Consider the following 88834-nt stretch of genomic DNA (forward strand, 5'->3'; position numbering starts at 1 on the left):
GTCCAGTGATGATGGCAAAGAGGCCACACCCGTTCCCATCCCGAACACGGCAGTTAAGCTCTTTTGCGCCGATGGTAGTTGGGGGTTTCCCCCTGTGAGAGTAGGACGTCGCTGGTCTAGAGAAAGAAAACCGTTGCCTTAACCGGCAGCGGTTTTTTTGTGCGTCCAGATATCATCCGGATCACTAAGCGCTAAATGATACGGAGAATGGCAAAACGAAAACCTTCTATATTATTGTCTTTTCATCCTAAAAAGCCAAATGCTGGGGAAAAGCTAGTAGCTGCAACAAGCACTTTTTAGATTTCCTTTATTACAAAAACATTAAGTCTTTTCTGAAAAAGGGGGAAACTGAACTTCTGTCTTGCATTCGCGAATAAATTCTAATAGTATGAAACATAAATCTTTAATAAGTATTTAGAAAGGATGGGGCAATTGGATTTCAACCCTTGGCTGATGATCTTTATCATCTTTATGATAAATGTCATATACGTTTCAATTTCGACAATCCGCATAATCCTTACTTTAAAAGGCCATCGGTATTTTGCAGCATTCATAAGCATGTTTGAAACTGTCATTTACATCGTCGGTTTGGGATTGGTGCTGGATAACCTCGATCAACTCCAAAACCTTGTCGCATATGCGCTTGGCTACGGCTCAGGCGTAATCGTCGGTTCGAAGATCGAAGAGAAAATGGCGTTGGGCTATATTATGGTCAATGTCACGACAATGCAAGAAAGCAATTTCCTGTCCAATATCTTACGTGAAAAAGGATATGGGGTAACCAACTGGGAGGCCACCGGCAGAGATGGCGGCCGCCAAACGATGCAAATCCTCACGCCGCGGAAGATGGAGACAAAACTTTACGACACCATCAAGGAAATCGATCCCAAAGCGTTCATGATGTCGTATGAACCGAAAAATATCCACGGCGGTTTCTGGGTCAAGTCGGTACGGAAAGGAAAACTGTTTAAATGACAAAAAAGACTGTATGGTTCGAACTTCGCGAGGGCGAAACAATCACGGATTGCCTCGAACGGATGAAAGATCAAGGATATGCTGCAGTTGGGCGCAAAGAAGAACCCCTTTTCGAGGAAATCAATGGCAAACCAGTGCCGATTAGGCAAATTGTTAAGTTTAAAGGATCATGGATAACAGAATAGCAAAATACAATGGAAAAAACCGAACAATTTAAAATTACACCAAGTAATCGTTCGACTTTAGGATTGACTCATTTCAGTTATCTTGTTATGATTATTAAGGATACCCCATATATGCAGAGGAATTGGCCTCTGCGTTTCTACCAGGACACCGGAATGTCTGGACTATGCGGGAAAGCAACTTACGGAGACTTGGCGAAGGATGTGCGCTTTTATGCCATCATTTTTAAATTCGTTCATAATCAACAAGCCCTTAAGTAAACTGCTTTTCACGTCATGTGAGCAGTTTATTTGAGGGCTTTTATCTGTTTAAAGGAGAGGTATTTATATGAATCCGCGAATCGGCGTCATTATGGGAAGTTCAAGCGATTGGGAAACAATGAAACATGCATGCGATGTATTGGATGAATTGCGTATCAGTTACGAGAAAAAGGTGATTTCCGCTCATCGGACACCGGATTTGATGTTTTCCTATGCGGAAGAAGCAAGAGCTCGCGGGTTGCATGTGATTATTGCAGGGGCAGGCGGAGCCGCACATCTTCCAGGAATGGTCGCTGCGAAAACGACATTACCGGTAATTGGCGTGCCGGTCCAGTCAAAAGCTTTGAACGGGCTGGATTCGCTGCTGTCCATTGTCCAAATGCCAGGCGGCGTTCCGGTTGCTACTGTAGCAATCGGAAAAGCAGGAGCGATAAATGCCGGATTGCTGGCGGCGCAGATTTTGGGCACGGTTGATCCTGAAGCAGCGAAAGCGCTTCAAGACCGAAGAAATCGAACGCATGATGAAGTCTTGAAAAGCACAGGTGATCTCCTATGACGAAAACGATCTTGCCAGGACAGACAATCGGCATCATTGGCGGCGGACAATTAGGGCGCATGATGGCTTTGGCTGCCAAGGAAGCCGGTTTTAAAATCGCAGTGCTTGACCCGGGGATGGATTCACCAACCGGGCAAGTTGCGGATATCGAAATCATCGCACCTTTTAACGACTTTCAAGCATTAGAGGAATTGGCGGAAGCAAGTGATGTCATTACCTATGAATTCGAAAACATCGATGCTAGCGCATTGGAAAAATTGATGGAGCTTGCTTATATACCTCAAGGCGCTGAATTGATTCGGATTACGCAAAACCGAATATTTGAAAAGCAGGCAATCCAGGCTGCTGGTGTTCCAATCGCCGATTACATCTCGGCTGACAATTACGCGGAGCTGGTCGAGAAAAGCGGGCAAATGGCTTATCCGTTTGTTGTGAAAACAGCAACTGGCGGATACGACGGCAAAGGCCAGCAGACTATTGCATCTGCTGCCGAGCTGCAACTGGCGGAGCCGCTGTTTGCGAACGGAGCCTGTGTAGCGGAAGCATTCATCGCTTTCACAAAAGAGATTTCGGTGATCATCCAGCGCAACGTGCACGGAGCCACAGCAATTTTGCCGATTGGAGAGAATATTCACAAGCACCACATTCTGCACGAAACGATTGTGCCAGCAAGAGTGGCTGATGCTACCATCAGCAAGGCGCAGGAAGCAGCAGAGAAAATTGCAGGCCACCTTAATATGGTCGGAACTTTGGCTGTTGAAATGTTCGTGCTTGAAAATGGTGAGATTATGGTCAATGAATTGGCGCCGCGCCCGCATAACTCGGGGCATTATTCAATAGAAGGTACCAATATCTCACAGTTTCATCAACACATTCGGGCCATCTGCGGTTGGCCGCTGAGAGATCCGAAGCTGTGGACGGATACGGTGATGGTCAATATCCTTGGTGAGCATGTTGCGCCGCTGACAACGAAAATAGCGCGCTACCCGAATTGGTCGATTCATCTATACGGCAAAGACGAAGCGAAGCATAAACGGAAAATGGGGCATGTGACCATTTTGACCGATAACTTAGAAACAACATTGAAAGAAATTGACGAATCCGGCATCTGGTCGGAATAATTGGAGGAAATGGATTATGATAGCACGTTATACACGACCTGAAATGGGCGCGATTTGGACAGAAGAAAACCGCTATAATGCTTGGCTGGAAGTTGAAATTTTGGCTTGTGAAGCTTGGGCAGAAATCGGGGATATCCCGAAAGAGGATGTTGCAAAAATCCGTCAGAACGCTTCGTTTTCAGTAGACCGGATTTTGGAAATCGAAGAAGAGACGCGCCACGATGTTGTGGCATTTACTCGAGCGGTTTCAGAAACGCTTGGCGAAGAGCGTAAATGGGTGCATTACGGCCTGACTTCGACGGACGTCGTGGATACGGCGCTATCTTACTTGATCAAACAAGCGAATGTAATCATCCGCAAAGACTTGGAGAACTTCATTGTAATCCTGGCGAATAAAGCAAAAGAGCATAAAATGACGGTCATGATGGGCCGGACGCATGGTGTGCACGCGGAGCCGACGACATTCGGCTTGAAATTAGCTTTATGGCACGAAGAAATGAAACGCAACCTGGAACGTTTTGAAGCAGCTGCGGCATCGATCGAGACTGGTAAAATGTCCGGCGCTGTCGGCACGTATGCGAACATCGATCCTTTTGTTGAAGAATATGTCTGCAAGCAGCTTGGCTTAGCAGCTTCTCCGATTTCAACTCAGACGCTGCAGCGTGATCGCCATGCACAGTACATGAGTACGCTGGCATTGATCGGTTCTTCAATCGAGAAATTCGCGACGGAAATCCGCGGCCTGCAAAAATCGGAAACGCGCGAAGTGGAAGAATTTTTCGCGAAAGGGCAAAAAGGTTCTTCGGCAATGCCGCATAAACGCAATCCGATCGGTTCTGAAAATATGACGGGCCTTGCCCGCTTGATCCGCGGCTATATGATTACAGCTTACGAAAACGTCTCGCTATGGCACGAACGCGACATTTCGCATTCATCTGCAGAGCGTGTGATTTTGCCGGATGCGACAATTGCATTGAATTATATGCTGAACCGCTTTTCGAACATCGTGAAGAATTTGACGGTGTTCCCGGACAACATGAAGCGCAATATGGATTCGACACTTGGTTTGATTTATTCGCAGCGCGTGCTGCTGGCGTTGATCGACAAAGGCATGGCGCGCGAAGCGGCATACGATACAGTACAGCCTTGTGCGATGGAAGCTTGGGAAAACCAGACGCATTTCCGCACAATCGTGGAAGCGAACAGCACGATCACGTCCCAGTTGTCTAAAGAAGAACTGGATGATTGCTTCGATTACAACCATCACTTGCAGCAAGTGGACATGATTTTCAACCGACTTGGATTAAACTAAACGGGGGCTTTGAACATGGAAAAGGGTCAGCTATTGTACGAAGGCAAAGCAAAACGCTTATACGCAACAGACGAACAAGGCATTTTATGGGTGGAATACAAAGACTCAGCAACAGCATTCAACGGCGAAAAGAAAGCGGAAATCGCCGGCAAAGGCACGCTGAACAATAAAATCACATCACTGCTTTTTGAAAAATTGCAGACGGCGGGAATCGCTTCTCACTTCGTCAAGCAATTGTCTGACCACGAACAGCTGGTACGCCAAGTGTCCATCATTCCGATTGAAGTGGTGGCGCGGAACGTAGTGGCTGGCAGCATGGCAAAACGCCTTGGGCTGGAAGAAGGCACTGTCCTCAACCAGCCGGTTGTTGAATTCTATTATAAAGATGATGCACTAGGCGATCCCTTGATCACCGAAGACCATATTCAGCTCCTTGGGCTCGCAACGCCGCAGGAAGTACTGGAGCTTCGGGAAAAAGCATTGAAAGTCAATGAAGTACTGATTCAGTTTTTCAAAGAAGTCGGTGTGCAGCTGATCGATTTCAAGATCGAATTCGGACGGGACGACAACGGTGCTATTTTGCTGGCGGATGAAATTTCTCCGGATACGTGCCGCTTATGGGACATGGAAACTAAACAGAAACTCGATAAAGATGTATTTCGCAGGGACCTTGGCAACTTGACAGATGCGTATGAACTCATTTTATCCAAACTGGGAGGACAACATTCATGAAAAAAGTAAAAATTTACGTCACTTTGCGTGAAAGTGTTTTGGATCCACAAGGCTCGGCAGTAATGGGATCACTTCATAAAATGGGCTACGGCCAAGTGGAAGATGTTCGGATCGGCAAGTACTTGGAGCTGATGATTGCGGATGGCGAAAAAGATGTCGACGCATTGGTCAACGAAATGTGCCATAGGTTATTGACGAATACGGTAATCGAGGATTACCGTTTCGAAATCGAGGAGGCTGTCTCACAATGAAATTCGCGGTAATAGTATTTCCTGGTTCCAATTGTGATTTGGATATGTACCACGCGGTCAAGGATGAACTTGGTGAAGAAGCAGAATACGTTTGGCATGATTCGACCGATTTGAGCAAATACGACGGGATTTTATTGCCGGGCGGATTTTCTTACGGTGATTACTTGCGATGCGGAGCGATTGCACAAACTTCGGCGATCATGGGCGAAGTGAAGAAGGCGGCTGAGGCCGGGAAACCGGTTCTTGGCATTTGCAACGGCTTTCAGATTTTGACAGAAGCGGGGCTTTTGCCTGGAGTGCTTCTGCGCAATAAAAACTTGAAGTTCATGTGCCACACGGTCGGTTTGAAGGTGGAGAACGCCAATACGATGTTCACGAACCAATATACACAAGGCCAGGAAATCAGAATTCCAATCGCCCATGGCGAAGGAAATTATTACTGCGACGATGAGACGTATGAAAAATTGAAAGCGAATGATCAAATTGTCTTCACTTACGAAGATGATTTTAACGGAAGCCGCAACAATATTGCGGGAATCATCAACGAGCAAGGCAACGTGCTGGGCATGATGCCGCATCCGGAGCGGGCAGTTTCCGATTTGATCGGCGGCAGCGACGGATTGGGATTATTTAGATCAATCGTAAAACAGTGGAGGGAATCACATGTCACTCATGCTTGAACCAAATACTGAACAAATCAAAGAACAGAAAATTTATCAGCAGATGGGCTTGTCCGATGCAGAATTCGCCATGGTGGAATCGATTCTCGGCAGAACGCCGAATTACACGGAAACCGGATTGTTTTCTGTTATGTGGTCAGAGCATTGTTCGTATAAAAATTCAAAGCCTGTCTTGGCGAAGTTCCCGACAAAAGCGCCGCGCGTGCTGCAAGGGCCGGGCGAAGGCGCCGGCATCGTAGACATTGGCGATGGCCAGGCAGTCGTCTTCAAAATGGAATCGCACAACCATCCGTCAGCCATCGAGCCGTACCAAGGCGCGGCAACTGGCGTCGGCGGCATTATCCGCGATGTCTTCTCGATGGGCGCACGCCCGATCGCAATGCTCAACTCGCTGCGTTTCGGTGAATTGACGACACCGCGTGTGAAGTATCTGTTTGAAGAAGTGGTAGCGGGCATCGCCGGCTACGGCAATTGCATCGGCATCCCGACCGTCGGCGGAGAAATCCAATTTGACGCTTGCTACGAAGGCAATCCACTGGTCAACGCAATGTGCGTCGGCTTGATCGATCACAAAGACATCCAAAAAGGCGTCGCTTCCGGCGTCGGCAATCCGGTCATGTACGTCGGTGCCAAAACAGGGCGCGACGGCATCCACGGAGCGACTTTCGCTTCCGAGGAATTGACAGATGCATCTGAAGAAAAACGCCCGGCTGTGCAAGTAGGGGATCCGTTCATGGAGAAGCTGCTGCTTGAAGCTTGCCTGGAATTGGTGAAATCCGATGCCCTAGTCGGCATCCAAGACATGGGAGCAGCTGGACTCACATCATCTTCAGCAGAAATGGCTTCAAAAGCAGGATCTGGCATTGAAATGGACCTTGACCACGTACCACAGCGCGAAAAAGGCATGACAGCGTACGAAATGATGTTGTCGGAATCCCAAGAGCGCATGTTGATCGTCGTGAAAAAAGGCCGCGAACCGGAAATTGTTGAGCTTTTCGAGAAATACGGTTTGGACGCAGTGACAGTCGGTACCGTTACTGATGATTCAACTTTGCGTTTATTGCATAAAGGGGAAGTGGTCGCGGAAGTGCCGGTTGATGCTCTTGCTGAAGACGCCCCTGTCTACCACAAGCCATCGAGCGTCCCTGCTTATTTCACCGCATACCAGCAGTTGGAAAACGTGGAACCGAAAGTCGGCAACTACAGCGAAGCGTTATTGAATTTATTGCAGCAGCCGACGATTGCGTCGAAAGAATGGGTTTATGACCAATACGACCATCAAGTGCGCACGAGCACCGTGGTTAGCCCAGGCTCGGACGCAGCAGTTATCCGCGTGCGCGGCACGAATAAAGGCTTGGCGATGACGACGGATTGCAATTCACGCTATATCTATTTGGATCCGGAAACGGGCGGCAAAATCGCCGTTGCCGAAGCAGCGCGCAATGTCGTCGTGTCAGGCGCGAAACCGCTGGCGATCACGGATTGCCTGAATTTCGGGAATCCCGAAAAGCCTGAAATTTTCTGGCAGCTGGAAAAAGCGGCAGACGGCATGTCTGAAGCTTGTATAATCCTCGATGCACCTGTAATCGGCGGCAACGTCTCTTTATATAATGAAACAAACGGTACAGCGATTTACCCGACGCCGACAATCGGTTTGGTCGGCTTAGTGGAAGACCTTAAGCATGTAACGACGCAAGACGCCAAAAAAGCCGGCGACTTGGTGTATCTGATTGGTGAAAGCTTCACGGAATTCGGCGGTAGTGAACTGCAGAAAATGATCGAAGGACGCATTTTCGGCAAAGCGCCAGCGATTGATTTGACAGTGGAAGCGAAACGCCAAAAGCAGATCTTATCGGCAATTCAGCAAGGGCTGGTCGCTTCGGCACATGACGTCTCAGAAGGCGGTGTTGCAGTGGCATTGGCTGAAAAAACTTTCGGCAGCGGACTTGGAATTGAAGCAACGCTTTCCGGCTCTGCGACAACAGCGTTGTTCAGTGAATCGCAATCCCGTTTTATCCTTACTGTTTCTCCAGCTAACGCGGAACAATTCGAAGACATCGTAACTGACGCCAAGAAAATCGGAACGGTCACAAACAACAATACACTAGTGATCAATAGCGAAGATGGAACGGCGTGGATCAACGATTCGGTCGATACGCTTCGCTCAGCCTGGAAAGGAGCTATCCCATGCTTGCTGAAATCAGAAGCTTAAACGAAGAATGCGGCGTTTTTGGAATTTGGGGCCATGCTAATGCAACTCAGCTTACGTATTATGGACTGCATGCCTTGCAGCATCGAGGCCAAGAGGGTGCAGGAATTGTCTCGACGGACAAAAGCACTTTATCTGCGTTAAAAGGCGAAGGCATGGTCAGTGAAGTTTTTTCTCCGGAAAAAATAGAAAAAATAGCTGGAACCGGTGCTATCGGACACGTTCGATACGCAACAGCCGGCGGCAGCGGCATTGAAAATGTCCAGCCGCTATTGTTCAATTCGACAACTGGCAGCTTGGCAATTTCCCATAACGGAAATTTAGTCAACGCCAACCACTTGAAAAGCCATTTGGAACGGCAAGGAAGCATTTTCCAGACAACGTCCGACACTGAAGTGCTGGCGCATCTGATCAAGCGCAGCGGCTACGAGTCTTTTGAAGAAAAAGCAAAGAATGCGCTATCGCTTTTAAAAGGTGCTTTTGCTTGTGTCATCTTGACTGAAGAAGCGATGTACGTCGCGCTTGACCCGAACGGCTTGCGCCCCTTGTCTCTTGGGAAATTGGGAGATGCATGGGTTGTAGCTTCTGAAACATGCGCGTTCGACATTGTTGGAGCGGAATTTGTCCGTTCAGTCGAACCTGGGGAATTCCTTGTTGTTACGGACGACGGCTTGCGCGCTGAACGCTTCGCATATCCGGAAGAGCGAGCAATCTGTACGATGGAATATGTCTATTTCTCGCGTCCGGATTCCGATATTGATGGCATCAATGTCCACTCTGCCCGCAAACGCCTAGGTAAACAATTAGCAAAAGAAATTCATATAGATGCGGACGTTGTGACCGGTGTGCCGGATTCAAGCATTTCAGCGGCAATCGGCTACTCAGAGGAGAGCGGCATTCCGTACGAACTCGGATTGATCAAGAACCGCTATGTTGGCCGGACTTTCATTCAACCATCGCAGGATTTACGCGAACAAGGCGTCAAGATGAAGTTGTCTCCGGTTCGCCAAGTGGTGAAAGGGAAACGCGTTATCATGGTCGATGACTCGATCGTGCGCGGCACGACTTCCCGCCGCATCGTCAAGTTATTGAAAGAGGCGGGAGCAACGGAAGTGCATGTGGTCATCTCTTCACCGCCGATTAAGAGCCCGTGTTTTTACGGCATCGATATTTCAACTTCCGGTGAATTGATCGCAGCGAACAATACAATAGAAGAAATGCGTGAAATTATCGGTGCGGATTCACTGACGTTTTTATCAATAGAGGGCATGGTCCAAAACATTGGACGTACAGATCCAGGTTCGAAATGCGGGCATTGTCTAGGGTGTTTTACTGGGGATTATCCGACGAGTATCTATCCGGATACTGTCTTGCCGCATGAAAAAGAAAAAGTGAAATAAGGGGGAACCGGTGTGTCAAAAGCATATGAAAAAGCAGGCGTCAATATCGAGGCAGGCTATGAAGCGGTCAATCGCATGAAATCCCATGTCGAGCGTACAGCTCGAAAAGGTTTGATGGGGACATTCGGCGGTTTCGGCGGCATGTTCGATTTATCTGAACTGAAGCTGAAAGAACCTGTCCTTGTGTCCGGTACGGACGGAGTCGGCACGAAACTGAAGCTCGCTTTCATGGCTGATAAGCACGACACGATCGGCATCGACTGCGTAGCGATGTGTGTCAACGATATCGTTGCGCAAGGAGCCGAACCGTTGTTTTTCCTGGACTATATTGCAGTCGGAAAAGCGGTTCCTGAAAAAATCGAGCAGATTGTCAAAGGCGTTGCGGATGGCTGCGTGCAATCCGGCGCCGCATTAATCGGCGGGGAAACGGCTGAGATGCCGGGTCTTTACGATGAAAATGAATACGACATTGCCGGTTTTGCCGTTGGAGCTGCAGAAAAGTCGAATATCGTGACCGGCGAGAAAATACGGGCTGGCGACGTGCTGATCGGACTGGCTTCAAGCGGCATCCATTCCAATGGCTATTCATTGGTGCGCCACATCGTTTTTGAACAAAACCGTTTCCAGCTGGACCAAATTATTGAAGGCTTCGAAGATTTAGGACCGATCGGCAATGAATTGCTGAACCCGACCAAAATCTATGCGAAAACTGTGGCAGCCATCATGGGCGCTGCAGAAGTACGAGGAATGGCGCATGTCACTGGCGGCGGCTTTATCGAAAACTTGCCGCGCATGATGCCTGAAGGCTTGGGCGCTGAAATCGAGCTGGGCTCTTGGCCAGTGCTGCGCATTTTTGACATGCTGCAGGAAAAAGGCGGGTTGGCTGACCGCGATTTGTATTCCGTTTTCAATATGGGCATCGGCTTTGTGCTGGCGGTTGCGCCGGAACAAGCAGAGCAAGTGATGGCAGCGGCGCTGGCGAGCGGCGAACAGGCGTATCGCATCGGCACCGTATCCGCGCAAACCGGCGTTCAATTTACGGGGGAACAGGACGGCACCCTCGATGGCGAATAAACCGAAAATCGCTGTTTTCGCTTCTGGAAACGGCTCGAACTTCCAAGCGATTGCAGACGCAATACAAAACGGCGAACTCCATGCCGAATTGGTGCTTGTGGTGACCGACAAGCCACAGGCTTTTGTCGTTGAACGGGCGCAGAAAATGGGCATTGAGCCGTTCGCTTTCAATCCAGCAGAATACGGCTCGAAAGCTATGTACGAAGAAATGCTGAAAGGCAAGTTGTTGGATCTCGGAGTGGAATGGATTGTGCTGGCCGGCTTTATGCGGCTGATTGGCCCGATGCTGCTTTCCGCGTTTGAAAACCGCATCGTCAATATCCACCCTTCGGCATTGCCGGCTTTCCCCGGCAAAGACGCAATCGGGCAGACGCTTGCTGCTGGTGCAGAGCAGGCGGGCGTGACGGTGCATGTCGTCGACGCAGGCATGGACACCGGTTCGATCATCGCACAGGAAACTTTTCCTGTAGCGGGGCGCGGCCGAGCAGAAGTTGAAAATCAAATCCACGCAATTGAACACCGGTTATATCCTGCAACTTTACAGCAATTATTCAGCCGGTGATTTCACCGGTTTTATTTTTAGGAGGACTGACAGTGAAGAAAAGGGCGTTATTGAGTGTATCGGATAAATCTGGAATATTGGAGTTTGCACAGCAGTTATCGGCAATGGGCTATGAAATCTTGTCGACAGGCGGCACGAAGCGCTTTTTAGAAGACAATGGCGTGGCGATCACGGCAGTGGACGAAATTACGAAATTCCCTGAAATCCTCGAAGGGCGCGTCAAGACGCTTCACCCGTTAATCCACGGCGGCTTGCTGGCAAAACCGGATGATGAAAGCCACCAAGTTCAAATGAAAGAAAATGGAATTAATCCAATTGATATCGTATGCGTCAATCTTTATCCGTTCCGCGAAACCATTTCGAAACCGGATGTCTCGGTGGATGATGCGATTGAAAACATCGATATCGGCGGACCGACGATGCTCCGGTCCGCAGCAAAAAACCACGCGTACGTTACAGTGATCGTGGATGCATCCGACTATGCAGCAGTTCTTGAAGAATTGAATGGCCAGCAGGCGACGACGCCGAAAACACGGCGCCGCCTGGCAGCTAAAGTATTCCGCCATACAGCGGCATATGATTCCTACATCTCGAATTATTTGACGGAATTGATCGGAGAAGAATATCCGGAATCGCTGACGCTTACATACGAATTGGCGCAGCCTCTCCGCTATGGTGAAAATCCGCACCAGAAAGCGGCATTTTACCGCAATGCATTGGGCTCGGATTTCTCGATTGCCAACGCCACTCAATTGCACGGCAAAGAGCTTTCTTATAATAATATCCAAGACGCCAATGCCTCGCTGCAGATCATCAAGGAATTCAGCATGCCAGCAGCGGCAGCGGTCAAGCATATGAATCCATGCGGCGTCGGCACTGGCAGCACGATTGCGGAAGCGTTCGCGAAAGCGTACGAAGCCGATTCGACATCGATTTTCGGCGGCATCGTGGCGCTAAACCGCGAAGTGGACGCTGAAACGGCACAGACTTTGAGCACGATTTTCCTTGAAATCGTCATCGCGCCATCTTTCTCGGATGGAGCGCTTGAAATCTTGATGCAGAAGAAAAACATCCGTCTGCTGACAATTCCATTTGGCCATGCTCGTCAGGACAAATGGAACATTACGGCCGTAGAAGGCGGCTTACTCGTGCAACAGCCAGACACTTACGGCTATGAAGACGCCGACATCCGTGTGGCGACGAAGCGCCAGCCGAACGAAGCAGAACTGGAAGCGCTGAAACTTGGCTGGAACGTAGTGAAACATGTGAAATCGAACGCTATTGTAGTATGTGATTCGAATATGACGCTTGGCATAGGCGCTGGCCAGATGAACCGTGTCGGAGCGGCGAAGATTGCGCTTGAGCAAGCGGGCGAGCAGGCTCGCGGCGCTGTAATGGCATCGGATGCATTTTTCCCGATGGCGGATACAGTTGAAGCGGCAGCAAAAGCAGGCATCAAAGCAATCATCCAGCCAGGTGGTTCGAAAAAGGACCAGGAGTCGATCGACAAGGCTGATGAATACGGCATAGCGATGGTCTTTACAGGCGTACGCCATTTCAAACATTAAGCGGGGTGTAAATGATGAAGGTTTTGGTAATAGGCAAGGGCGGCCGGGAACACGCGATTGCCCGCCAGTTTTCAAGGTCCGCCTCGATCAGCCGCGTTTATGCCGCTCCCGGTAATGACGGCATGCAAGGCGATGCGGAACTGATCGGAATAGATGAAATGGATTTTGCGGCATTAAGCGATTTTGCTGTAGAACATGAAATCGACTTTACATTTGTTGGCCCCGAACAGCCGCTTGCAGAAGGCATTGTGGACTGGTTTACAAAACGCCAGTTGCGCATTTTCGGCCCTACAAAAATTGCAGCGCAGATTGAAGGCAGCAAAGCTTTTGCCAAAGAGTTGATGGATAGAGCGAATATCCCGACAGCTGCTTATGAGACGTTTACGGAAACCGGAGCAGCGATTGAGTTTATCCGCCGACACGGTGCGCCGATCGTCATCAAAGCGGATGGGTTGGCAGCAGGAAAAGGCGTCGTTGTCGCCATGTCCGAACAGGAAGCGATTGCGGCGGTCAATGATATGCTAGAAGGCGAGAAATTCGGTGAGTCAGGTTCGCGTGTTGTTATCGAGGAATTCCTGGACGGCGAAGAATTCTCGTTCATGTCATTCGTTTACGGGGAAAAAATTTACCCGATGCCAATTTCACAGGACCATAAGCGGGCATTTGATGGTGACCGCGGCCCAAACACAGGGGGCATGGGTGCATATTCGCCAGTGCCGCAAATCCCTGAATCGGTGGTGCAAGAAACGTACGCTAAAATTGTGCAGCCCGCGGTTAAAGCGATGGCAGCAGAAGAGACTCCCTTCAATGGCATTCTTTATGCCGGCATCATCTTGACATCGGAAGGGCCGAAAGTAATCGAATTCAATGCGCGTTTCGGCGACCCGGAAACGCAAGTCGTACTGCCGCGCATGGCATCGGATTTCGGTTTGTTCATGGACGCCATCCTAGACAGCCGGCCATTTGAGCTGGAATGGGATGACCGCTCTGTATTAGGCGTCGTTGTAGCGGCCGAAGGCTACCCGGATTCTGTTCAAAAAGGTGCGCTGCTTCCTGACATAGCGAAACTGGAAGGCGTCGAAGTCACTCATGCCGGCACGAAAAAAACCGGCAGCGGTTTTGCCGGCAACGGCGGCCGAGTGCTTTTCGTCTCTGCTGCTGGAGAAGACCTCCAACAAGCCCAGCACAAGGTCTACGAGGAGCTCGGCAAGCTTGATTGGAAAGACTTCTTCTTCCGTTCAGATATCGGCTGGCGTGCAATGTAAGACTCCATATGGTATAATATTACGTGACACAAATTCTTAGGAAAATGTGTCATTTTTTTTCATTATCCCGCCCTTGGGATATTGAATAATAGTTGAGGATTTTCAACAGCCCACTTTTACCTCTAAACCACACTTCAGATTGACTTAGTCAAACCAGACTCCGTGTAAAATCAGCAGGGCATCAAATTTCGGAAGGAGCAACATTTATGAATTGGTACGAAAAATTAAATCAGTATTTCCCGGTAGAAGAAATGAAATCGAAAGAACATATGGACTCGCTTTTAAAAGAAAAAGGCAGTGTTTATTTTAAAGACGAGGGTCCTCATCATGTCTTGATGTTTGCAGAGTTTCCGACGTTCTCGTTTGTCGATTATTTATTTGTCTCAAAAGAATCACGCGGCAGCGGGCTTGGGAAAAAAGCTTTGCAATTCCTGAAAGATAAGAAAAAGCCGATCATCCTTGAAGTCGAACCTGTAGACTATGAAGATACAGACAGTGAAAAGCGCCTTCGCTTCTATGCGCGTGAAGGTTTCGAGCACGCCGCTTCGATCGGCTATTGCCGCCGTTCACTCGCGACAGGCGAACAAAACTCGATGGAGATCCTGTATTGGGCTCCGAACAACGAAACAGAAGAAGAAATTTTCGAAGCAATGAAGAGAATGTATGGTGAAATCCACACGTATAAAGATACTCATTTCTACGGCGAATCATATGAGCCGGTATCGAAGGTCCTGACGTTCGAAGAAGAGGAAAAAGACAACGTCCTCGACCCGTTCAACAAGCCAATCTCAAACTAATCAGCATTTTAATACCAACCTGCGCAGAATCCATTCTGCGCAGGTTTTATTTTTGTCCGCTTCTTAAGCATTAGTTATATAAGTTGAACTATTAATATTTCACTGCTGATAAGGAGCAAAACAGCTACGCTGCCCCGCAGGCGTCTCCGCTGTTTTGCTCCTTATCAAGAAATTTCTTGGCAGAGCCATACCCAAGGCGTCCGAAGCGGTATAAAGAAATATTCCATTCTAAAATAGAATATAATGGATTTTTTGTGTCAAAATCTAATCTGAATGTTCTAATATTATACAGTCTTGCCTGTATTTTAATGCATTGTTATGCTACGATATTATGTATGGAAATAGATTGAAAGAAGGTGCCGGCAATGGTGAATCCGTTATGGAGAAATAGAGAAATCAGGGAACAACTTAAAATTATTACAAAAGAGGCCTCGCCGGATCTTGTGCTGAAAAACGCTACATATTTGCATGGTATTTTCAAGAAATGGGTTACTGGTAATATATGGATAAAAGGCGATCGCATCGTTTATGCAGGCAAAGACATGCCCTTGATCGGCAATTCCACAGAAGTCCAAGACATGGCAGGGAAATGGCTCGTGCCGGGTTATATTGAACCCCATGTCCACCCATTCCAGCTATACAACCCTCAGACATTTGCCGATTACGCGGCGCAAGGCGGGACGACGTCGTTCTTATCTGACAACCTGACATTGTTTTTGTCATTGGAAAATGAGAAAGCGTTTTCATTACTGGATAAAATTGCGGAACTGCCGTTTACATTCTATTGGTGGACGCGTTTTGATTCACAGACGGAATTGCTCGATGAAGATAAATTGTTCACTTCCAAATCCGTGGGGGAATGGCTCGACCGTCCGGATGTTTTGTTGGGCGGCGAATTGACGGGCTGGCCAAAATTGATGGCTGGCGACGATCAGATGCTGTATTGGATTCAGAAAGCGAAAATAGGGCTGAAGAAGATAGAAGGGCATTTTCCAGGAGCTTCGGAGAAGACGCTTGCGAAGATGAAATTGCTAGGAGCTGACGGAGACCACGAATCGATGACAGCTGATGAAGTCGAAGCTCGTTTATTGCATGGCTACGGCGTAACCTTGCGCCATTCTTCAATTCGTCCAGATCTGCCTCTATTGCTGAAGGAAATCGTGGAACGCGACTTGAACGTTTTTGACAAATTGATGATGACGACTGATGGCTCGACGCCGGCTTTCCATTTGGACGGCGTAATGGACCTGTGCATTAAAATTGCTTTAGAGGCAGGAGTACCGGAAATCGACGCATATATGATGGCTTCTTATAATGTAGCGCGGTATTACAATGTCACGAGCCTGCACGGCTTGATAGCGACCGGCAGATATGCCAACATCAATATCCTGGATACTCCTAGCAATCCTGTGCCATCGGGCGTCATTTCAAAAGGCGTTTGGCTGAAGAGGGAGGGCGTGAAAGTGTATTCGCTTCCCGCAGTGGATTGGTCAGTGCTGCCTGATTTAAACTTGAATTTCGACCTGACAGAAGACGATTTCCAGTTTTCGATGCCATTCGGTATTGAAATGGTCAACGATGTCATCACGAAGCCTTATTCGGTGAGCGTCGATACACACGATGGCCAGTTGTCAAAAAAGCATGAGGAAAGTTTTCTCATGCTTTTGGACAAGCACGGGAAATGGCGGGTCAATACGCTAATCAAAGGCTTTGCCTCTGGCGTCAGCGGATTCGCATCTTCTTACTCGAATACAGGTGACATTATCTTGATCGGCAAAAACCGGGAAGATATGAAGGCCGCTTTCGAAGAAGTGAAGCGCATGAAGGGTGGAATCGTTCTCATGGAAGATGGTGAAATGGTCTGCTCGCTGCCGCTGCCAATCGGCGGGACGCTGTCCGACTTGCCGATGGAACAATTGATACCGAAAGAACAGGAATTGAAACAGGCGTTAAGAGAGCGTGGCTATAAACACGGCGACGCAATCTACACGCTGCTGTTCTTGCAGGCTACACATTTGCCGTATGTGCGGATAACGCAAAGAGGAATTTATGACGTTATGAATAAAAAAATCCTGTTTCCCGCATTCATGAGGCAGTAGCCATGAAAAAGTGGACAATCGCAATCATTGTTTTGTTGCTGGCAATCGGGGCAGGCGGCGTTTACTGGATGATGCAAAAAGATCAAGAACAAGAACCTGAAAATGGACAGGAGGAGCCTGCGGAACCTGGCGAAGAGCCGGGCGCGCAGGCCTTTGCGCCGTTCACGGGAAGAGTGGAAGGCGGTCCGTTCACGAGCCGTCCGGTAATGGCAGTCATCAATAACCATCCGGATGCGCGGCCGCAAACAGGCTTGAATGAAGCGGATATCGTCTTTGAATTTATCGCGGAATACAACATCACGCGTTTATCGGCTTTATACCAAAGTACATTCCCTGAAGAAATGGGGCCGATTCGCAGCGCCCGCGAATATTTTGTTGGACTGGCGGCTGCATATGACGCTTTTTTCGTTGCCCATGGCTATAGTCCGGAAGCATACACAATGCTGCAGTCGGGTATGGTTGATCATATCAACGGCATCGATTACGACGGGTCGCTATTCCAGCGCTCGACCGACCGGATTGCGCCGCATAATTCCTATATCACATATGAGAATATCAAAATCGGAATGGAAATGACGGACGCTTCACCCGATTACAGCACTAAAGCACCTTATGCTTTCTTTAAGGGCACCGGAAATGGTAAAATATCGGAACAGGCATCAACGCTTGAAGTAAGGTATGGGCAAGACCCTAATTTTACAAGCGCCTTTACGTACGATGAAACAGCTCAGCGCTATAAGCGGTCTTCGGGAGGGATTCCGACGGTCGATAAAGAGACGCTGCAGCAGACAGAAGTTGCAAATGTCCTGGTGTTCGAGGCGGACCACAAGACGATTGACGCTAAAGGGCGGCAGTCGATCGACCTTGAAAGCGGAGGGAAAGCGTTGCTTTTCCAAAGCGGCGGTGTCCGTGAAATAGAGTGGATTTCACAAGGCGGCATGCTCATTCCGGCCGCAAACAACGAGACGGTCGAACTCGTTCCGGGGAAGACGTGGATCCATATCGTGCCCACCGATCCCGGAATGGAACAATCAGTCCGCTACACCCCTTGACAAAAAGGGCAGAAATGAAAGGATGGTTATGCCGCATGCAGGTTGATAAGATCCGTGGAAATCAGACAGACCAATTAATAGAAGCAGTCCTTGCGTTAAAAGATAAAGAAGAAGCGTATCGTTTTTTCGATGATTTATGCACCATCAGTGAAATCCAATCGCTGTCCCAGCGTTTGGAAGTCGCCCGTATGCTGCGCTTGAAAAAAACTTACGAAAAAATAAAAAACGAAACCGGTGCAAGTACGGCGACGATTTCACGTGTGCGCCGCTGCCTGAATTACGGCAACGACGGGTACGACGAGATGCTTGGCCGGCTTTATCCGGAAGAAAAACCATTCCAGCTGCCAACAGACTGACCGCATCGTGCAGCCGTTTTGCTAGGCGCAGCGTTTGAAAAGGGGGCTATCCCATAAGTCGAATATCAGACTTATGGGATAGCCCCCTTTTTTTTGTTATAATGGAGAGATGAAATACGATTTATAGTTAGGTGGATGAATGTGGACTTCCATACATGGCGGCATGTCTTCAAACTGGATCCGGCTAAGCCGATTTCGGATGGACAGTTGGAACGAATTTGCGAATCTGGGACTGATGCCATCTTGATTGGCGGAAGCGATAATGTCACACTCGACAATGTCTTGGATTTAATGGTGCGCGTCCACCGGTATAATGTACCGGCTGTGCTCGAAGTTTCGACGATCGATTCGGTGGCGCCCGGATTCGATTATTATTTCATCCCGACCGTACTGAACAGCGAAGATCCGCGTTGGGTCAAAGGGCTGCATCATGAAGCAATACGGGAATATGGGGAAATCATGGATTGGGATGAATTGATTCCCGAAGGCTATTGCATTTTGAACCCCGCTTGCAAGGCTGCAAATCTGACGCAGGCCGACACGGAGCTCACGACGGAAGATGTTATTGCCTACGCGAGGATGGCGGAACATTTTTTCCGGCTGCCGATTTTTTATCTGGAATACAGCGGAGTTTACGGCGATCCGAAATTGGTGGCTGAAGTGAAAGAAGTCCTGTCCAAAACGCGGCTATTTTACGGCGGCGGCATCGATGGCGCTGAAAAAGCGATTGAGATGGCCGGTGCGGCGCATACGATTGTTGTCGGAAATATCATTTATGAAAATATAGAAAACGCGATTGCGACCGTTCAGGCGGTTGCGGAAATGGACAAGCAGTCGCTATAATAAAAAGAACAGACGTTCGAGGTGGTGCACAGTGGAAATGATTACAAATAGTTTATTGAACGGGATGAATCCCGAACAGGCAGAAGCCGTACAAGCAACCGAAGGGCCATTATTGATAATGGCGGGTGCAGGGTCAGGCAAGACGCGTGTGCTAACACACCGTATCGCTTATTTGGTATTGGAAAAGCAAGTTTACCCTTCCAATATCCTCGCGATCACTTTTACCAATAAAGCGGCGCGTGAAATGCGCAACCGGATTGACGGATTGCTTGGCCATGGTACGGGCCAACGCATGTGGGCGTCTACGTTTCACTCGATGTGTGTACGTATTTTGCGCCGCGATATCGACCGCATCGGCTTTTCGAAAAACTTTTCAATTTTGGATACGACCGACCAATTGACAGTTATTAAAAATGTTTTAAAACAGCTGAACCTCGATCCGAAGAAATTCGAGCCCCGGACCATGCTGAACGCGATTTCCTCTGCGAAAAATGAATGCATTACAGCTGAAGAGTTTGCGGCTAATATGAATGCCCATAATCCGTACGAAAAAACCGTGTCGGAAGTTTATGCGGCATACGCGAAGCGGCTGCAGAAAAACCAGTCGCTCGATTTCGATGATTTGATCATGACGACTTTGACTTTATTCAACAAGGTGCCGGAAGTGCTGGAATATTACCAGAATAAATTCCATTATATCCACGTCGATGAATACCAGGATACGAACAATGCCCAATACCAATTGGTGCAGAAACTGGCGAGCAAGTTCAAGAATATTTGCGTTGTTGGCGACTCTGACCAGTCTATTTACCGTTGGCGCGGGGCGGATATCACGAATATCCTGTCTTTTGAAAAAGATTATCCGAACGCGAAAGTCATCATGCTTGAACAAAATTACCGTTCGACAAAGCGGATCTTGCAGGCAGCGAATGATGTCATCAAGAAAAATACAAGCCGCTACCCGAAAGAGCTGCGCACAGACAATGCAGATGGCCCGGCGATTACCTTGCATAAAGCAGGGGACGAGCGGCAGGAAGCGCAATACGTTGTGCAGGAAATCCAAAAGCTCATGCAAGAAGAAGGCTATAAAACGTCCGATTTCGCAATCCTTTACCGCACAAACGCACAGTCACGGATACTGGAAGAAATGTTCGTCAAGTCGAATATGTCCTATACAATCGTCGGCGGAACGAAGTTCTATGACCGCAAAGAAATCAAGGATCTGCTGGCGTATCTGCGGCTGATTGCAAACAATGACGACGACTTGTCGCTAGCGCGCATCATCAATGAACCAAAACGGGGAATCGGTGCGACATCGTTCGAGAAGATGGCCCGTTTCGCGATTGACCAAGACCGCACCATCATGGATTCGCTGCAGGAAGTTGATTTCATGGGGCTGACGCCGAAGACTGCGCAGACCGCACTTGAATTCCACACAATGGTCAACGGCTTCACACAAATGCAGGAATACTTGTCGGTCACAGAGCTGGTCGAGGAAGTGCTGAAAAAATCAGGCTACCGCCAAATGCTGCAAAACGATAAAACAATCGAAGGCGAAAGCCGGTTGGAAAACTTGAACGAATTCCTGTCCGTTACACAGGCATTCGAAAAACAAAGCGATGACAAATCGCTGGTTGCGTTCTTGACGGATCTCGCATTGATCTCCGATATCGACTCACTCGATGACGATGAAGATGCAGACGGACCAATCATCTTGATGACGATGCATGCTGCAAAAGGGCTGGAGTTCCCAGTCGTCTTCATCATCGGGCTTGAAGAAAACGTTTTTCCGCACTCGCGTTCGAATAATGACGACGATGAGCTGGAAGAAGAGCGCCGCCTGGCTTATGTGGGCATCACCCGCGCAGAGAAACGGCTGTATTTGACGCACGCAACTTCGCGTACGCTGTTCGGTAAAAGCAATTACAATATGCCTTCGCGTTTCATCAGCGAAATTTCAGAAGAATTGATTGAGCCGACATTCGCGAACCACCGTGCCGGCGCGGCTACGAGTTACAGGCAGTCGCCGAAGCGCGCAGCGGTCACACGCCCTGCCTATAAACAATCTGGCGGAGACAAGCTCGGCTGGAAAGCGGGCGACCGTGCGACGCATAAAAAATGGGGCACTGGCACTGTTGTCAACGTCAAAGGTGAAGGCGAACAGGTCGAGCTCGATATCGCCTTCCCAAGCCCGGTCGGCATCAAGCGGCTATTGGCGAAGTTTGCACCGATTGAAAAAGAATAAGCAGGAGGATGTCCAATGGACCGAATACAAGCAGAACAACGAGTGATTGAGTTGAACGAAACGCTAAGGGCTTACGGCCATGCCTATTATGTGCTGGACAAGCCGGAAGTGCCTGATGCAGTATATGACCAATTGCTGAACGAATTGATCGAACTTGAAAACTTGTATCCCGATTTGATTTTCCCGGATTCTCCTACACAGCGCGTCGGGGGCACTCCGATTTCGAATTTCGAAAAAGTCAACCATTCAAGTCCGATGCTCAGCTTATCGAACGTATTCAATGAAGAAGATATCCGTGAATTTGATAAACGCGTGCGCAGCGGCGCCGGAGACAACATTGAATATGTCTGCGAGCTGAAAATCGATGGCCTTGCAGTGGCGCTTCATTACGAAAACGGCCAATTTGTCCGCGGGGCGACCCGGGGAGATGGACGCATAGGCGAAGACATCACGGTTAACCTTCGGACCGTCAGGACTATTCCATTGAAACTGAATGATTCCGTAGAGATTGAAGTTCGCGGGGAAGTCTTCATGCCGAAGAAATCGTTTCATGGCTTGAATGCTGAACGCGGCGAGCGCGGTGAAGAATTGTTCGCTAATCCGCGCAACGCGGCAGCCGGATCGCTGCGCCAGCTGGATCCGAAGATTGCGGCAAGCCGCAATTTAGACGTATTCATTTATGGCATCGGCAGCGAAGGCGAATCGTACGGTTTAAGTGAACATGAAGAATCGCTGAAATACGTTGAAAAGGTCGGCTTTAAGACGAATAATGAGCGCCGGGTCTGCAAAAGTGTCGAAGAAGTGCTGGCGTTCATCGAACACTGGCAGGAGCAGCGCTCGGAGTTGCCATATGAAATAGACGGCATCGTCATTAAAGTGAACCGTTACTTGCATCAACAGGATTTAGGCTTTACTGCGAAGAGCCCGAAATGGGCGACTGCTTACAAATTCCCGGCCGAAGAAGTGATGACTACTGTCAGGGATATTGAGCTTAGTGTCGGCCGTACGGGCGTCGTCACTCCAACTGCTATCCTCGATCCGGTATCAGTGGCAGGAACCACAGTACAGCGGGCTTCGCTGCATAACGAAGATTTGATCAAAGAAAAAGACATCCGCATCGGCGATAAAGTGATCATCCGCAAAGCGGGCGACATCATCCCGGAAGTGGTGTCCGCAATTGTGGACCAACGGACAGGAACGGAAGAGCCGTTTGAAATGCCCACCAATTGCCCGGCATGCGACAGCGATCTGGTGCGCATTGAAGGCGAAGTGGCGCTGCGGTGCGTCAACCCGCAATGCCCTGCGCAAATAACGGAAGGGCTGATCCATTTCGTGTCGCGCAATGCCATGAACATAGAAGGACTGGGCGAAAAAGTAATTGAACAATTATATCGGGAAGGCTTGATCGCTGATTTTTCCGACCTCTATAAATTGACGAAAGAACAAGTTATAGACCTGGACCGTATGGGCGAGAAGTCAGCGGCGAACCTGATCGCCGCCATTGATGCTTCCCGCAGAAATTCCATGGAACGATTGCTGTTCGGCCTTGGCATCCGACACGTTGGGGAACGGGGCGCACGCATTTTGTCCGAGCATTTTGGTTCGATGCAAAAATTGATGGAAGCCACAAAAGAAGAATTGGTTGAAATCCATGAAATCGGTGAGAAAATGGCCGATTCTATTGTCGCTTATTTTGATGCAGAAGAAGTTCAGCAATTAATGGAACGTTTAGCGGAAGCGAACGTCAATTTAACGTATACCGGGACTCGCGTAATTGTTGAAGCGGGAGCGAATGCTTTCGCCGGCAAGAAGATCGTTCTGACTGGCAAACTCGAGCAATTGACGCGCGGCGAAGCACAAGAACGTATCGAAGCGCTTGGCGGCAAAGTGTCTGGCAGCGTCAGTAAAAAGACCGATTTGGTCATTGCAGGCGAAGAAGCCGGTTCGAAGCTGGAAAAAGCGCTTGAGCTGAAAGTGGATGTCTGGGACGAAGTACGCCTCTTGGAAGAATTGAGTAAATGAGGAGATTTATAAAATGAAACGCATTTGGTGGATACCGGTCAGCATGCTATTGCTGGCAGGCTGTGTGCCTTCCGCATCAGAAGAAGCGGAAGTGCTGAGTACAGAAGAAGAAGCAGAGACAGCAATCATTCCGAGCATTCAGCTCGATGACCGGTATTACCGGACATTGCTGCCATATAAACAAAGTGCCACGCGCGGAACAATCATCAACCGGCTGAATTCCCGCTATGATATTGAAGAAGCGGAAGACGGTTTGCTGCGTTTGTCACAGCGCCAGTTTTCGCCTGACGATTATTATTTCCAGGAAGGCCAAAAAATCACCCGTGAAGACGCCAGTGCCTGGCTAAGCCGCAAGAGCAAGGAAAACGCTCTTGGACTGAATGCAGCCGACTCGCGCGATGCTAAACAGAAAAAAGCAGGCGACCGTCCAGCCGCTGAAATTCTGGCGCATATCGTCGAACAGAATTATTTGGTAAAGACCGATAAAGAAACCATCCGGCTAGGCGGCGTTTCAATCGGGTTGGCTTTGAATTCGATCTATTATAATTCCGTCGATGAAGTTTCCTATGAAGAATCGATTTCGCAAGCCCAACTAAACAAAGAAGGCAAGCGCATGGCAGCAGAAATCATCAAGCGCCTGCGTGAAAAAGAAGGCATGAAAGACATTCCAATCACGGTGGGCCTATTCAAGCAAAGCAGCCGTGGCGCAATTGCACCGGGAACTTATTTTGCATACGGTGTCGCGCCGGGAGGCGAAAACGACGTTGCAAACTGGACGCCGGTCAAAGAGGAATATGTTATTTTCCCGACATCCGGTTCAGAAGACAAATACCGTGATGTCGATACTTCGTTCCGGAACTTCAAGATGGATGTAGAAGAATACTTCTCGAATTTCACAAGTGTCATTGGAACGGGCTTTTATCAGGAAGACCAATTACGCAGGCTGAAAGTGGATATACCTGTACAATTCTATGGCTCTGCTGAGCTGATCGGCTTCACGCAATATTTAACGGGGCTGGTACTGGAGCATTTCCCAGAGAACATTGAAGTGGAAGTCAGTGTCACGTCAACAAACGGGCCGGAAGCGCTTGTCCTTAGAAAAGCAGGACAAACCGAACCGATTGTCCACATTTATGATTAATTTGCACCGGAATAGGGACAGCCATGCGGCTGTCCCTATTCAATGTTTTGTCCAGACACAAGCGCACAATTCCCTGGAGTCATAAGCCAACCCAGCTGTGTAGCAAAGAGTGATCTATCTTATGCCCGTCGAACCTAGATGGTCGCTTTCGCTTTTCTTAGAAAAATGGTATGATATAGCGTATGTTTACTGAATCCGGAGGTGTAGAGAAATGGCGAAAATAACAAAAGAAGAAGTGATCGAAGTAGCGCATTTGGCGCGCTTGGCCATCACTGATGATGAAGCGGTACATTTTGCTGACCAATTGGAAGCCATCACGAATGCGATGGAATTGCTCAACGAATTAGACACGGATAACGTGGAGCCGACAACGCATGTATTGTCGATGGTTAACGTATTGCGTGAAGATAAAGCAGAAGCTGGATTAGACCGCGAACTGGTTTTGAAAAACGTAAAAGAACACGAAGCCGGTCAAATTAAAGTTCCAACTATACTAGATTGATTGTGAGGAGGGAAAAAACATGGGCTTAGCAAATAAAACCGCAGCGGAGCTGCAGGAAATGATACATACAAAAGAAACGACGATTGCTGAAATGGCTGAAAATGCATTTGGGCGCATTGCTGAATTGGATTCAGATGTCGACGCTTTTTTAGCGCTTGATAAAGAAGGCGCTTTGAAAAGAGCCGCGCAATTGGATGGAGTGCCAATGAGCGAGCGAGGACCATTATTCGGTTTGCCGATCGGCGTAAAAGACAATATTGTTACTGAAGGCATTGAAACGACAGCATCAAGCCGCATTTTAGAGGGCTTCAACCCGATCTACAATGCATCTGTCGTCGAAAAATTGAACGCGGCTGGCATGGTCATTGTCGGCAAATTAAACATGGATGAATTTGCAATGGGTTCTTCCAACGAAAACTCGTATTACAAAAACACGAAAAACCCATGGAACTTGGAAACTGTTCCAGGCGGTTCTTCAGGTGGATCAGCTGCGGCAGTTGCTGCAGGAGAAGTGCCTTTTACATTAGGGTCTGACACTGGCGGGTCGATTCGCCAGCCGGCTGCTTTCTGCGGCGTAGTAGGCATGAAGCCAACATACGGAAGGGTTTCACGATTCGGTTTAATCGCTTATGCTTCGTCATTGGATCAAATCGGTCCGATTACGCGCACTGTTAAAGACAATGCATTATTATTGAATGTCATCTCGGGGCATGACGAAAAAGACTCGACTTCCGCAAACGTTGAAGTGCCGGACTTTGCTGCTGCTTTAACGGGCGACATTAACGGGCTGCGCATCGGCGTGCCAAAAGAATATTTTGCAGAAGGTGTCGGAGAAGCCGTAAAACAAGCGGTACGCGATGCATTGAAAGTTCTTGAAGAAAAAGGCGCGACATGGGAAGAAATTTCTCTGCCGCATTCTAAATATGCACTTGCTACGTATTACTTGATCGCTTCTTCGGAAGCTTCATCGAATTTGTCGCGTTTTGACGGTATTCGCTATGGCTACCGCACAGAGAAAGCGGGCAATTTGCTTGATTTCTATATGAATACCCGTTCTGAAGGATTCGGCGATGAAGTGAAGCGCCGCATCATGCTTGGAACTTATGCGTTGAGTTCAGGCTATTACGACGCTTACTATAAAAAAGCGCAAAAAGTGCGCACACTTATCAAACAGGATTTCGACAAAGCGTTTGAAAAGTACGATGTTATCATTGGGCCAACAACTCCGACGCCTGCTTTTAAAATCGGCGAAAAAATTGATGATCCGTTAACAATGTATGCCAATGATATCTTGACGATTCCAGTCAACCTTGCGGGAGTTCCGGCCATTTCGATTCCGTGCGGTTTCGACAATGGCTTGCCGCTCGGCTTGCAAATCATTGGAAAATATTTCGACGAAGAAACAGTTTACCGCGTTGCGGATGTTTTCGAACAGGCAACCGATTTCCATAAAAAAACTCCTCAAGTATGGGAGGGAGCAGCCAAATGAATTTTGAAACGATTATCGGCCTCGAAGTACACGTCGAGCTGAAAACAGAATCCAAAATGTTTTCGCCTGCACCTGCCCATTTCGGTGCAGAACCGAATACAAATACCAATGTCATCGACTTGGGCTATCCGGGCGTCTTGCCAGTAGTCAATAAGCGCGCAGTAGATTGGGCAATGAAAGCTGCATTAGCATTAAACTGCGAAATCAACCGCCACACGAAATTCGACCGAAAAAACTATTTTTATCCGGACAACCCGAAAGCTTATCAGATTTCACAATTCGATGAGCCGATCGGTGAACACGGCTGGATCGAAATCGAAGTAAAAGGCGAGAAAAAACGCATTGGCATCACGCGCCTTCATATGGAAGAAGACGCTGGGAAGCTGACGCATACAGGGAACGGCCATTCATTGGTCGACTTGAACCGCCAAGGCACGCCGTTGATTGAAATCGTTTCTGAACCGGATATCCGGACGCCGGAAGAAGCCTATGCTTATTTGGAAAAAATCAAAGCAATCATCCAATACACAGGTGTTTCTGATGTGCGGATGGAAGAAGGCTCACTTCGCTGCGACGCCAATATTTCATTGCGTCCATATGGCCAGGAACAATTCGGTACAAAAACAGAATTGAAAAACTTGAACTCGTTCAACTTTGTGCGCAAAGGGATCGAGCACGAGCAAATCCGCCAAGAGGAAGTATTGCTGTCAGGCGGCATTATCCAGCAGGAAACGCGCCGCTACGACGAATCAACAGGCAAAACATTGCTTATGCGCATCAAAGAAGGCTCAGACGATTACCGTTACTTCCCGGAACCGGATCTTGTCGACATTGTCATTGACGATGCTTGGCTAGAGCGCGTCCGCGCAGAAATCCCGGAGTTGCCTGACGCTCGGAAAGTGCGTTATGTAGCAGAAATGGGCTTGTCGGAATACGATGCGATGATCTTAACGCTCGCAAAACCGATTTCCGATTTCTTTGAAGCGACGGTTGCAGCCGGAGCTGATGCAAAATTAACTGCCAACTGGCTGATGGGCGAAATTTCAGCTTACCTGAACGCCCAACAGAAAGAATTGGCGGATACGGCATTGACGCCGGAAGGTTTGGCAGGCATGATCAAACTGATTTCCGACGGTACGATTTCAACGAAAATCGCCAAAAAAGTCTTGACCGAACTCTTTGAAAAAGGCGGAGACGCTAACGATATCGTCAAAGCCAAAGGGCTTGTCCAGATTTCCGACGACGCAACATTGCGCGGACTGGTCACAAACTCGCTGGACAACAATCCCCAATCGATCGAAGATTTCAAAAACGGCAAGGACCGCGCAATCGGCTTTTTAGTCGGCCAAATCATGAAAGCGACAAAAGGGCAGGCGAATCCGCCAATGCTCAATAAAATCCTTCTCGAGGAAATTGCGAAAAGGTAAACTAAATGGCCCGCCAAGCGGGCCATTTTTTTTTATACTTCTTGGTATTTTTTCATTGCGCTCCCAGGCGGACGCGTTCCGCGGGCCTGGCTTCAGCCGCTTCCCTCGCTGCGAAAACCGTTGCTCCTGCAGCGCTATGCGCTTCGTCGCAAAGGCATCGCCCCAATTCTTGGGTCCATGCCTTCGCAGCTGTTTTGCGGAATATCGGTTAATTAATTGCTAAATAAATTTGGAATACAGAACCTTATTAACAATCTAAATGATTTACTTGCCGGGCCATTTCTTATTCCCAAAAAAAGTTAGAACAATATGGGTTGATGCTTTGGCATTCTGGCAGTAAACTAAGAGGGATGGCAAATCCTGACTGCAAAGCAGGTATGCCGCTTAGTTTTGCTGACCTTCTAAAAAGGGTAAAGAATAGCTTACAAGGACTTCACGCAAAACAGACAGAAAGGTTCTGCCTGCAGATGCGCGGGGAATCTGATAATCGATTCAAGCGATGAAGGAGAAGTGATTTGCTTATGACAACGGAGCAGCAGTATTTCGAGAATGGCATTCCGATTGAAAGCTATATGGCCCAAATGGAATCCAACCAAGAAAAGTCCTATTCGATTTATGAGAAATTCAATTTGCCTGAAGACCCGGAATTGACGGCTTTGCTGAAAGAAAAGCAGCCGCATATTTTGGTGATTACAGAAGACTGGTGCGGCGACGCGATGATGAACAACGCGATTCTGCGGAAAATGGCAGAAGCTTCCAGCATTAAGGTCCGCTGCATCGCAAGAGATGAGAACCTGGAATTGATGGATCGCTATTTGACGAATGGCGGCCGCTCGATTCCGATATATCTGATTCTATCGCCGGATGGCGAGGTGCTGGGGACGTGGGGCCCAAGAGCACCGCTAGTCCAGGATTTCGTGGATGAGCAAAAAGCGAAGCTCCCGGAAAAAACCGATCCCCAATACGAAATCCACACGAAAACGATTTATGGGGAAATTTCGGATGGCTTTACGTGGAATAGCGATTTTTGGCAAATGGTGTATGATGATTTACGGAAAGCGTTCATGGAAAGTTTGAAGTAAGGGAAGGCCGGCTCAATGTCGGTTTTTTTCTTGGCTGGAACTTTTTTGGACGCAATGAATCCTATAGAGTATAAAGAACGTTAAGAAAGGCTGAATCTGGTATGAAACGTGCACGAATCATTTACAATCCAACTTCCGGGCGGGAACTTTTTCGCAAACATTTGCCGGAAGTGCTTGAGAAAATGGAAAAGGCGGGATATGAAACGTCTTGCCACGCAACAACCGCGGAAGGCGATGCTACAGTCGCTGCTGCTGATGCAGTAAAACGGAATTTTGATTTGATTGTCGCGGTGGGTGGCGACGGAACCTTGAACGAAGTGGTATCAGGCGTATCAGGGTTTGAAGAGCGGCCGAAAATCGGATTAATCCCGATGGGGACGACAAACGATTTTGCGCGTGCTGTCCATATCCCGCGGGATATCAATAAAGCGGTCGATATCATTATTGAAGGCAACTCCATCCCGGTGGATGTCGGGCTTATGAACGATCGCCATTTCATCAACATTGCTGGAGGCGGCAGGTTAACTGAATTGACGTACGAAGTGCCGAGCAAGCTGAAAACCGTGCTTGGGCAAATGGCGTATTATTTGAAAGGCATTGAAATGCTGCCTTCCATCCGTTCTTCGAAAGTCCGCATTGAATACGACGGCCATGTGTTTGATGATCATGCGATGATGTTCTTGATCGGCTTGACGAATTCAGTTGGCGGCTTTGAGAAATTGGCACCTGATGCCAGCATTAACGACGGCAAATTCACCTTATTGATTTTGAAAGAATTGAATATGGCTGAATTTATTCGCGTGGCTTCACTGGCTTTGCGCGGAGATCATTTGTCAGACCCGCATGTCATTTACGCGAAAGCCAGCAAAATCTCGGTATCATCCGATGAACGGGTCTTGTTGAACCTTGATGGCGAATACGGCGGCTTACTGCCGGCGACATTCGAAAACTTGGGCCGCCACATTGAGGTGATGGTGCCGATCGATTCCATCAATGAAAAAGACCGGAAATAAGAACTAAGCGCAACTGCGTCTATTCGGTTCTTGAGCCAATACGAAAAAAGCTGCACCAAAACGTCATTATAAATGACCTTTTGGTGCAGCTTTTTCTATGTGTTTACAATAGTTCGATTGCAGCATCCTGTTCGGCCGCAAGTTTTGGCAGGTTGTCGATCGGCTCCCAATGGAACTGGAAAGTGCGGCCGTTGTCCTGGCCGTCACTGACAATTGTATGTTCCCAGGATTCAGTCGGTTCGCCGGTATATTCGAAATGGAAGATATTCCGCTCGTAAGCTTTGTCCTGATGTTCAGGATAATACGTGTATTTGTGGATTTTCCCTTCGAATTCCAGCACTACGCGGGGCAGTCCTGTTTCTTCCTGGACTTCGCGATACAGGGCGTCAATGAGCATTTCCCCTTCTTCAATGGTTCCGCCGGGAACTTGCAGACCTGCTTCCGGTTCTCCTTTATGGGTGAAAACCAATAATTCTTTGTTCTCTTGCGGTCCTCGTGTAATGTAGGCAAATACTTTCCGTTTTGTTCTCATGTTGAATCATCCTTTAATTTGTTGTGTTATTAGAATACTAAATATTTAGAAATTTTTCAATCAATTCATTTTTTTGTTTGTCACAAGTTATTCAAAGCTGGTGAAAATATCCTGCTGCAATGGTGTTTAGAAATCGAGCGGCAGGGAGAGATAAGGTACAATGGGGTTATAGCAAAAGCACGGCAATCTTTCGGATTTTGAGAGGGGTAATACGAGATGGGTTTTGAAGACACGGCCTTATTAAGCCGGATTTTAACGTTAATGACGCTTTCTTTCCATATTCTCTATGCGACAGTCGGTGTCGGGATTCCATTGATGATCATGATTGCGCAATGGGTAGGGATCAAGAAAAATGATGAACATTATATTCTGTTGGCGCGCCGGTGGGCACGCGGTTTTGTTATTACCGTAGCGGTCGGAGTTGTAACCGGGACGGCAATCGGCCTTCAGTTATCGCTGCTATGGCCTGAGTTCATGCAGCTCGCAGGAAACGTCATCGCACTGCCGTTGTTCATGGAAGTATTCGCATTTTTCTTTGAAGCGATTTTCCTCGGCATCTACTTGTACACGTGGGACCGTTTTGAAGATCAGCGCAAGCATTTATTAATACTCATTCCCGTTGCACTTGGTGCGGCGGCATCGTCATTATTCATTACCATTGTCAATGCCTTCATGAACCAGCCACAAGGGTTTGAAATCCTTAACGGCGAGTTCGTCAATGTGCAGCCGCTGCTCGCCATCTTCAATCCGGCAGTGCCGACGAAAGTCGCGCACGTCATGTCCACGGCATTCATGACCTCGGCTTTCGTACTGGCTTCGATAGCGGCGATGCGGATGATTGGCGGATCAGATCATGTCTACCATAAAAAAGCATTGTTCTTGACGATGAAAATTGGGTTGATTTTCTCGATTTCAACAGCTATTATCGGCGATTTCTCCGGAAAATACCTGGCGGAATACCAGCCTGAAAAATTGGCTGCTGCTGAATGGCATTTTGAAACAGAAGGTGACGCCGGGTTAATCATGTTCGGTGTGCTTGATGGCGAAGAGCCGAAATACGCCATCAAGATTCCGTATGCCTTAAGTATTTTGGCACACGGTACGCCAGGTGCGGAAGTGATAGGACTCAACGAATTCCCGGAAGATGAACGGCCACCGCTGTGGATCCATTACCTATTCGATACCATGGTCGGCATCGGCATGTGGCTGGCGTTCTTCTCGATGGTCTACGTTGTCGGCGCTTGGCGCGGCTGGGCGATTGTCCGTGCGAAATGGTTCCGCTGGCTGCTGTTGGCAACGGGTCCGCTCGCGTTGGTGGCTATTGAAGCGGGTTGGTGGTTCACGGAAGTGGGCAGACAGCCTTGGATTCTCCGTGGGTATATGAAGACTGCAGATGCCGCAACCACAAGCGGCCAGGTTGATCTGATGATTATCCTGTTCGCGGGCTTGTATATCATTCTCGGGATTGGGACAATTGTCGTCCTGACCCGCATGTATAAACGCAATCCGGTTGAAAAGGAACTGGCTGACCGGGAAGCGAAAAAAGGCGGTGGACAAGAATGACGTTAGAGATTATCGGAATATCGGTGTTATGGCTGTTCTTGTTCCTTTATGTCATCGTCGCATCTATCGATTTCGGCGCAGGCTTTTTCAATGCTTACAGCGCCTTCACCAATAAACAGCATATCCTGACCGGTATCATCCAGCGGTACCTGTCGCCGGTATGGGAAGTGACGAACGTCTTTTTCGTCTTCTTCTTCGTCGGCGTCATCGGTTTCTTCCCGCAGACGGCATTTTATTACGGCACCACCTTGCTTGTGCCGGCTAGCATTGCGTTAATCCTGTTGGCAATCCGTGGCTCTTATTACGCCTTCGCGACCTATGGCGCAAAGATCAACCACCGCGGCTATATTTATATGTACGGCTTGTCCGGGCTATTGCTCCCAGCATCGCTATCGCCGGTGCTGGCAATGTCAGAAGGCGGCTTTATAAAAATGGACGGCGATTCTCCGTACCTCGATTATCTGGCGCTCTTCACCAGCCCATTGACATGGAGCATCGTTGTACTGAGCTTGGCGGCAGTGCTTTACATCTCGGCGGTTTTCCTGACTTGGTACGCCAGCAAAGCAGGCGACGCGAAAGCGACGCATTTAATGCGCAAATACGCATTGCTTTGGGCCGGGCCGACGATCATCACCGCAACTGGGATCATTTTTGAACTGCGCAGCCACAATACAGAACATTACACACGGCTGCTCGATCTTTGGTGGATTTTTGGTTTGTCGTTCCTGCTGTTTCTCGGAACGGTCTACCTGCTTTGGAAACGCCGCAACTACGGTTGGGCTTTCATCTTGCTGGTCGGCCAGTTCTTCACTGCCTTTTTCGCTTACGGCGTTTCCCATTACCCGTATCTGCTTTATCCGTACCTGACGATCTACGACAGTTTCACCAATGAAGCCATGGCAATTTCATTGATCATCGCATTCATTGCAGGGCTTGGCTTATTGCTGCCGTCGCTGTATCTGCTGTTCCGATTGTTCTTGTTCGATAAAGATTACGTCAAAGGGAAATCAGATTACCACGCATAAAGGAGGAAGCAGAGATGCAGGATTTTCTAATATTCTACGCGCCATTCATCGTTCTGGTCGGTGCCATTATCGGCGCTTTCTGGATTTCCCTGAAAGACGGGATTGTCACCAACGATAAAAAGTAACAAGCGCGTGCGGGCGTTTCGCCTGCCGCGTTTTTTCTTTGGCTGCGGTACCAGGAAATATGGATTCATTAGTGAATATTGCCATAGCCCTATGTTATAATGACGGAATGTGAAATGGAGTGAACCCTTTGAAACCAGTACAGAAAAATGACAGGCTGCTTGTCCATGTGGAAGATTTGACACACGACGGCGCAGGCGTTGCGAAAGTGGACGGCTACCCGCTGTTCATCCAAGGCGCGCTGCCGGGTGAGGATGTACGCGTGCACGTTCTGAAAACCTTGAAATCCTACGGCTTTGCAAAATTGCTTGAAATAGAGAAAGCCTCACCAAATCGGGTGGATGCACCATGCCCGGTATTCGATACATGCGGCGGCTGCCAGATTCAGCACCTATCTTACGAAGGCCAGAAAGAGTTCAAACAGAAAATGGTGCGCGATGCAATCACCCGCATCGGGAAATTGCCGAACGTGCCGGTGCATGCCGTGAAAGGCATGGAAGATCCGTGGCGCTACCGAAACAAATCGCAGATTCCGTTCGGCGTTGAAAATGGCCGCACGGTAGCGGGATTTTATGAAAGCCGCTCGCATAACATCGCGGATACGGACGTCTGCCTGATCCAGACCTTGGAAGCGGATGCCATCATGGTTGGCTTGAAAAAGAGCTTGATCGAAATGGGCATCGAGCCGTATGAAGAACAAACGCATCGCGGCCAGCTGCGGCATGTAGTTGTCCGCAAAGCACGTGCGACCGGCGAAATCATGGTGGTGCTCGTGACGAAGAAAAAGAAATTCCCTCAGGCAGAGCAGGCGATCGCTTTGATCCGCTCTCTTGTGCCGGACACCGTATCTATCGTCCAAAACGTCAATCCAGAAAAGACCAACGTCATTTTCGGCAATGACACAACGGCGCTATGGGGCAAGGAAGTCATCGAAGACCGCATCGGTGATGTGCGATTCGAGATTTCCGCGCGTTCTTTTTACCAGATCAATCCGATTCAAACTGAAACGCTTTACGGGCAGGCGCTTGAATATGCAGGATTGACAGGCAGCGAAACGGTCATTGATGCTTATTGCGGCATCGGCACGATCTCGCTGTTCTTGGCGCAGCAAGCGAAATTCGTCATGGGTGTGGAAATCGTGCCGCAAGCGATTGAAGATGCGAAACGCAACGCCGAACTCAACGGCTTGACGAATACGCTTTTCGAAGCAGGACCTGCGGAGCAAGTGATTCCGCGCTGGTATAAAGAAGGCAAGAAGGCGGATGTGCTGGTGGTCGACCCGCCGCGCAAAGGGTGCGACGAGCAATTGCTGCGGACTATTCTGCAGCAGCGGCCAGAACGCGTCGTCTATGTATCTTGCAATCCGGCGACGCTGGCGCGCGATTTGCGGATCCTTGAAGACGGCGGCTACCGTACGAAAGAAGTGCAGCCAGTCGATATGTTCCCGCAGACGACCCATTGCGAAGCAGTGGCTTGGCTCGAATTGGCTGAATGAACGATTAGTTAAATAAAGAACGATGATGCCGGGCGGTGAGCCCGGCATTTTTTTATTGGCTATATATAGGCAGGGAAAACGAGAGCATTAAAAAGATGGACAAATGTTAGAATTTTCAATATATTTAGCGTGAGGCTTTAAAAACATTGCCAGGTTTCTGAAGGGGACGGAGGAACAGAAGATGGACAGGGCGAAACTTCTATACCGCTTAGGCATGCGGCGTGCGAAAGAGCGGATGCTGAATGACTTCGGGAATGGATTTTGGGAGGAATTCAAAGCGAACGCCGATGGCTGGATGCAAGAAATTCTGCCGAGAGTGCCAGACATTGGCAACAGTGTGTTCCGAACGAGCTACGATATGTGCCCAGCCTATATTGCCTGGTACAAATCATTGATGACAATGGGCTTTTCAAGTGAAGAAGCGGGTGAAGAACTGTGGGTAATGTCGGAGGACCTGTTGGAGCTGATTCCGAAGCGGTTGCTTAAGATGCCGATGAAAGGATATATGGCGGGATTCCGCGATGATGCTGCATTGCATGAGCAGCGGGGCAAGGTAGGGAAGCTGCACCCATATGACTGGCAAATCGTTTTCACCGATCAGGATGACGACCATTTCGAGATTGATATAACGGAATGCGCAATGATGAAACTCAGCAAGGACTTTGATGCGCTCGGCATGTTTCCGGCCGTATGCCGCATCGACTTTCTGGCAGCCAATATTATGGAAAACGGCTTTTCACGCAAAAAGACGTTAGCGGACGGAGATGATTGCTGCAATTGCATGTACGAAGTCGGGGGAACCTGTGAATGGAACCCTGAGCGTGGCTTTACAGACAGGAAATAAAAGCGGAAGGGGCGGGGCATGATGAAAATCGGCATTATCATCCATTCCATGACCGGACATACATTTAATGTAGCGGAGGAACTGAGCCAAAAGCTGATGGACAAAGGGCATACGGTGGAATTGAAAAAGGTGGTGCCGGTGGAAGAACAGCCGAAAAATGCAAAAAACGGGCAGCTGAAGGAAATTCCGCCGGTCGAGCCTTACGAGCTAGTCGTATTCGGGGCACCGGTCTACGGCATGGCGGTATCCCCCACGATGCGCCTGTATTTGGAACAGCTTCCTGATCTGGGTGACAAAATGGTGGCTCTCTTCGTTACCCAATCTTTCCCGTTTCCATTTATGGGGGGCAGCCGCTCCATTGGACAGATGAAGAAAATCTGCGAATCGAAAGGTGCTGACGTCTATGAGACAGGCGTCATCAACTGGTCCCGCAATACGCGGCAGGCAAAAATTGAAGACATGATCGACCGATTTTGCGACTTTTCCGATCGGCCTCTTAAGGCAAGGGCTGGCAAATAAGGCGGACTGAAAACTTTTGTTTTATTTCTGCAGTCGAAAGGTTTTAAGACCGTGTGTTCGAGGTAAAGAAAAGAGAATAAATTGCTAAGGAGAGAACGGCCATTATGGAACACATACCAGAATCGAAATTCGAAGATAAACGTTCGATCATCATCGATCATTTAGTTGAACAGAATGTATTTAAAATAGAGGGAAGACAACTATACGAATTGTCTCTGTATGAATTGATGAAAAGCTATACTGAGGAAATATAAGCCGGGCCAACCCGGCTTTTTTCAATGACGGGAATTTGGAGAATGGAATCAGCTGTACATCCGTATATGGGAGGGAACCTGATGCATCACAAAAAATTGGAACAATACCGGCTGGAACAACTGGATGACAAAACGATTGCAGAACTTCAGCAGGAAATGGCTGAAGGGAAGCTGACTTCAGAAGAACTTGTTTTAATGTACAAAGAGAATATTTCACTGTCGGGTGAAAGCATCAATGCCGTGCTGGAACTCAATCCCGAAGCTGTGCAGATTGCGCAGGCGCTGGATTTTGAACGCCTGCATAAAGGCGTACGTTCACCGCTGCACGGCATTCCGGTTTTGCTGAAGGACAATATGGGCACGGACGACATGATGCATACAAGCGCAGGTTCGCTGGCATTGAAAGACCATTACGCACTGTGCGATGCCAAAGTTGTCGAAAAGCTGCGCAGTGCAGGCGCCATAATCATCGGCAAGACGAACATGACGGAATGGGCGAACTTCATGACGGATAAAATGGAGAACGGCTTTAGTTCGCGCGGTGGGCAAGTGAAAAATCCTTATGGCGCTTTCGATGTTGGCGGTTCCAGTTCTGGTTCTGCGGCAGCGGTCGCAGCCAATTTAGCCGCTGCAGCAATTGGCACAGAAACGTCAGGGTCCATTATTGATCCGGCTGCCCGGAATAGCTTGGTTGGCATCAAACCGACGGTCGGAATGATCAGCAGAAGCGGCATCATTCCGATATCATTGACACAGGACACTGCTGGACCTCTTGCACGCACCGTCGAGGACGCAGTTACGGTCTTCGCCCAATTGATCGGGCGTGATCCTGAAGATGCCGTTACGGCATTCGCTGAACCATTCGAATCTTACGATTGGAAGAAGCATTTCAATAAAGATGGGTTGGCGGGAACCAAACTGGGTGTGCCGAGAAATCTTTTTCTAGACAAGCTGTCCTCTGAAGAGTTGGAGTTGTTCAATGCATCACTTGATAGGCTGCGGCAATGCGGGGCACAAATCATCGACGATGTCGATTTAGGGGTCACGCAGGAAGATCTCGGATTTGCGGTGCTGCTGCATGAATTCAAAGCGGGCATCAACCATTATTTAGCGAAGACCGACCGTGAAAATCCAATCCGTTCGTTGGATGATGCCATCGCATTCAATCTCGCGCATGCAGCGGAAACATTGAAATTCGGGCAAAACCTTTTTGAACAAGCCGCCGGCACGAGCGGCAAATTAACAGAGCGTGAATACTTGGAAACCTTAGAGCGGAACCGGTTTTTGGCTGGCAAGCAAGGCATCAGCGCCACGTTAAAAAAAACAGGAGCAGATGCCCTCATTTTGCCGAAAGACTATGGCTGCAACATCGGGGCTGCGGCAGGATTTCCGTCCATTACCGTACCGTTCAGCTACAGCCGTGAAAACGAACCGTTCAATATTACATTTACAGGCAAAGCTTTTAGCGAACCTGAGCTGATCGAATACGCCTATGCGTTTGAGCAAGCCGTTCAGGGGCGCAGAAAACCATAAATGAAAAGGACAGAGCAAAAGCCGAATTCATGGCTCTTGTTCTGTCCTTTTTTGTGTTTATAGCTTTGCGAGCTGTTTCCATACCTGTTCAAGCATAGCCAGCAATTCAGCTTCATGTCCGCTTTTGTTGGCGACAGTGCCAAGAACGCTTTCAATCAACACTTTGCGTGGCTTGTCCGACTGCAATTCGCTGCCCAGGAAAGCCACGAGCTGCGCCGTATTATCATCATCAGCCGCTGACTTGCTATAGCTCTCGAGCTGGGCTCCGAGTTCATTTGGCGACAGGTTTTCAGCATGTTTTTTCGGATACAGCCCGGTTTCCCGGATAAAGCGGTCGCCTGAAGCGATTTGATGGGCCATGGTCACTTCTAAACGCCGCACGACGAATGAAGCGAGTTCATCAGTCGGCAGCACCTCGTGCGATGTCACTTTCCATAGATGGAAAAGCTGCTGGATCGAACCGTGGAGTGCTGCCGCATTGTCAAGTGCATACGGTTTCGCTCTCTTGCCGAAGACGTCGACAATCCGGGAAGCAATCCAATCAAGCTCCTTCAAATAAGTGAGCTTGGAAAATTCCTTTAGTTCCTGATCCTGTGAGTAAAAAATGCTTTCATAGAGTGAAAAGAGATTTTTTTCCTGATTCAATTTGATGCGGATGCTCAATTGATCAGCAAGGACCTGTGGATCGTTTGCAGGCCGGCCGGCAGCCGCAGCCATCCGCAATTGGCTCAGTTCGCTGCCGATTGATTCCATGATGGCGATGAGGCATTGTGTTTTGGAAGTGAAGTAATTATAAAATGTGCCTTTTGAGACGCCAGCTTCGTCGAGGATATCCTGGATCGACGAAGCGTTGTAGCCTTTATTGATAAAAAGGGTGTAAGCGGCGTTGATGATGTTCTGTTTTTTTGGATTCATTTTTTATTCACCTTTGTACTTTCTTTATCTATAAGTTGAACTAAAAAAGTAAATTTTTATGTACCGCTTCGGCCGCTTTGTGCAGAACAAAGAAGATTGCTCCTGCGCAAGCTCGTCGCTAAGGAGTTGCCGAAAGTTACTGGCACCTCCTTGGCTCTCGCCATTAGCCGAGGAGACCACTCGTCTCATTGCTAAGAACTTTCTGCTTCTTCATCGCTGCGCTAGCTTCAAGACATTAAAGTGCGTTGCAGTGCTACGCACTTCGTCGCAAAGGTATTTTCCCGATTCTTGGATCAATACCTTCGCAGCTGTTTTGCGGAATATCGAAGATTATAAACTACTACTTCAACTTAACTTCAGCTTTATCATAGCTTGAAAACCTTTCCAAATCAATTTTTTAGACTGCTAGTCTATTTTAGTTGATAAAATTATACTGTCGGTATAAAATGGTGGAATGAAGCATTGGAGAATTAAAATAAAGCTGAAATTTACGGAGGAATTAGTAGAATGACAGAACAGAAAAAACCGCCTTATGGCATAATAGCCATCCTTTTTACCGGAGCATTTGTGGCTATCTTCACCCAAACCTTATTGAATGTCGCCCTGCCTTCCATTATGGTGGATTTGAATATTGAAGATGCATCTACAGTACAATGGCTGGTCACCGGTTATATGCTAGTGAACGGCATCTTGATACCTGCTAGCGCATATTTCATCCAGCGCTATTCAAACCGCGCTATATTCATCGTAGCGATGTCTTTGTTTTCTATAGGAACATTGATTGCGGCATTGTCGCCAACATTCGGCGTTTTGCTTACTGGCCGGATGATCCAGGCGTCGGGATCGGCTTTAATGATGCCGCTTTTAATGAATGTAATGCTAGCTGCTTTTCCAGTTGAAAAAAGAGGGTCAGCGATGGGATTCTTCGGATTGGTCATGGTTGTGGCACCGGCAATCGGTCCGACGCTTTCCGGCTTTATCGTGGAACATTATTCGTGGCGTGTACTTTTTTGGATCGTCTTGCCGATTGCTTTGATTTCTCTAGCGCTCGGCACAGTGAAACTGAAAAACCTGACATTCCAAGACCGCGAAATCACGCTGGATAAAGCATCTGTGATTTTATCCAGCATCGGATTCGGCGGCGTTTTATACGGCTTCAGTTCGGCCGGCTCGATGGGATGGCAAACCCCGGCAGTCTATGGAACGATTTCAGTAGGGCTGTTGGCACTGGCAATCTTTATCTGGCGCCAGCTGAAACTGGACAAACCTTTGCTGCAAGTACGCATCTATAAATATCCAATGTTCGCGTTGTCTTCCGTTATATCAATTGCACTGGCGATGTCGATGTTTTCCGGCATGATTTTGATGCCGATCTATGTCCAGACCATCAAAGGGATATCACCAATTGAGTCCGGCCTGCTGATGCTGCCAGGGGCTTTGCTGATGGGGATCATGTCGCCGATCACCGGACGGCTATTCGACCGCTTCGGCGCAAAAGTATTAGCGGTTCCTGGGCTGGCGATTGTCGTCATCACAACGTTCCTTTTCAGTCAATTATCGATGGAAACAAGCTTTCTGCAAATCATGGCAATTTATACGTTTCGCATGTTCGGAATTTCAATGGTCATGATGCCCGTTATGACGAACGGGCTCAATACACTGCCGATCAAGTCCTATCCGCACGGCACTGCCATCAATAATACATTGCAGCAGGTATCAGGTGCCATTGGATCCGCGTTCCTTATCACGTTGATGAATATGCGGACCGAATCGGTGGCGCAGGAATTGGCGGCTAGCGGGACAGCGCCTGAGGGCATTATGAATTCAGCGCTTCTTGAAGGGATCAACTACGCATTTGAAATATCGACGTTCATCGCAATAGCCGCATTATTATTGGCGCTGTTTATCAAAAAACCGGTCCGCCCAGTCGAAGAAGCGGAAAAAGAAGAAGTTTACAAGCGCACAGAAGTTGCGGAATCACAATGAAATACCTGGGCTGCCTTCTTTTTTTGGAGGCAGCTTTTTCGTTTGAAAAAGGCGTAGCGGCGCCGGATATGTTACACTAGAGGCATCGAAGAGAAGGTGGAATAGGACATGAATTTTATAGAACAGTTAAGCCCGATTTGGCAAGAAAAATGGAAAAAAGCAGGATATGAAACGGCGATGCCGATCCAGGAACAGATGATTCCGGAAATGCTCGCAGGAAATGACATCGTCGCGGAATCTCCAACAGGCACAGGAAAAACATTGGCTTATTTATTGCCGATCCTGCAACGCATTAACCCTGAAAAGCCCTCAATCCAAGCCATGATTATCGCCCCGTCACAGGAGTTGTCGATGCAAATCGTCAATGTGGTGCGCGAATGGACTGAAGGCACGGATATTACAGTTACTCAATTGATTGGCGGAGCAAATATGCAGCGCCAGCTGGAAAAACTGAAGAAAAAGCCATCGATAGTTGTCGGTACGCCAGGGCGTTTGAACGAATTGGTCAAAAACAAGAAATTGAAAATGCATGAAATCCGCATGCTCGTGCTTGATGAAGGCGATCAGCTGATGGCGCGTGAACACCGCAATATCATGAAAGACTTGATTGAAAAAACACAGCATGGCCGCCAGCTCGTGTTGGTATCAGCAACGATCACTGAAGAAGTGGAGCTCGTAGCTGACCGTATGATGCAGCATCCGACACGCCTCAAGGTGAAAGCCGAAGATATGCCGATGCAAGGCAAAGTGACGCATTCGTTCATCAAAGTGGACGAACGGGAAAAAACCGAAATGCTGCGCAAGATTTCCAATCTTGAAAACGTCAAAGCGTTGGCGTTCGTCAATAACTTGGACCAATTGCTTATGAAAGAAAACAAATTGAAATACCGCGATGCGAAAATCGTGGCGCTGCATTCGGAAATGAAAAAAGATGAGCGTAAAAATGCGCTTGACCAATTCCGCAAGGGTGAAGTATCTGTGTTGATTGCAACAGAGGTGGCTGCACGCGGCCTTGATATCGATCAAGTGACACATGTCATTCACGTTGACGTACCGCAGACGATCCAGCAATACCAACACCGTTCCGGCAGAACCGGCCGCGCCGGAGCAGATGGGGAAGTCCTCACGCTGCTTGCTTATGCAGATGAACGCCATTATAAAAAATTTACCAAAGAGCTACCGTCAAAACCGGTCCAGAAGATCCTTCACGGAGGCCGTCTGATAGAAGGAAGCAGCAAAACAATTTCTGAAAAGGGGAGTAAAAGATGACTTTCCAACAAAATCTGGAGCAGTATGCTGAACTGACTGTCCAAGTCGGCTTGAATGTTCAAAAAGGCCAGCTCGTCATGATCAATACGACGATTGATACGGTCGAATTCACGCGGCTAGTAGTGGCGAAAGCATATGAAGCGGGTGCGAAGCGCGTCCATGTTAATTACACAGATCCGCTTCAGACAAGAATCCATTTCGAAATGGCTCCAGACGAAGCGTTCAATGAATATCCGCACTGGTCCGTCATGCAGCGCGATGAAATTATCGATACTGGGGGATCGTTCTTGTGGATAGATGCTGAAGACCCGGATTTGCTGACAGGCATTCCGGCCAAGCGGCTATCCGATTCACAGAAATCCGCAGGCAAAGCATTAGAGCGCTACCGCCAAGCGGTGGGGACGGATAAGATTGCCTGGTCGATCGTTGCCATCCCGTCCAAAGGTTGGGCGAAGAAAGTTTTTCCGGAACTTGATGAGGAAAGACAACAAGAGGCTTTATGGGAAGCGATTTTCAAAACAGTGCGGATTGGCGAAAGCGATGCTGTGGACCAATGGAAACAGCATATCGGTTTGCTTGAAGAGCGTGCTTCGCAATTAAATAGCAAAAAGTTCAGCAAGCTGCATTACCGGGCACCTGGCACAGATTTGACGATTGCGTTGCCGGACAAACATATATGGATGACGGGCGCTGCAAAAACACCGCAGGGCAATCCGTTCATTGCCAATATGCCGACGGAGGAAGTTTATACTGTGCCGTTGAAATACGGAGTCGAAGGTGTGGTTACGAATACAAAACCCCTGGTTTACCAAGGCAATATCATCGACGGTTTCACGCTTGAATTCGCCAAAGGGAAAATTGTCAAAGCGACAGCGGAGCAAGGACAGGAATTATTGGACGAAATGATCTGTTCGGACGAGGGATCGGCATATCTTGGCGAAGTGGCTTTGGTGCCGCATCATTCACCGATTTCTGATTCAGGCATCTTGTTTTTTAATACATTGTTTGATGAAAATGCTTCGAACCATTTGGCGATCGGCGATTCCTACCCGACATGTTTCGAAGGGGCGCGTGACTTAGAACGGACCCAACTCCAATCGATCGGGTTGAACACGTCAATCGTCCATGAGGACTTTATGATCGGCAGCGCTGAGATGGATATTGACGGACTCTATGAAGATGGTACGAGCGAACCGGTTTTCCGTAATGGAAACTGGGCATTTTAAGAGGTGGATAATGTGAAGAAGAGCTTGATGATAATGCTGGTATTTATGTTATGGGTGAGCGGCGCCGCAACTTCACACGCGGCAGTCCGTACCCCTGCAAAATATGTAGCAATTGGCGACTCCTTAGCAGCAGGCCAAACTCCGAATTCTGCAATTGATGCAGGCTATTCAGACATGATTGCAAAAGAATTGGCGCGGCAGCAACCCGTCGCTTTTTATACGAAAGAATTAGCTTTTCCGGGTTTTACGACTCATGATGTTCTTGACCGGGTAACTTCCGAAGAAGCCCAAGATGTATTGAAGAATGCTAACATCATTACGGTATCAGCAGGCGCAAATGACCTGCTCAGGCTGGTGTCGGCTGACCCTGCGGAAGGGTCATTATCGTTCGGGCAGATCCAAGTGGACTTTGCGTTGAATGGCGCACGAGCGAATTTGGAAAAAATTCTTGCAGAGCTCGAACAGCGCGCTCCGGATGCGGACGTCTATGTAATGGGCTATTATTTTGCCTATCCGCATGCCCGGGACTCCCAGAAGGCGGGGACTGCTTTGCAGCTCGACCGGCTTAATGAAATCCTGGAAACAACCGCGCAAAAAAATGGAGCGCTGTTTGTCCCTGTGGCTGATGGATTCGGCAAAGATGGAGTCGACCAAGTTCCAAACGCAGCGGATGTACACCCGAATTTAAGCGGCTACCAGACAATGGCAAACGCCTTTTTCGATGTCTACCAAAAAGGGTGGACAGTGGAAGACTGGGAAGTGCCTGCCGCGGCTCCGGTTTCTTTTGAAGAAATCCAGGCTCAGCAAGATGAAGAGTCTTCTGGTGAATTGGAAGGAAGCTCAGCGGCCGTGAATCCGTCCCGGCACAATGCCGCCGGACTATTGGCGCTAAAAGAAGCCATCCCTTATAGTTAAAGAGGAAAAAGAGCTGCAGCGAGAATCGCTGCAGCTCTTTTTATCTTATCGTTTTGATTGTGGTGTTTTATATTGGCCCGCGTTGCTGGCTTTTTTTTTGTTCATAGCTTTGCGGATAATCGGGTAAGCGATGGGTGCAAATTTTATCGCAGTTTTCAATAAACGTCCTAATGCCATTTAAATCTCTCCTGTCATGAGTAAGTTAGTATAGTATTCCCAAAAGGTGTCTGCTTTAAACATATACAGGTGATAGGGCGAGGGCCAACAAGATGTCTTTGTACTGATGGACGCTTTGGACTTCTACATATTCCGCGTTGCCATGCCAGTCATCTCCGGTCGGACCGAACTCGATTGCCCCTTCGCCGCCATTGACCTCCGCATAATAGCGGGTGTCAGCTGCGCCGTGCTGCCCAAACAACACAGGGGTCTCGCCTGTTGTATCTGAAATCGCTTTTTCCAGGGACTGGATGGAGCGGTTTTCTTTTGTGGTCGTCAATGCCGGCGTCGAGCCACTAGCTTTATATTCCATGTCTAGATTGAGCCGCTCTGCCAATTCTTTCATTTGGCGGACGATTTCCTCTTTGTCCTGGCCCGGCATGAAACGGATATCGTAGGACATTTCACAGATTTCCGGCACAACGTTATAACGGTCGCCGGCTTTGATAATCGGGAGATTTACTGACGGCTGCTCGTAATATTCCGTCGACTCTTTGCGGAACGGCAGGTCGGACATTCCTGCATGGAATTTCATCGCGGATTCAATGGCATTGATTCCTTCCCAAGGACGGCTGCCATGCGCTGGTTTGCCTTTGAACGTCAGATCCATGCGCAGAATCCCTTTTGACTGCAGCCCGATTTTCAATCCAGTAGGTTCGCCGCAAATGACAAAGTCTCCGGTATAGCCTTGTTCAACGAGCCATTTCGACGTGTTGCGCCCACCGATTTCTTCATCTGTAACAATATGAAGCTGCACGATCCGGTTCAATTTAGAGGCGTCCAATTCGACGAATGCCTGCATCATGGCGGCGACTCCCGCTTTCATGTCCGCAGACCCACGTCCGTAAATGCGTCCGGCTTTTTCAATAGGCACATATTGTTCCGGATGCCCCGGCACAACATCGACGTGGCCATTCCAGATGAGGGTTTCCGTGCCTTGGCCTTTGATGGCTGTCAACATCTTATAGCCGTTGTTATCGTGGACCTTTACGTCCTGGCCATTCTTCTCGAGCCATCCCGCACAATATTCGAGCGCTTCATTTGCCCCTTCTTTCGTATCGCTTTGGATCTTAATCAGTTCTTTCAAAAGCTCGATCATAATATTTTCAGCAGCAGTTGTTCCTGCTGCCTCCACCACCTTTCTTGAATTTCTCGCTATATACCTGTTACCCTGCTGACGCTGCTTGAAACAGGTTTGCATTCAAGAATGCGCTTGTGTACAATACAAGTGTAAGATAATAATTGTATACACCACAAGGGGAGCTATTTGCTGAGAGTGAACGTTCTGTTCTTACCCTTTGAACCTGTAAGTTAACACTTGCGCAGGGATGTGGATGGAAACCTGCCCTTACGCGGCGCCAGGATCTATCCTGGCGCCGCTTTTATATGGTTTTGATTCGCGGCCCTTCTGGTGATGTGCACAACACATAAGGAGGAAGCTATGAGAAATTTACGAGTGATTTTAATGATGGAAATCGCGATTTTCGGTGCGTTGGGCTTTGTGCTCGACTTTATCGCGTTCAAAATGCCGCAAGGGGGCTCTGTCAGCCTGGTGATGATTCCAATCGTCCTGATGGCTTTCCGCAGAGGCGTCCTTGCTGGTGTATTGACGGGCGTGCTGGTCGGGCTGCTGCAAATAGTGACGGGTACGGTCTCCGTGACGCCGCTGTCTTTCGGCTATGTCGTGCTGCAGGTCATCCTGGATTACCTGGCGGCTTATGGCGTCGTTGGCTTGGCAGGAATTATGCGCGGAAGATATTTGAGAGCGGCTGAAAAAAAACGCACTGGACAGATGGTGTCAGCTATCATAGCCGGAGTGCTGCTCGGCTCGTTATTGCGATATGCCATGCATGTGGTGACAGGCATCTTGTTCTTCGGCATGTTTGCGGAAGGCAATGTGCTTGTCTATTCAGCAGTCTATAACGCGACTTATATGATTCCAGTATTCCTGTTGGCAGCATTTGTCTGTTCGGCGCTGTTCGCTGCCGCTCCGAAACTGGTACACGCAAATCAATAATAAAAGGGGGGACTATTGTTGTGATAGTCCTCTTTTCTTATGGTATAATTTTTCATAGACAATTTGAAAGAAGGGTTATTCAATGATTGCTACTACTGAACAAGATATAGAAATGCTGAAAAAAGCCGGCCGTATGGTAGCCGAAATACGCGAGGCGATGAAGGCGGCGACAAAACCAGGAGTGACGACGAAAGAAATCGACGAACTGGGCGGCCGCCTGTTCGACGAACTAGGCGGCGTGTCCGGCCCGAAATCGGAATATGATTTCCCGGGATTCACGTGCATCAGCGTCAACGAGGAAGTTGCCCACGGCATTCCTGGCAGCCGCGTCATCAAAGAAGGCGATATGGTCAACATCGACGTATCGGGTTCTTTGGAAGGTTATTTTTCCGACACAGGCATCTCTTTTGTGGTGGGCGAAGGCCACGCTGAAAAAGAGAAACTGTGCGAAGTGGCTGCGTCCGCATTTGATTTTGCGATGACGAAAGTCAAGGCCGGCGCGAAGCTGAACCAGATCGGCAAAGCGGTCGAGCGCGAAGCGAAGCAGCAGGGCCTATTCGTCATCAAGAACCTGACAGGGCACGGCATAGGAAAATCGCTTCATGAAGCTCCTCAGCATATCTTGAATTATTACGACGCGTGGGAAAAAACCATCCTGAAAGAAGGTATGGTCCTGGCAGTGGAGCCGTTCATTTCACAGAAAGCCGAACACATTATCGAATCAGGGGATGGCTGGACTTTCATCACGCCTGACCAGTCGTTGGTGGCGCAGATTGAACACACTGTACTGGTGACAAAAGGCGAGCCGATTTTGCTCACTAAATTAGACTGAATGCCAAAAACGCACCGGATTTTATCCCGGTGCGTTTTTCTATGATTAAAAAGTAAAAAATCCTGGGTTTCAAATAAATCTAAGAAAGATATTCCGCAATACAGCCCCGCGGGAGTCGGAGGTGTTTTGCTCCATATCTTGAGATTTGCTGGAAACTTCAGCGAGCATATCTTTCATGTTTTTTGATAAAAGAAATGATTCTCTATTAAGAAATACCTTTGAATGAAGCGGAAGGCGGCGAGGGTAAACATACTGCTCCTGCATCGCTTCGCTAGCTTCGAGACATGAAAGTGCGCTGAAGCGAAATGAAAAGGCGTCAGAGAATTTTTAATAACTTCTAAATGAATCGAATCCACAAAAACAAAACCCGCACGGAATAAATTCCATACGGGTTTGTGATGCTTGTTCTTATCAAGCCCTTGTTAATGGCCGTTTTTTGATCAATAAGATACCTGTGAAAATGACGCCGCTCAGAAACAGCGAAGCCGTCGTCACTAGGAGTTCATCGGTGCCATGTTTTACAGCGATGCCGATGAATGCCCAGATGAAAACCGAAGCATAAGGAATGTCGTAATGGTGGAAGCGTATATGGAGCGCGAGAGCGGTTCCGACTGTCAGCATGATGACAACCCATAGCTGGTCGCTGAGGCCCCAGCCGCCCCAATTATAGTAAGTGAGCACGTAGCTGACGTTGGCGATGGTGGCGACGCTGATCCAGCCCAAATTGATGGATATCGGCAGGCGCCCGGTCCATGACCGGTCCTCGTTGCTGTACTGCAGATACAGCGCAATGAGTGAAATCAGGTAGCCGATCATTACAACAATCGTCCACGCGAAAAACTCATAATGCCAGAGCAGCAGCCAAATGATGTTAAAGGCGGCGCTTAATGTGAAAAATAATGTGACTTTATATGAAGGCAGCTCGCCCTTTTTCCAGCGCACCCAAAAACCGATGATCCAGGCAGCCAGCAAGATGTAAATAACGGACCAAATGGAAAATACATAGCCGGCAGGCGTAAACAGGACGGGCAGCCGATTGGAAATATCTCCGGTGTTCTGTCCATTCAGCGGCAGAATATTCGCCAAGGCATTAAGTATGACGACAGCTAAGAATGCCAGTGTCATCAGCAATATTCGAACCATAAGAGATCCCTCCTCTCACATAAGTATAACTGCCTGCGTTTCGTACAACAAACGGAATTTCCAAAAAAATCAATAAAACAAGTGCTTTGTGAAATCTTCGGACACTTTTTCGCACAAATTTCCAGTGGGTTCTACTTGAACAGATCCTTTGCCAACTGAATAATAATGGTATACTAATAAGTGTTTTTAGAAAATTTAGTTTACCAGGGGGAAAAATGATGACGGTGAAATTTCCAGAAGTCTGGGATTTGGATGTGCTTTTTCCGGACGGCAGCGATTCAGCGGAATTGCGATCACATATCAACGAAGCAGAAGCGGAATTAAAGCGATTTGAAACTACGGCAAAGCAATTCGAAGTGCCTTCTTCAGCAGCAGAGGCAGGGCGGATTGCTGCATTATTAGATGATGTGAAATCACTCATGCAGCAGCTCCGCCAATCGGGCGCTTTTATCGGCTGTCTGATGGCACAGAATACTGAAGATAAAAAAGCGGCCATCCTGCAGAGTGAGTCTGCGGCATTGTCGGCGCAGTTCCAATCCGCGTTGCAGAAAATTCAAAAAGAATTGACGAAAACAGAAGCAAGCGTCTGGACGCAGCTGCTGGAAACAGAAGAGCTTCATGAATTCAGCTTCGTCTTGAACGAGTGGCTGGAAGAAGCGAATATGCTGCTTTCCGAAAAAGAGGAGAACCTCATCACGGCGCTGAGCATAGACGGCTACCACGGCTGGAGCCAATTATACGACATGCTCGTGGGTGACATCAAAATTACGATGACAGTCGATGGACAAGAGAAAATCTTGTCGGTTGGCCAAGCCAATAATCTGAGTTCCCACCAAAATCCGGCTGTGCGCCAAGAATCGTATGACAAACTCGAACAGGCATGGACGGAAAAAGAAGACTTTTTTGCGAAAGCATTGAATTCAATTGCCGGTTTCCGTCTGGAAGTTTATAAAAAGAGAGGCTGGGACAATGTCCTTCAAGAGCCGCTTCATATGAACCGCATGAAGCAAGAGACGCTGGATGCGATGTGGGGAGCGATTGCAGATCACAAGCAGCCATTCGTCGAATACTTAGACCGAAAAGCCGAACTGCTCGGCAAAGATGGGCTTGACTGGTACGACGTTGATGCGCCGGTAACGGCCAGTACGCACCAATTCACATATCAGGAAGGCGCAGATTTCATTCTAGAGCATTTTGGAAATTTCGGTCCTGAACTGCAAAAGTTCGCTTTAAAAGCGTTTGAACAGGGGTGGATCGAAGCGGAAGACCGCCCGAACAAACGGCCAGGCGGATTTTGTACCGGACTGCCAATGACTGAAGAGTCTCGAATCTTCATGACCTACAGCGGTTCGATGTCAAACGTGGCTACGCTTGCCCATGAACTGGGACACGCTTTCCATACACACGCGCTCCGGCCAGTGCACCCGTTAAACCGTTCTTACGCAATGAACGTCGCTGAGACGGCTTCAACGTTTGCTGAGATGATTGTCGCGGACGCGGCTGTTAAAAATGCACAGTCAAAAGAAGAAAAAATCGCTTTGCTGGAAGATAAAGTCCAGCGCAGTGTCGCGTTTTTCATGAACATCCATTCCAGATTCTTGTTTGAAACGCGCTTTTATGAAGAACGCAAAAAAGGCGTTGTTCCAGCGAGCCGATTGAATAGCTTGATGGAAGAAGCGCAAAAAGAAGGGTTTGCCGGCGGATTAAAATCGACCCATCCGCATTTCTGGGCATCGAAGCTGCATTTCTATATTACGTATGTGCCGTTCTATAACTTTCCGTACACGTTCGGCTATTTGTTCTCGTTGAGCATTTATGCAAAAGCGCTGGATGAAGGAGCGGATTTCGAAGAGAAATATATGGCATTGCTCCGGGATACGGCAATTATGACCGCTGAAGACCTGGCGTTGAAACACCTTGGCGAGGATATTACGCAGCCGGCATTCTGGGAAAAAGGGATTGCCCTGTGCGTGAAGGACGCTGAGGATTTCAACGCTCTGACTTCATCTGTGGATTGATATGAAGCTGACATTCGAGGGACGCACTTGTTATATCCGGACCTTGGCAGTAGAAGACGCGGATGAAATTGTTCAGTTGCTGTTGCGCAACCGTGAATACTGGGCAATTTACGAACCGCGCCATCCGGACAGCTATTTCACAGCCATGGCGCAGCGTGAGAAAATCCGGGAATCCATTTACCAGTCACGGGAAAACCGGGAGTACAGTTTTGGTATTTTTGAATTGTCGACCAATAAAATGGTTGGCCACATTTCCATCTACGGCATTAAGCGGTTGCCGTTCCTGAGTGCCCTCGTCGGATACTCGATTGACGAGGCCACAACGGGCAAAGGCATCGCTACTGAAGCGGTCGGGCTTGTGCTGACATTCGGCTTTGAAGAGTTGCGGCTTCATCGTATTGAGGCGTACGTCTCGCCGCGGAATGCTGGATCGGTGCGAGTACTTGAAAAATCACGTTTTCAGCGCGAAGGCCTGCTTAAAGAATTTTTGTATATCAATGGCGAATGGGAAGACCATTACCAATATGCTTTGCTCGAAAGGGAGTTTTGAAAGGGCAAGGCCGCCTATAAAAAGTGGCGGAATGCACTTGCCCGCTGGTTCTGGCCATAGACAATACGAAAGGGAGGGTTCGACATGGATCGAAACAAACTTTTTGCCTATCACCAATGGGCGACCGCCGAATGCCTGAAGCATGTTCATTCATTCGAGGAAGATCTTTATGCACGGCCAGGGGCGAATTCATTCGCTTCGATAGAAGAGACGACAAAGCATGTCATCGGCGTCGAAAAACTTTGGCTGCAGCGAATGATGGGGATTCCGAAGCCGGCTTTCGAGAATTTTGATGTCTCAACTGTGGAAAAAGCCATTGAGGCTTTCAGCCTGCTGCACGCTGAAATGGATTTGTATTTTGCATCTCTCAATGAAGAACAATGGCAAGAGACGCTCGACTTCCGGAACATGCGCGGTATGGATTTCAGCAATACCCGGGAAGAGATGCTGTTCACGGTCATTAATCACGCTTCATACCATCGCGGGCAAGTGACTTCCTTTCTGCGCCAGTTCGGCCACAGTGGGATCCCACTTGATTATATTTATTTTAAAAAATAAACTGGCTGCAAAAAACCGCTAAGGGAACTTCCCTTAGCGGTTTTTTGATTTGAAAAACTAATGCAGTTTATTTTTTATTGCCGTCTACAATCAAGTCCAATTTGCCGGTGGTTGGGTCGATCACCAGACCGTGGACCGGGACAGCGCTATCCATTAACGGATGGTTCGTAACCATCTGGACACTGTGGCGAACGCTTTCTGTCACATCGTCAAAGCCCTGGAACCATTCTTCAAGGTCCACTCCGGAATACTTCATCATTTCAATGGTCTTTTCATCAATGCCCCGCGCTTTCATCTTGCTTAAAATCGACTGTGGATCGATTGCGGACATACCGCAATCGTAATGTCCGATAATATAGATTTCGTCTGCATTCAATTCATAAACTGCTACAAACAGGCTGCGCATGATTCCGCCGAAAGGGTGGTTGATAACAGCTCCAGCACTTTTTACGATTTTCACATCGCCATTTTTTAAGTTCATGGCTTTCGGCAGCATTTCAAATAGCCGGGTATCCATGCAAGTCAAAATGACGATTTTCTTATCAGGAAATTTTGTGGTGATGTATTGTTCATATTCTTTCTTCTCTACGAACTCCTGATTGTATTCCAAAATCTTTTCAAGCATCGACATGGTATATTCCTCCTTAAAGCTCTTTTCTCTAGTTTAGAACAAACGGCAATAAAAAACGACTGAAACTATGCTGGAAAAGTAAAAAAAATTAGGCTAAAAATTTAATATACCAATTGAAACAGTAAGTTATGCTGAACTTTCAAATTATCGAAATAGATAAAAAACCCGGAAGCTGAAAGCCTCCGGGCAGCGTTTAGATTAACGTGAAATTTTTTCGAGTTTGCTGAGCATAACAAGCGAACGGCCAGTGCCGATTGCAACAGACTCAAGCGGTTGTGGTGCAATGTGGACAGGAACAGAAATTTCTTGTGACAGCCATTGCTGCATGCCTTTCAGCAATGCACCGCCGCCTGAAATAACGACGCCTTGGTCGACGATATCGCCGGATAATTCAGCCGGGCAGTTTTCAAGGGTGGCACGGATGCATTCAAGAATTGATAGAAGCGATTCTTTCAATGTTTCCTGAATTTCAGTTGAAGTCAGCGTAACCACTTTCGGAAGGCCAGTCATAATATCACGTCCACGGATTTCCATGGTTTCTGATTTATGGGGAACGAGGGCATAGCCGATTTCTTTTTTGACATTCTCAGCAGTGCGTTCGCCGATCAACACGTTATAATGCTTGCGGACATACTGGATAATGTCTTCGTCCATGCGATCGCCGGCAACTTTTACTGTATTAGCAGATACGACACCACCGAAAGAAATGATGCCGACTTCTGTTGTGCCGCCGCCGATATCGACGATGACGCTGGCAATTGGCTCGCTGACTGGAAGGTCAGCGCCGATTGCTGCTGCTACCGGTTCTTCAATCAAGTGAACGGTTTTCGCGCCGCTTTGTTTAACTGCATCATGTATAGCTCGGCGTTCTACCGAAGTAGCGCCGCATGGCGTACAAACCATTACATTCGGTTTGCGGAAAGAAGTGCCCATTTGTTTAGCCGCTTTTTGCATAACCATTTTCAATAATTCAGTAGTGACATCGAAATCTGCAATAACGCCATCTTTCAACGGGCGTACTACACGAATCGAACCTGGTGTTTTACCAATCATGGCTTTTGCATCTTCGCCAATTGCGATAACGCGGCCAGTCTTTGTATCTAAAGCAACCACTGAAGGTTCATTTAAAATTATACCTTTTGATTTTGTGTATACTAAAATATTCGCTGTTCCTAAGTCAATTCCAATATCTGTTGAAGAAAACATACCTAAACTCCTCCTAATAATAAACAAGTACTATTTTGCATTTTACCATGTAAAAAATCCAGTAAAAAGAACGAAACAGAAAATGATACATAAGAAAGGTCTTATGTTGGAAAAGAAGCCATTTTATAGGGTATAAAGGCATGCAATGTAATGCTTATGTAAAGTAATTGATGTCGAAATGTAATAAATAAATTATATCAAAACAATAAAAAAATGCTTGTTTAATATGAAAGCTTAAAAAATTAACTATTTAAACTGATATTCCACAAAACAGCTATGTGGGTATTGACCCAAGCGTTGGGGGAAATGCCTTTGCAACAAAGTGTGGAGCATCGTAATGGAGTTTTGTCTCGAAGCTAGCGCAGCGATGCAACGGTTTTTCATGTCTCGAAGCTAGCGCAGCGATGCAGAGACAGAGACAGCGACAAGGGACAGGAGCAGCGCTTTTTCTAGCGACGAGGAGACTGAAGCTAGGCCCGTGGAAAGTGTCCACCTGAAGCGAACTGCACAATAAAAAGGGTTTTCATTAAAATAAAAAACACCACTTTCCAAGTAAGAAAGCGGTGTTTTTTATTAATATTTTTTTTCTGGAAGTGGATCAACGTGCTCTGCATCATGAGTATGAAGCTCTTTGCGCAAAAAGTACATCAAAGTGAAAAAGAACAAGAAGATTACAACCATAAACCCGAGGGTTACTGTAACGCCATATAACATAGTGATAACTCCTCTCTAAACTGTCATTATCAATATTTAGTATACATGATAAGCAAAGAAAAATTAAGTGTCGAATTAGCGATACTTAAAAAGCCCAGTTGCCGCCGCGGAAAACAGGCTCGCGCGTGCCGTCTTCAAGAATGCCGTCGATGTCCATTTCCTCAGAACCGACCATAAAGTCGACGTGCGTGATGCTTTGGTTCAAGCCGTGCGCCGTTAATTCATCCGGTGACATTGTTTTGCCGCCTTCAAGGCAGAATGCGTAGGCGCTGCCGATGGCAAAATGATTGGAGGCATTTTCATCGAATAATGTGTTATAGAACAAAATGTTCGAATCGGAAATCGGTGAATGGTGGGGCACAAGTGCCACTTCGCCTAAATGATGCGAACCTTCATCGGTTGCTACTAATTCCTTCAAAACTTCTTCGCCTTCGGCAGCTGTGACTTCAACGATGCGGCCGTCTTTAAATGTGATTTTGAAATCGTCGATGATATTGCCGCCATAGCTCAATGGTTTTGTGCTGGACACAAAGCCGTTGACGCCTGTTTTTTCAGGAACGGAAAAGACTTCTTCGGTCGGCATGTTAGCCATGAACTTATCGCCTTTTTCATTGATCGAGCCGGCCCCACACCATAGATGGCCTTTTGGAAGTGCTACTTCAAGGTCGGTTTTCGGTGAAGTATAATGCAATTTCGCGTATTTTTTACTGTTCAAGTAATCCACTTTAGTGTGAAGCAATTCATCGTGCTTGATCCATTCTTCCACAGGATTGTCGCGGTCAGCTCGCACTGCTTTAAAGATAGCATCCCATAAAGCATCGACTTGCTGCTCTTCTGGCAAATCGGAAAAGACCTTGGCAGCCCATGCTTTCGAAGGGGCGGCAACAACGGTCCAGCTGATTTTATCTGATTGTACATATTGGCGGTATTTGTTCAAAGCCGTACCCGTCGCTTTTTGGTTAGCTGCGATGCGCTTTGAATCGATGCCTTTCAATAGGTCCGGGCTTTGGGAAACGATGCTCATGAAAGCAGCGCCTCTTTCCGCAAGAATTTCACGCTCCTGCACTTTCCAGGCAGGGTAATCAGAAAATGAATCTTCCGGCGCCAATTCAAAGCGTACCCGTGTGATTTCATCGTCAAGCCAGTCGACATAAACTTGTTTAGCACCAGCTTCGTATGCTTTTTTTGTAACTACGCGGACAAATGGAGCTGCGTCCAATGCTGCAACTATGTATAATTCTTGATTTTTTTGGATGTTAACCCCTACATTTACTGCGAGTTCTGCGTAACGTGTCAGTTTCTGTTCAAATGATGTCAATTAGATCTCCCCCTTCATCCTTATCATTTTAGCAATTTTCAGATTGCCCTGGCAATGTTTTGGCAATAAAAGGACGAAATAAATAACTTGCAAAATAAATTATAAAAGTTTATATTATAAACAAATGTTTAATTAGGAGGTGGAATTGTGAACAGGAAGGAAATCGAAGTGCTGGAATTGATCCGGAAAAACCCATATTTATCCCAACAGGAAATGGCGGAGCAGTTGAGAGTTTCGAGGCCGACAGTGGCAAATCTGATTTCCGGATTGATCAAGCAAAGGAAGATCGCCGGACGTGCGTACATTCTGCCCGAAGAAGATACAGTAATCTGCATCGGGGGCGCGAACGTAGACCGTAAATTTCGCTTGGAGCATGCGGCGCAGATGGGTACTTCTAACCCGGCTAGCGTAAGCCGCAGCATTGGCGGTGTAGCGCGCAATATCGCTGAGAACCTTGGGCGCCTCGGCCATTCAGTGAAGCTCATGTCAATCGCAGGAAATGATCCGGAGTGGAACATGATAGAAGAAGCATCCAAATCATTTATGAACACCGAATTGACGAAATTGGACGACACTTTGTCGACGGGCACCTATACGGCAGTGCTGGAGCCCGGCGGTGAAATGGTTTTCGCCATGGCTGACATGGCAATTTATGATGCCATGACGCCCCAATACATCCGTCGCAGCGAACCAGACCTGTTATCGGCTAGTTTTATTGTCGCGGATTTGAATTGTCCGGCTGAAACACTTAAGGAAATCCATAAGCTGGCAAAGTCAAAGAGAATCCCTTTTGCTGTTATTCCGGTATCAGAACCGAAAATGAACCGCATGGGCAAAGATTTGATTGGCGTTACGTGGCTGATTTTGAACCGCGGAGAAGCTGGCCGCTTTTTGGGCAGTGATATTACAATAAAAGAGCAATGGGGGCAAGCAGCTGAAGAGCTGATGCGTCTAGGAGCTGAACATGTCGTGATCACTGGCGGCAAAGATGGCGTCATTGCTGGGGCAGGCGGCACTGTCCGCCATTATGCAGCACACCCAGTACTCGATATTGTAGAAGTGACGGGAGCTGGCGATGCATTTTCCAGCGGCATCATTCACAGTTACCTGGCTGGCCAGCCATTTGACAGCAACATTGAAGCAGGGCTTGCCAATGCGGCAAAAACCCTGCAAAGCGCATTGACCGTGCGCAGCGATTTATCCGCTGAACAATTACAGCGAGAACTGGAGGAACTAACATGACAAAATTAGTAGACATGATTTCTTATTCAACTGAGGTAAAACAAGCAATGGACAATAAGCAAGCGGTGGTGGCACTCGAATCGACGATTATTTCTCACGGCATGCCGTATCCTCAAAACGTTGAGACAGCACGCATCGTAGAAGCGATTATCCGAGATAACGGCGCAGTGCCTGCAACAATCGCTATCATGGACGGAAAAATCAAAATCGGTTTATCTGATGACGAATTGGAACTTTTAGGAAATAGCCCGGATGTAGCAAAAGTATCGCGCCGCGACATCGGGCAATTGATTGCTACGAAAAAATTGGGTGCTACTACAGTAGCGGCAACAATGATTTGTGCAGAACTGGCAGGCATCCGCGTATTCGCGACTGGCGGAATTGGCGGAGTCCACCGTGGTGCTGAAACGACAATGGATATTTCAGCGGACCTTGAAGAATTGGCTTCGACTAGCGTAGCTGTTGTTTGCGCAGGTGCGAAATCGATCTTGGATATCGGGCTGACACTCGAATATTTAGAAACGAAAGGTGTTCCGGTCATCGGACACCAAACCCTTAAAATGCCCGCTTTCTACACACGCGACAGCGGATTTGACTTGACGTTCCGCGCAGACGATGTGGCAACGATGGCAAATGTCCTTCAAGCGCAATGGGACCTTGGGCTTGAAGGAGGAGCAGTTATTGCAAATCCGATTCCAAAAGAACATGCACTGGAAGAGTCTTTTATTACCGGCATCATTGAACAAGCAATGGCGGAAGCCAAGGCGCAAGGTGTAGCAGGCAAAGAAGTGACGCCGTTCCTGCTTGGCAAAGTGAAGGAATTGACGGGCGGCTCAAGCTTGGTCGCGAACATTGAATTGGTGAAATACAACGCCCAAGTCGGCGCGCAATTAGCTGTAGAACTAAATAGGCTATAGGAAGCGATTTACGGGAAGCCCTCCAAAAGAGGGCTTCTTTTTGCGTTATCCCGCCGTTTTTGTGTTTTCAGGGACTGGCATTACGGGTACAGAAAAACAAGGAGCTGAAATGCATGAAAACAGATGTATTTATCAGTGGCGGCGGAGTGGGAGGCTTAACACTTGCCCTGAAGCTGGTCCAACGGGGAGTGGATGTCGTAGTAGCTGAGCGGCTGACCAATAAGACCCCTGTATATAAAGGTGAATTATTGCAGCCGAAGAGCATGCAGATTTTCGACCGCCTTGGCCTGTTCGACGCAATCCATTCACGCGCCAATGAAATCAAAGTGCTCGATATGCTGGAATTGTCAAGTTCCCTGAAAGTAAGGGACCAGTCATATATGGATTACAGCGTGTTGCCTGGCAAATACGATTCGGCTTATATGATCCACCATGAAGAGTTGAAAAAAGTTCTGCGAGATGCCGCTTCTGCATATAAAAGTTTCCATTATTTCAGCGGCACCGCCTGCAAGGGGTTTACGGAAAATGCAGCGATTTTGCAAAAAGGTGATGACAAGTTTGAAGTCGAAGCCGATTATTTCATCGGCGCGGAAGGACGCACATCGGTAACGCGCAAAGATATGGGCATAGAAGTGAAGCAGACGCTTTATAACCATCATTTCCTGACAGTCACTTTTCCAAGGGCGGAAAACTTCAGGGATGGAAAGATCATCTCCACGTACAACCGATTTCTCGGTTTGTTTCCATTGCCTGATCAGCAAGTGCGCAGCGTTTACCTGATACCTGAAGGCGATTACCAGGAACTTAAAAAAAAGCCAATCAGTCATTTTCATAAACTTTATACGGACTTGGCGCCAGCCGTGGACGGTTACGTCCAGCAATTGAAAGACTGGAAGAAGATCCAGCTGATGATACCGGTAATGTACCACGCGCCTTCGTATGTAAAAGGCAATAAAGTGATTATCGGAGATGCCGCCCACGCGGTCCATCCGATGGCAGGGGAAGGCATGAATATGGCAATCCAAGATGCTGATGTCCTCGGAGAGCTATTGGCCGATATGATTGAACACGGCGAAGCTGCCGACAGTAATTTGGCTTGGTATGAAAAAGTTAGGTACCGGCGGGCTGAACATGTGATCCAGCTAAGCCACTTGGCTGCGCTTGCCTATTCATTTCCGTTCAAGACGGTGAGCTATTTCCGCCAAAAGACTTTTGAGCGGATGGAAGAAGATTCTGTACTCCACTTTAAGCAAATGCTGAATGTTTCCGGCCTTGGGATGTGGAAAGAGAATTTCCGCGATCGTTTTATCCAAGGTGGAATTATGCCAGTCCGAACCACTGATTTGAAGCCCGATATGAAAGAATTGAAATACTACACCAAGAATGATGATTTTCCGTGGAAAGTGGAGGGACTTAAATGATAGATGTGATGAAAATGTTTACAGCCAGAATGTATATGAAACGGAATGAGCCATTCTTATCGAGCTGGCACGCCTATGTCGGCTACGAACTGGATTTGTTCAAAGCTTTTGGGCGGCCGATGAGCAAATTCGATGTAGCGGATGCGCTGGACCTTGACGAAGATCTGCTAGAGCAATGGATCATGATCGGCTTGTCGATTGGCCATCTAAAAGAAGCGGGGAGAGGCCGCTACAAAATCGCGAATTCCTGGAAGTTGCCTAAGCCGAAAGGCGACAACTCGTCTGGCGTGCTGCTGAAAGAAATGATGGAATTGCATATTCCAACGCTGCTCCAGTACCCAGAAATGATGCGGGAGAAAAAGCGCAGCCATTTTGACGAAGAAAAGCATGCACCGACAGTCGCTGAAACAAGCAGGCTGCTGGAAGTCCTGGCAATGCCGAAAATGTCCAAAAAAATTCGGGACCATCAATTTAAACAAGTGCTGGATATCGGCTGCGGAGAAGCAGGCTATATCAAGAAACTTGCCAAACGTTTTCCTAACACCCATTTCACGGGAATCGAAATCAGTCCGGCAGTTGCAGAGAAAGCTGAGCATCTGACCCAAGAGGATGCCAATATCGAAATCGTCAATGCAGACCTATGGCATTATCTTCCGGAGCGGCAATACGATATGGTGATGCTGAATAACGTCATCCATTACATCGATCTGGAAAAACGCGAGGCGCTATTTAATGAATTGGCAAGTTGGCTTCATGAAGGCGGGATTTTCTCGGTTGTAACCCCAATCGCCGGCAGCGTTGACGATCCACCGTTTGCCAACGTCTTCAACAGCTTTTTTTCGTCTTTCGATAACCTGTACCGCTTGCCTACACGTGAGGAGCTTGCAGAGTGGGGAGAAGAAGCTGGCCTTAAGCTTCTTGGCATCCACACAGTCATCAAAGAAGGCGGCTGGTACATTGTCCAGTATTCAAAATGAAAAATCCCTTGCTTTCCAAGTAGTTCTTGGATAACAAGGGATTTTTTATTTGCGCAAAGAACCAAGTTCTTTTGCGATGGCCTGCATTTCGTTAGGCGTAATGTTTTCACGGCTCGCGACCATTTCATATAATTCTTTCAAGTCTTCGTACTGAGAGGCATTGAAATGTTCAGGCTTCATAGCATCGACGTTGACCATGCGCAACTTCGTTTTTATTTCTTCGATCATGTATGACACATTTTCGTTTGACTGTTTTGATAGATCCATGATGGGTTCCTGCCTTTCGGTATGGTATAACCCATCATTTCACTGTTCAAAATAAATGTCAATTGCCAGATTGCTGCGCCGCTTTTTCTTCTTTGATTTTTGCGACAACGCGTTTTGTTTCCAAAGCGATGACTCCGGACAAACCAAGCAATCCGATTAAGTTAGGAAGTGCCATGAGCCCATTCATGATGTCCGAGAACATCCAGATGACATCAAGCGATACGGTAGCGCCGACAAATACCATTGCGATAAATGCAATGCGATACACAATAAGAAGCGATGGGTTTTTAAATAGATACTGGAAACATTTCTCGCCGTAATACGACCAACCAATAATGGTTGACGAAGCGAAAAAAATTAGTCCAATGGCCACAATGATTGGCCCAATCGGCCCGAGAAATTGTTCAAAAGCTGCCGTTGTCAGGGAAGAACCTTCTAGGGTGTCGTCCGTGTATAGGCCAGACATGACGATTGTAACACCTGTGATTGAACAGATGATCAGCGTATCAATGAATACTTGCGTCATCGATACCAATGCTTGGCGTCCAGGCATGTCCGTTTTCGCAGCTGCAGCGGCGATAGGAGCAGAACCGAGTCCGGCTTCGTTAGAGAAGACGCCTCGTGCCACACCGTAGCGGATAGCGGCGCCGATTGCTCCGCCGACTGCTGCTTCACCCGTGAATGCAGCACTGAAAATCGTAGCAAATGCCGGGCCGATCAATTCAAGGTTCATGACCATGATGACCATCCCTGCAATAATATAGAAAAGTGCCATGAATGGTACAAAATAAGAAGTGACTTTACCAATTGTCTTAATGCCGCCTAAAATGACTGCGCCGGCAAAGACCGTTAAAATAAGTCCAGTGATCCAAGTCGGTACGCTGAATGTGTCGCGTACCACGGCAGCTACAGAGTTCGATTGTGTGCCGTTGCCGATGCCGAATGCAGCAATCGCGCCGAAAATGGCGAATAGCACGCCGAGCCATTTTTGTTTCAGTCCGTGCTCCAAATAATACATCGGTCCGCCGGCCATTTGGCCATTGGCGTCAGTAATGCGGTATTTTACAGCTAAAACCGCTTCGCCATATTTAGTGGCCATCCCGAAGAATGCTGAAAACCACATCCAGAAAACTGCTCCCGGTCCGCCAAGTACGACTGCTGTTGCAACACCGACAATATTACCGGTTCCGACAGTTGCAGCTAATGCGGTGGAGAGCGCCTGGAAATGCGTAATGTCGCCGACGGATTCCTTGTCCTGGTTTTTAGTGAAGACAAGCTTTAAAGCGTAAGGCAGCAAGCGCACTTGTAGTAGGCCAAGGCGGATAGTCAAGTAAATTCCGGTTCCCACCAATAAAATCAATAGCGGGGGACCCCACACAAAACCGCTGACTTCACCTAAAAATAATTCTAATTGCTCCATTGAATCTTCCCCCTTATGTAGTTAAGTCGTATCGCGTACAGTCGAATGCTCACCACCCTTAGAGTTAATATTCCGAAATATTAAACGAAGAGTCAAGCCTTTTCTGAAAAATAAAATTGCAGACAAGTTTAGTTTTCAGATGATTAGGGAAAAAACCACAGTAGACGCAAGTACTACAATTACACTAGGAGGAAATTACAATGAGCCAAAACAAATTATTGCAAGGATTATTAGTAGGAGCAGCACTAGGAGTTATCGTATCGTTATTCGATCGCAAAACGAGAAATGATGTCATGAACAAATCGAAGAGCCTTTCAAGCAACGCGAAATATTATGCCCAAAACCGTGAAGAATTTGTTTCTGATGCTAAACAGCAAGCTGAAAAAGTTCAAAACTTATACTCACGTATTTCGGAAGATGCATCTTACGTAGGCGAAAAAGTGAATGAACTGAAAGGCCTTACTCCACAAGTAAAAGAAATGGCGCTTGAAACGAAGCAAGCTTTTGTTGAAACGAAAGACGCAATTGTGGATACGAAAGATGATGTGGCTTCTGCTTTTAAAGAAGACAACCCATCGCCGACAACTAAGCTCGGAGACGATAACAGCTCGTCAAGCACTGCAGGATCTGGAAATTCTTCAAACAACTTTAACTCATCATCAAATTCTTCAAAAAAGGCTTAAGTCAAATCGAGCCTAAAAACATGGACAACGAATTTAAAGAAACCAAAGAGCGCTTGAATAACCTTGATGTTAAGTACGATGTTACGACGGGCAAAGGGTTTATGAAAGAGCTGAAAAAACGGGTAGCAGATATGGATGTTGTAGGATTGGGAGCGCAGTTAGCGTTCTTTTTCCTGTTATCCATTTTTCCGTTACTCATCTTTTTGATTACGCTATTGCCATATTTAAACCTGAAAAAAGATCAGGTGTACCAATTCCTGATCCAGGTTGTACCGGATGAAATCTATCTCTTGATTGAAGAGACGCTCAACGAGATACTGACCAACCAAAATGGTGGTCTGTTGTCATTCGGTCTTATCGCCACGATCTGGTCTGCTAGCCTTGGTATGGATTCATTGATTAAATCCTTAAACAAATCCTATGGAGTGGAAGAAAAACGCTCGTTGCTGGTAACGCGAGGCATGTCGATTTTATTGACCATCCTGATGATTTTCATTTTGATTGTCGCACTTGTGCTGCCGATTTTCGGGCGCCAAGTAGGGCTTCTCATTTTCAGCTACCTCGGACTGGAAGCAGGCTTTCTGGTATTATGGGGAATTATCCGATACACTATTCCGTTCCTAATCATATTCATTGTCTGTTCGGTCATTTATTGGATTGCGCCGAGCGTCAAACTGGATGTCCGGAGTGTATTGGGAGGCGCCGTCTTTACCACAGTCGGTTGGCTCATCATTTCCTATGGGTTTTCGACTTATATCAATAATTTTGGGAATTTTTCAGCTACATATGGCAGCATCGGGGGTATCATCCTCATGATGCTGTGGCTGTATATTTCTGCGATGTTGCTTTTGATCGGCGGCCAAATGAATGCTGTCATGCAAGGCAGACGCGATAAATTCTCAGCCATACGAAAAACCCGCGAAGCCTGAAAAGGTTCGCGGGTTTTTTGCGTGTTCAGACATTCCGGTTCAACATCCGCAAGCCATTCAAGATGACCAGGATGGAGCCGAGCACGCCGAGCAGCAGCGTAATGGACTGAAAGAAATTAGAGATGATCAGTACAATGATGACGCCAATGAAAAAAAGATGTTCTTTTTGACAATGCGCTGCATTTTCTTTACCAGACGGATCGAGTAAGCGATGCGCGATAAATCGTTTTTCATCAAGATGATGTCCGCTGTTTCGAGGGCTACATCTGCGCCTTCACCCATCAATGGTTTTTTGCTGCCATATTGCGCTTTAACATTGCCGCCGATACCGAATGCCAGTAGATAGACGGCGAGGTAGTAGGCGGAGAGTTCCTGCGTTTCCAAATTGTAAGCAAGGAGGATCAAAATGCCCGATGCAAAAGCAGCAATCAATTCGCTATTGGTACGAATAAAAGCCATATTTGCGCCTTCTTTTTAAAACTAGAACAATCCTCCGGCCCCCCTTATCTCAGTGGTCAGTACTTTTTCTTCATACCATCATATAGTTATCTAAACTTTTAATCTTTTGAACTGCCTGATAGCAATAAAAAACCGCTGCCCAAAGGCAACGGTTGGTCTACATATTATTGGTCTTCAGTTGGGCGGGATTTGAATTGCTGCATTTTGTCTTCAAGGTCGTCAACCATAGCAATCAGGCGGTCGATGTCTTCAAGTTCCGTGTTTTCCGGTTCGATGGTATCCAATACTTCCAGGAAGATATTCAAGCGTTGTTTCATATAATCAACTTGCTGTTCTTTATTCGTGATGGATTTTCCCATTTGGTACACCTCTTTCCATCCCTAATAATAGAGGAAAAACCGCCTTTTTTCAATATAATCTATATAAGTTGAACTAATGAATATCAATAAGCGATATTCCGCAAAACAGCTACGAAGGTATTGACCCAAAGATTGGGGAAATACCTTTGCGACGAAGCACGAAGTGCTGCAACGCTCTTCAATGTCCCGAAGCTAGCGCAGCGATGCAACGGTCTTTCATGTCCCGAAGCTAGCGTAGCGATGCAACGGTCTTTCATGTCCCGAAGCTAGCGTAGCGATGCAGGGACAGGGACAGGGACAGAAACAATCGTCTTTGCACTGACCAAAGTGACCGGAGCGATTTTCATTCTGCTGCTTCTTTGAATCAACTTATATAGGTAAAAAGAGTGAATTATCCTCTTTTAATGTTTTGAATATTTACTTAATTATATTTCTGTGTTAGATTTAGACTAATAACAGCGAGGGGAGGCCGAAGGGAAATCGACGAAACCAATCGTGTTAGAACAATAAGGAGGGGGTTCGTACATTTCGCCGGCAGCTTAGCCGAAGAAATAAGAGCTATGAAAAACCAAGAGAATATTGAAGAAACGTAAAGGCTCAGCCGCGATCTGAAATTCAGACACGGACTGGGCCTTATTTGTTATTTATTGGATAAGTTCGTAGGTTTCAACCACTTCAATGCAATCTTCTACTGAGCGTACCATAGAGCAGTTTTTCCGGGTCAATTGCAGGACGTGTTCCATTTTGGAATCGTCGACATCGCCTTTGATTACAAAGTGGAGATGGACTTTCGCAATGCGCCCAGCTTCTTCGTCGATCCGGACGACTTCTTTCACTTCCACTTGAATGTCGTCTGCCGGCATCCGTTTTTTCTCCAATACCTTCCGCACAATTCCTGCGCTGCAGATCGCCAGTGAAGCGACCATCAATTGGTACGGACGGAATCCAAATTCCTCATTTGTGGAAACGTTCAATGTACCGAACGGCAGATCTCCCGCAAAACCATTTTCTGTCATTGTAAATTTCATCTAAAATCTCCTCCTTGTGTTAAAATTGTAGCTGAATTCTTTTTAAAATCAAAAGAACGTGCTTGCTATAGGAGGAAATATGAAGGATTTATTGAAAAGCGGGCAGGGCCGGTTTTGGATTTTGGTGGCGATCGTTTCCATTTCAGGATTTTCACAAGGCATGCTGCTGCCATTGATTGCAGTTATTTTTGAACAAGATGGCGTGTCATCAGCATTGAATGGACTTAGTGCCACGGGCCTTTATATCGGAACATTGGTTATTGCACCATTCATGGAACCCCAATTGCGCCGGTTCGGTTATAAGCCTTTGCTATTAGTCGGTGGGGGGCTGGTAATCGTTTCGCTGCTGCTGTTTCCGCTGTGGAAAAGCGTCTTTTTCTGGTTCGTTTTGCGCATCCTCATCGGTGTAGGCGATCAGGCGCTGCATTTTTCAACGCAGACCTGGATTACCAGTTTTTCTCCCCAGCACCGGCTTGGACGCAATATCGCGATTTATGGCATGTCTTTCAGCATCGGATTCGGATCAGGGCCGCTGTTTGTACCGCTGATTGAAGTTTTTGAAGCATTGCCGTTCATCATTTCCGGCTTACTGTGCCTGGTGGCTTGGTCGCTGGTGTTTTTCCTGGACAATGATTTTCCTGAAGTTTCGGTCGGGGCAATGGCGAAGAAAGGGACGCTCGCCCGTTTCAAAGCGGCTTTGGTACTTGCCTGGGTGGCATTTTTGCCGCCGCTCGGCTACGGCTTTCTCGAAGCTTCCATCCATGCTATTTACCCGGTTTATGCACTGCGCCAGTCAATTGAAGTGGGGATGGTCTCGGTCATGCTTGCGGCTTTCTCGTTAGGCGCGATTGCGACTCAATTGCCGCTCGGCGCCTTGAGCGACCGGATCGGCCGGCAAAATGTGCTGTTGTTCGGTTTGATGGGCGGCGCTGTGACGTTTGGCGCAGCCAGCTTTTTTGAGGCGCAAGCCTGGCTGACAGTGGCCTTTTTTGCGGCCGCTGGCATGTGTGTCGGATCGATGTTTTCACTCGGCATTTCCTTTATGGCAGATCTGCTGCCAAAAGAATTGCTGCCGACGGGCAATCTGCTATGCGGCATTGCGTTCAGCATCGGCAGTTTATCGGGGCCATTTCTTGGCGGGCTGTTCATCGAACATGCAGGCGGCTTAAGCTTCCTGCTGCTGATATCGGTGATGCTGCTATTGTTGTTTCTACTCATCTTGACACGCGGCAGACGCCAATCGGAACAAGCAAAACAAGCAACTCTGCAAGAATGACGCTGGAAATGAAATAAAAGGGCATGGACAGCCGAATGGCGTCCATGCCCTTTTTGCGTTAGAACAATTAAAACCTGCTTATTTTTTTCTTTCCAGCAAGGTAACCGCTTCGACTTGCGCAGTTTGCGGGAACATATCGACAGGCTGGATGTATTTTATGTCATAGACTTTTGACAATTGCTGCAAATCCTTTGCCAATGTCGAAGGGTTGCACGAAGTGTAAACGAAACGCTTCGGCTGGACCTTCAAAATCGTTTTCAATAACGAATCATCCAAACCGGTACGCGGGGGGTCGACTGTCAGCACATCAGGCACAAAGCCTTCGTTGCTCCACAGTTCGAGCCATTTTTCTGCGGTGCCGGTGACGTATTTCGCAGTCACGCCTTGTTTTTTAGCGTTGGCTTTTGCATCGACCACACTTTCATGGATAACGTCCATGCCGCGGATTTCTTTAGCGCCGTCTGCCAGCCACAAACCAATTGTGCCGACGCCGCAATAGGCGTCGACGATTGATTCGTTGCCGGTCAATTGCGCGGCGCGTTTAATTTCATCGTATAACTTTACTGTCTGGCGCGGATTCAATTGGAAGAACGCGCGTGCCGACAAGTCGAATGCCAGCTCGCCCAATTCTTCGTGGATTGTATCCTTGCCGTATAGCGTGATGGTTTCGTCGCCGAATATCAAAGACGTTTTTTCTTTGTTGACGTTTTGGACAATTGATACAAGATTGGTATCAATTGTTTGAAGTTTTTCCAACAGGAGCTCTTTTTGCGGCAATTTCGCGCGCGTCGTTACAAGAACCAACTGGATTTCACCAGTTTGGACGCCGGTCCGCACAACGATGGTACGGATGATGCCTTTCATCGTTTTGCCGTCATAAATCGGCATTTTCAATTCTTCCAAGATGCGTTTGACCGCATTTGTAATGACAGTGGTATCCGGATGCTGCACAATGCATTGCTCGATATCCAGCAATTGATGCGACCCTTCAGCAAATAATCCGGCAATCACTTTCTGGCCTTTTAAGCGGGTCTGAAATTGGCTCTTGTTGCGGTAGCGCCATGGGTCTTCCATGCCAATCGTTTCTTCGACTTTCACGTTGACGCCTTTCAGGTAACGCTCTAAAGCCTGCATGACCAGATCGCGTTTTTCGACCAGCTGCTGGCTGTATTCCAAATGCTGCAATTGGCAGCCTCCGCACGCGTCGTAAATCGGGCAAGGTGGCGTCTGGCGATGGGGGGAAGCTGTCCGCATTTTTAAAATGCGGGCTTCCGCGAAATTGCGTTTGACTGTTGTTATTTGTGCGGTGATCTCTTCCCCCGGCAATGCGCCAGGCACAAACACGACATTTCGTTTGTAATAGCCGATTCCTTCTCCGTTGATACCAAGCCGTTTGATCGTCAAAGGGAATTTCATCCCTTCTTCGATAATAGGTGTTTCGTTCATTCGGTCACGTCCTTCATATTATGCATCCGTCCATTATAGTCTTATTTATAGATATGAGCCAGTGCTGACGGCAAATCCGGAAATTCGAATTGGAAGCCATGCTGTTCGAGCACTGTCGGCAGGGCGCGCTGGCCAGTTAACACGAGGCGGCTTTTGTCGCCGAGCGCAAGTTTTAAAGCGATGCCAGGAACCGGAATCAAATGCGGACGGTGCAAAGCATGGCCGATTTCTTTTCCAAACTCTTTCATTCGCTGCGGCTGCGGCGCAGTAACGTTAAAAGCTCCTTCAAGCTCTTTCGTTTCCAGCGCGAATTGAATCGCACGAGCAGCATCTGTGACATGGACCCAAGAAACCCATTGCTGCCCGGAGCCGACAGTGCCGCCAGCAAATAATTTATAAGGCAGCGCCATAAGCGGCAGCGCCCCTGCATTTTTTCCGAGCAGGATGCCGAAGCGGCCATAGGCGACCCGCACGCCGTGGACTTTCGCATGATCTGCGAGTTTTTCCCAGTCGACAACCGTGCGCGCTAAGAAATCTGTGCCGGTTTCCGGTGAAGTTTCCGTATAAGTGGCCGTTTCAGAAGCAGGGTAAATGCCGATTGCGCTGGCATTGATCAATGTCTGCGGTTTCTGGATCAGTTTGCCGATGATCCGCAGCACTTCTTCCGTCGCTTCCATGCGGCTATTGTAGATTTCCCGTTTCTGCTGTTCGCTCCAGCGGCCATCATTAATGGAAGAACCCGCCAAGTTGACGATGGCATCAATGCCTTCGAGCTGCCGTTCAGGTGCGGCTCCCTCTTTCAGCCATTGGACATATTTGGTATTGGGCGTCGATTCTTTCGGGCTTCTTGTCAAAATATATACGATATGGCCGTTTGTGTGGAAAAGACGCGTCAATTCCTTGCCTAAAAAGCCTGTTCCGCCAGTAATTGCAATCTTCATTCTCATCGCCTCCGTTTCTTCTAATAGTACCCTGAATCGATGCATTTAAGCACTTGAAAGAGTATAATGGATAAGGAAGAGAGGTGCCGGCAGATGCCGATTATTTCTAAAATAACACGGGGCAAGAACAATCCGGAGAGATACAATATCTACCTGGAGGAAAAGTTTGCTTTCAGTGTCGATGAAGCAGTGCTGATCCGGTATCAGCTGACTAAAGGCAAAGAAGTCGACCAATGGACGCTCGAAGAAATCAATTTCGAAGACGAAGTCCGCAAAGCGTATAATAAAGCCCTTTATTACCTGGGGTTCCGGATGCGCAGCGAAGGCGAAGTGCGCAAGAAACTGAAAGAAAAAGAATTTGGCGACGCCGTTATCGACGAGGCCGTCAAAAAACTATATACATTTAATTTTTTGGATGACCGCGCATTTTCAGAAGCGCTTATGCGGACGCAAGTGAAATCCAGCAAAAAAGGCCCAAAGGCCATCCAGCAGGATATGCAAAAGAGAGGGATTGATAAACAAGTGCAAAAAGACGTCTTGGATTCCTATTCTGAAGAACAGCAATTAGAAGTCGCCAAAGGGCTGGCGGAAAAAATCGCCGCAAAAGAAAGTGCGAAGACGCCAAGCCAAATCAAGCAAAAAATAAACGATTCGCTGATGCGCAAAGGCTATTCATACACGCTCATCAAGCAGGCAATTGCTGACCTGGACTTGGAGAAAGATGAAGACCAGTGGACGGAAAGCGTCACCGAGCAAGGTGATAAATTATGGAATAAGCACAGCAAGAAGCTCTCGGGCCGTGATTTAATATCGAAAGTGAAGCAAGGGCTTTATCAAAAAGGCTTCCCGGGCGAAGTTATCAGCGAGTACGTAGAGAAAAAGGAGCAAGAAGATGATTGAAGAAAAACGTTACAGCGATATGAATGAACACGAATTGCGAGCGGAAATCGGGCGTTTGAAAGAAAAGGCACGAAAAGCGGAACAGCTTGGCATCGTCAACGAATTTGCGGTGCTTGAACGAAAAGCTGTCATGGCCGCTGCGTATTTGCTGGATCCGAAGGATTTTAAAAAAGGCGAGGTCTACCGCATTGAAGGCGACCCCAACGTCTATTTCCAGATTGATTATTTAAATGGGCGTTTCGCTTGGGGCTATCGCCTCGGTGGAGAAAAATACACAGAAGCGCTGCCGATTTCGATGCTGCACCCGCTGAAAGAAGGGAAGTAAACGGATGAATGAGACAATCGAAGAATTGACTGCTGAATTATTAGAGAAGAACCCGAATCTATCGGACGAAAAAGCCCGCACATGGATTGAGCTTCTTGTGTCGGATTTTGAAGCTTCATATGCTAAAGCAGGATTTGATTATCAAGGAACGGCTGTTGTGGAGAAAGTTATTCGCCAATGGATCGAGAGCTACGGCGACAAGATTCACGAATTCGCCGGCACCAATCCGAAATACGCACATCTTATAAATGACTCGGTGAATTAAAAAAACGCACACGGCTGTGTGCGTTTTTTATTGTATTCAGTTGTGGCTGAAATCGAGTTTCTTCCTGAGCTTATCTTCACTGAAAATCCAGCCTGTGTACGAATTGACCACTTTGTAATTTTCGTCGAGATGGGCAACCGCTACAAAGGGATAATAATCATTGCTGCGGTAGCGCAGATCAATCAGCCGCACTTCATAGATCTTGCCGTATTCGTTAATTTCCCAGCGGTAAAGAGGGGAAAATGACACGAAAGCAGATAAGTTCTTGTCTTTCAATGCGGTCTGGAACAAATGATTGGATTCCGGCAACGCAAGTTTCTCGAATTTGTCGTAGATGTTGATGGAACGGCCATAAGCCCGGCCGACGTAATGATGCTGCTCCGTATCGGCTGCTACTCGCCATTCTAGAAATCGTATGGTCGGTGCCACGATGATGTTCGTCGTGCCTGGGATTGTATTGCGCACGGCATGCTTGACAGCGCCTTGCACAGCGAAACGCAAGACATAATAGAAAAACAGCACGACATAAAGGATTGTCATCGTCCAAACCGGATTCGAGCCGAATGCCCAGAACATCAACGTCACTAGATGCATTCCGAAAATAATCGGGTCAAAAGTATTGATGACGCCTAATGCGACCCAGCGGTTGGAGAATGGGCGCAGCGCCTGCGTGCCGTAAGAATTGAAAATATCGACGAAGACGTGCAGGAACACGGCGAGGAAAGTCCACATCCATAGATGCAGCATATCGGCAGACGGAAATGCGAATCCGATAGCGGCGGTCAGCAGGATGGGCCATAACAGCACGGCGGGAATTGAATGCGTCGCGCCGCGATGATGCCGTATATAAATCGCATTGCTGCGAAGTTTCAGGACGGTATCGATATCCGGGATCTGGGAGCCTATGATGGTGCCGGCGATGACAGCAGTTGCTGTCGCCGGGTGGCTGGCTACAACCGGATCCGCCATTGCAAGTCCGCCAAGGGCGATGCCCATAACAATATGTGTACCTGTATCCATTGCCTCATCCCCTTTCTTAGGCGGCGAAATTTGGTTGTCGGGCATTAATTTTGATAAAATGATAGTATTCCCGTATAAAATCTATACCCCGGAATCAAGACGTATAATCTAATCGAATGGAGGCAATACCAATAGAATTTGACAGCAAGCAATTCCAAGAAGATTTAATCAGCTGGTTTGCCGAAGAAAAACGCGATTTACCGTGGCGGCGAACTGCAGATCCATATCAGATCTGGATATCGGAAATCATGCTGCAGCAAACGCGCGTTGATACGGTTATCCCTTATTATAAACGCTTTGTCGAGAAATTCCCTACTTTGAATGATTTGGCGAATGCCGAAGAGGAAGTTTTGCTTAAGCAATGGGAAGGCCTTGGGTATTATTCCCGGGCACGCAACCTCCAGGCTGGTGTAAAAGAAGTAGCTGAAAAGTATAATGGCATCGTGCCTTCGACCCGCAAGGACATCTCGTCGCTGAAAGGTGTCGGGCCGTATACAGCAGGAGCAGTGCTGAGCATTGCCTATGGAATTCCTGAGCACGCCGTAGACGGCAATGTCATGCGTGTGCTGTCTCGGATTCTGCTTGTAGAGGAAGATATCGCGAAGCCGAAAACACGCAAGATATTCGAAGAAGCGGTGATGGAAATTATCAGCCATGAAAATCCGTCTTTCTTCAATCAAGGGTTGATGGAGCTGGGGGCTTTGATTTGTACGCCGACTTCGCCTAAATGCCTGCTTTGTCCTGTGCGTGAACAATGCGGAGCGTTTCACGAAGGGCGGCAGCATGAGCTGCCGGTGAAAACGAAAGCGAAAAAGAGCAAAGAGCTATACTATGCAATGCTGGCCATCCGCAGCGGTGAAACGGTGTTGATGGAAAAAAGGCCTGAATCAGGGCTGTTGGCGAATATGTGGCAATTCCCAATGGTAGAAATGGGAGGAGCGGTTCTTCCCGAAGGCCTAGATGAACATCTTTCCGAAAATTTCAAAGGAACGGTGGAAAATACAGAGCAAATTACTTCTTTCAAACATGTCTTTTCTCATTTAACATGGAATGTGGATGGATTTATTGCGCAAGGCGATGGCCTCACAGTGCCTTCCCATATGAAATGGGTGACGGCGGAGGAACTCGAATTGCTGCCGGTCGCAGGGCCGGTCCGAAAGATGAAAGAAGCTTTACGACAAAGAGGAGATGTTTGAATATGGCGGCACAAAAAGTGGCATTGGTGACAGGAAGCAGCAGAGGGTTAGGCAAAGCATTGGCGATTGCCCTCGCGGAACAAGGGTATGACATCGTAGTCAATTACGCCCGCAGCAAAACGGCGGCGCTTGATACGGTAAAGGAAATCGAAGCGAGAGGGCAAAAAGCGCTGCTCGTACGTGCGAATGTCGGCGACGTGGAAAAATTGCGCGGCATGTTCGAAACGATCAAAGAAGAATTCGGCCGTCTGGACGTCTTTGTGTCGAATGCGGCATCTGGCGTACTTCGCCCGGTGATGGAATTGGAAGAATCACATTGGGACTGGACAATGAACATCAATGCGAAAGCGATGTTATTCGGTGCGCAGGAAGCAGCAAAACTAATGGATAGCGGCGGAAAAATCATCGGCATCAGTTCATTAGGTTCTATTCGTTATTTGGAAAATTATACCACTATAGGCGTTTCCAAAGCTGCTGTTGAGTCACTTACACGTTACTTGGCCGTTGAATTGGCTCCGAAAGGAATTGCAGTCAATACGGTTTCCGGCGGCGCGATCGATACTGAGGCATTGACGCATTTCCCTAACCGCGAAGAATTATTGAATGATGCGCGCGTCAACACGCCTGCAGGACGGATGGTCGAGATCGATGATATGGTAAAAGCCGCGCTATTCCTGATTTCCGACCACGCGGATATGATCCGTGGGCAGACGATTATCGTCGATGGCGGCCGTTCGATCGTCATGTAATCCTTCTATACTTAAGCCTTTGTGCCTTTTCGCTGTATGTTTTCAGAATTGATTGATATAATTGTCAGGACAATGAAAATATATACGGTTAGGCGAAAAGGTGGGATGGACATGGCGATTCCCGTGGAGGGAGAAACAATACAAATCCACAGCTACAAACACAACGGCCGAATCCACCGTGTCTGGCAGGAAACTACAGTATTGAAAGGGACTAATAACATAGTGATCGGTGCGAATGAACGGACGATGGTCACTGAATCGGATGGCAGAACATGGTTGACGCGAGAACCGTCAATTTGCTATTTCCATGCAGAACATTGGTTCAATATCATTTGCATGCTGCGTGAAGATGGAGTGTATTATTATTGCAATGTGAGTTCTCCATTCGTTTATAATAATGGCTCGTTAAAGTACATCGATTATGATTTGGATGTTAAAGTGTTTCCTGATATGTCGTATACCTTGCTGGACGAAGACGAATATGAAGACCATAAAAGGCAGATGGGTTATCCGGAAGTGATTGACCAGATCCTCCACCGCAATGTGGAAAAGCTAATTGGCTGGATCAAACAGCGGAGAGGGCCATTTGCCCCGGACTTCATCGACGTATGGACAAACCGGTATGACTTTTACCGGCAGTGCCGTCTTAGTGATTAAATGGAAAACCTGTTGCTCGCCAACAGGTTTTTCGTTTTGAAGAGAATGGAGTGAAAGAATTGAGCAATACGAAACCCAGCAGTACGAAACGCTATATGCAATTTGTGAAGCCTTATACCTGGCAAATTGTTTTGACGATCATCATCGGTATTTTTAAATTTGCGATTCCGCTGTTCATTCCATTGCTGATCAAAATCGTTATCGATGACATTATCGGTGCGGATGGGTTATCGAGCGATGAAAAACTCGAGCAACTTTACTGGTGGCTCGGTGGAACAGCTATCCTGTTCTTCATCTTCCGGCCGCCGATCGAATATTTCCGGCAATATTACGCTCAACTAGTCAGCAATAAAATCCTGTATGATATCCGACAGCACCTTTATGGGCATATGCAACGGCTGAGCTTGCGCTATTATGCAAATACGCGCGCAGGCGAAATCATTTCGCGCGTCATCAATGATGTTGAACAGACAAAAAACTTTGTCATGATCGGGCTTATGAATCTCTGGCTTGATCTTGCGACAATCCTGATCGCCATCGCAATCATGCTGACAATGGATGTACCGCTGACGATTGTCGCACTTCTGGCATTCCCGTTCTACGCGTTCAGCGTCAAATTTTTCTTCGGACGGCTGCGCGATTTAACGCGCGACCGTTCGCAGGCATTGGCGAATGTCCAAAGCTATCTGCACGAACGTGTTCAGGGCATGAGCATTATCAAAAGTTTCGCGCTGGAAAAACATGAACAAAAATTATTTGATGAAACGAATGACGACTTCCTGGATAAAGCGATCGCCCATACGAAATGGAACGCAAAAGCTTTTGCTGTCGTCAATACGATCACCGATATTGCACCGCTGCTCGTAATCGGATTTGCGGGCTATCAAGTTATCCAAGGAAACTTGACGCTTGGGACAATGGTGGCATTCATCGCTTATATCGAACGCCTTTACAATCCGCTTCGCCGCTTGGTGAACTCTTCGACGACATTGACTCAAGCTATTGCTTCTATGGACCGCGTGTTTGAATTGGTCGATGAAGAATATGAAGTGACGGATCGCAAAGGTGCCAAAGACTTGAAAGTGGTGGACGGCAAACTTGAATTCCGCGATGTCACATTCCAGTACAATAATGGCGGAACTGAAGTTTTGTCTGATTTGAATTTCACCGTCAAGCCGGGCGAAACCATAGCATTCGTCGGCATGAGCGGCGGCGGCAAGTCGACGATTGTCTCGCTGATTCCAAGGTTCTATGACGTCACGAGCGGTGGTATTTATATGGATGACCACGATTTGCGGGATGTTACTATCCACACGCTGCGCGACCAGATCGGGCTTGTGCTGCAAGATTCGATTTTGTTCAGCGATTCAGTAAAATCCAATATTCTTATGGGGAAACCACATGCCACTGATGCAGAAGTGGAAGCCGCGGCGAAAGCAGCCAACGCCCATGACTTTATCGAACTGCTGCCTGAAGGCTATGATACAAAAGTCGGCGAGCGCGGCGTCAAATTATCGGGCGGGCAAAAACAGCGCATCGCCATTGCGCGGGTATTTCTGAAGAACCCGCCAATCCTGATTTTAGATGAAGCGACATCTGCGCTTGATCTGGAAAGCGAATCACTGATTCAGGATTCGTTGGAGCGCCTCGCACATGACCGCACCACGTTAATCGTTGCCCACAGGCTATCGACGATTACGCATGCCGATCAGATTATCGTCATCGACCACGGCAAGCTGGCCGAAAAAGGTACGCATGATGAGTTAATGAAACAACAAGGCGTTTACGCCAGCCTTTTTCAAGTCCAACAATTTGTTTAATAGCAAATTCAGCCCCCGAAAATCTTCGGGGGCTTTTTTTGCACTTATGGAAAAAACTGTGTAATATTTGATAAGCTATTGCAATAATACTAATGTTACGTATAATATAAACACATAGAATTTTCAGTTTAAAGAAGATGGCAAAGGGGTGGCATTGTGGAAGACCGTAAAAAAATATTGGAAGTTAATGGCTTAAAAACCTCTTTTTTCACTGATGACGGTGAGGTGCCTGCGGTTGATGACATAGATTTCTATATCCGTGAAGGCGAAGTGCTAGGGATAGTCGGTGAGTCAGGTTGTGGAAAAAGTGTCACTTCACTATCGATCATGGGTCTGGTTCCAAGCCCTCCAGGAAAAATTGTTGGCGGTGAAATTTTATTTCAGAATAAGGATTTGACCCATCTGAAAGAAAAAGAGATGCGTGAAATCCGCGGCAACGACATCGCGATGATTTTTCAGGAGCCGATGACGTCGCTGAATCCTTTGTTTACAATCGGCGACCAATTGCGCGAAGCAGTAAAAATCCATAAACGGGATTGGTCGAAGAAACAGATCAACGACCGTGCGGTTGAAATGATGAAGCTGGTCGGACTGCCGCGCGCAGAAGGGCTGATGAAGGATTATCCCCATCAGCTTTCTGGCGGAATGCGCCAACGGGTAATGATTGCAATGGCCTTGCTCTGCGACCCGAAAGTACTGATAGCGGATGAGCCGACGACCGCGCTGGACGTAACAATTCAGGCTCAGATCCTGAAGCTCATTAAAAACTTGAATGAGCGGCTGGACACTGCTGTGTTGTTGATCACGCATGACCTGGGTGTCGTAGCGGAAACTTGTGAACGGGTCATCGTCATGTACGCTGGAAAAGTGGTGGAAGAAGGTCCGGTGCACACGATTTTTAAAGATCCGCAGCATCCGTATACGCGCGGATTACTGGCATCGGTTCCAGATATGCGCTTTAAGAAAGAACGTCTGTACTCGATTCCAGGAAACGTGCCGAAGCCGGGAACGATCAAAACGGGCTGCAGATTTGCAGCCCGTTGCGAATTCGCGTTCGATCGGTGCATTTCCGAAAGCCCGCCGCTTTATTTGACAGCGGAAGACCATCAGACCCGCTGCTTCCTATACGATCCGAAGGAGGTGCAGCCGCATGACAGAACCGTTGTTAAAAGTTGAAGGGTTGAAGAAATATTTCCCGATCAAATCAGGTATTCTCGGCCAAGTAAAAAACTATGTGAAAGCTGTCGATGATGTATCGTTCACGGTCAATGAAGGGGAGACTCTTGGAATCGTAGGCGAATCGGGCTGCGGCAAGTCTACGACTGGCCGCATGCTAATGCGCCTGCTGGAGCCGACAGAAGGCAAAGTGTTTTTTGACGGCAAAGAATTGACCAGCATCTCGAACGCTGATATGCGAAAAATGCGCCGCGATATCCAAATGGTTTTTCAGGACCCTTATGCGTCCTTAAATCCAAGGCATACGATTGAAAAGATTCTCATGGAGCCGCTGAATGTACACAACATCGGCGATCCGAAAGAGCGCAAAAGAAAAGTTCACGAGTTCTTGGAAATCGTCGGCCTCAGCAGCTACCATGCGAAACGCTACCCGCATCAATTTAGCGGCGGACAGCGCCAGCGCATCGGAATTGCGCGGGCTTTGATGACGAATCCAAAATTGATTATCGCAGACGAGCCCGTTTCGGCTCTTGATGTATCGATCCAGGCGCAGGTATTGAACTTGATGCAGGATCTGCAGAAGGAATTGAAATTGACTTATATATTCATCGCCCACGATCTCGGCGTGGTTCGCCATATCAGCGATCGGGTTGGCGTCATGTACCTTGGACAAATGGCGGAATTGGCGGACAGCGAAGCACTTTACGAAAAGCCGCTGCATCCTTATACACAGGCATTGCTTGGAGCGGTACCGGTGCCGGATCCGGATTTTGTCCGTGAAGAAATCATCATCAAAGGCGATGTGCCGAATCCGGCCAACCCACCGAGTGGCTGCCGTTTCCATACGCGCTGCCCGTTCAAGATGGATATTTGCGAAACCACCGTGCCAATTTTTGCGGAAGTTGAAAAAGGTCATTCTGTAGCCTGCCACCTCTATGAGCAAAGCAGGCCGCAATGATAATAAATAACACAAATGGAGGGGTCAATTTGGGAAAGAAAAAGTTCTTATCACTGGCATTTCTGATGCTTTTATTGGTATCGACAGCGTTGTTCGGCTGCAGTTCCAATGAATCTTCGGATAATACCGGAGGAGACAGTGGGGACTCAGAGGATTCTGGGGAACCTAAAGTATTGATCTTTGGACGCGGAGGAGACTCAGTGTCGCTAGATCCGATTGCCGTGACAGACGGAGAATCGTATAAAGTAACAAAAAACATCTTTGATACATTGGTGAACTTCGGTGAGCAGGATACAGAAATAAATCCTGGCCTAGCTACTAAATGGGTTGCCGCTGAAGACGGTTTGACGTATACATTCACACTTGAAGAAGGCGTTAAATTCCACGATGATACGGATTTCAACGCTGAAGCAGTTGTAGCAAACTTTGAGCGTTGGGCAGGCGGAGACGCTGATACGTTCCCATACTATGGTTCAATGTTCGGCGGATTTGCTGCTGACGAAGGCCATGTAATCGAGTCGGTAACAGCTACTGGCGATTACGAAGTGGAATTCAAGTTGAAACGCCCGCAGGCGCCATTCTTGAAAAACTTGGCAATGAGTTCTTTCGGTATCGCTTCACCTACTGCTTTTGAAGCTGCGGGCGATAAATTCGGCGATGAGCCAGTCGGAACGGGACCATTCAAATTTGTTGAATGGAAACGCAACGATTCTATTACTATTGAAAAGAACGCGGATTACTGGGTAGAAGGCGAACCGAAATTGGATCAAGTCATTTTCCGTTCGATTCCAGATAACTCAGCGCGTTTGAACGCATTATTGTCTGGTGAAATTGACTTGGCCGACGGAATTACACCTTCTGACGGCAAAACAATTGAAGGCAATGCGGATCTTCAGTTATTCGAAAGACCATCAATGAACGTCGGCTACCTTGGATTGACGACTACACGTGAGCCTTTCGATGATCCAAAAGTGCGTCAGGCAATGAACCACGCGATTGACAAGCAAGCTATCGTTGATGCTTTCTTTGAAGGACGCGGAGAAGTTGCGAAAAATCCGATGCCTCCAGTAATCAACGGCTATAACGATGATATTGAAGGATATGAATATGATCCTGAAAAAGCAAAACAATTATTGGCTGAAGCAGGACTTCCAGATGGCTTCGAAATGGAGCTATATGCAATGCCTGTACCACGTCCGTATATGCCAGATGGCCAAAAAGTAGCTGAAGCGATTCAGAAAAACTTGGCTGATGTCGGCGTTACAGCGAAAATCGTTTCATTTGAATGGGCAACATACCTTGAAAAAGCTGCAAACGGGGAAGCGGATGCTTTCTTGCTAGGATGGACAGGCGATAACGGCGATGCCGACAACTTCCTTTATGTGTTGCTCGATCAGGACAATATCGGTTCGAACAACTACACGTACTACAAAAACCAGGAATTGCATGATCTATTGATCAAAGCACAGACTGAGGTTGACGAAACAGTTCGTAACGACCTTTACAAACAGGCACAGGAACTCATCCATGCAGACGCTCCTTGGGTTCCACTTGCGCACTCTACACCGTTGTTAGCTGGCGGCAAGAACGTCGTGAACTTCAAGGCCCATCCAACTGGCTCTGATAAACTGGCATCTGTAGATTTAGAGTAGGCATCCAAAGAGGAGAGGTCATCATGATTTCTCCTCTTTTTTTTCCTTAATGGATACATAACGCAAGAGATGGAGAGGTGAAGAAAAATGCTTCACTATATTGGAAGAAGGCTGTTGCAATTAATTCCGGTATTGCTGGGTATGACATTTATTGTATTTTTGATCATCCGCGCAATTCCTGGGGATCCGGCTCAAGTTATCTTAGGCCAACAGGCTTCGGAAGAAGCAATTAAAGCACTGAGGACTACGTTAGGGTTGGATAATCCGTGGTATATCCAGTATTTTGATTACCTGAAAGGGCTGATCACCGGCGATTTAGGGCAATCCCTTCGCACACGGACGCCTGTAACGGATGAAATCTGGCCGTATTTGGCTGCGACAATTGAGTTATCTGTTTTTGCTATTATCATCGCCGTAATCATCGGCATCAACGCGGGCATCATCTCCGCGTGGTTTCAAAATTCATGGTTCGATTATTTAGCGATGATAATTGCATTGATCGGGGTATCGATGCCGATTTTTTGGCTTGGTTTGATGAACCAGTGGATCTTTTCGATTGAACTGGGCATTTTGCCGACAACAGGGCGTGAGAATGTCAGGGACCCAGTCGAGGTTATCACCAATTTTTATGTAATAGATACAATCATCACCGGTCAATTTGAACAGCTGTCGACCGTATTAAAGCATTTGGTGCTTCCAGGAACTGCGCTGGCCACAATTCCGATGGCGATCATCGCCCGCATGACGCGGTCTAGCATGCTTGAAGTGATGCGTTCGGATTATGTCCGGACGGCACGCGCTAAAGGATTGAAAATGTTTTGGGTTGTTTACAAGCACGCATTGAAAAATGCGATTATCCCGGTTTTGACGATTATCGGACTTCAAATGGGTTTGCTTTTAGGCGGCGCCATTTTGACGGAAACGATTTTCGGATGGCCAGGAATTGGCCGCTATATCTATGAAGCAATTGGTTTCCGTGATTATCCGGTCATCCAATCCGGCATTCTGATCGTGGCGTTCATCTTCGTCATGATCAACTTATTCGTCGACCTGGTTTACAGCTTGGTCGATCCGCGTATTAAATATGATTAGAAGGGGGGAAGCAAAAAATGGCTGATGCAGTTACAGATAATAAAGAAATCAAAATGGAAAAAGTCGCTGGTCCCTGGAAAGAAGCATGGCGCGGTTTCCGAAAAAGTAAAGTTGCGGTAGTCGGCATGGGAATCGTCATTTTTTTCATCTTGCTTGCGATTTTTGGACCGCTCTTTACGCCGCAAGGAATCAACGAACAAAACCTGTCGCAGCGCCTCTTGCCCCCTTCTGCTGCTAATTGGATGGGGACGGATGACTTCGGTCGCGATATTTTATCGCGGATTGTATACGGCGCCCGAATTTCGTTATGGGTCGGCTTTTTAGCGGTAATCGCTTCAGTAGTTGTCGGCAGTATTTTGGGCATCTTGGCTGGCTATTACGGCAAATGGGTGGATACGATCATTTCCCGAATTTTTGATATCATGCTCGCATTCCCGAGTATCTTGTTGGCGATTGCAGTTGTTGCGGTTCTTGGGCCGTCGCTCCGGAATGCATTAATCGCGATTGCCATCATTAACGTACCGAACTTCGGTCGCTTGATCCGTTCGAAAGTACTGAGCATCAAGGAAGATGAATACATCATGTCGGCGAAAGCAATCGGCATGAAAGACAATCGAATTTTATTCTCCCACATATTGCCGAATTCTATGGCACCTGTTATTGTGCAGGGTACATTGGCGATTGCAACAGCAATCATCGAAGCGGCCGCTCTCGGATTTCTTGGACTTGGAGCGCAGGCGCCTTCACCTGAATGGGGCAAAATGTTGGCGGATTCACGGTCTTATCTGACAAATGCGCCATGGACCATGATTTTCCCGGGGATTGCCATTATGCTGACAGTACTGGGCTTCAATTTGATGGGCGATGGCCTGCGGGACGCACTTGATCCACGCATGAAGTCATAATAAAAAGTGCCGGACAATTTTTGTCCGGCACTTTTTATATGGATTTTTCGATTTCTGAAGCAATTTCATCCGAATGGTAGTTGTGGTAAGCAATGATCAATAAGTCCAAATGCTCCAGCTGTTCTTCGTAGTCTATGATGGCCGATAAGACGTGCATGAGATGATAAATAGAAAATTCGTTGCCTTCCTGTTCGTGGGCGATGTTGATTTCCTTCACAAAAACCGCCATCATTTCCTGCCTTTTTTCTGCCGCGTCGATTCCGGAAGTTTCACTATGTTCAGGCCGCAATTTTCCGACATACTTCATGTAAAGCTGCTCGTGGTAGCTCGCCAGGCTCTCCAGGCGGTCCTGCACCATCACGTGGAAATGTTCCGGCAGGTCGGTCAACTCGTTTTCAAAACGATGCAGCCGCTTCAGAACTTCCAGGCTTTTCTTGGAAGTGGCAATCATTTGGCGATAAAGCACCAGTTTCCGCGCTTTCGTGTACTGTTGTTTTTTTGTGTAGCTCCGCTCATCTTTGTAAAATGAATACCATTGATCCACCTTGTCCAATTTATTGCTGAGGCTTTCAATATCTTCTTTCAATGTTGTATGTGCGGAAGCATGGCGAATGGAAACGCGAATCCAACGGATAACTTCTTCACTCACTTCATGGATAGAAGTGAAGAGCCGCGTTTCGTATTTTGGCGGCAGGAAAATCAGGTTGACACTGAATGACGCCAAAATTCCAAGCAAGATGGTTCCAAACCGCAACGAAGCAAAAGACAAAAAGTTTGGGTCATGCGATTCCATAATCGCAATGATCGTCACCAAGGTCAGGGGCACGGTGGTCTGGAGTTTCAGCTTCAGCATGATGACAATCGCAAGCATCGCCGCTAGCCCGATGGTCAAGTAATTCGAACCGAGTGTCAAAACGAACATCACCGCAATTGCGGCGCCGATCAAATTCCCATAAACTTGGTCGAGAACAGTCAGGTAGGAACGATAAATGGAAGGCTGGATCGCAAAAATCGCCGCAATTCCCGCAAAGACAGGGGAAGGGAGATCCAGTAAATTCGCTAAAAATAAGGCGAACGAAATGGCGATTCCGGTTTTAAATATACGTGCACCTAGTCTCATGAGCTTTTGGTCTCCTTTCCTCTGTATTTTTTTCAATCCTTTAAAGCTGGCGGAACGCTTCGCGAACCGCTGCAATAGAAGCTTCAACGTCTTGCTGTGTATGCTCAGTGGTCAAAAACCAAGCTTCGTATTTGGACGGAGCAAGGTTAATGCCTTGTTCAAGCATCAATTTAAAAAATCGGGCAAAGATTTCTCCGTCCGTCGCTTCAGCTTGCTCGTAATTTTGGACTCGCTGATCGGTAAAATAGATGGTTAAAGCGCCTTTTAAGCGGTTGATTGTGATTGTAACACCAAATTCTTCAGCCGCGGCCAAGATCCCTCTTTCCAATTGTGCGCCTAGTCTATCCATTTTGTCGTAAACTCCGTCTTTTTGGAGAACTTCGAGGCACGCAATGCCCGCTTGGATGGACGCCGGGTTTCCGGCCATAGTGCCAGCTTGATAAGCAGGGCCGAGCGGTGCGACTGTATCCATAATTTCTTTCTTGCCGCCGTATGCACCGATCGGCAGTCCGCCGCCGATGATTTTTCCAAGAGCAGTCAAATCAGGGGTCAATCCAGACAAGTCCTGCGCACCGCCGTAATGGAAGCGGAATGCCGTGATGACTTCGTCATAGACAATCAATGCGCCTTTTTCTGCAGCAACGCGGTGTACTTCTTTCAAATATCCAGGAAGTGGTTCGACAATGCCGAAGTTGCCGACAATCGGCTCTACCAGGATACAAGCAAGCTCATCGCCCCATTGGTCCATCGCTTCAGAAAATGCAGCAGGATCGTTGAAAGGAACGGTAATGACTTCTTCAGCAATAGTCTTCGGAACGCCGGCCGAATCCGGGATCCCTAATGTCGCCGGGCCTGAACCCGCAGCAACCAGCACCAAATCGGAATGGCCGTGGTAGCAGCCAGCGAATTTCATGACTTTCGTGCGTCCGGTATAGGCGCGCGATACGCGGATAGTCGTCATCACCGCTTCGGTGCCGCTATTGACGAAACGGACTTTGTCCATTTTCGGCATCGCCTCTTTCAGCATTTTGGCGAACTTGATTTCGTGGCGTGTAGGCGTTCCGTATAGTAGGCCGGTCTCAGCTGCATGGCTGATTGCTTTTGTAATGTGCGGGTGGGCATGGCCAGTGATGATTGGACCGTACGCAGCCAGATAATCGATGTATTTATTGCCGTCGACGTCCCAGAAGTAAGCGCCTTTCGCCCGTTCCATGACGATAGGCGAACCGCCGCCGACCGCTTTATACGATCGTGATGGGCTGTTGACGCCGCCGACGATGTGTTGGAGTGCTTCTGCATGAAGCTCTTCAGATGTAGAATGATTCATAAATGATTGCCTCCCAGTTTAATCTCTTACTTATTGTAGACAATATCACTGTTAAACGCCAAAGAAATTGAAACTGCATCGCTGGTCCGGTACGATAGAAGTAGGAAAAGGAGTGATGGAAATGATAGTGTCAGAAGGAATGGTAGCACCGGATTTCTCATTGAAAAACGAAGTGGGGGAAACTGTATCATTGGCGGATTTTGCGGGGAAAAAATATGTCGTACTTTATTTTTACCCGAAAGATATGACGCCGGGCTGCACGACGCAAGCATGTGATTTCCGAGATGCGGAAAAAGACTTTTCCGAATTGAACGCAGTCATTTTAGGAGTCAGTGCTGACTCTGAAAAGCAGCATACGAAATTCATTGAAAAACATGGTTTGCCGTTTTCGCTGCTGGTCGATGAAGACCATAAGATTTCAGAAGCCTATGGGGTATGGGTGGAGAAAAAAATGTATGGCAAGGAATTCATGGGAATCGAACGCTCGACATTCTTGATCGATCCGACCGGAACCGTCATTAAGGAATGGCGGAAAGTGAAAGTGCCAGGCCACATTCAGGAAGTGCTGGAAACCATCAAGACGGTTACGAATCAGTAAAAGGGGAGAGCGAATATGGAAGTCCTATTCACATTTTTGCCTAAAGAACATCAGCAGCAACAGCTGCGGGAAGAATTTCCGGAAGTCCAGTTCCATTTTACTTATAAAGACAAAACGCATCTGCCAGATGCACAAGTACTGGTGACATACGGGGAAGATATCTGTGCTGAAGACATTGAAGCTGCACGAAATCTGGAATGGATCATGGTAGCCAGTGCGGGCATTGAAAAAATGCCGCATGAAGCGATAGCTGCGCGCGGAATTACCGTCTCTAATGTCAAAGGCATCCATAAAACGCCGATGGCAGAGTCGGTCTTGGCACATATCTTGTCGTTAAAGCGTGCGTTGCCTTTTATCTATGAAAGCCAGCATAAAGGCGAATGGAACCGTAAGACCGGTTCGTCCGAATTGCGTGGGTCGACTGCGCTGATTCTGGGCCCAGGGGCCATCGGTTCAGAAATCGGGCGGTTGCTGCTGGCGTTCGGCGTTCAAACGATCGGCTGCAACCGTACTGGCAAAGCTGCAGATTATATGGAGGAAATGGTCGCATTTGAAGGAATCCTCGGCATGTTGCCAAAAGCGGATATTGTTATTTCTGTGCTTCCAAGTACGGCGGAAACCCGGAATATGTTAAGGAAAGAGCATTTCGAGGCAATGAAAAATGACGCCATTTTCATGAATTTCGGTCGCGGGGATTTATTCACGGACGAAACTTTGACCGAGGCATTGGAAGCAAATGAAATCGGAATGGCTGTGCTCGATGTCTTTGCCCAAGAGCCGCTGCCACAGGAGCACCCTTATTGGGGAATGCCGAATATAGTGATTTCTCCACATGCGTCCAGCCATTCTGGCAAATATGTGGAACGGGCACTCCAAGTTTTTGTGCCGAATTTGAAAAAGTGGCTTGCAAAAGACGACAAACCGACAAATCTGGTAAGCATGGAAAAGGGGTATTGAGGTGAAAATCTATACAAAGACGGGCGATAAAGGAACAACTTCGCTTGTATACGGGACGCGGGTAGCGAAAAATGATCCATTAGTGGAAGCATACGGATCTTGCGACGAAGCGAATTCTGCCATCGGTTTGGCTATCAGCCACATGGCAACGGAATTTTTTCAGGAGAAAGACGAATTGGATGCCGTTTTCCATGAAATCCAGACGACTTTGTTTCATGTAGGGGCTGAATTGGCGACGCCTAAAGGTAAAGAAGTGAAATGGAAGCTGACCCAAGAAGACATAGAAAAATTGGAGCGATGGATCGATCGTTTTGATGAAGAAGTGCCGCCGCTGTCCAATTTTATCCTTCCCGGTGGACATCCCGCCGGAGCCGGCCTTCACGTAGCCCGTACGGTTGCGAGGCGTGCAGAGCGGTCAGCGATTTCAATCGGAGAAGAAGTTCCCCCGAACGTATTGGCTTATTTGAACCGCTTGTCTGATTTTCTATTTGTGGCTGCCCGGCTGGTCAATATGCGTTTGGGCCGAAAAGAGAAGGATCTTCACCAATCTTAACATTAGCTATTGCCTTCAAAGCCTACTAATATAGTGATTTCTTGACATTCGCCCTTCTGCTTAGGTACACTAATTATAACGATTATAATGTAAGAATCTAAGAAGTGAGGTGCACAGCGATGTCTGAAGTCCATTTAAAAGACGCGCTAGAGACATTGAAGTCTACAGGTGTCCGAATCACTCCGCAACGGCATGCAATCCTAGAGTTTATGATTCATTCTACGGCGCACCCGACAGCGGATGATATTTATCGAGCGCTTGAAAAAACGTTCCCAAATATGAGTGTAGCAACTGTATATAATAATTTGCGCGTTTTTAAAAGCGCGGGACTTGTTAAAGAGCTGACATACGGCGATTCTTCCAGCCGGTTTGATTTTGTGACCAACGACCATTATCACGTAATCTGCAATGATTGCGGAAAGATTGTCGATTTCCATTATCCTGGCCTGGATGAAGTGGAACAGCTTGCTTCCCACGTTACCGGATTCCAAGTCGATTACCATCGCCTTGAAATTTATGGGACGTGCCAGCAATGCAGCGGGAAGTCCGCGCAAGCCCAATAAAAAACGAGCAGGAAATTTATGCTCGTTTTTTATATTTTTTATTATTTATAGCCAATTAAAAATCCGCCGCAGAATTTATCTGCGGCGGATTTTATTTGCTGAAATCAAATTCAGCTATTCTTTTTATTGTAATCGACGTCGAATTCTTTGCCTTCAAGTTCCGGATCCATTGTCAGCGGTTCACGGCAATGCATGCACATGTCTACGCGCCCAAGCATTTTCGTATGGCGGCCGCAATTTGGACATTGCACGGGAACGGTCTTCATGGACAATAGGCCAATCCAAGCATAGGTGGCTGTACTTCCGATGATAGCGAGCAATCCGAGCAACATGAAAATGACCATAACGACTGGATAGTCTTTGAAGTAAATACCGGCATACATGATAACGATTCCGATGAAGATAAGTGCCAAGGCAAAAGTTCGGATTCGGTTGATTTTATTTTTATAAGGTTTCATAAATTCTTTCCTCCTTGCATCAATCATACTATATCATAATGGAAGGTAAAAAGTGATAATGGTTCATTGTTGCAGGAATAGGGAATAAATATGTCGAAATAGAGAAAAAGCAGATAGATATGCAAGGAGTGGAAACAGATGGAACAAATTCTAAGACCGATTTATCAGGAGAGGGCCAGCCAGGAAAGTACACTTGGCGTCGTGCTTGTTGAAAAGCGGGAAAAGGTGAGTCCGATCACCGATACATTCGATTCGATCCTGCTCATCGTCACCAAGGAAAATGAGATGTCCGTTTATACAAAGCATTATACGTATTTGGATAAAAAAGCGGCGATGCACATCGTAACGGAAAAGCAGCTGAAAAAATGGCTGTTGCTTGGAACCAATCGGAAAATTGTCGATTGGCTTTTCCACGGGCGCATTATCTACGACCGCAATGAATTTATGGGAAAGCTGAAAACCGAGCTGAAGGACTATCCTTTTTACGGGCGCAAGATAAAGATGGGAATGGAGTTCGCGAAGCTGATCCGCCGTTATCAAGAAGGGAAAGTCTTTTTCGAAGGCAAAAACTATTTGGATGCATATCATCATATAGTAGAATCTCTTCATCATTTGGCAAGGCTTGCAGTGCTGGAAAACGGTTTGCCGCCAGAAGTGACAGTCTGGGCGCAAGTAAAACAGATGGAACCGGCAATCTACAAACTTTATGAAGAATTGGTGATGAGCGATGAGCCGCTGGAAAAAAGGCTGGAGCTTTTATTTCTCGCAAGCGAATTTCTCATTCATTCACGGACGAAGGATGGGGCGCGCCACATCCGTGAAGTGATGGAACAAAAACAGCGTTGGACAATCCAGGAGCTTCACGAGCAGGAAGAGCTTCGGAATTATTCTTCGAACCTCGAGGTATTCATTGAATATCTCATCGACAAGGATTTGATTTCTGTCGAAAGCGTTAATACTAAAAGCGAGGGCATCTTCCATCGCTATTATTATGTAGAGAATTGAATCGGAACAACCCAGATAGGAGCCGGCCTTCGCCATGAAGGGCCGGCTCCTATCTGTCAAAGCGGAGTGAATGGCTGCTTGAGAATCCGCGAATAGCTTTCTCTTTTAATAAAATCACAATATCTTTGCATTTATCGTTGACACAGCGATAGGAATCGTATTATGATAATACACGTCGCTAAGAGAGAAACAGTTTTTCGCAATAATAAAAAATGCAAAAAACGCTTGACTCTTCTGGACGTCGATGATAAATTAGAGAAGTCGCTTTTACAGGACGGACATAACATGAACCTTGAAAACTGAACAGCAAAACGTCAACGAAAGACGTCACGAGCGCTTTGGCGCGCGAACGGCTTTTGCGAGGGTTGCCGCAAGGCAATCGGAGCAAAGCTTTTCAACCCCAAGTGTTCGTGGCTTAACTACTGATCAGCATCATGCAGATCAAAAGCGAATCGTGCGTCTTCGGACGGCGATGCGCCAGCAGTATTGAGCAATCAACACTACTCTATAATGGAGAGTTTGATCCTGGCTCAGGACGAACGCTGGCGGCATGCC

General features: G+C 47.6%; 86 protein-coding genes, 1 rRNA gene, 1 pseudogene and 2 riboswitches. Of the genes and pseudogenes, 69 read left to right on the forward strand and 19 right to left on the reverse strand.

What is annotated here, in order from left to right; all coding sequences use genetic code 11:
* The first annotated feature begins 1 nt into the window (after position 1).
* The 28 genes from rrf to AC4EHJ_RS15935 all read left to right on the forward strand — a co-directional run bounded on the left by rrf (position 2) and on the right by AC4EHJ_RS15935 (position 30216).
* Positions 2–117, forward strand: a 5S ribosomal RNA gene (rrf, locus tag AC4EHJ_RS15800).
* A gap of 306 nt (positions 118–423) precedes the next feature.
* Positions 424–975: a DUF2179 domain-containing protein gene (locus tag AC4EHJ_RS15805; protein WP_490976571.1), complete on the forward strand. Its 552-nt coding sequence runs from the start codon at positions 424–426 to the stop codon at positions 973–975.
* Positions 972–1160, forward strand: a complete 189-nt coding sequence (locus AC4EHJ_RS15810) for an NETI motif-containing protein (protein WP_490976572.1) — start codon at positions 972–974, stop codon at positions 1158–1160. Before AC4EHJ_RS15805 ends, AC4EHJ_RS15810 begins: the two co-directional genes overlap by 4 nt.
* An 85-nt stretch (positions 1161–1245) precedes the next feature.
* Positions 1246–1345: riboswitch (purine riboswitch) on the forward strand.
* A 140-nt stretch (positions 1346–1485) separates the two neighbouring features.
* On the forward strand, positions 1486–1974 hold the full coding sequence (purE, locus tag AC4EHJ_RS15815) for a 5-(carboxyamino)imidazole ribonucleotide mutase (RefSeq protein ID WP_490976573.1): 489 nt from the start codon (positions 1486–1488) through the stop codon (positions 1972–1974).
* Positions 1971–3095: a 5-(carboxyamino)imidazole ribonucleotide synthase gene (gene purK / locus AC4EHJ_RS15820; protein WP_490976574.1), complete on the forward strand. Its 1125-nt coding sequence runs from the start codon at positions 1971–1973 to the stop codon at positions 3093–3095. The genes purE and purK overlap by 4 nt, the downstream gene beginning before the upstream one ends.
* A gap of 16 nt (positions 3096–3111) precedes the next feature.
* Complete coding sequence (gene purB, locus AC4EHJ_RS15825) at positions 3112–4407, forward strand: adenylosuccinate lyase (protein ID WP_490976575.1); 1296 nt, start codon at positions 3112–3114, stop codon at positions 4405–4407.
* A gap of 15 nt (positions 4408–4422) precedes the next feature.
* Positions 4423–5139 carry a phosphoribosylaminoimidazolesuccinocarboxamide synthase gene (purC, locus tag AC4EHJ_RS15830; protein ID WP_490976576.1) on the forward strand — a complete coding sequence of 239 codons (717 nt, stop codon included), beginning with the start codon at positions 4423–4425 and terminating at the stop codon, positions 5137–5139.
* A complete protein-coding gene (purS, locus tag AC4EHJ_RS15835; protein WP_290213258.1) occupies positions 5136–5390 on the forward strand; it encodes a phosphoribosylformylglycinamidine synthase subunit PurS in 255 nt (84 codons plus the stop codon). The genes purC and purS overlap by 4 nt, the downstream gene beginning before the upstream one ends.
* Positions 5387–6070: a phosphoribosylformylglycinamidine synthase subunit PurQ gene (gene purQ, locus AC4EHJ_RS15840; protein WP_290213257.1), complete on the forward strand. Its 684-nt coding sequence runs from the start codon at positions 5387–5389 to the stop codon at positions 6068–6070. Before purS ends, purQ begins: the two co-directional genes overlap by 4 nt.
* The gene (gene purL / locus AC4EHJ_RS15845) at positions 6054–8282 is read left to right on the forward strand and encodes a phosphoribosylformylglycinamidine synthase subunit PurL (RefSeq protein WP_490976577.1); all 2229 of its coding nucleotides are present in this window, start codon (positions 6054–6056) and stop codon (positions 8280–8282) included. Before purQ ends, purL begins: the two co-directional genes overlap by 17 nt.
* Positions 8258–9679: an amidophosphoribosyltransferase gene (gene purF, locus AC4EHJ_RS15850; RefSeq protein WP_490976578.1), complete on the forward strand. Its 1422-nt coding sequence runs from the start codon at positions 8258–8260 to the stop codon at positions 9677–9679. The genes purL and purF overlap by 25 nt, the downstream gene beginning before the upstream one ends.
* Before the next feature lie 12 nt (positions 9680–9691).
* Complete coding sequence (gene purM / locus AC4EHJ_RS15855) at positions 9692–10753, forward strand: phosphoribosylformylglycinamidine cyclo-ligase (protein ID WP_490976579.1); 1062 nt, start codon at positions 9692–9694, stop codon at positions 10751–10753.
* Positions 10743–11315, forward strand: coding sequence for a phosphoribosylglycinamide formyltransferase (purN, locus tag AC4EHJ_RS15860; protein WP_490976580.1), 573 nt, complete (start codon positions 10743–10745; stop codon positions 11313–11315). The genes purM and purN overlap by 11 nt, the downstream gene beginning before the upstream one ends.
* Before the next feature lie 32 nt (positions 11316–11347).
* Positions 11348–12883 carry a bifunctional phosphoribosylaminoimidazolecarboxamide formyltransferase/IMP cyclohydrolase gene (purH, locus tag AC4EHJ_RS15865; protein WP_490976581.1) on the forward strand — a complete coding sequence of 512 codons (1536 nt, stop codon included), beginning with the start codon at positions 11348–11350 and terminating at the stop codon, positions 12881–12883.
* A gap of 14 nt (positions 12884–12897) precedes the next feature.
* A complete protein-coding gene (gene purD / locus AC4EHJ_RS15870; RefSeq protein ID WP_490976645.1) occupies positions 12898–14148 on the forward strand; it encodes a phosphoribosylamine--glycine ligase in 1251 nt (416 codons plus the stop codon).
* Between the two features lie 206 nt (positions 14149–14354).
* The gene (locus tag AC4EHJ_RS15875) at positions 14355–14945 is read left to right on the forward strand and encodes an N-acetyltransferase (protein WP_490976582.1); all 591 of its coding nucleotides are present in this window, start codon (positions 14355–14357) and stop codon (positions 14943–14945) included.
* Positions 14946–15310: 365 nt separating this feature from the next.
* A complete protein-coding gene (locus AC4EHJ_RS15880; RefSeq protein WP_490976583.1) occupies positions 15311–17044 on the forward strand; it encodes an adenine deaminase C-terminal domain-containing protein in 1734 nt (577 codons plus the stop codon).
* 2 nt (positions 17045–17046) lie between these two features.
* Positions 17047–18096 carry a DUF3048 domain-containing protein gene (locus AC4EHJ_RS15885; RefSeq protein WP_490976584.1) on the forward strand — a complete coding sequence of 350 codons (1050 nt, stop codon included), beginning with the start codon at positions 17047–17049 and terminating at the stop codon, positions 18094–18096.
* A 35-nt stretch (positions 18097–18131) separates the two neighbouring features.
* Positions 18132–18452, forward strand: coding sequence for a YerC/YecD family TrpR-related protein (locus AC4EHJ_RS15890; protein WP_135505830.1), 321 nt, complete (start codon positions 18132–18134; stop codon positions 18450–18452).
* 141 nt (positions 18453–18593) lie between these two features.
* Positions 18594–19295 carry a heptaprenylglyceryl phosphate synthase gene (gene pcrB / locus AC4EHJ_RS15895; RefSeq protein ID WP_490976585.1) on the forward strand — a complete coding sequence of 234 codons (702 nt, stop codon included), beginning with the start codon at positions 18594–18596 and terminating at the stop codon, positions 19293–19295.
* A 37-nt stretch (positions 19296–19332) separates the two neighbouring features.
* Entirely contained in the window at positions 19333–21540 is a 2208-nt protein-coding gene (pcrA, locus tag AC4EHJ_RS15900) for a DNA helicase PcrA (RefSeq protein WP_490976646.1), read from the forward strand.
* 15 nt (positions 21541–21555) lie between these two features.
* On the forward strand, positions 21556–23562 hold the full coding sequence (gene ligA, locus AC4EHJ_RS15905) for an NAD-dependent DNA ligase LigA (protein WP_490976586.1): 2007 nt from the start codon (positions 21556–21558) through the stop codon (positions 23560–23562).
* 13 nt (positions 23563–23575) lie between these two features.
* Positions 23576–24703, forward strand: coding sequence for a CamS family sex pheromone protein (locus AC4EHJ_RS15910; protein ID WP_490976587.1), 1128 nt, complete (start codon positions 23576–23578; stop codon positions 24701–24703).
* A 211-nt stretch (positions 24704–24914) separates the two neighbouring features.
* On the forward strand, positions 24915–25205 hold the full coding sequence (gene gatC / locus AC4EHJ_RS15915; RefSeq protein WP_490976588.1) for an Asp-tRNA(Asn)/Glu-tRNA(Gln) amidotransferase subunit GatC: 291 nt from the start codon (positions 24915–24917) through the stop codon (positions 25203–25205).
* Positions 25206–25224: 19 nt separating this feature from the next.
* Positions 25225–26694, forward strand: coding sequence for an Asp-tRNA(Asn)/Glu-tRNA(Gln) amidotransferase subunit GatA (gatA, locus tag AC4EHJ_RS15920; protein WP_490976589.1), 1470 nt, complete (start codon positions 25225–25227; stop codon positions 26692–26694).
* Positions 26691–28121 carry an Asp-tRNA(Asn)/Glu-tRNA(Gln) amidotransferase subunit GatB gene (gene gatB, locus AC4EHJ_RS15925; RefSeq protein ID WP_490976590.1) on the forward strand — a complete coding sequence of 477 codons (1431 nt, stop codon included), beginning with the start codon at positions 26691–26693 and terminating at the stop codon, positions 28119–28121. Before gatA ends, gatB begins: the two co-directional genes overlap by 4 nt.
* Positions 28122–28642: 521 nt before the next feature.
* The gene (locus AC4EHJ_RS15930) at positions 28643–29203 is read left to right on the forward strand and encodes a thioredoxin family protein (RefSeq protein ID WP_490976647.1); all 561 of its coding nucleotides are present in this window, start codon (positions 28643–28645) and stop codon (positions 29201–29203) included.
* A 101-nt stretch (positions 29204–29304) separates the two neighbouring features.
* A complete protein-coding gene (locus AC4EHJ_RS15935; protein WP_490976591.1) occupies positions 29305–30216 on the forward strand; it encodes a diacylglycerol kinase in 912 nt (303 codons plus the stop codon).
* A gap of 103 nt (positions 30217–30319) precedes the next feature.
* Here the strand turns inward: AC4EHJ_RS15935 and AC4EHJ_RS15940 are convergent, their stop codons facing one another.
* Entirely contained in the window at positions 30320–30748 is a 429-nt protein-coding gene (locus AC4EHJ_RS15940; protein ID WP_490976592.1) for an NUDIX hydrolase, read from the reverse strand.
* 216 nt (positions 30749–30964) lie between these two features.
* Here AC4EHJ_RS15940 and AC4EHJ_RS15945 point away from each other — a divergent pair, with 216 nt between their 5' ends.
* From AC4EHJ_RS15945 to AC4EHJ_RS15980, 8 genes are all read left to right on the forward strand, one after another.
* The gene (locus AC4EHJ_RS15945) at positions 30965–32311 is read left to right on the forward strand and encodes a cytochrome ubiquinol oxidase subunit I (RefSeq protein ID WP_490976593.1); all 1347 of its coding nucleotides are present in this window, start codon (positions 30965–30967) and stop codon (positions 32309–32311) included.
* Positions 32308–33336: a cytochrome d ubiquinol oxidase subunit II gene (locus tag AC4EHJ_RS15950; protein ID WP_490976594.1), complete on the forward strand. Its 1029-nt coding sequence runs from the start codon at positions 32308–32310 to the stop codon at positions 33334–33336. The genes AC4EHJ_RS15945 and AC4EHJ_RS15950 overlap by 4 nt, the downstream gene beginning before the upstream one ends.
* A gap of 14 nt (positions 33337–33350) precedes the next feature.
* Entirely contained in the window at positions 33351–33461 is a 111-nt protein-coding gene (gene cydS, locus AC4EHJ_RS15955) for a cytochrome bd oxidase small subunit CydS family protein (RefSeq protein WP_490976595.1), read from the forward strand.
* Between the two features lie 128 nt (positions 33462–33589).
* On the forward strand, positions 33590–34954 hold the full coding sequence (gene rlmD / locus AC4EHJ_RS15960) for a 23S rRNA (uracil(1939)-C(5))-methyltransferase RlmD (RefSeq protein WP_490976596.1): 1365 nt from the start codon (positions 33590–33592) through the stop codon (positions 34952–34954).
* 181 nt (positions 34955–35135) lie between these two features.
* On the forward strand, positions 35136–35798 hold the full coding sequence (locus tag AC4EHJ_RS15965) for an L-2-amino-thiazoline-4-carboxylic acid hydrolase (RefSeq protein WP_490976597.1): 663 nt from the start codon (positions 35136–35138) through the stop codon (positions 35796–35798).
* A 21-nt stretch (positions 35799–35819) separates the two neighbouring features.
* Positions 35820–36317: a flavodoxin family protein gene (locus AC4EHJ_RS15970; protein ID WP_490976598.1), complete on the forward strand. Its 498-nt coding sequence runs from the start codon at positions 35820–35822 to the stop codon at positions 36315–36317.
* Between the two features lie 104 nt (positions 36318–36421).
* Complete coding sequence (locus tag AC4EHJ_RS15975) at positions 36422–36571, forward strand: Fur-regulated basic protein FbpA (RefSeq protein WP_490976599.1); 150 nt, start codon at positions 36422–36424, stop codon at positions 36569–36571.
* An 81-nt stretch (positions 36572–36652) separates the two neighbouring features.
* Entirely contained in the window at positions 36653–38104 is a 1452-nt protein-coding gene (locus AC4EHJ_RS15980; protein ID WP_490976600.1) for an amidase family protein, read from the forward strand.
* Positions 38105–38161: 57 nt separating this feature from the next.
* Here the strand turns inward: AC4EHJ_RS15980 and AC4EHJ_RS15985 are convergent, their stop codons facing one another.
* Entirely contained in the window at positions 38162–39019 is an 858-nt protein-coding gene (locus tag AC4EHJ_RS15985; RefSeq protein WP_490976601.1) for a TetR/AcrR family transcriptional regulator, read from the reverse strand.
* A gap of 507 nt (positions 39020–39526) precedes the next feature.
* On the opposite strand from AC4EHJ_RS15985, the gene AC4EHJ_RS15990 reads away from it, so the two are divergent.
* The 4 genes from AC4EHJ_RS15990 (at position 39527) to AC4EHJ_RS16005 (ending at position 44415) form a co-directional block, all read left to right on the forward strand.
* Positions 39527–41005, forward strand: a complete 1479-nt coding sequence (locus AC4EHJ_RS15990; RefSeq protein ID WP_490976602.1) for an MDR family MFS transporter — start codon at positions 39527–39529, stop codon at positions 41003–41005.
* Positions 41006–41113: 108 nt separating this feature from the next.
* Entirely contained in the window at positions 41114–42274 is a 1161-nt protein-coding gene (locus AC4EHJ_RS15995) for a DEAD/DEAH box helicase (RefSeq protein WP_490976603.1), read from the forward strand.
* Entirely contained in the window at positions 42271–43500 is a 1230-nt protein-coding gene (locus tag AC4EHJ_RS16000) for an aminopeptidase (protein ID WP_490976604.1), read from the forward strand. The genes AC4EHJ_RS15995 and AC4EHJ_RS16000 overlap by 4 nt, the downstream gene beginning before the upstream one ends.
* A 12-nt stretch (positions 43501–43512) precedes the next feature.
* On the forward strand, positions 43513–44415 hold the full coding sequence (locus tag AC4EHJ_RS16005) for an SGNH/GDSL hydrolase family protein (RefSeq protein WP_490976605.1): 903 nt from the start codon (positions 43513–43515) through the stop codon (positions 44413–44415).
* 45 nt (positions 44416–44460) lie between these two features.
* Here AC4EHJ_RS16005 and AC4EHJ_RS16010 read toward each other — a convergent pair whose 3' ends face one another.
* Together AC4EHJ_RS16010 and AC4EHJ_RS16015 are read right to left on the reverse strand one after the other, a co-directional pair.
* Positions 44461–44592 (reverse strand): hypothetical protein, encoded by a 132-nt coding sequence (locus AC4EHJ_RS16010; protein WP_490976606.1) that lies wholly within the window; start codon positions 44590–44592, stop codon positions 44461–44463.
* A 55-nt stretch (positions 44593–44647) separates the two neighbouring features.
* On the reverse strand, positions 44648–45730 hold the full coding sequence (locus tag AC4EHJ_RS16015; protein WP_490976648.1) for a M20 family metallopeptidase: 1083 nt from the start codon (positions 45728–45730) through the stop codon (positions 44648–44650).
* Positions 45731–45877: 147 nt separating this feature from the next.
* Positions 45878–45977: riboswitch (TPP riboswitch) on the forward strand.
* Positions 45978–46072: 95 nt separating this feature from the next.
* Here AC4EHJ_RS16015 and thiT point away from each other — a divergent pair.
* Complete coding sequence (thiT, locus tag AC4EHJ_RS16020) at positions 46073–46648, forward strand: energy-coupled thiamine transporter ThiT (protein ID WP_490976607.1); 576 nt, start codon at positions 46073–46075, stop codon at positions 46646–46648.
* A gap of 82 nt (positions 46649–46730) precedes the next feature.
* Positions 46731–47480 (forward strand): type I methionyl aminopeptidase, encoded by a 750-nt coding sequence (gene map / locus AC4EHJ_RS16025; RefSeq protein ID WP_490976608.1) that lies wholly within the window; start codon positions 46731–46733, stop codon positions 47478–47480.
* A 411-nt stretch (positions 47481–47891) separates the two neighbouring features.
* Here the strand turns inward: map and AC4EHJ_RS16030 are convergent, their stop codons facing one another.
* Positions 47892–48623 (reverse strand): TspO/MBR family protein, encoded by a 732-nt coding sequence (locus AC4EHJ_RS16030; protein WP_490976609.1) that lies wholly within the window; start codon positions 48621–48623, stop codon positions 47892–47894.
* A 215-nt stretch (positions 48624–48838) separates the two neighbouring features.
* Here AC4EHJ_RS16030 and AC4EHJ_RS16035 point away from each other — a divergent pair, with 215 nt between their 5' ends.
* From AC4EHJ_RS16035 to AC4EHJ_RS16045, 3 genes are all read left to right on the forward strand, one after another.
* Positions 48839–50641, forward strand: coding sequence for a M3 family oligoendopeptidase (locus AC4EHJ_RS16035; RefSeq protein ID WP_490976610.1), 1803 nt, complete (start codon positions 48839–48841; stop codon positions 50639–50641).
* Position 50642: 1 nt separating this feature from the next.
* On the forward strand, positions 50643–51191 hold the full coding sequence (locus tag AC4EHJ_RS16040; protein WP_490976611.1) for a GNAT family N-acetyltransferase: 549 nt from the start codon (positions 50643–50645) through the stop codon (positions 51189–51191).
* An 84-nt stretch (positions 51192–51275) separates the two neighbouring features.
* Complete coding sequence (locus AC4EHJ_RS16045) at positions 51276–51749, forward strand: DinB family protein (protein ID WP_490976612.1); 474 nt, start codon at positions 51276–51278, stop codon at positions 51747–51749.
* Positions 51750–51816: 67 nt separating this feature from the next.
* Here the strand turns inward: AC4EHJ_RS16045 and AC4EHJ_RS16050 are convergent, their stop codons facing one another.
* The 3 genes from AC4EHJ_RS16050 to AC4EHJ_RS16060 form a co-directional block, all read right to left on the reverse strand.
* Positions 51817–52380, reverse strand: coding sequence for a beta-class carbonic anhydrase (locus AC4EHJ_RS16050; protein WP_490976613.1), 564 nt, complete (start codon positions 52378–52380; stop codon positions 51817–51819).
* Between the two features lie 198 nt (positions 52381–52578).
* Entirely contained in the window at positions 52579–53586 is a 1008-nt protein-coding gene (gene mreBH, locus AC4EHJ_RS16055; RefSeq protein ID WP_490976614.1) for a rod-share determining protein MreBH, read from the reverse strand.
* A gap of 799 nt (positions 53587–54385) precedes the next feature.
* The gene (locus AC4EHJ_RS16060; protein WP_490976615.1) at positions 54386–55618 is read right to left on the reverse strand and encodes an aminopeptidase; all 1233 of its coding nucleotides are present in this window, start codon (positions 55616–55618) and stop codon (positions 54386–54388) included.
* A 147-nt stretch (positions 55619–55765) separates the two neighbouring features.
* Between AC4EHJ_RS16060 and AC4EHJ_RS16065 the strand changes: the two genes are divergently transcribed.
* The 4 genes from AC4EHJ_RS16065 (at position 55766) to AC4EHJ_RS16080 (ending at position 60175) form a co-directional block, all read left to right on the forward strand.
* Positions 55766–56860, forward strand: a complete 1095-nt coding sequence (locus AC4EHJ_RS16065) for a carbohydrate kinase (RefSeq protein ID WP_490976616.1) — start codon at positions 55766–55768, stop codon at positions 56858–56860.
* On the forward strand, positions 56857–57777 hold the full coding sequence (locus AC4EHJ_RS16070; RefSeq protein WP_490976617.1) for a pseudouridine-5'-phosphate glycosidase: 921 nt from the start codon (positions 56857–56859) through the stop codon (positions 57775–57777). Before AC4EHJ_RS16065 ends, AC4EHJ_RS16070 begins: the two co-directional genes overlap by 4 nt.
* A 113-nt stretch (positions 57778–57890) precedes the next feature.
* Positions 57891–59198, forward strand: a complete 1308-nt coding sequence (locus tag AC4EHJ_RS16075; RefSeq protein ID WP_490976618.1) for an FAD-dependent oxidoreductase — start codon at positions 57891–57893, stop codon at positions 59196–59198.
* Complete coding sequence (locus AC4EHJ_RS16080; RefSeq protein WP_490976619.1) at positions 59195–60175, forward strand: class I SAM-dependent methyltransferase; 981 nt, start codon at positions 59195–59197, stop codon at positions 60173–60175. Before AC4EHJ_RS16075 ends, AC4EHJ_RS16080 begins: the two co-directional genes overlap by 4 nt.
* Positions 60176–60220: 45 nt before the next feature.
* Here AC4EHJ_RS16080 and AC4EHJ_RS16085 read toward each other — a convergent pair whose 3' ends face one another.
* Positions 60221–60442, reverse strand: a complete 222-nt coding sequence (locus AC4EHJ_RS16085; protein ID WP_135505169.1) for a DUF1128 domain-containing protein — start codon at positions 60440–60442, stop codon at positions 60221–60223.
* A gap of 58 nt (positions 60443–60500) precedes the next feature.
* Positions 60501–61862 carry an alanine/glycine:cation symporter family protein gene (locus AC4EHJ_RS16090; RefSeq protein WP_490976620.1) on the reverse strand — a complete coding sequence of 454 codons (1362 nt, stop codon included), beginning with the start codon at positions 61860–61862 and terminating at the stop codon, positions 60501–60503.
* A 200-nt stretch (positions 61863–62062) separates the two neighbouring features.
* Here AC4EHJ_RS16090 and AC4EHJ_RS16095 point away from each other — a divergent pair, with 200 nt between their 5' ends.
* Entirely contained in the window at positions 62063–62545 is a 483-nt protein-coding gene (locus AC4EHJ_RS16095) for a YtxH domain-containing protein (RefSeq protein ID WP_490976621.1), read from the forward strand.
* 20 nt (positions 62546–62565) lie between these two features.
* On the forward strand, positions 62566–63474 hold the full coding sequence (locus AC4EHJ_RS16100; protein WP_490976622.1) for a YihY/virulence factor BrkB family protein: 909 nt from the start codon (positions 62566–62568) through the stop codon (positions 63472–63474).
* Between the two features lie 25 nt (positions 63475–63499).
* Here the strand turns inward: AC4EHJ_RS16100 and AC4EHJ_RS16105 are convergent.
* From AC4EHJ_RS16105 to AC4EHJ_RS16115, 3 genes and pseudogenes are all read right to left on the reverse strand, one after another.
* Positions 63500–63756 (reverse strand): annotated as a pseudogene (locus AC4EHJ_RS16105) (heavy metal translocating P-type ATPase); the annotation flags it as partial.
* 341 nt (positions 63757–64097) lie between these two features.
* Positions 64098–64292, reverse strand: a complete 195-nt coding sequence (locus AC4EHJ_RS16110) for an SE1561 family protein (RefSeq protein WP_490976623.1) — start codon at positions 64290–64292, stop codon at positions 64098–64100.
* A gap of 644 nt (positions 64293–64936) precedes the next feature.
* Positions 64937–65320 (reverse strand): OsmC family protein, encoded by a 384-nt coding sequence (locus tag AC4EHJ_RS16115; RefSeq protein ID WP_490976624.1) that lies wholly within the window; start codon positions 65318–65320, stop codon positions 64937–64939.
* A 79-nt stretch (positions 65321–65399) separates the two neighbouring features.
* Here AC4EHJ_RS16115 and AC4EHJ_RS16120 point away from each other — a divergent pair, with 79 nt between their 5' ends.
* Complete coding sequence (locus AC4EHJ_RS16120) at positions 65400–66596, forward strand: MFS transporter (protein ID WP_490976625.1); 1197 nt, start codon at positions 65400–65402, stop codon at positions 66594–66596.
* Between the two features lie 78 nt (positions 66597–66674).
* Here the strand turns inward: AC4EHJ_RS16120 and rlmD (AC4EHJ_RS16125) are convergent, their stop codons facing one another.
* Positions 66675–68042, reverse strand: a complete 1368-nt coding sequence (gene rlmD / locus AC4EHJ_RS16125; protein WP_490976626.1) for a 23S rRNA (uracil(1939)-C(5))-methyltransferase RlmD — start codon at positions 68040–68042, stop codon at positions 66675–66677.
* A 41-nt stretch (positions 68043–68083) separates the two neighbouring features.
* On the reverse strand, positions 68084–68983 hold the full coding sequence (locus tag AC4EHJ_RS16130) for a TIGR01777 family oxidoreductase (RefSeq protein ID WP_490976627.1): 900 nt from the start codon (positions 68981–68983) through the stop codon (positions 68084–68086).
* A 93-nt stretch (positions 68984–69076) separates the two neighbouring features.
* Between AC4EHJ_RS16130 and recX the strand changes: the two genes are divergently transcribed.
* The 3 genes from recX to AC4EHJ_RS16145 are packed head-to-tail and all read left to right on the forward strand — an operon-like array spanning position 69077 to position 70473.
* Entirely contained in the window at positions 69077–69883 is an 807-nt protein-coding gene (recX, locus tag AC4EHJ_RS16135) for a recombination regulator RecX (protein ID WP_490976628.1), read from the forward strand.
* On the forward strand, positions 69876–70208 hold the full coding sequence (locus AC4EHJ_RS16140; protein ID WP_490976629.1) for a YfhH family protein: 333 nt from the start codon (positions 69876–69878) through the stop codon (positions 70206–70208). Before recX ends, AC4EHJ_RS16140 begins: the two co-directional genes overlap by 8 nt.
* 4 nt (positions 70209–70212) lie before the next feature.
* The gene (locus AC4EHJ_RS16145; protein WP_490976630.1) at positions 70213–70473 is read left to right on the forward strand and encodes a YfhJ family protein; all 261 of its coding nucleotides are present in this window, start codon (positions 70213–70215) and stop codon (positions 70471–70473) included.
* A gap of 36 nt (positions 70474–70509) precedes the next feature.
* On the opposite strand, the gene AC4EHJ_RS16150 is transcribed toward AC4EHJ_RS16145, so the two are convergent.
* The gene (locus tag AC4EHJ_RS16150) at positions 70510–71493 is read right to left on the reverse strand and encodes a metal-dependent hydrolase (protein WP_490976631.1); all 984 of its coding nucleotides are present in this window, start codon (positions 71491–71493) and stop codon (positions 70510–70512) included.
* A gap of 116 nt (positions 71494–71609) precedes the next feature.
* On the opposite strand from AC4EHJ_RS16150, the gene mutY reads away from it, so the two are divergent.
* From mutY to nikC, 9 genes are all read left to right on the forward strand, one after another.
* On the forward strand, positions 71610–72689 hold the full coding sequence (gene mutY / locus AC4EHJ_RS16155; protein ID WP_490976632.1) for an A/G-specific adenine glycosylase: 1080 nt from the start codon (positions 71610–71612) through the stop codon (positions 72687–72689).
* A 2-nt stretch (positions 72690–72691) separates the two neighbouring features.
* On the forward strand, positions 72692–73438 hold the full coding sequence (gene fabL / locus AC4EHJ_RS16160; protein ID WP_490976633.1) for an enoyl-[acyl-carrier-protein] reductase FabL: 747 nt from the start codon (positions 72692–72694) through the stop codon (positions 73436–73438).
* A 111-nt stretch (positions 73439–73549) separates the two neighbouring features.
* A complete protein-coding gene (gene ntdP / locus AC4EHJ_RS16165; RefSeq protein WP_183736527.1) occupies positions 73550–74095 on the forward strand; it encodes a nucleoside tri-diphosphate phosphatase in 546 nt (181 codons plus the stop codon).
* A 95-nt stretch (positions 74096–74190) separates the two neighbouring features.
* Positions 74191–75915 (forward strand): ABC transporter ATP-binding protein, encoded by a 1725-nt coding sequence (locus tag AC4EHJ_RS16170; protein WP_490976649.1) that lies wholly within the window; start codon positions 74191–74193, stop codon positions 75913–75915.
* Between the two features lie 156 nt (positions 75916–76071).
* On the forward strand, positions 76072–77091 hold the full coding sequence (locus tag AC4EHJ_RS16175; RefSeq protein ID WP_490976634.1) for an ABC transporter ATP-binding protein: 1020 nt from the start codon (positions 76072–76074) through the stop codon (positions 77089–77091).
* Entirely contained in the window at positions 77066–78049 is a 984-nt protein-coding gene (locus AC4EHJ_RS16180; protein WP_490976635.1) for an ABC transporter ATP-binding protein, read from the forward strand. Before AC4EHJ_RS16175 ends, AC4EHJ_RS16180 begins: the two co-directional genes overlap by 26 nt.
* 29 nt (positions 78050–78078) lie before the next feature.
* Positions 78079–79701: an ABC transporter substrate-binding protein gene (locus AC4EHJ_RS16185; protein WP_490976636.1), complete on the forward strand. Its 1623-nt coding sequence runs from the start codon at positions 78079–78081 to the stop codon at positions 79699–79701.
* Between the two features lie 87 nt (positions 79702–79788).
* The gene (locus AC4EHJ_RS16190; RefSeq protein ID WP_490976637.1) at positions 79789–80793 is read left to right on the forward strand and encodes an ABC transporter permease; all 1005 of its coding nucleotides are present in this window, start codon (positions 79789–79791) and stop codon (positions 80791–80793) included.
* Between the two features lie 17 nt (positions 80794–80810).
* A complete protein-coding gene (nikC, locus tag AC4EHJ_RS16195) occupies positions 80811–81698 on the forward strand; it encodes a nickel transporter permease (protein WP_490976638.1) in 888 nt (295 codons plus the stop codon).
* 34 nt (positions 81699–81732) lie between these two features.
* Here the strand turns inward: nikC and AC4EHJ_RS16200 are convergent, their stop codons facing one another.
* Together AC4EHJ_RS16200 and AC4EHJ_RS16205 are read right to left on the reverse strand one after the other, a co-directional pair.
* Positions 81733–82818 carry an FUSC family protein gene (locus AC4EHJ_RS16200; RefSeq protein WP_490976639.1) on the reverse strand — a complete coding sequence of 362 codons (1086 nt, stop codon included), beginning with the start codon at positions 82816–82818 and terminating at the stop codon, positions 81733–81735.
* A 40-nt stretch (positions 82819–82858) separates the two neighbouring features.
* Positions 82859–84145, reverse strand: a complete 1287-nt coding sequence (locus AC4EHJ_RS16205) for a glutamate-1-semialdehyde 2,1-aminomutase (protein WP_490976640.1) — start codon at positions 84143–84145, stop codon at positions 82859–82861.
* Between the two features lie 121 nt (positions 84146–84266).
* On the opposite strand from AC4EHJ_RS16205, the gene bcp reads away from it, so the two are divergent.
* The 4 genes from bcp (at position 84267) to perR (ending at position 86816) form a co-directional block, all read left to right on the forward strand.
* The gene (gene bcp, locus AC4EHJ_RS16210) at positions 84267–84743 is read left to right on the forward strand and encodes a thioredoxin-dependent thiol peroxidase (protein WP_490976641.1); all 477 of its coding nucleotides are present in this window, start codon (positions 84267–84269) and stop codon (positions 84741–84743) included.
* Between the two features lie 15 nt (positions 84744–84758).
* Positions 84759–85700 carry a D-2-hydroxyacid dehydrogenase gene (locus tag AC4EHJ_RS16215; RefSeq protein ID WP_490976642.1) on the forward strand — a complete coding sequence of 314 codons (942 nt, stop codon included), beginning with the start codon at positions 84759–84761 and terminating at the stop codon, positions 85698–85700.
* 1 nt (position 85701) lies between these two features.
* Complete coding sequence (locus AC4EHJ_RS16220) at positions 85702–86253, forward strand: cob(I)yrinic acid a,c-diamide adenosyltransferase (protein ID WP_490976643.1); 552 nt, start codon at positions 85702–85704, stop codon at positions 86251–86253.
* A gap of 119 nt (positions 86254–86372) precedes the next feature.
* Positions 86373–86816: a peroxide-responsive transcriptional repressor PerR gene (gene perR / locus AC4EHJ_RS16225; protein WP_135505116.1), complete on the forward strand. Its 444-nt coding sequence runs from the start codon at positions 86373–86375 to the stop codon at positions 86814–86816.
* A gap of 110 nt (positions 86817–86926) precedes the next feature.
* On the opposite strand, the gene AC4EHJ_RS16230 is transcribed toward perR, so the two are convergent.
* A complete protein-coding gene (locus AC4EHJ_RS16230) occupies positions 86927–87274 on the reverse strand; it encodes a YgzB family protein (RefSeq protein WP_135505114.1) in 348 nt (115 codons plus the stop codon).
* A gap of 138 nt (positions 87275–87412) precedes the next feature.
* Here AC4EHJ_RS16230 and AC4EHJ_RS16235 point away from each other — a divergent pair, with 138 nt between their 5' ends.
* Positions 87413–88279 carry a nucleotidyltransferase-like protein gene (locus AC4EHJ_RS16235; RefSeq protein ID WP_490976644.1) on the forward strand — a complete coding sequence of 289 codons (867 nt, stop codon included), beginning with the start codon at positions 87413–87415 and terminating at the stop codon, positions 88277–88279.
* Positions 88280–88834: the final 555 nt, after the last annotated feature.

It is taken from the genome of Planococcus sp. TJ-301, from assembly GCF_058268475.1.

What these genes read in the sequence shown, in the direction of transcription:
- AC4EHJ_RS16045 (WP_490976612.1), top strand. Translation starts at nt 51,276, where the DNA reads ATGGATCGAAACAAACTTTTTGCCTATCACCAATGGGCGACCGCCGAA.
- cydS (WP_490976595.1), top strand. Translation starts at nt 33,351, where the DNA reads ATGCAGGATTTTCTAATATTCTACGCGCCATTCATCGTTCTGGTCGGT.
- AC4EHJ_RS16130 (WP_490976627.1), bottom strand. Translation starts at nt 68,983, where the DNA reads ATGAAGATTGCAATTACTGGCGGAACAGGCTTTTTAGGCAAGGAATTG.
- mutY (WP_490976632.1), top strand. Translation starts at nt 71,610, where the DNA reads ATGGAGGCAATACCAATAGAATTTGACAGCAAGCAATTCCAAGAAGAT.
- AC4EHJ_RS16050 (WP_490976613.1), bottom strand. Translation starts at nt 52,380, where the DNA reads ATGTCGATGCTTGAAAAGATTTTGGAATACAATCAGGAGTTCGTAGAG.
- AC4EHJ_RS15995 (WP_490976603.1), top strand. Translation starts at nt 41,114, where the DNA reads ATGAATTTTATAGAACAGTTAAGCCCGATTTGGCAAGAAAAATGGAAA.
- bcp (WP_490976641.1), top strand. Translation starts at nt 84,267, where the DNA reads ATGATAGTGTCAGAAGGAATGGTAGCACCGGATTTCTCATTGAAAAAC.
- AC4EHJ_RS15990 (WP_490976602.1), top strand. Translation starts at nt 39,527, where the DNA reads ATGACAGAACAGAAAAAACCGCCTTATGGCATAATAGCCATCCTTTTT.
- purD (WP_490976645.1), top strand. Translation starts at nt 12,898, where the DNA reads ATGAAGGTTTTGGTAATAGGCAAGGGCGGCCGGGAACACGCGATTGCC.
- AC4EHJ_RS15975 (WP_490976599.1), top strand. Translation starts at nt 36,422, where the DNA reads ATGGAACACATACCAGAATCGAAATTCGAAGATAAACGTTCGATCATC.
- AC4EHJ_RS15885 (WP_490976584.1), top strand. Translation starts at nt 17,047, where the DNA reads ATGAAAAAGTGGACAATCGCAATCATTGTTTTGTTGCTGGCAATCGGG.
- ntdP (WP_183736527.1), top strand. Translation starts at nt 73,550, where the DNA reads ATGGCGATTCCCGTGGAGGGAGAAACAATACAAATCCACAGCTACAAA.
- AC4EHJ_RS16110 (WP_490976623.1), bottom strand. Translation starts at nt 64,292, where the DNA reads ATGGGAAAATCCATCACGAATAAAGAACAGCAAGTTGATTATATGAAA.
- AC4EHJ_RS16140 (WP_490976629.1), top strand. Translation starts at nt 69,876, where the DNA reads ATGATTGAAGAAAAACGTTACAGCGATATGAATGAACACGAATTGCGA.
- AC4EHJ_RS16080 (WP_490976619.1), top strand. Translation starts at nt 59,195, where the DNA reads ATGATAGATGTGATGAAAATGTTTACAGCCAGAATGTATATGAAACGG.
- recX (WP_490976628.1), top strand. Translation starts at nt 69,077, where the DNA reads ATGCCGATTATTTCTAAAATAACACGGGGCAAGAACAATCCGGAGAGA.
- AC4EHJ_RS16230 (WP_135505114.1), bottom strand. Translation starts at nt 87,274, where the DNA reads ATGAAACCTTATAAAAATAAAATCAACCGAATCCGAACTTTTGCCTTG.
- purF (WP_490976578.1), top strand. Translation starts at nt 8,258, where the DNA reads ATGCTTGCTGAAATCAGAAGCTTAAACGAAGAATGCGGCGTTTTTGGA.
- AC4EHJ_RS16015 (WP_490976648.1), bottom strand. Translation starts at nt 45,730, where the DNA reads ATGATCGAGCTTTTGAAAGAACTGATTAAGATCCAAAGCGATACGAAA.
- AC4EHJ_RS15940 (WP_490976592.1), bottom strand. Translation starts at nt 30,748, where the DNA reads ATGAGAACAAAACGGAAAGTATTTGCCTACATTACACGAGGACCGCAA.
- AC4EHJ_RS16190 (WP_490976637.1), top strand. Translation starts at nt 79,789, where the DNA reads ATGCTTCACTATATTGGAAGAAGGCTGTTGCAATTAATTCCGGTATTG.
- thiT (WP_490976607.1), top strand. Translation starts at nt 46,073, where the DNA reads ATGAGAAATTTACGAGTGATTTTAATGATGGAAATCGCGATTTTCGGT.
- AC4EHJ_RS15980 (WP_490976600.1), top strand. Translation starts at nt 36,653, where the DNA reads ATGCATCACAAAAAATTGGAACAATACCGGCTGGAACAACTGGATGAC.
- AC4EHJ_RS16180 (WP_490976635.1), top strand. Translation starts at nt 77,066, where the DNA reads ATGACAGAACCGTTGTTAAAAGTTGAAGGGTTGAAGAAATATTTCCCG.
- nikC (WP_490976638.1), top strand. Translation starts at nt 80,811, where the DNA reads ATGGCTGATGCAGTTACAGATAATAAAGAAATCAAAATGGAAAAAGTC.
- perR (WP_135505116.1), top strand. Translation starts at nt 86,373, where the DNA reads ATGTCTGAAGTCCATTTAAAAGACGCGCTAGAGACATTGAAGTCTACA.
- AC4EHJ_RS15810 (WP_490976572.1), top strand. Translation starts at nt 972, where the DNA reads ATGACAAAAAAGACTGTATGGTTCGAACTTCGCGAGGGCGAAACAATC.
- purB (WP_490976575.1), top strand. Translation starts at nt 3,112, where the DNA reads ATGATAGCACGTTATACACGACCTGAAATGGGCGCGATTTGGACAGAA.
- AC4EHJ_RS16090 (WP_490976620.1), bottom strand. Translation starts at nt 61,862, where the DNA reads ATGGAGCAATTAGAATTATTTTTAGGTGAAGTCAGCGGTTTTGTGTGG.
- pcrA (WP_490976646.1), top strand. Translation starts at nt 19,333, where the DNA reads ATGATTACAAATAGTTTATTGAACGGGATGAATCCCGAACAGGCAGAA.
- map (WP_490976608.1), top strand. Translation starts at nt 46,731, where the DNA reads ATGATTGCTACTACTGAACAAGATATAGAAATGCTGAAAAAAGCCGGC.
- AC4EHJ_RS15805 (WP_490976571.1), top strand. Translation starts at nt 424, where the DNA reads ATGGGGCAATTGGATTTCAACCCTTGGCTGATGATCTTTATCATCTTT.
- AC4EHJ_RS15880 (WP_490976583.1), top strand. Translation starts at nt 15,311, where the DNA reads ATGGTGAATCCGTTATGGAGAAATAGAGAAATCAGGGAACAACTTAAA.
- AC4EHJ_RS16095 (WP_490976621.1), top strand. Translation starts at nt 62,063, where the DNA reads ATGAGCCAAAACAAATTATTGCAAGGATTATTAGTAGGAGCAGCACTA.
- AC4EHJ_RS16010 (WP_490976606.1), bottom strand. Translation starts at nt 44,592, where the DNA reads ATGGCATTAGGACGTTTATTGAAAACTGCGATAAAATTTGCACCCATC.
- AC4EHJ_RS16035 (WP_490976610.1), top strand. Translation starts at nt 48,839, where the DNA reads ATGATGACGGTGAAATTTCCAGAAGTCTGGGATTTGGATGTGCTTTTT.
- AC4EHJ_RS16075 (WP_490976618.1), top strand. Translation starts at nt 57,891, where the DNA reads ATGAAAACAGATGTATTTATCAGTGGCGGCGGAGTGGGAGGCTTAACA.
- rlmD (WP_490976626.1), bottom strand. Translation starts at nt 68,042, where the DNA reads ATGAACGAAACACCTATTATCGAAGAAGGGATGAAATTCCCTTTGACG.
- purN (WP_490976580.1), top strand. Translation starts at nt 10,743, where the DNA reads ATGGCGAATAAACCGAAAATCGCTGTTTTCGCTTCTGGAAACGGCTCG.
- fabL (WP_490976633.1), top strand. Translation starts at nt 72,692, where the DNA reads ATGGCGGCACAAAAAGTGGCATTGGTGACAGGAAGCAGCAGAGGGTTA.
- AC4EHJ_RS16120 (WP_490976625.1), top strand. Translation starts at nt 65,400, where the DNA reads ATGAAGGATTTATTGAAAAGCGGGCAGGGCCGGTTTTGGATTTTGGTG.
- AC4EHJ_RS16150 (WP_490976631.1), bottom strand. Translation starts at nt 71,493, where the DNA reads ATGGATACAGGTACACATATTGTTATGGGCATCGCCCTTGGCGGACTT.
- AC4EHJ_RS16200 (WP_490976639.1), bottom strand. Translation starts at nt 82,818, where the DNA reads ATGAGACTAGGTGCACGTATATTTAAAACCGGAATCGCCATTTCGTTC.
- purC (WP_490976576.1), top strand. Translation starts at nt 4,423, where the DNA reads ATGGAAAAGGGTCAGCTATTGTACGAAGGCAAAGCAAAACGCTTATAC.
- AC4EHJ_RS16235 (WP_490976644.1), top strand. Translation starts at nt 87,413, where the DNA reads ATGGAACAAATTCTAAGACCGATTTATCAGGAGAGGGCCAGCCAGGAA.
- gatA (WP_490976589.1), top strand. Translation starts at nt 25,225, where the DNA reads ATGGGCTTAGCAAATAAAACCGCAGCGGAGCTGCAGGAAATGATACAT.
- AC4EHJ_RS16115 (WP_490976624.1), bottom strand. Translation starts at nt 65,320, where the DNA reads ATGAAATTTACAATGACAGAAAATGGTTTTGCGGGAGATCTGCCGTTC.
- purE (WP_490976573.1), top strand. Translation starts at nt 1,486, where the DNA reads ATGAATCCGCGAATCGGCGTCATTATGGGAAGTTCAAGCGATTGGGAA.
- mreBH (WP_490976614.1), bottom strand. Translation starts at nt 53,586, where the DNA reads ATGTTTTCTTCAACAGATATTGGAATTGACTTAGGAACAGCGAATATT.
- AC4EHJ_RS16000 (WP_490976604.1), top strand. Translation starts at nt 42,271, where the DNA reads ATGACTTTCCAACAAAATCTGGAGCAGTATGCTGAACTGACTGTCCAA.
- purQ (WP_290213257.1), top strand. Translation starts at nt 5,387, where the DNA reads ATGAAATTCGCGGTAATAGTATTTCCTGGTTCCAATTGTGATTTGGAT.
- AC4EHJ_RS15950 (WP_490976594.1), top strand. Translation starts at nt 32,308, where the DNA reads ATGACGTTAGAGATTATCGGAATATCGGTGTTATGGCTGTTCTTGTTC.
- AC4EHJ_RS16170 (WP_490976649.1), top strand. Translation starts at nt 74,191, where the DNA reads ATGCAATTTGTGAAGCCTTATACCTGGCAAATTGTTTTGACGATCATC.
- ligA (WP_490976586.1), top strand. Translation starts at nt 21,556, where the DNA reads ATGGACCGAATACAAGCAGAACAACGAGTGATTGAGTTGAACGAAACG.
- AC4EHJ_RS15945 (WP_490976593.1), top strand. Translation starts at nt 30,965, where the DNA reads ATGGGTTTTGAAGACACGGCCTTATTAAGCCGGATTTTAACGTTAATG.
- gatC (WP_490976588.1), top strand. Translation starts at nt 24,915, where the DNA reads ATGGCGAAAATAACAAAAGAAGAAGTGATCGAAGTAGCGCATTTGGCG.
- AC4EHJ_RS15935 (WP_490976591.1), top strand. Translation starts at nt 29,305, where the DNA reads ATGAAACGTGCACGAATCATTTACAATCCAACTTCCGGGCGGGAACTT.
- AC4EHJ_RS16205 (WP_490976640.1), bottom strand. Translation starts at nt 84,145, where the DNA reads ATGAATCATTCTACATCTGAAGAGCTTCATGCAGAAGCACTCCAACAC.
- AC4EHJ_RS15965 (WP_490976597.1), top strand. Translation starts at nt 35,136, where the DNA reads ATGGACAGGGCGAAACTTCTATACCGCTTAGGCATGCGGCGTGCGAAA.
- purL (WP_490976577.1), top strand. Translation starts at nt 6,054, where the DNA reads ATGTCACTCATGCTTGAACCAAATACTGAACAAATCAAAGAACAGAAA.
- AC4EHJ_RS16100 (WP_490976622.1), top strand. Translation starts at nt 62,566, where the DNA reads ATGGACAACGAATTTAAAGAAACCAAAGAGCGCTTGAATAACCTTGAT.
- AC4EHJ_RS15970 (WP_490976598.1), top strand. Translation starts at nt 35,820, where the DNA reads ATGAAAATCGGCATTATCATCCATTCCATGACCGGACATACATTTAAT.
- purS (WP_290213258.1), top strand. Translation starts at nt 5,136, where the DNA reads ATGAAAAAAGTAAAAATTTACGTCACTTTGCGTGAAAGTGTTTTGGAT.
- AC4EHJ_RS16030 (WP_490976609.1), bottom strand. Translation starts at nt 48,623, where the DNA reads ATGGTTCGAATATTGCTGATGACACTGGCATTCTTAGCTGTCGTCATA.
- AC4EHJ_RS16085 (WP_135505169.1), bottom strand. Translation starts at nt 60,442, where the DNA reads ATGGATCTATCAAAACAGTCAAACGAAAATGTGTCATACATGATCGAA.
- AC4EHJ_RS15890 (WP_135505830.1), top strand. Translation starts at nt 18,132, where the DNA reads ATGCAGGTTGATAAGATCCGTGGAAATCAGACAGACCAATTAATAGAA.
- purK (WP_490976574.1), top strand. Translation starts at nt 1,971, where the DNA reads ATGACGAAAACGATCTTGCCAGGACAGACAATCGGCATCATTGGCGGC.
- AC4EHJ_RS15930 (WP_490976647.1), top strand. Translation starts at nt 28,643, where the DNA reads ATGACAACGGAGCAGCAGTATTTCGAGAATGGCATTCCGATTGAAAGC.
- AC4EHJ_RS16070 (WP_490976617.1), top strand. Translation starts at nt 56,857, where the DNA reads ATGACAAAATTAGTAGACATGATTTCTTATTCAACTGAGGTAAAACAA.
- AC4EHJ_RS15875 (WP_490976582.1), top strand. Translation starts at nt 14,355, where the DNA reads ATGAATTGGTACGAAAAATTAAATCAGTATTTCCCGGTAGAAGAAATG.
- AC4EHJ_RS15910 (WP_490976587.1), top strand. Translation starts at nt 23,576, where the DNA reads ATGAAACGCATTTGGTGGATACCGGTCAGCATGCTATTGCTGGCAGGC.
- AC4EHJ_RS15985 (WP_490976601.1), bottom strand. Translation starts at nt 39,019, where the DNA reads ATGAATCCAAAAAAACAGAACATCATCAACGCCGCTTACACCCTTTTT.
- AC4EHJ_RS16145 (WP_490976630.1), top strand. Translation starts at nt 70,213, where the DNA reads ATGAATGAGACAATCGAAGAATTGACTGCTGAATTATTAGAGAAGAAC.
- AC4EHJ_RS16040 (WP_490976611.1), top strand. Translation starts at nt 50,643, where the DNA reads ATGAAGCTGACATTCGAGGGACGCACTTGTTATATCCGGACCTTGGCA.
- gatB (WP_490976590.1), top strand. Translation starts at nt 26,691, where the DNA reads ATGAATTTTGAAACGATTATCGGCCTCGAAGTACACGTCGAGCTGAAA.
- AC4EHJ_RS16215 (WP_490976642.1), top strand. Translation starts at nt 84,759, where the DNA reads ATGGAAGTCCTATTCACATTTTTGCCTAAAGAACATCAGCAGCAACAG.